At 60.5% G+C, this 115,343-nt stretch carries 105 protein-coding genes and 2 pseudogenes (2 of these 107 cut by a window edge); 58 read left to right on the top strand and 49 right to left on the bottom strand.

Translation table 11 applies throughout. The features are described 5' to 3' along the window. The 5 genes from QD409_RS01900 to paaN form a co-directional block, all read right to left on the bottom strand. Positions 1–796, bottom strand: the start of a protein-coding gene (locus tag QD409_RS01900) for a tyramine oxidase (protein ID WP_430761748.1). The gene continues 1,187 nt to the left of window position 1, outside the view; 796 of the gene's 1,983 nt are visible here — the first part of the coding sequence; the start codon lies at positions 794–796; its stop codon lies beyond the left edge, outside the window. A 30-nt stretch (positions 797–826) separates the two neighbouring features. Then, positions 827–2,236, bottom strand: a complete 1,410-nt coding sequence (locus QD409_RS01895; RefSeq protein WP_430761747.1) for an aldehyde dehydrogenase family protein — start codon at positions 2,234–2,236, stop codon at positions 827–829. 114 nt (positions 2,237–2,350) lie between these two features. Then, positions 2,351–3,271, bottom strand: coding sequence for a helix-turn-helix domain-containing protein (locus QD409_RS01890; RefSeq protein ID WP_430761746.1), 921 nt, complete (start codon positions 3,269–3,271; stop codon positions 2,351–2,353). A 58-nt stretch (positions 3,272–3,329) separates the two neighbouring features. Next, the gene (locus QD409_RS01885) at positions 3,330–5,384 is read right to left on the bottom strand and encodes a 3-hydroxyacyl-CoA dehydrogenase NAD-binding domain-containing protein (protein ID WP_430761745.1); all 2,055 of its coding nucleotides are present in this window, start codon (positions 5,382–5,384) and stop codon (positions 3,330–3,332) included. A 3-nt stretch (positions 5,385–5,387) separates the two neighbouring features. Next, positions 5,388–7,052: a phenylacetic acid degradation protein PaaN gene (gene paaN, locus QD409_RS01880; protein WP_430761744.1), complete on the bottom strand. Its 1,665-nt coding sequence runs from the start codon at positions 7,050–7,052 to the stop codon at positions 5,388–5,390. A gap of 104 nt (positions 7,053–7,156) precedes the next feature. Between paaN and paaG the strand changes: the two genes are divergently transcribed. The 4 genes from paaG to QD409_RS01860 all read left to right on the top strand — a co-directional run bounded on the left by paaG (position 7,157) and on the right by QD409_RS01860 (position 10,557). Further along, positions 7,157–7,945, top strand: a complete 789-nt coding sequence (gene paaG / locus QD409_RS01875; protein WP_430761743.1) for a 2-(1,2-epoxy-1,2-dihydrophenyl)acetyl-CoA isomerase PaaG — start codon at positions 7,157–7,159, stop codon at positions 7,943–7,945. Then, positions 7,942–8,391, top strand: coding sequence for a hydroxyphenylacetyl-CoA thioesterase PaaI (paaI, locus tag QD409_RS01870; protein ID WP_430761742.1), 450 nt, complete (start codon positions 7,942–7,944; stop codon positions 8,389–8,391). The genes paaG and paaI overlap by 4 nt, the downstream gene beginning before the upstream one ends. A gap of 66 nt (positions 8,392–8,457) precedes the next feature. Then, on the top strand, positions 8,458–9,768 hold the full coding sequence (gene paaK / locus QD409_RS01865) for a phenylacetate--CoA ligase PaaK (RefSeq protein ID WP_430761741.1): 1,311 nt from the start codon (positions 8,458–8,460) through the stop codon (positions 9,766–9,768). Positions 9,769–9,960: 192 nt separating this feature from the next. Continuing rightward, entirely contained in the window at positions 9,961–10,557 is a 597-nt protein-coding gene (locus tag QD409_RS01860; RefSeq protein WP_092843979.1) for a TetR/AcrR family transcriptional regulator, read from the top strand. A gap of 52 nt (positions 10,558–10,609) precedes the next feature. Here the strand turns inward: QD409_RS01860 and QD409_RS01855 are convergent, their stop codons facing one another. The 13 genes and pseudogenes from QD409_RS01855 to QD409_RS01795 form a co-directional block, all read right to left on the bottom strand. Further along, positions 10,610–11,224: a transferase hexapeptide repeat family protein gene (locus QD409_RS01855; protein WP_430761740.1), complete on the bottom strand. Its 615-nt coding sequence runs from the start codon at positions 11,222–11,224 to the stop codon at positions 10,610–10,612. 57 nt (positions 11,225–11,281) lie between these two features. After that, positions 11,282–13,339 carry a phenylacetic acid degradation bifunctional protein PaaZ gene (gene paaZ, locus QD409_RS01850; RefSeq protein ID WP_430761739.1) on the bottom strand — a complete coding sequence of 686 codons (2,058 nt, stop codon included), beginning with the start codon at positions 13,337–13,339 and terminating at the stop codon, positions 11,282–11,284. Between the two features lie 18 nt (positions 13,340–13,357). Continuing rightward, positions 13,358–14,116 carry a Phenylacetic acid catabolic protein gene (locus tag QD409_RS01845; protein WP_430761738.1) on the bottom strand — a complete coding sequence of 253 codons (759 nt, stop codon included), beginning with the start codon at positions 14,114–14,116 and terminating at the stop codon, positions 13,358–13,360. Between the two features lie 55 nt (positions 14,117–14,171). Then, a complete protein-coding gene (gene paaE / locus QD409_RS01840) occupies positions 14,172–15,248 on the bottom strand; it encodes a 1,2-phenylacetyl-CoA epoxidase subunit PaaE (RefSeq protein ID WP_430761737.1) in 1,077 nt (358 codons plus the stop codon). A 30-nt stretch (positions 15,249–15,278) separates the two neighbouring features. Continuing rightward, entirely contained in the window at positions 15,279–15,794 is a 516-nt protein-coding gene (paaD, locus tag QD409_RS01835; RefSeq protein WP_430761736.1) for a 1,2-phenylacetyl-CoA epoxidase subunit PaaD, read from the bottom strand. Positions 15,795–15,805: 11 nt separating this feature from the next. Continuing rightward, positions 15,806–16,585, bottom strand: coding sequence for a 1,2-phenylacetyl-CoA epoxidase subunit PaaC (paaC, locus tag QD409_RS01830; RefSeq protein ID WP_430761735.1), 780 nt, complete (start codon positions 16,583–16,585; stop codon positions 15,806–15,808). Further along, the gene (paaB, locus tag QD409_RS01825) at positions 16,585–16,869 is read right to left on the bottom strand and encodes a 1,2-phenylacetyl-CoA epoxidase subunit PaaB (RefSeq protein WP_004111284.1); all 285 of its coding nucleotides are present in this window, start codon (positions 16,867–16,869) and stop codon (positions 16,585–16,587) included. The genes paaC and paaB overlap by 1 nt, the downstream gene beginning before the upstream one ends. 35 nt (positions 16,870–16,904) lie before the next feature. Next, complete coding sequence (paaA, locus tag QD409_RS01820; RefSeq protein ID WP_430761734.1) at positions 16,905–17,906, bottom strand: 1,2-phenylacetyl-CoA epoxidase subunit PaaA; 1,002 nt, start codon at positions 17,904–17,906, stop codon at positions 16,905–16,907. Between the two features lie 26 nt (positions 17,907–17,932). Next, positions 17,933–18,085 carry a hypothetical protein gene (locus tag QD409_RS01815; protein WP_430761878.1) on the bottom strand — a complete coding sequence of 51 codons (153 nt, stop codon included), beginning with the start codon at positions 18,083–18,085 and terminating at the stop codon, positions 17,933–17,935. Continuing rightward, positions 18,043–18,351 (bottom strand): annotated as a pseudogene (locus QD409_RS01810) (3-oxoadipyl-CoA thiolase); the annotation flags it as partial. The pseudogene QD409_RS01810 and the gene QD409_RS01815, both read right to left, overlap by 43 nt. Positions 18,352–18,713: 362 nt before the next feature. Further along, entirely contained in the window at positions 18,714–19,607 is an 894-nt protein-coding gene (gene paaX / locus QD409_RS01805) for a phenylacetic acid degradation operon negative regulatory protein PaaX (protein ID WP_430761733.1), read from the bottom strand. A gap of 333 nt (positions 19,608–19,940) precedes the next feature. After that, positions 19,941–20,846 (bottom strand): LysR substrate-binding domain-containing protein, encoded by a 906-nt coding sequence (locus tag QD409_RS01800; protein ID WP_430761732.1) that lies wholly within the window; start codon positions 20,844–20,846, stop codon positions 19,941–19,943. Positions 20,847–20,982: 136 nt separating this feature from the next. Then, positions 20,983–21,183, bottom strand: coding sequence for a hypothetical protein (locus tag QD409_RS01795; protein ID WP_430761882.1), 201 nt, complete (start codon positions 21,181–21,183; stop codon positions 20,983–20,985). On the opposite strand from QD409_RS01795, the gene QD409_RS01790 reads away from it, so the two are divergent. The 10 genes from QD409_RS01790 (at position 21,163) to QD409_RS01745 (ending at position 32,239) form a co-directional block, all read left to right on the top strand. Then, a complete protein-coding gene (locus QD409_RS01790; protein WP_430761877.1) occupies positions 21,163–22,350 on the top strand; it encodes an FAD-binding oxidoreductase in 1,188 nt (395 codons plus the stop codon). The genes QD409_RS01795 and QD409_RS01790 overlap by 21 nt on opposite strands. 675 nt (positions 22,351–23,025) lie before the next feature. Beyond that, a complete protein-coding gene (locus QD409_RS01785; RefSeq protein WP_430761731.1) occupies positions 23,026–24,192 on the top strand; it encodes a GGDEF domain-containing protein in 1,167 nt (388 codons plus the stop codon). A gap of 96 nt (positions 24,193–24,288) precedes the next feature. Continuing rightward, a complete protein-coding gene (locus QD409_RS01780) occupies positions 24,289–24,681 on the top strand; it encodes a hypothetical protein (RefSeq protein ID WP_430761730.1) in 393 nt (130 codons plus the stop codon). A gap of 93 nt (positions 24,682–24,774) precedes the next feature. Next, complete coding sequence (locus QD409_RS01775) at positions 24,775–25,002, top strand: hypothetical protein (RefSeq protein ID WP_430761729.1); 228 nt, start codon at positions 24,775–24,777, stop codon at positions 25,000–25,002. After that, a complete protein-coding gene (locus QD409_RS01770) occupies positions 24,999–26,444 on the top strand; it encodes a TolC family protein (protein ID WP_430761728.1) in 1,446 nt (481 codons plus the stop codon). The genes QD409_RS01775 and QD409_RS01770 overlap by 4 nt, the downstream gene beginning before the upstream one ends. Before the next feature lie 13 nt (positions 26,445–26,457). Then, complete coding sequence (locus QD409_RS01765) at positions 26,458–27,804, top strand: multicopper oxidase family protein (RefSeq protein WP_430761727.1); 1,347 nt, start codon at positions 26,458–26,460, stop codon at positions 27,802–27,804. A gap of 35 nt (positions 27,805–27,839) precedes the next feature. Beyond that, on the top strand, positions 27,840–28,319 hold the full coding sequence (locus QD409_RS01760; RefSeq protein ID WP_430761726.1) for a cupredoxin domain-containing protein: 480 nt from the start codon (positions 27,840–27,842) through the stop codon (positions 28,317–28,319). Between the two features lie 26 nt (positions 28,320–28,345). Then, positions 28,346–28,630, top strand: a complete 285-nt coding sequence (locus QD409_RS01755) for a copper-binding protein (RefSeq protein ID WP_430761725.1) — start codon at positions 28,346–28,348, stop codon at positions 28,628–28,630. 400 nt (positions 28,631–29,030) lie between these two features. Continuing rightward, entirely contained in the window at positions 29,031–30,263 is a 1,233-nt protein-coding gene (locus QD409_RS01750) for an HlyD family secretion protein (protein ID WP_430761876.1), read from the top strand. After that, a complete protein-coding gene (locus QD409_RS01745) occupies positions 30,245–32,239 on the top strand; it encodes a glycosyltransferase (protein ID WP_430761724.1) in 1,995 nt (664 codons plus the stop codon). Before QD409_RS01750 ends, QD409_RS01745 begins: the two co-directional genes overlap by 19 nt. Positions 32,240–32,289: 50 nt before the next feature. Here QD409_RS01745 and QD409_RS01740 read toward each other — a convergent pair whose 3' ends face one another. Then, a complete protein-coding gene (locus QD409_RS01740; RefSeq protein WP_092844250.1) occupies positions 32,290–32,565 on the bottom strand; it encodes a metal/formaldehyde-sensitive transcriptional repressor in 276 nt (91 codons plus the stop codon). A 135-nt stretch (positions 32,566–32,700) separates the two neighbouring features. Between QD409_RS01740 and QD409_RS01735 the strand changes: the two genes are divergently transcribed. After that, positions 32,701–33,846, top strand: a complete 1,146-nt coding sequence (locus tag QD409_RS01735; protein ID WP_430761723.1) for a nickel/cobalt efflux transporter — start codon at positions 32,701–32,703, stop codon at positions 33,844–33,846. A 132-nt stretch (positions 33,847–33,978) separates the two neighbouring features. On the opposite strand, the gene QD409_RS01730 is transcribed toward QD409_RS01735, so the two are convergent. Beyond that, complete coding sequence (locus QD409_RS01730; protein WP_430761722.1) at positions 33,979–34,371, bottom strand: winged helix-turn-helix transcriptional regulator; 393 nt, start codon at positions 34,369–34,371, stop codon at positions 33,979–33,981. Positions 34,372–34,511: 140 nt separating this feature from the next. Here QD409_RS01730 and QD409_RS01725 point away from each other — a divergent pair, with 140 nt between their 5' ends. From QD409_RS01725 to QD409_RS01705, 5 genes are all read left to right on the top strand, one after another. Then, positions 34,512–35,504, top strand: a complete 993-nt coding sequence (locus tag QD409_RS01725) for a zinc-dependent alcohol dehydrogenase family protein (RefSeq protein WP_430761721.1) — start codon at positions 34,512–34,514, stop codon at positions 35,502–35,504. A gap of 427 nt (positions 35,505–35,931) precedes the next feature. Continuing rightward, positions 35,932–36,792: a CoA transferase subunit A gene (locus QD409_RS01720; RefSeq protein ID WP_430761720.1), complete on the top strand. Its 861-nt coding sequence runs from the start codon at positions 35,932–35,934 to the stop codon at positions 36,790–36,792. A 10-nt stretch (positions 36,793–36,802) separates the two neighbouring features. Further along, positions 36,803–37,573 (top strand): CoA-transferase subunit beta, encoded by a 771-nt coding sequence (locus QD409_RS01715; RefSeq protein ID WP_430761719.1) that lies wholly within the window; start codon positions 36,803–36,805, stop codon positions 37,571–37,573. Continuing rightward, a complete protein-coding gene (pcaF, locus tag QD409_RS01710; RefSeq protein WP_430761718.1) occupies positions 37,573–38,778 on the top strand; it encodes a 3-oxoadipyl-CoA thiolase in 1,206 nt (401 codons plus the stop codon). Before QD409_RS01715 ends, pcaF begins: the two co-directional genes overlap by 1 nt. A 154-nt stretch (positions 38,779–38,932) precedes the next feature. Next, positions 38,933–41,266 (top strand): cation:proton antiporter, encoded by a 2,334-nt coding sequence (locus tag QD409_RS01705; RefSeq protein WP_430761717.1) that lies wholly within the window; start codon positions 38,933–38,935, stop codon positions 41,264–41,266. Between the two features lie 12 nt (positions 41,267–41,278). Here QD409_RS01705 and QD409_RS01700 read toward each other — a convergent pair. Both QD409_RS01700 and QD409_RS01695 read right to left on the bottom strand, forming a co-directional pair. After that, a pseudogene (locus QD409_RS01700) lies at positions 41,279–41,606 on the bottom strand (transposase); the annotation flags it as partial. A 25-nt stretch (positions 41,607–41,631) separates the two neighbouring features. Next, positions 41,632–43,623 (bottom strand): putative bifunctional diguanylate cyclase/phosphodiesterase, encoded by a 1,992-nt coding sequence (locus QD409_RS01695; RefSeq protein ID WP_430761716.1) that lies wholly within the window; start codon positions 43,621–43,623, stop codon positions 41,632–41,634. Between the two features lie 205 nt (positions 43,624–43,828). Between QD409_RS01695 and QD409_RS01690 the strand changes: the two genes are divergently transcribed. Continuing rightward, entirely contained in the window at positions 43,829–44,860 is a 1,032-nt protein-coding gene (locus tag QD409_RS01690) for a class I SAM-dependent methyltransferase (RefSeq protein WP_430761715.1), read from the top strand. Here the strand turns inward: QD409_RS01690 and QD409_RS01685 are convergent. The 6 genes from QD409_RS01685 to QD409_RS01660 form a co-directional block, all read right to left on the bottom strand. After that, positions 44,835–45,503: a DedA family protein gene (locus QD409_RS01685; protein WP_092844018.1), complete on the bottom strand. Its 669-nt coding sequence runs from the start codon at positions 45,501–45,503 to the stop codon at positions 44,835–44,837. The two genes, QD409_RS01690 and QD409_RS01685, sit on opposite strands and share 26 nt — an antisense overlap. Beyond that, complete coding sequence (locus tag QD409_RS01680) at positions 45,500–46,090, bottom strand: class I SAM-dependent methyltransferase (RefSeq protein WP_092844020.1); 591 nt, start codon at positions 46,088–46,090, stop codon at positions 45,500–45,502. The genes QD409_RS01685 and QD409_RS01680 overlap by 4 nt, the downstream gene beginning before the upstream one ends. A gap of 101 nt (positions 46,091–46,191) precedes the next feature. Then, positions 46,192–47,547 (bottom strand): sensor histidine kinase, encoded by a 1,356-nt coding sequence (locus QD409_RS01675; protein WP_430761714.1) that lies wholly within the window; start codon positions 47,545–47,547, stop codon positions 46,192–46,194. After that, positions 47,544–48,218: a response regulator transcription factor gene (locus QD409_RS01670; protein WP_430761713.1), complete on the bottom strand. Its 675-nt coding sequence runs from the start codon at positions 48,216–48,218 to the stop codon at positions 47,544–47,546. Before QD409_RS01670 ends, QD409_RS01675 begins: the two co-directional genes overlap by 4 nt. Before the next feature lie 358 nt (positions 48,219–48,576). Further along, positions 48,577–48,819, bottom strand: a complete 243-nt coding sequence (locus QD409_RS01665; RefSeq protein WP_430761712.1) for a DUF1127 domain-containing protein — start codon at positions 48,817–48,819, stop codon at positions 48,577–48,579. Between the two features lie 445 nt (positions 48,820–49,264). Continuing rightward, complete coding sequence (locus QD409_RS01660; protein ID WP_430761711.1) at positions 49,265–50,824, bottom strand: DUF4070 domain-containing protein; 1,560 nt, start codon at positions 50,822–50,824, stop codon at positions 49,265–49,267. Between the two features lie 322 nt (positions 50,825–51,146). Here QD409_RS01660 and QD409_RS01655 point away from each other — a divergent pair, with 322 nt between their 5' ends. From QD409_RS01655 to QD409_RS01640, 4 genes are all read left to right on the top strand, one after another. Continuing rightward, positions 51,147–52,346, top strand: a complete 1,200-nt coding sequence (locus QD409_RS01655; RefSeq protein WP_430761710.1) for an MFS transporter — start codon at positions 51,147–51,149, stop codon at positions 52,344–52,346. A gap of 342 nt (positions 52,347–52,688) precedes the next feature. Further along, the gene (locus QD409_RS01650) at positions 52,689–54,572 is read left to right on the top strand and encodes an MFS transporter (RefSeq protein ID WP_430761709.1); all 1,884 of its coding nucleotides are present in this window, start codon (positions 52,689–52,691) and stop codon (positions 54,570–54,572) included. Between the two features lie 233 nt (positions 54,573–54,805). Next, positions 54,806–56,290 (top strand): sugar ABC transporter ATP-binding protein, encoded by a 1,485-nt coding sequence (locus QD409_RS01645; RefSeq protein ID WP_430761875.1) that lies wholly within the window; start codon positions 54,806–54,808, stop codon positions 56,288–56,290. Then, positions 56,287–57,321 carry an ABC transporter permease gene (locus QD409_RS01640; protein WP_430761708.1) on the top strand — a complete coding sequence of 345 codons (1,035 nt, stop codon included), beginning with the start codon at positions 56,287–56,289 and terminating at the stop codon, positions 57,319–57,321. Before QD409_RS01645 ends, QD409_RS01640 begins: the two co-directional genes overlap by 4 nt. 123 nt (positions 57,322–57,444) lie before the next feature. Here the strand turns inward: QD409_RS01640 and mgrA are convergent, their stop codons facing one another. Next, complete coding sequence (mgrA, locus tag QD409_RS01635) at positions 57,445–58,488, bottom strand: L-glyceraldehyde 3-phosphate reductase (RefSeq protein WP_430761707.1); 1,044 nt, start codon at positions 58,486–58,488, stop codon at positions 57,445–57,447. Positions 58,489–58,730: 242 nt separating this feature from the next. Further along, a complete protein-coding gene (locus tag QD409_RS01630; protein ID WP_430761706.1) occupies positions 58,731–59,729 on the bottom strand; it encodes a GlxA family transcriptional regulator in 999 nt (332 codons plus the stop codon). A gap of 90 nt (positions 59,730–59,819) precedes the next feature. Here QD409_RS01630 and QD409_RS01625 point away from each other — a divergent pair, with 90 nt between their 5' ends. Then, the gene (locus QD409_RS01625; RefSeq protein ID WP_430761705.1) at positions 59,820–60,905 is read left to right on the top strand and encodes a DJ-1/PfpI family protein; all 1,086 of its coding nucleotides are present in this window, start codon (positions 59,820–59,822) and stop codon (positions 60,903–60,905) included. Between the two features lie 157 nt (positions 60,906–61,062). Here QD409_RS01625 and QD409_RS01620 read toward each other — a convergent pair whose 3' ends face one another. The 4 genes from QD409_RS01620 to QD409_RS01605 form a co-directional block, all read right to left on the bottom strand. After that, a complete protein-coding gene (locus tag QD409_RS01620; protein WP_430761704.1) occupies positions 61,063–63,351 on the bottom strand; it encodes a xanthine dehydrogenase family protein molybdopterin-binding subunit in 2,289 nt (762 codons plus the stop codon). Further along, positions 63,348–64,331, bottom strand: a complete 984-nt coding sequence (locus tag QD409_RS01615) for an FAD binding domain-containing protein (protein ID WP_430761703.1) — start codon at positions 64,329–64,331, stop codon at positions 63,348–63,350. Before QD409_RS01615 ends, QD409_RS01620 begins: the two co-directional genes overlap by 4 nt. Beyond that, positions 64,331–64,804: a (2Fe-2S)-binding protein gene (locus tag QD409_RS01610; RefSeq protein ID WP_430761702.1), complete on the bottom strand. Its 474-nt coding sequence runs from the start codon at positions 64,802–64,804 to the stop codon at positions 64,331–64,333. Before QD409_RS01610 ends, QD409_RS01615 begins: the two co-directional genes overlap by 1 nt. 510 nt (positions 64,805–65,314) lie before the next feature. Continuing rightward, positions 65,315–65,518 (bottom strand): hypothetical protein, encoded by a 204-nt coding sequence (locus QD409_RS01605; protein WP_430761701.1) that lies wholly within the window; start codon positions 65,516–65,518, stop codon positions 65,315–65,317. 344 nt (positions 65,519–65,862) lie between these two features. Between QD409_RS01605 and QD409_RS01600 the strand changes: the two genes are divergently transcribed. Together QD409_RS01600 and QD409_RS01595 are read left to right on the top strand one after the other, a co-directional pair. Next, the gene (locus QD409_RS01600) at positions 65,863–66,582 is read left to right on the top strand and encodes a CDP-diacylglycerol diphosphatase (protein ID WP_430761700.1); all 720 of its coding nucleotides are present in this window, start codon (positions 65,863–65,865) and stop codon (positions 66,580–66,582) included. Between the two features lie 119 nt (positions 66,583–66,701). Then, positions 66,702–68,105 (top strand): M20/M25/M40 family metallo-hydrolase, encoded by a 1,404-nt coding sequence (locus tag QD409_RS01595; protein ID WP_430761699.1) that lies wholly within the window; start codon positions 66,702–66,704, stop codon positions 68,103–68,105. 58 nt (positions 68,106–68,163) lie between these two features. On the opposite strand, the gene QD409_RS01590 is transcribed toward QD409_RS01595, so the two are convergent. Together QD409_RS01590 and QD409_RS01585 are read right to left on the bottom strand one after the other, a co-directional pair. Further along, positions 68,164–68,943 carry a COG4705 family protein gene (locus tag QD409_RS01590; RefSeq protein ID WP_430761698.1) on the bottom strand — a complete coding sequence of 260 codons (780 nt, stop codon included), beginning with the start codon at positions 68,941–68,943 and terminating at the stop codon, positions 68,164–68,166. A gap of 25 nt (positions 68,944–68,968) precedes the next feature. After that, positions 68,969–69,238: a hypothetical protein gene (locus QD409_RS01585; protein WP_430761697.1), complete on the bottom strand. Its 270-nt coding sequence runs from the start codon at positions 69,236–69,238 to the stop codon at positions 68,969–68,971. Positions 69,239–69,485: 247 nt separating this feature from the next. Here QD409_RS01585 and QD409_RS01580 point away from each other — a divergent pair, with 247 nt between their 5' ends. Continuing rightward, positions 69,486–70,163 carry a winged helix-turn-helix domain-containing protein gene (locus QD409_RS01580; protein WP_430761696.1) on the top strand — a complete coding sequence of 226 codons (678 nt, stop codon included), beginning with the start codon at positions 69,486–69,488 and terminating at the stop codon, positions 70,161–70,163. Beyond that, the gene (locus QD409_RS01575; protein WP_430761695.1) at positions 70,150–71,508 is read left to right on the top strand and encodes an ATP-binding protein; all 1,359 of its coding nucleotides are present in this window, start codon (positions 70,150–70,152) and stop codon (positions 71,506–71,508) included. The genes QD409_RS01580 and QD409_RS01575 overlap by 14 nt, the downstream gene beginning before the upstream one ends. A gap of 21 nt (positions 71,509–71,529) precedes the next feature. Here QD409_RS01575 and QD409_RS01570 read toward each other — a convergent pair whose 3' ends face one another. Then, a complete protein-coding gene (locus QD409_RS01570) occupies positions 71,530–71,790 on the bottom strand; it encodes a DUF1344 domain-containing protein (protein ID WP_430761694.1) in 261 nt (86 codons plus the stop codon). Positions 71,791–72,353: 563 nt separating this feature from the next. Between QD409_RS01570 and QD409_RS01565 the strand changes: the two genes are divergently transcribed. Genes QD409_RS01565 through QD409_RS01550 form a run of 4 tightly spaced genes read left to right on the top strand, consistent with a single transcriptional unit; the run spans position 72,354 to position 77,520 of the window. Next, positions 72,354–73,874, top strand: coding sequence for an ABC transporter substrate-binding protein (locus QD409_RS01565; RefSeq protein WP_430761693.1), 1,521 nt, complete (start codon positions 72,354–72,356; stop codon positions 73,872–73,874). A gap of 21 nt (positions 73,875–73,895) precedes the next feature. Next, positions 73,896–74,837, top strand: coding sequence for an ABC transporter permease (locus QD409_RS01560; RefSeq protein ID WP_430761874.1), 942 nt, complete (start codon positions 73,896–73,898; stop codon positions 74,835–74,837). Then, complete coding sequence (locus tag QD409_RS01555) at positions 74,834–75,694, top strand: ABC transporter permease (protein ID WP_430761692.1); 861 nt, start codon at positions 74,834–74,836, stop codon at positions 75,692–75,694. The genes QD409_RS01560 and QD409_RS01555 overlap by 4 nt, the downstream gene beginning before the upstream one ends. Before the next feature lie 2 nt (positions 75,695–75,696). Beyond that, positions 75,697–77,520 (top strand): ABC transporter ATP-binding protein, encoded by a 1,824-nt coding sequence (locus QD409_RS01550; protein WP_430761691.1) that lies wholly within the window; start codon positions 75,697–75,699, stop codon positions 77,518–77,520. A gap of 34 nt (positions 77,521–77,554) precedes the next feature. Here the strand turns inward: QD409_RS01550 and QD409_RS01545 are convergent, their stop codons facing one another. Continuing rightward, positions 77,555–78,214, bottom strand: a complete 660-nt coding sequence (locus QD409_RS01545) for an ArsR/SmtB family transcription factor (protein WP_430761690.1) — start codon at positions 78,212–78,214, stop codon at positions 77,555–77,557. A gap of 259 nt (positions 78,215–78,473) precedes the next feature. On the opposite strand from QD409_RS01545, the gene QD409_RS01540 reads away from it, so the two are divergent. Both QD409_RS01540 and QD409_RS01535 read left to right on the top strand, forming a co-directional pair. Continuing rightward, positions 78,474–79,067 carry a class I SAM-dependent methyltransferase gene (locus tag QD409_RS01540; protein ID WP_430761689.1) on the top strand — a complete coding sequence of 198 codons (594 nt, stop codon included), beginning with the start codon at positions 78,474–78,476 and terminating at the stop codon, positions 79,065–79,067. A gap of 208 nt (positions 79,068–79,275) precedes the next feature. Then, positions 79,276–79,923, top strand: coding sequence for a hypothetical protein (locus tag QD409_RS01535; protein WP_430761688.1), 648 nt, complete (start codon positions 79,276–79,278; stop codon positions 79,921–79,923). Between the two features lie 48 nt (positions 79,924–79,971). On the opposite strand, the gene QD409_RS01530 is transcribed toward QD409_RS01535, so the two are convergent. From QD409_RS01530 to QD409_RS01520, 3 genes are all read right to left on the bottom strand, one after another. Beyond that, on the bottom strand, positions 79,972–81,159 hold the full coding sequence (locus QD409_RS01530) for an arabinose transporter (protein WP_430761687.1): 1,188 nt from the start codon (positions 81,157–81,159) through the stop codon (positions 79,972–79,974). A 260-nt stretch (positions 81,160–81,419) separates the two neighbouring features. Next, the gene (locus QD409_RS01525) at positions 81,420–82,049 is read right to left on the bottom strand and encodes a ParB-like protein (RefSeq protein WP_430761686.1); all 630 of its coding nucleotides are present in this window, start codon (positions 82,047–82,049) and stop codon (positions 81,420–81,422) included. A 651-nt stretch (positions 82,050–82,700) separates the two neighbouring features. Continuing rightward, complete coding sequence (locus tag QD409_RS01520; RefSeq protein WP_430761685.1) at positions 82,701–83,468, bottom strand: phosphatase PAP2 family protein; 768 nt, start codon at positions 83,466–83,468, stop codon at positions 82,701–82,703. Between the two features lie 201 nt (positions 83,469–83,669). On the opposite strand from QD409_RS01520, the gene QD409_RS01515 reads away from it, so the two are divergent. Together QD409_RS01515 and QD409_RS01510 are read left to right on the top strand one after the other, a co-directional pair. Continuing rightward, positions 83,670–84,362 carry a response regulator gene (locus QD409_RS01515; RefSeq protein WP_430761684.1) on the top strand — a complete coding sequence of 231 codons (693 nt, stop codon included), beginning with the start codon at positions 83,670–83,672 and terminating at the stop codon, positions 84,360–84,362. Next, a complete protein-coding gene (locus tag QD409_RS01510; RefSeq protein WP_430761683.1) occupies positions 84,359–85,531 on the top strand; it encodes an ATP-binding protein in 1,173 nt (390 codons plus the stop codon). The genes QD409_RS01515 and QD409_RS01510 overlap by 4 nt, the downstream gene beginning before the upstream one ends. A gap of 139 nt (positions 85,532–85,670) precedes the next feature. Here QD409_RS01510 and QD409_RS01505 read toward each other — a convergent pair whose 3' ends face one another. After that, the gene (locus QD409_RS01505; RefSeq protein WP_430761682.1) at positions 85,671–86,621 is read right to left on the bottom strand and encodes a DUF535 family protein; all 951 of its coding nucleotides are present in this window, start codon (positions 86,619–86,621) and stop codon (positions 85,671–85,673) included. A gap of 168 nt (positions 86,622–86,789) precedes the next feature. Beyond that, positions 86,790–88,451 carry a hypothetical protein gene (locus tag QD409_RS01500; protein ID WP_430761681.1) on the bottom strand — a complete coding sequence of 554 codons (1,662 nt, stop codon included), beginning with the start codon at positions 88,449–88,451 and terminating at the stop codon, positions 86,790–86,792. A 336-nt stretch (positions 88,452–88,787) separates the two neighbouring features. Between QD409_RS01500 and QD409_RS01495 the strand changes: the two genes are divergently transcribed. From QD409_RS01495 to QD409_RS01435, 13 genes are all read left to right on the top strand, one after another. After that, positions 88,788–89,771, top strand: coding sequence for a helix-turn-helix domain-containing protein (locus QD409_RS01495; protein WP_430761680.1), 984 nt, complete (start codon positions 88,788–88,790; stop codon positions 89,769–89,771). 225 nt (positions 89,772–89,996) lie between these two features. Then, the gene (locus QD409_RS01490) at positions 89,997–91,079 is read left to right on the top strand and encodes an HD-GYP domain-containing protein (RefSeq protein WP_430761679.1); all 1,083 of its coding nucleotides are present in this window, start codon (positions 89,997–89,999) and stop codon (positions 91,077–91,079) included. Beyond that, a complete protein-coding gene (locus tag QD409_RS01485; protein WP_430761678.1) occupies positions 91,076–91,402 on the top strand; it encodes an STAS domain-containing protein in 327 nt (108 codons plus the stop codon). Before QD409_RS01490 ends, QD409_RS01485 begins: the two co-directional genes overlap by 4 nt. Then, entirely contained in the window at positions 91,399–91,767 is a 369-nt protein-coding gene (locus QD409_RS01480) for a response regulator (RefSeq protein WP_430761677.1), read from the top strand. The genes QD409_RS01485 and QD409_RS01480 overlap by 4 nt, the downstream gene beginning before the upstream one ends. After that, on the top strand, positions 91,764–93,788 hold the full coding sequence (locus QD409_RS01475; RefSeq protein WP_430761676.1) for a chemotaxis protein CheA: 2,025 nt from the start codon (positions 91,764–91,766) through the stop codon (positions 93,786–93,788). Before QD409_RS01480 ends, QD409_RS01475 begins: the two co-directional genes overlap by 4 nt. Next, the gene (locus QD409_RS01470) at positions 93,785–94,297 is read left to right on the top strand and encodes a chemotaxis protein CheW (RefSeq protein ID WP_092844101.1); all 513 of its coding nucleotides are present in this window, start codon (positions 93,785–93,787) and stop codon (positions 94,295–94,297) included. The genes QD409_RS01475 and QD409_RS01470 overlap by 4 nt, the downstream gene beginning before the upstream one ends. A 25-nt stretch (positions 94,298–94,322) precedes the next feature. Then, positions 94,323–96,032 (top strand): methyl-accepting chemotaxis protein, encoded by a 1,710-nt coding sequence (locus tag QD409_RS01465; protein WP_430761675.1) that lies wholly within the window; start codon positions 94,323–94,325, stop codon positions 96,030–96,032. A 195-nt stretch (positions 96,033–96,227) separates the two neighbouring features. Beyond that, positions 96,228–98,060 carry a methyl-accepting chemotaxis protein gene (locus QD409_RS01460; protein ID WP_430761674.1) on the top strand — a complete coding sequence of 611 codons (1,833 nt, stop codon included), beginning with the start codon at positions 96,228–96,230 and terminating at the stop codon, positions 98,058–98,060. Next, positions 98,061–98,570, top strand: a complete 510-nt coding sequence (locus QD409_RS01455) for a chemotaxis protein CheW (protein WP_430761673.1) — start codon at positions 98,061–98,063, stop codon at positions 98,568–98,570. It abuts the gene before it with no gap. A gap of 12 nt (positions 98,571–98,582) precedes the next feature. Beyond that, positions 98,583–99,434, top strand: a complete 852-nt coding sequence (locus QD409_RS01450; RefSeq protein ID WP_430761672.1) for a CheR family methyltransferase — start codon at positions 98,583–98,585, stop codon at positions 99,432–99,434. Positions 99,435–99,439: 5 nt separating this feature from the next. Further along, positions 99,440–100,522, top strand: coding sequence for a protein-glutamate methylesterase/protein-glutamine glutaminase (locus QD409_RS01445; protein ID WP_430761671.1), 1,083 nt, complete (start codon positions 99,440–99,442; stop codon positions 100,520–100,522). Positions 100,523–100,665: 143 nt separating this feature from the next. Further along, positions 100,666–101,385: an AAA family ATPase gene (locus tag QD409_RS01440; RefSeq protein ID WP_430761670.1), complete on the top strand. Its 720-nt coding sequence runs from the start codon at positions 100,666–100,668 to the stop codon at positions 101,383–101,385. Between the two features lie 138 nt (positions 101,386–101,523). Beyond that, positions 101,524–102,417: a hypothetical protein gene (locus QD409_RS01435; protein WP_430761669.1), complete on the top strand. Its 894-nt coding sequence runs from the start codon at positions 101,524–101,526 to the stop codon at positions 102,415–102,417. 157 nt (positions 102,418–102,574) lie between these two features. Here QD409_RS01435 and QD409_RS01430 read toward each other — a convergent pair whose 3' ends face one another. Both QD409_RS01430 and QD409_RS01425 read right to left on the bottom strand, forming a co-directional pair. Continuing rightward, complete coding sequence (locus QD409_RS01430; RefSeq protein WP_430761668.1) at positions 102,575–103,732, bottom strand: patatin-like phospholipase family protein; 1,158 nt, start codon at positions 103,730–103,732, stop codon at positions 102,575–102,577. 36 nt (positions 103,733–103,768) lie between these two features. After that, positions 103,769–104,515 (bottom strand): acetoacetate decarboxylase, encoded by a 747-nt coding sequence (locus QD409_RS01425; protein WP_092844119.1) that lies wholly within the window; start codon positions 104,513–104,515, stop codon positions 103,769–103,771. A gap of 206 nt (positions 104,516–104,721) precedes the next feature. On the opposite strand from QD409_RS01425, the gene QD409_RS01420 reads away from it, so the two are divergent. The 3 genes from QD409_RS01420 (at position 104,722) to QD409_RS01410 (ending at position 107,931) form a co-directional block, all read left to right on the top strand. After that, positions 104,722–105,510, top strand: a complete 789-nt coding sequence (locus QD409_RS01420; protein ID WP_430761667.1) for a 3-hydroxybutyrate dehydrogenase — start codon at positions 104,722–104,724, stop codon at positions 105,508–105,510. Between the two features lie 97 nt (positions 105,511–105,607). Further along, a complete protein-coding gene (gene ppk2, locus QD409_RS01415) occupies positions 105,608–106,522 on the top strand; it encodes a polyphosphate kinase 2 (RefSeq protein ID WP_430761666.1) in 915 nt (304 codons plus the stop codon). Between the two features lie 125 nt (positions 106,523–106,647). Further along, the gene (locus QD409_RS01410) at positions 106,648–107,931 is read left to right on the top strand and encodes a cystathionine gamma-synthase family protein (RefSeq protein WP_430761665.1); all 1,284 of its coding nucleotides are present in this window, start codon (positions 106,648–106,650) and stop codon (positions 107,929–107,931) included. 67 nt (positions 107,932–107,998) lie between these two features. Here QD409_RS01410 and QD409_RS01405 read toward each other — a convergent pair whose 3' ends face one another. From QD409_RS01405 to QD409_RS01395, 3 genes are all read right to left on the bottom strand, one after another. Further along, positions 107,999–108,469 (bottom strand): hypothetical protein, encoded by a 471-nt coding sequence (locus QD409_RS01405; protein WP_430761664.1) that lies wholly within the window; start codon positions 108,467–108,469, stop codon positions 107,999–108,001. Positions 108,470–108,689: 220 nt separating this feature from the next. After that, positions 108,690–109,547, bottom strand: a complete 858-nt coding sequence (locus tag QD409_RS01400) for a MurR/RpiR family transcriptional regulator (protein ID WP_430761663.1) — start codon at positions 109,545–109,547, stop codon at positions 108,690–108,692. A 54-nt stretch (positions 109,548–109,601) separates the two neighbouring features. Beyond that, positions 109,602–110,645, bottom strand: a complete 1,044-nt coding sequence (locus tag QD409_RS01395) for a polyamine ABC transporter substrate-binding protein (RefSeq protein WP_430761662.1) — start codon at positions 110,643–110,645, stop codon at positions 109,602–109,604. A 163-nt stretch (positions 110,646–110,808) separates the two neighbouring features. Here QD409_RS01395 and QD409_RS01390 point away from each other — a divergent pair, with 163 nt between their 5' ends. Genes QD409_RS01390 through QD409_RS01375 form a run of 4 tightly spaced genes read left to right on the top strand, consistent with a single transcriptional unit; the run spans position 110,809 to position 114,790 of the window. Beyond that, on the top strand, positions 110,809–111,903 hold the full coding sequence (locus QD409_RS01390) for an ABC transporter ATP-binding protein (RefSeq protein ID WP_430761661.1): 1,095 nt from the start codon (positions 110,809–110,811) through the stop codon (positions 111,901–111,903). Further along, on the top strand, positions 111,903–112,802 hold the full coding sequence (locus QD409_RS01385) for an ABC transporter permease (protein ID WP_430761660.1): 900 nt from the start codon (positions 111,903–111,905) through the stop codon (positions 112,800–112,802). The genes QD409_RS01390 and QD409_RS01385 overlap by 1 nt, the downstream gene beginning before the upstream one ends. A gap of 10 nt (positions 112,803–112,812) precedes the next feature. After that, complete coding sequence (locus QD409_RS01380) at positions 112,813–113,643, top strand: ABC transporter permease (protein WP_430761659.1); 831 nt, start codon at positions 112,813–112,815, stop codon at positions 113,641–113,643. A gap of 1 nt (position 113,644) precedes the next feature. Then, on the top strand, positions 113,645–114,790 hold the full coding sequence (locus QD409_RS01375; RefSeq protein WP_092844137.1) for a P1 family peptidase: 1,146 nt from the start codon (positions 113,645–113,647) through the stop codon (positions 114,788–114,790). A gap of 207 nt (positions 114,791–114,997) precedes the next feature. Here the strand turns inward: QD409_RS01375 and QD409_RS01370 are convergent, their stop codons facing one another. Then, positions 114,998–115,343, bottom strand: the end of a protein-coding gene (locus QD409_RS01370; protein ID WP_092844139.1) for a DUF1217 domain-containing protein. 1,859 nt of this gene lie beyond the right edge of the window; the window shows 346 of its 2,205 coding nt (coding positions 1,860–2,205); its start codon lies off the right edge, out of view — the gene reads right to left on this strand; it ends in the stop codon at positions 114,998–115,000.

The raw sequence follows: 115,343 nt of genomic DNA, 5'->3' as shown, positions 1-115,343 counted from the left end.
GCTTGTCGACGCGGAAATTGAAGCGCCAGATATCCCAGTCCAGATGGGTGCCGTTGATCTTGTAATTCGGGCCGCCCTCCTGGGAAAGCTTGGCCATGTTCATCTGCGGGCGCAACGGCTCGCGTGCCCCGACTTCCTTCTCGGTATAACCCCAATTGTCCTTCGGGCCATCGATGGCGCCGGTATCGATGACCTTCAGCACCTTCTTCTTGCCGATATCGTAGACGGCGAAGAGGCCTTCGATCGGCTTGGCGTAGTAGTTGGAGCCTTCCGGAACGCGATAGCACGGCACCTTCATCAGACGGGAATTCTTGTATTCCTCGGTGAAGAAGTTACCTGCCGTCAGCGGCAGGCAGAAGGCCTGCTCCGGCGTCAAGCCACGCTTCTTCAGGCCGGCCACCATCTCCGGGTTCTGGAGCGCGCCGGCCAGCGCGTCCATGAATTCGGTGAAGAGGACCATCGGCTGGCCCCTGATCGGCGTCGTCCTCTCGACCTTGCCGGTCGTAATGTTGACGACCGCTTCCTTGAAACCCTGGGGGCTCGTCAGCTGCACCTTCGCCTCGCGGTCGAGCGGCTTATCGCCGTCTTTCCAGGAAAGCACGTCGGCCTTGGCCGGCTCCTTGAGCTCGATCAGCGGATAGAGCGTGTTGTCGTCCACCACCTTCTCGTCGCGCAGGATCCTGTTGATCTTCTGGTATTCCTCTGCCGTCAGCCCATCCAACGGATGGGCGAACACGGCGGGCGCGCCAAGCGCCAGCACGAGGCCGGCCGAGGCGAGATATCGTCTTATTCTCATTGTCTCCTCCCTTGTGTTCTCATCGATGCATCAAGCAAACACCACCTGGATGTCCGTGTATTCCTGCAGGCCTTCTTCGGCGAATTCGACGCCGAAGCCGGAGCCCTTGACGCCACCGAACGGCGCGTTCGGCTGAATGGCGCCGTGCTTGTTGATCCAGACCGAGCCGCATTCCATACGGGCCGCGACCTTCCTGGCAGCGGCGATGTCGGAGGACCAGACTGAGCCGCCGAGGCCATTCGGACTGTCGTTGGCCATGCGGATCGCCTCCTCGACGTTCGAGTACTTGATCACCGGCAGCGCTGGGCCGAACTGTTCCTCGTCAACCAGCGCGTCGCCGTTCGAAAGGCCCGCGATAATAGTCGGCGGGAAGAACAGGCCCTCGCCCGCAGCGCCGCCAAGCAGCACCTTGCCGCGGGTCTTGGCGTCGGCCACCAGGCGGCTGACCTTGTCGAACTGCACGCGGTTCTGGATCGGCCCGAGAATGCTGCCCTCCTCCAGGCCGTTGCCGACCGGGATATTCTTCGCATAGGCGACGAGTGCCTCGCAGACGGCATCGTGGATCGATTCATGTACGTAGAGGCGCTTCATGGCAGCGCAGGTCTGGCCGTTGTTGATGAAGGCACCCCAGAACAAGCCCTCGGCGATCGCAGCCGGATCGGCATCGGGCAGCACGATGCCGGCATCGTTGCCGCCGAGTTCCAGGGTCAGGCGCTTCATCGTCTCGGCAGCCGAGCGCATGACCTTCTGGCCGGTTGCGCAGGAACCGGTGAAGACGATCTTGCGGATATCCGGATGGGCGGACATGGCGCCGCCAAGGTTGAACTCGCCGCTGTCGTCGCCGGTAACGACATTGAGCACGCCCGGCGGCAAGACTTCGTTCATGATCTCGACCAGCCGCAGCGTAGCAAGCGGTGTCAGCGGTGACGGTTTGATGACGACGGTATTGCCGCTGCGCAGCGCCGGCATGACGTGCCAGATCGCGATCATGACCGGGAAGTTCCACGGCGTGATCGAGCCGACGACGCCGAGCGGCTTGCGGTGAAGTTCGATGCGGCCCTGCTCGTTGTCCTGGAGCACCTTGACGGGCAGTGAAAGCCCGGTCGTATAGCCGGCCCAGGCAACCGTGCCGCCAAGCTCCCAGCGAGAGCCGAGGCCGTTCAGCGGCTTGCCCTGTTCGCGGGTCAGAAGCTCTGCAAGCTCGCCGGCATGCGCCTCGATGCGGGAGGTGACCATCGCGCAGGCCGCCTGCAACTCCTCGTCGCTCTTAGCCGACCAGGCGGGGAACGCGGCCTTGGCGGCAGCAACCGCAGCATTGAGTTCGGCCGCACCCATGTTCGGCGCGCGGCCCACTTCCTCGCCCGTCGCCGGATTCAGCACACTGAAACTTTTCTCGCCGTTGACCGGCCGACCATTGATCGTCGCGCTATGGAGCGTCATCCTCGCCTCCTCCGTTGCGGGTCCCGGCCACATGCGGAACCGATGACGAAAGAGCCTAGGCGAAGTGCCGGGTTTCGGCTTGGACGGAAGCGTCCGTCGCGTTGGACAAATCCGTCAATGGCAGTGGGCTACGGCGCCGGGCGTGATGCCGTATTTCTTGCGGAACTCGCGGTAGAAATAGGAAAGATCATTGAAGCCTGCGTCGAAGGCGATGCCCGCGATGCCTTGCCCGCCCTGCGCATGAGAGCCGAGGTGGGCATGCGCTAGTTCCAGGCGGCGGCTGAGCAGCCGGTGGCCCGGTGTCTCGCCAAGTGCCTGGAAATGCCGTTGCAGCATGCGCTCGGAGACGTTGAGGCGGCGGGCAAGCTCGCTCGGGCCGAAACCGGAATCGGCGCAGTTGCGATCGATCATGACAAGCGCCCGCGACAGTAGCGTCTCCGCCGGTCGCGCCTTCTCCTGCGTCCTCATTCCTTGCAGATAGGCACCCATCAGACAGAAGAAGGCTTCACCGAGCTGCGTGGTCGCGCCGGGCTCTGCCAGCATCTTGGTCAGCACCGCCCGCATGGCGATCCACAGCGGGTCGTCGCGGCTGATCGCTACGCCGCCGGTGCATTCCGCGCCAAAACGATGCAGCATTTCTTCGCGCGGCATGTGCAGCGACACCTGACTGGAGCGCACGCCGTCATAGACGAAGGCGGACGGCAGGGTGGAATCGACGAGGAACATGTCGCCAGCGGCAAGCGCCGCCATTTTCTCGCCCTGCTCGATGCGGCAATGGCCCTCGTCCTGGATCAAAAGAAAGAGGTGTTCGCCCGGATCCTGACGGATTGAACGGACGCTGCGACTGACGTGGCGGGCATCAAGCCCAACCACCGCCGTTTCGAAGAAGCCGATGCGGCGCGTCGCGACGTCGCCGGCAACCGTTCCGTCGCGGCCCATCGGCTCCAGGTCGAAGGCCCCGCAGACCTTGCGCAGGTCCGCCTGCAGGATTTCCACGGGCAACGGTCTATGGACCGGTGTTATCAACGACTGCATCATCCCCTCCCTGGCCTTTGCAGCTTTACGCGGATCGTATCACTTTATTGACACTTGCCTATGGCCGCGGCCATTTACCGTCACCAGCCGCCTGCTTCAGCAACGCACATGGGGGCTCGGCCAGTCCTGTCTCAGCAAGACGGGTCAGCGCATCCGAGACCTCCGCAAGTCCCCGCGCCTCGGCATAGGCCATCGGCCCGCCGCGCCAGCGCGGGAAGCCATAGCCATGGATTTTTACGAGATCGATATCGGCTGCACGCAGTGCCACGCCCTCGGTCAGGATGCGCGCCGCCTCGTTGACCATCGGCAGAACGATGCAGTCGGCAATCTCAGCCGGCGTCCAGTCGCGCTGCGGCGTGTGCACGGCCTCTTCGGCGATGATCGCCGCCACTGTCTCGGAGGTTTGCGGCTTGCGCTCGCCGGGTTGGTAGTCGTACCAGCCACCGCCGGTCTTCTGGCCGTAGCGCTCCACAGCGCAAAGCCGGTCGGCGATCGGGGCGAAAGGCGTTTCGCCGCGCGCCCTTGCGGCGCGGCGCTGGAAGGCCGCGATGTCCAGTCCGCCCAGATCCTGAGCCTCGAAAGGCCCCATCGGCAAACCGAAGGCGCGCATTGCGGCGTCGACCGCAGCCGGTGTCGCGCCCGAAAGCAACAGCCGTTCGGCCTGGGCGCGCGTGACCTTGAGGATGCGGTTGCCGATAAAGCCATCGCAGATGCCGGCACGGACTGGGATCTTGTTGAGGAGCCGTGCCAGCGCGAAGCCGGTCGCCGTCACGTCCGTCGCGGTTTCAGATGCCGGTACGATCTCCATCAGCTTCATGATATTGGCCGGACTGAAGAAGTGCAGGCCGAGGAAGCGCTCCGGGTAGACAATGCCCGACGCGATCGCATTCGGATCGAGATAGGAGGTGTTCGTGGCGAGCACCGCGTCGGGCCGGCAGACCGCGCTGAGCCTCACGAAGACCGCGCGCTTGACCTCAAGGTCCTCGAAAACCGCCTCGATCGCCAGGTCGACATCGGCTGCGGCAGCATAGCCGGCCGAACCGGTCACGCCCGCGATGCGTTCGGCGGCAATCTCGGCGCTGATACGGCCGCGTTTGGCCGAACCCTCGAAGATCGCCGCGACATTGGCAAGGCCGCGCTCCACTGCCTCCTGATCACGTTCGATGAGGATAACGGGCAGGCCGGCGTCGCGAAGGGCGGCAGCAATCCCCGCACCCATGGTGCCGCCGCCGATGACGGCGGCCGAGCGGATCAGGCGCGGCTCGATGCCGGCAAGCTCAGGCGGCCGGGTAGCGGCGCGTTCGGCGAAAAAGACGTGCCGCAGGGCCGCCGCCTGGGTAGAACCGCGCAGCGAGAGAAAGGTCTCGCGTTCGAAGGCCATCGCCGTTTTGAAATCGCTCTCTGCAGCCTTGCGTAGGCAGGCAAGCGCGCGAAATGGCGCTTCCTCTCCCTTGGCCCGGGCGGCGACGGATGTCTTCGCCACCTCCCAGAAACTCGCTTCCGGCGAAGCGACGCTGCGCTCGCTGAGCGGGGCGGGCAGCGGCGCGTTGGAAATGCCGCGCGCGAAGACGATCGCGCCTTCTGTCAGATCGCCCTCGACGATCGCGTCGATCAATCCGGCGGCGAGTGCCTTAACGGCTTTGACCGGCTGGCCGGTCGTGACCATCTCCACCGCAGTCTCAACACCGGCAAGACGTGGCAGACGCACGGTGCCACCTGCTCCCGGCACGAGGCCGAGGCGAACTTCCGGCAGCCCCATGCTTGCGTCAGGTGCAGCAACGCGGAAGCGGCACGCCAGCGCCACTTCGAAACCGCCGCCGAGCGCAGCGCCATGAATCGCCGCGACCCAAGGTTTTGCGGCGCTTTCGATCCGCGCCACGACGTCAGGCAAATGCGGAGGCTGCGGAGGCTTGCCGAATTCGCCGACATCGGCTCCGGCGATGAAGGTGCGCCCGGCGCAGCTAAGGACGACCGCCTTAACTGAAGGGTCGGCGTCGAGGGTTTCCGCCGCTTCAAGAAGCCCTTGGCGCAGTACCTGCGATAATGCGTTGACGGGCGGATTGTCGACGATGACGACGGCAATCCCGTCTTTCAATTCGATGGTGACCGTCATGGCTCACTTCCCCGTCTTTGGCCGGCGCCACATGGCAAACCGAAACCGGTTTGCGACGAAAGCAGTGTCCGTGAGGCTGGCATTGCCGGCAGGATTGCCGCCGGTGACATGGAAGTCACTGAATGCGGCACTCTGGTTGACGAAGATGTTGCCGGCTAGATTGACCGAGAGGTTGACGCCGGCGGAAGCAAACACATCGGCCGCTTCCTCGATCAGCGTCTCGTAGGTCGCATAGAGCGCTGCCGTGATCGCACCCTTGTGGCGGGCGAGCATGGAGGCTTTGGCAATTCCCTCCTTGCCGCTCTCGACAGCAATAACGAAGGTAATTGGCCCGAAGCGTTCTTCGTTCTGCACCTCGCTGGAAGCTCCGTCGACGGCGACAATCAGCGGGGTTGCGCTGCGCGCGCCGTCCAGCCCGGCAAGGGTTTCCGAATCGCGCATGATCCGCCCGAGGCCGCGGGCCGCCTCAACGCGGGCAAGCGTTGCGGGGTTCGCGATCGCGCCGCAGACGCCGGCCGCGCGTACCGGGTCGGCGAGTAGCTCGTCGATGGCGGCGGCGATGCCGGCTGCAACCTCGTTGAAGCTCTTGTGCCCCTCATTGGTGTCGATGCCACCGCGTGGCACGTAGATATTCTGCGGCGAAGTGCACATCTGACCGCTGTAGAGCGATAGCGAAAAGGCGATGTTGGCGCACATGCCTTTGAAATCGTCTGTCGCGGCGATCACGATCGAGTTGACGCCAGCTTCTTCGGTATAAACCTGTGCGTCGCCGGCATTCGCGCGCACCCATGCGCCGAAGGCGTTCGAGCCGGTATAATCGACGATGCGCACGGCCGGATGCACGACGAGTGCGGCGGTAATCGGCGCCTCGGCCCGGTCTGCGGCGAGCAGCACGACGTCGGCGGAGTAGCCTTGCTCTTCCAATACGGCGCGAGCAACCGCAACCGTCAGCGCCAACGGCAGGATCGCGCCGGGATGTGGCTTGACGATCACGGTATTGCCGGTGGCAAGGCTCGCGAAGAAGCCGGGATAGCTGTTCCAGGTCGGAAACGTCTGGCAGCCGATTATCAACGACACGCCGCGCGGCACGACGCGCCAGTGCTTTTCGAGAACGATCGGCTCGGCCTTACCCTGCGGCTTCGACCAGACAGCGCTCTTCGGCGCGCGGGTCATTTCGGCATAGGCGTAGGCGACCGCTTCGAGGCCACGATCCTGCGCATGCGGGCCGCCCGCCTGGAAGGCCATGGCGAAGGCCTGGCCCGTGGTGTGCATCACCGCATTGGCCATTTCGAAGCTCATGCGGTTGAGGCGGGAAAGGATTTCGATGCAGATGCCGGTGCGCGCCTCCGGCGTGGCAGCGGCCCAGGCCGGCGCGGCTTCCCGAGAGGCGGCAACCAGCGTTTCAGTGTCGGCCGCCGGATAGGAGATCCCGAGCGTCGGGCCATAGGGGGAGACTTCCGCCCCGACCGACCCGGTCGCGGGATGACGGGGAAGAGAGAAAGGCCGGTTCAGCCGCGCCTCATAGGCCTGAAGCCCCTCGTCCTTGGCCGTTTCACCATAGATCTTGCCACTCGGAACTTCGGGATAGGCCGACCAAAAACCGCGATCGCGCGCCGCGGCTAAAGCCGCCTCCAGCGTCGCCCGATGTCGGTCGAACAAAGTCTCCATGCTGACTTCCTCCCTGTCCGTGTTTTGTATAATTGACTGACCGGTCGGTTTATGCAAGTATTTTTTCGGAACCCGCCGGGACTGGCCGGCGGCAGGAGGAAACCATGCCAGCTACCGATACCGTTCTTTCCGTGCTTGCCGACGGCGTCCTGATGCTGACGCTCAACCGCCCGGACAAGCTCAACTCCTTCAACGAAGAGATGCATCTGGCGCTGCGCGCCGGCTTCGAACGGGCGCATGCCGACGATGCCGTCCGTGCCGTTCTTCTGACCGGCGCCGGCCGCGGCTTTTCCGCCGGCCAGGACCTCGGCGACCGCGATCCGCGCAACGGCGTCCCCGATCTCGGCCACACCATCGAAACATTCTACAATCCCCTGCTCCGGCGGATCCGCAGCCTCGACAAGCCGGTCATCTGTGCCGTCAACGGCGTGGCCGCAGGCGCGGGCGCCAACATCGCCTTTGCCTGCGACATCGTGCTTGCGGCACGCTCCGCCCGCTTCATCCAAGCCTTCGCCAAGATCGGCCTGGTGCCGGATTCCGGCGGCACCTGGAGCCTGCCGCGTCTGATCGGCGAGGCCCGCGCCAAGGCCTTGGCGCTGACCGCTGAACCGCTCTCGGCGGAAACCGCGGCCGACTGGGGCTTGATTTGGCGTGCCGTCGACGACGAGACGCTGCTGGCGGAGGCCACGGACCTTGCCAAAAAGCTCGCTGCTGGCCCGACCAGAGGGCTCGGCATGACCAAGCGGGCAATCCAGGCCGCAGCCACCAATTCGCTCGACGAGCAGCTAGACCTCGAGCGCGACCTGCAGCGCGAGGCCGGCCGCAGCGCCGATTACGCCGAGGGCGTCACCGCGTTCCTGGAGAAGCGTAAGCCGGAGTTTACCGGACGATGAGTACGGCAGAGACCATGAGCCCGGATCAGCTTGCTCGCGCCTGCGCCGACGCCATGTGGAGCGACGACCGTGCGACGCAGCGGCTCGGCATGCAGATCGACAATGTCGCGGCGGGAACCGCCACCATATCGATGATGATCACCGCCGACATGGCGAACGGCCACGGGATGTGCCACGGCGGCTATATTTTCACGCTCGCCGACAGCGCCTTCGCCTTTGCCTGCAACACCTACAATCAGCGCGCGGTGGCGCAGCACTGCACAATCACCTTCATCGCATCCGCCTTCGAGGGCGACCGCCTGACAGCAATGGCGCGCGAAGTCTCGCGGCGCGGTCGAGGCGGCATCTACGACATAACGGTCATGAACCAAAAGGGCGAGACGCTCGCGGAATTCCGCGGCCACTCGCGCACCATCAAGGGCACGCATCTGCCCGAGCAGAGCTGAACGTCAAGCGCCCGCATTTTGGTGCGGTCCCCAGTCTCGTTCATTTGGATTTCGGAGGAGAAATACATGGAAAGTCTAGTCCCCCGCCCCGGCGATCTCGAGCCGATCGAAACCGCCTCGCGCGACGAACTCGCCGGCCTGCAGCTGGAGCGGATGAAATGGTCCCTCAACCACGCCTACGAGAACTCGCCCTTCTATCGCTCCCGGTTTGACGAAGCAGGCGTGCATCCCTCCGACCTGAAGACGCTGGGCGATCTCGCCAAATTCCCCTTCACGACCAAGCAGGACCTGCGCGACACCTACCCCTTCGGCATGTTCGCCGTGCCTCGCGAAAAGCTCTGCCGCATACACGGCTCGTCGGGTACCACCGGCAAGCCGACTGTCGTCGGCTATACGAAGAAGGATATCGACACCTGGGCGACGGTGGTTGCGCGTTCGATCCGCGCTGGCGGCGGCAGGCCCGGCGATATGGTACATGTGGCCTACGGCTACGGCCTCTTCACCGGCGGCCTCGGCGCGCATTACGGTGCCGAAAAGCTCGGCTGCACAGTGGTGCCGATCTCCGGCGGCATGACCGAGCGTCAGGTCACGCTGATACAGGACTTCAAACCGCGCATCATCATGGTCACGCCCTCCTACATGCTGTCGATCCTCGACGAGTTCCGCCGTCAGGGCATCGACCCGCGCTCAAGCTCGCTCGCGATCGGCATCTTCGGCGCCGAGCCTTGGACGAATGCGATGCGCGAGGAGATCGAACAGGCCTTCGACATGCACGCCGTTGATATTTACGGGCTCTCCGAAGTGATGGGGCCTGGCGTCGCCAGCGAATGCGTGGAGACTAAGGACGGACTGCACATCTGGGAGGATCATTTTTATCCCGAGATCGTCGATCCGGTTACGGGCGAAGTGCTGCCCGACGGCGAGATGGGCGAGCTGGTCTTCACCACGCTGACCAAGGAAGGCCTGCCCATCATCCGCTACCGCACTCGCGACCTGACCCGCTTGCTGCCGGGAAGCGCCCGCAGCATGCGGCGAATGGAAAAGGTCACCGGCCGCTCCGACGACATGATGATTCTCCGCGGCGTCAACGTTTTCCCGACGCAGATCGAGGAGCAGATCCTGAAATGTCGCGGACTTGCTCCCCATTTCCAGATCGAGCTTTCCCGCTCCGGCCGTATGGACAATATGACAGTGCATGTGGAATGCACGCCGGAAGCAGCCGATGAAGCGGCGCGCGCCGGCTCTGCCAGGGAGCTCGCGCACCACATCAAAAGCGTCGTTGGCGTCAGTACCAGGATCGAGGTGCAGACACCCGGCACAGTCGCGCGATCCGAGGGCAAGGCAAAGCGGGTGGTCGACAACCGCCCCAAGGAATGAGGGGATCATAGCGGTCCCTTACGACGGACGTCTCCACGAAAGCCGTCCATTGCATCACAGGGTGCGCAGGTTCATGGCTTGCGCACCTGCTCGGGCTGACGAATGATTCGAAGCCGAGCGATTCCCCCGGCGATCGACGCCGGCTTTTTGCCCTCACGGGCAGGGAGAAACGAAAAGACGATAAGGACGAGTATGGCACGCACACGCGCAATCGACTTTGAGGAAAAACAGCGGGGCATCCTGTCGAGCGCTGCCGCGGTCTTCGCCGAGATAGGTATGGAAAAGGCCTCGATGGCGATGATCGCCTCGCGCAGTAACGTCTCGAAGGCTCTGCTCTATCACTACTATCCGAGCAAGGATGCGCTGATCTTCGACATCATCCGCACCCATCTGGTCGAACTCGATTCCGCCATTGAAGCCGCCGACCAGCCGGATGCGGAGCCTGAAAAGCGGCTGAGGCTCCTTGTGCGGCAGATGCTCGAAAGCTACCGCGACGCGGACGACCACCACAAGGTTCAGCTTAACGCCAGCGGTACGCTTTCCGCCGAGCAGATTACCGAGATCCAGTCGATCGAGCGGCGGATCGTCAAACGCTTTTCAAACATCATCCGCGACATCAATCCCGACCTAAGCCGGGAGCGGCCGCTTCTCATGCCTGTCACCATGTCTCTCTTCGGCATGATGAACTGGGTTTATATGTGGTTCCGGCCGGACGGCCCGATCAGCCGCGACGAATATGCTGACATCGCAACGACGTTGGTGCTCGAAGGGGTTAAGGCGGTCAGGTAAATCCATTTTTTCCGGCAGTCTCCCAAGGCGAGACCTTGCCCATTGCCGCCCCTCAATCCCCAAGCTTCAGCCGCGCCAGGATCAGCGGATCATATTGAGGCGCGCGAACGCGCTGGCGGTTGGGCTCGGGCGCCGCGAGCGGTTCTGCCGGCCGCAGCTTGTCTTTGGCTTCAAGCGCCAGGCGTTGGTAGACGCCGGTGCCTTGGCGCTTCCAGGCGATTTCCTTTTCGCTGAGTTCGCGCAGGACGCGGGCGGGGGAACCCACCGCGAGGCTGTTTGGGGGAATTTCCACCCCGGCCTTGACGAAGGCCATGGCGGCGACGATCGAATTTTCGCCGATAATCGCCTCGTCCATGACCACGGCATTCATGCCAACCATGGCGTTGCGGCCGATCTTGCAGCCGTGCAGCACGGCTCCGTGTCCAATATGGCCCTCTTCGCCGATGACCACCTCGAGATCGGGAAAGCTGTGGACTACGCAGGTCTCCTGCACGTTGGAGCCGGCGCCCAAGACAATGCGGCCGAAGTCGCCGCGCAGGACCGCCGCCGGGCCAACATAGCAGCCGGCACCGACGATCACGTCGCCGATCACCACCGCCGCCGGGTGCACGAAGGCCTCCGGATCGATCACCGGCACGATGCCGTCATAAGCGTAGATCTGGGCCATGTCTTTCCTCCGATCGGCTCTCGCGGCCGCAGGGGCGCGGCCGGGAACCGTTGATGTTTACCCTCGGGTCTTCGCCACCATGGTCAACACATCGTACTGCGCCACCGTCTCGCCCTTCTGGTTGCTGACGCGGCAATCCCAGCGCACCTCGCCGTGGTCGGCGTTTTCGCGCGGGTTGATCTCCTTGGCTGTAAGCCGCACCTTCAGGGCATCGCCCGGATAGACCGGGGTGAGGAAGCGCAAGCTGTCGACGCCATAGTTGGCAAGCACCGGACCCGGCGCCGGGTCGACGAAGAGGCCGGCGGCGAAGGAGGCGATGAGGTAGCCATGCGCCACTCGTCCGTCGAAGAAGGGATTGGCGCGGGCCGCCGCCTCATCCATGTGGGCATAGAAGGTATCGCCGGTGAAGTGGGCGAAATGCTCGATGTCTTCGAGTGTCACGGTGCGCTCGGCCGTCTCCAGCTGGTCGCCGATCTTGAGTTCCGCGAGTGATTTGCGGAACGGGTGCTCGCCGTGAGTGTTGGCCGGCGCGCCGGCCACCCATCGGCCGGTGACGGCGGAAAGCAGCGCGGGCGCGCCCTGGACGGCCGTGCGCTGCATGTAGTGCTTGACGCTGCGCATGCCGCCGAGTTCTTCGCCACCACCGGCGCGGCCCGGACCGCCATGGACGAGACCCGGCAGCGGCGAGCCGTGACCGGTCGAAGTTTTGGCGCTGACGCGGTTGCCAATCAGTACGCGACCGTGGAACGGCGCCATGCCGACGACGACGTCCTCCGCAAAACGCGGGTCGTTGGTGAAGACCGAGGCAACGAGGCTTCCCCTGCCGCGCTTGGCAAGCTCAACAGCCTCTTCAACCGTGTCGTACGGCATGACGGTGCTGACTGGGCCGAAAGCCTCGACATCGTGGACGGCGCGCGCCGAGGCGGGCTTGTCGCAATAGAACAGCACTGGATTGAGGAAGGCGCCGGCTTCTGCATCGCCGGAGACGACACGCGGATTACCGGGATCACCTGCGACGATCTCGGCGTCGGCGGATAGGTCGCGAATACGGGCGCGCACTTCCTCGCGCTGGTCGAGGCTGGCGAGCGGGCCCATGCGCACACCTTCTTCGGCAGGGTTGCCGAGCGCAGTCTTGGCGAGCCGATCGCCAAGTGCTGCGACCAGCGCGTCGGTATAGGGGCGCGGCGCGATGACTCGACGGATGGCGGTGCACTTCTGCCCGGCCTTCGCGGTCATTTCACGGGCGACCTCCTTGACGAAGAGGTCGAACTCCTCCGTGCCGGGCGCTGCGTCGAGACCGAGCACGGCAGCGTTGAGACTGTCGGCCTCCATGGTGAAGCGGACGGAATTTGCGACGATCGCCGGATGGGTCTTCAGCCGCCGGCCGGTCGCAGCCGAGCCGGTGAAGGTGACGACGTCCTGATCGCCGACATGGTCTAGCAGATCGCCGACAGAACCGCAGATGAGCTGTACCGCGCCTTCCGGCAGGATGCCTGTCCCGACCATCCGCCTGACCATCAATTCCGTGAGGTAAGCGGTCTGGCTGGCGGGTTTGACGATCGCCGGCAGACCGGCGATCAGCGTCGGCGCAATCTTTTCGAGCATGCCCCAGCAGGGAAAGTTGAAGGCGTTGATATGGACGGCGACGCCTTCGAGCGGCGTGAGGATGTGCTGGGCGGAAAAGCTGTTGTCCTTGGACAGCAGCTCCACGTCGCCGTCTGTCAGCACGCGGGTGTTCGGCAGCTCGCGACGGGCCTTGGAGGCGTAGGAAAGCAGCGTGCCGATGCCACCCTCGATGTCGATCCAGCTGTCGGCGCGGGTGGCGCCTGTCGCATAGGACAGTGCGTAGAATTCCTCCTTTTGCTCCATGAGCGCCAGGCCGAGGGCCTTCAGCATGGCGGCGCGCTCGTGGAAGGACATGCGGCGGAGCGCAGCTCCCGCCTTGTCGCGGCCGTAGGCGAGCGCCGCCTTGAAGTCGAGGCCGGTGGAATCGATCAGCGCGACCGGGGCGCCGGTCGCCGCGTCGAGCAGCGGCACGCCTTCCTTCGCGCCGGCCGCCCAGCTACCGCAGACATAGCTTTCGAGCCGACGTGGCGCCTGTACGTTGATGGTCATCTCGTGGTCCTTCCTATGTCAGTTCAGCGGCAGGGCGGAAAGCGCGCTTTCGACGGCGCCTTCCCACTGCGCAAGCAATGTCTCGTTGGGCGTATGACGCAGGCCGAAACGGGAGAGCGTCTCGTAGCGGACCGAGCCAGCCAGACCGAAGCTTGCCGCGACGCGCGGGCGCCAATAGGCGAGCGAGGCAGCGATTTCGGCGCGGCCTTCCGGAGTTTCCGCAATGCGCTCCAAGCCGACGAGCGCCAGTTCGGTATGGCGCGCCTCGCGCGGCAGGATGATGCGGAAGACGTCGGCGAGCGGCTGATAGGAGACGCGCGACAACTCGTTGAGCTGGATGACGGAGGCCTTGCCCATCAAGAGGTTCATGACCACAGCGTCCGCCCACCCGGCGAGCGGATAGTGGAAGACGGAAAGCCGCATGTCGCCTTCGCGTCGTGCCGCGCCGATATCGGCGTCGCGAGCGACGCGCGCCGCCCAGGGATGATGGTTGGCATAGCGGCGCGTATCGACACCGAAGGAACCCATCACCTCCAGCACCCGGCCGGCATGATCGGTCTTTTCCAGCACGATGCGGGCGGCCGAAATGCGTTCCTTGATGCCCGGCGCATCATTGATGATATCGGCAAAGCCGGCGGCACCCGCAAGCTCGCTATCGACGAAGCTCGCCATCAGCCTCAAGAGTTCGCCGCGATAACGCGCCGGCACATTATCAGGCGAGGTCAGCATGCCTCCTTGCGCCAGATAGTCTTCGATCGGCATCACATCATCGGACATTGCATCTCTCCCAATTCTCTCTTCCCTTCTTCGCGGCCGCAAGAAGAGGACGTACTTACTGGTCGTAGCTCACCACGATTCGGTCAGTCAGCGGGTAGCACTGGCAGGTGAGCACATAGCCCTGTCGCACCTCGTAATCCTCGAGCGCGTGGTTGACCTCCATTTCCACCTCGCCTTCCAGCACCTTGGCGCGACAGGTAGAGCAGACGCCAGCCTTGCAGGCGTAGGGCGCGTCCATCGAGTTTTCGAGCGCGGCGTCAAGCAGGCTTTGACCATGCTTCGGAAAGGTAAAGCCGCGGGTCGCGCCGTCGAGGGTGACGGTCGCATGGCAGGTGGCGTCGCGGTCGGCACCGGCTACGCTTTCGGCCTTACGCTGCGCCCGGCCAGGCTGAGAAGACGCGAACAACTCGAACTTGATCTGCCCGTCGGAAAGGCCATGGTCGCGCAGTGCCGCCGCAATCGCCAGCATCATCGGCTCGGGGCCGCAGATGAAGGCGGTATCGACGGACTTCAGGTCGATCCAGTGCGAGAAGAGGCCTTCGCATTTTTCGGCATCGATACGGCCGGTGAAGAGGTCGATATCCTGCGCTTCGCTTTCAAGCACATGGATGATTGAGAAGCGTCCGAGATAAATGTTCTTCAGGTCATCCAACTCTTCGCGGAACATGATCGAGCTGATCTGACGGTTGGCATAGACGAGGGTGAAGCGCGAGCGCGGTTCGCGGGCGAGCACGGTCTTGATAATCGAGAGCACCGGCGTAATGCCGCTGCCGCCGGCAAAGCCGAGATAGTGCTTTGCCTTCTCCGGCTCCAGCGCGGTGAAGAAGGCGCCCATCGGCGGCATCGCCTCAAGCGTGTCGCCGATCTTCAGCTCTTCGTTCGCCCAGGTTGAGAAGCAGCCGCCGTCGACGCGCTTGATGCCGACGCGCAGGAAGCCTTCATCGCGGCCGGCGCAGATCGAATAGGAGCGGCGCAGCTCCTCACCCTCAAAGGCTCGCCGGAAGGTCAGGTACTGGCCTTGCGTGAAGTCGAAGGCGGCGCGGTCCTCCTCGCTCGGAACGAGGGTAACCACCACGGCGTCGCGGGTCTCGCGGCGGACATCGGCGACTTGAAGGGAATGGAAACGTGCCACGATTTAGGGCCTCATTTATTGCGGCATCGCTCAGATGCACTTGAAATAGTCGAAGGGTTCCAGGCACTCCGCGCAGCGATAGCTCGCCTTGCAGGGCGTCGATCCGAACTGGCTGATCTTCTCCGTCCGCGTCGAACCGCAGCGCGGACATTCGATCGTCAGGTTCGAGCGGCCGGCGAGCCGGTCGATACGCTTCATCAGGGTCCCGTCAGCGGCGGTGCCGTCGACCGGTGGGGCAATCCCGTAGACCTTGAGCTTGTCGCGGCCCTCTGCACTGATCCAGTCGGTGGTCCAGGCAGGTGACAATTGCCGTTCGAGCCGGACCTTGACCACACCGCGCGCGGCAAGGGCTGCCTCGATGTCGAGGTTGATGATGGCGGTCGCCGGGCAGCCCGAATAGGTCGGCGTCACCGTCACCACCAGCGTCCCGCCATCCCACCGCACGTTGCGGATGATACCGAGATCGGTGAGCGAAATGATCGGGATCTCCGGGTCGGAGACCTCGGCCAGCCATTGCCATACGGTTTCCGTCGAAGGCTGCGCCATGATCCTCCCCCCTACCAGGTCGCGCCCGGATAGGCGCGTTGCAGGAACTGCATCTCGGTGAGGATGAAGCCCAGATGCTCGGAGTGCACGCCACGCTTGCCGCCCTTGTGCATGTAGCCACCGGCCGGCTTCTTCAGCGTGGCTTCAGCAAGCGCCTCGGCAACGATTTCGTCCCAGCCGGCCTTCAGGCTTTCCGGCTGCGGCGCAACGCCCGCCGCCGCAAGGGCGGCATCGCCCGCGTCGCCGATGAACATTTCGCCCGTATAAGCCCATAGCCCGTCGAGGGCTGCCTGCATGCGGCGGTGGCTTTCGTCGGTGCCGTCGCCGAGGCGGATCACCAGGTCGCGGCTGCGCTCCAGATGGTAAGCCACCTCTTTCGAGACCTTTTCAGCGATCTCCGCGATGCGCCGGTCGGTCGAGCCCTTGAGGGCATTCAGCATCTGCAAATGCCAGGCGTCGAACAGGAACTGACGCATCAGCGTCTGGCCTATGTCGCCGTTCGGGCGCTCGACGAGCAGCAGATTACGAAAATCGAAGCCGTCGCGCAGAAATGCGAGATCGTCGGCGCTTCGGCCCTTGCCTTCAATTTCTGCAGCAAGGCCGAGCCAAAGCTGCGTCTGGCCGATCAGGTCAAGCGCTACGTTGGCGAGCGCGATATCCTCCTCCAATGCAGGCCCGTGGCCGCACCATTCGGAGACGCGGTGGCCGAGGATGAGGGCATTGTCTCCCATTCTCGTCAGGAACTCGGTGAGTACCACCTTGTCGACGGCCGTGTCGGTCGCTGTCTCCATCACATGTGCCCCACTTCGTCTGGAATGTCGAAGAAGGTCGGGTGACGGTAGACCTTGGAGTTCGACGGCTCGAACAGCGGGCCCTTGTCCGACGGCGCGCTGGCGGCGATATCCGAAGAGCGCACGACCCAGATGCTGACGCCCTCATTGCGGCGGACATAAACGTCGCGGGCATTGTTGATGGCCATCTCGGCATCCGGCGCGTGCAGGCTGCCGACGTGGCGGTGGTTGAGGCCGTGCTGGCCGCGGATGAAAACTTCCCAGAGGGGCCATTCGCTCGACATGAATTCTCTCCCTTGAAACTGTGACTGCTTGCCGCTCATTCCGCCGGCATCCGGGCGGCACGCCGCGCGTCCGCCTTCTCGGCGTGAGCGACCAGCGCGTCACGGAACCAGGCGCCTTCGTCCCAGGCGGACTTGCGGGCGTTCAACCGCTCGGCATTGCATGGGCCGTTGCCGGCAATAACGTCGAAGAATTCGCTCCAGTCCGGCTCACCGAAATCATAGCCGCCCTTATTCTCATTCCATTTGAGGTCCGGATCGGGAACGGTGAGACCGAGATATTCGGCCTGCGGCACGGTCTGGTCGACAAACTTCTGGCGCAGCTCGTCATTGGAGTTCTGCTTGATCTTCCAGGCCATCGACTGGGCCGAATGGACCGAAGCGTCGTCCGAAGGGCCAAACATCATCAGCGACGGCCACCACCAGCGGTTCAGCGCATCCTGGACCATCGCCTTCTGCTGAGGCGTGCCCTTCACCATCTTCATCAGGATGTCGAAACCCTGGCGCTGGTGAAAACTTTCCTCCTTGCAGATGCGCACCATGGCCCGCGCATAGGGGCCATACGAACAGCGCTGCAGCGGTACCTGGTTCATGATCGCCGCACCATCAACCAGCCAGCCGATCGCGCCGATATCCGCCCAAGTGAGCGTCGGATAGTTGAAGATCGAGGAATATTTCGCCTTGCCGGAATGGAGCTGGCCGTACATCTCGTCGCGGCTGATGCCGAGCGTTTCGGCGGCGCAGTAGAGATAGAGGCCGTGGCCCGCTTCGTCCTGTACCTTGGCGAGCAGAATCGCCTTTCTCTCCAGTGTCGGAGCACGCGTGATCCAGTTGCCTTCGGGCAGCTGGCCGACAATTTCGGAATGGGCGTGCTGGCTGATCTGGCGTACCAGCGTCTTGCGGTAGCCTTCCGGCATCCATTCCTTCGGTTCGATCTTCTGGCCGGCGTCGATGCGCTCCTGGAAGTCGCGCTCGACGGGTTCCATCTCGTCGAGGCTGCGGACGCGGGCGGTGTCGGTCTTCACCATCTGTGCGTACATGGTTCTATCCTTCTGCTTTCGCGCGATCAGACGCGCTCGAGAATGATGGCGATGCCCTGGCCGACGCCGATGCACATGGTACATAGCGCATAGCGTCCGCCCTGGCGGTGAAGCTGATAGGTGGCAGTGGTGACGAGGCGCGCGCCGCCATGCCGACAGCGTCCATGCCGGAGCCGCAGAGGCGTTTGACGGTGGTACCCGGGATCGAGACCGGCATGCCGGACAGCAGCACGGCCGTGCGTGCGACATTGCGATTGTCTTCGCCGGCCTGGTTGGCGCAGCCGTAGATGACATCCTCGACCTTCGCCCAGTCGACGTCCGAATTGCGCTTGGGGAGATGGGCGAGCGGGACGGCGGCCAGATCGTCGGCGCGCGCCGAAGCGAGCGCTCGGCCATAACGGCCGATCGGCGTTCTCACCGCATCGCAGATGAAAGCTTCGGACATGCATTTCCTCCCGCTGCATCGCCGCATTCGGCCGGAAATAAATTAACCGACCGATCGGTCATGTATTTACCACCGGAAACATCACAGCGCAACGCTATTCTTTGAATTTTATGTAATGTTTTGCAGAGTGGCTATATTCCGATTTTAACACAGAGGCGCTCGGCGAGCGATCTCCGGTCGAAAATGACCAACAGGTGCGAGACAATCTGCCTGCACGCTGGCTTGAGGATGAGGGATGGGGGAACCCTGCAATTCGGGTCTTTTCCTCTGCCCATCGTCAGAAGGGTGCGCCCACTCTTAAAGTCCTCGAGCCGCGCCTTCAGCCGGCCCCTTTCTGCGGATGAGCAAGGCGATCGGGTGAACTAGGCTGAGGCTCGGAACCCGAGCATCTCGGCTCGGCGCCGCGTATCATCACTCTCTTCGGCGAGCGGTCCCGAGGCGGTGACGAATTGGTTGGCAACATGCCGGTCGGCAGTGGGAGAAAGCGCGAGATAGAGTTCGGCGAAAAGGCGGCGAGCGGCGTCGCCCGGCCAATCCGCCGGCAGGGCGGCGGCCGGCAGCCGAGGGTCGCGGAGCGCGATGGCACGGAACTGATGCACGAGCAGGAGCCGTGCTGAAAGGGCGGTCTCAGCATCGATGGGCAGGCCAGCGGCGAAAGTTTCCGCGACAGGCGTAAAGCGGGATAGGAAGGCGCGATAGGCTTCCGCATGCGGGGCGAGATCCCAATGATCGGCGGCAAACGCGGTAAGCTCCACCTCGCCTTGCGCCACGTCGGCGCGAAAGACGAGCGCCGGGACGACGCCAGGCAGCGACCGCCTCGGCCCGACCGCAAGCCTTGGCCCGAGGCGCGCCATTCCCACGCGCTCCAGCGCCTGCATTTCTTCTTCGAGGTTGACGCCCGCCGGGCGCACAAACTGCCACCCTTCGGCCTGCTCGTGCCTGAAGAGCACGGCGGCGGCGGCGCTGAATTCCGCGCGGGCGGCCGGGGAAAGACGATAATAGCTCCGCCGCCCCTCGCGCTCGCCGAGGAGTTGGCCGGCCGAGACGAGGCGTGACACGGCGGTGCGCACCAGCGTCTCGCTGATGCCGACACCGGCGCAGGTCTCGATGAGATTGCCGATCCAGACCACGCCGCCGCGCGGCTCGACGATGTCGCCGTAGATGGTGACGATAAAGCTCGCCGCCGTCGGCGGCCGCTCGACGACAATCCGCTTAACGAGTTCGCAGATGTCCTCTTTCGCCGCCTCAACCGCCATTCTGCTCATCCTTTCGACTTGCCCTCCGCTTTCCGCATAGCACACTTCGTCCGGCCGTCCAGCGCTGTCGTGAGCCAGAGACCGCGGAGCTCGCTTCTCACGCCTCCGCCGCTCGACAGTATCGAAGTGGTCATCGAACATTCCAAACCAAATTGCTCGTCGCTCCAGCCGGCTTGCTGAGCGGTCTTTGAGGCGGCGTCGGTGACGTTTCCGGAATTGGCAGTTGCGTCCCTGACCAAGCAGCGTGCTCAAACGAGCTCTGACACGAAGTGGGAGCATCCGTGGACCCGTAATCGGCGCCTATCGCCAGCGCAGATCCTGCCGGACAAGCGCTCAACCGATCGCCCGTAGCCAAGCCGAGAAAGTTTCGATGTCCGGTGCACGTGACGTGTGCGCCATCGCAACGAGGTAGAAGCCGTAGCCGGGCAACGAGAGCGGATGCGCCTTCACCAGCACTCCACTCCTCAGTTCATTGCTGACGACCACGTCGCTGCAGATCGCAATCCCCTGGCCCGCCACGACGGCATCGATCGCATGCAGTTCCTCACGAAAGCTCAGATCCCACGCTTTGTCCGTTTCCAGGCTTGGATCAATCGAACGCGCCGTGGTCAGCCATTGTCGCCAAGTCGGAGCGCCAGGATCCCGGTTCATCCAGTCAAAATGGATCAGCGGAAAACGCAGGAGATCGGCAACGCGTTGGATTGACCGTCCATCGTTCGCCAGCAAGCGAGGACTGCAAACCGGAAAGAACGTGTCGCGAAAGACCTCTTGCGCAACGAAGTCCTGTGGCGGCCTGCGCGCATAGCGGATCGCAACATCGGCGGCGCCGGCCCGCAGATCGAGCACCGCATCGGTCCCGATGATCTCCAATGGGACGGTCGGATTTTCCTCCCGCCATTTCGACAGGCGCGGGACGAGCCATCGACTTGCAAATGCATTCGGGCTCGTAATCCGCAACGGCGCCCGGGCATCGGGTTCGGCAACCGCGGCGATTGCGCCAGCGAGCACATCAAAGCCATTGCGCAGCCCTGGAAACAGCCGTGCACCGGCTTTCGTCAGCAAGAGAGGTCGCGGCCGGCGCTGAAACAGCTGGTAACCACAGGTCTCCTCCAGCAACCGGATCTGGTGGCTGATCGCAGTCGACGTCACCCCAAGCTCGGCCGCGGCGAGCTTGAAGCTGCCATGCCTGGCCGCAGCCTCGAAGGCGTGCAGCGAGCGTAGGGGCGGAAGGTTCCTCATGCCGCCAATCTAGATGAATTTCTCTCATCCAGCACCTGAGATCTTTGGCTTTGCTGCAAGTTACAGACAGTGAGACGATATTCACACTCGATAGGAGGCGACATCCATGAATGTAGAGCAGCCGGCTAACACTTCCTTAGGCGCAGCCCATTCGTCCGCCGCAACCATTGAGCAGCTGCGGCAAGGCCTCCGCGGCGACCTGGTGTTGCCGGCGGACCCCACCTATGACCAGGCGCGCCGAGTCTGGAATGGCGCGATCGACAAGCGGCCTGCCGCGATCGTCTTTTGCGCCGACACCGACGATGTCATCAAGGCGGTGACCTTTGCGCGCGTGCACGGCCTCCTTATCGCCGTTCGAAGCGGCGGTCACAATGTCGCGGGCCTGTCCTTGTGCGACGATGGCATCGTGATCGATCTGTCGCGCATGAAAGGAATGCAGGTCGACCCCGAGCGCCGCATAGCCCGGGCCGAGGCGGGGCTCAATCTGGGCGAGTTCGACAGGGCCACGCAGGCTCATGGCCTGGCAACGACGATGGGCGTCAACAGCGACACCGGCATCGCCGGGCTCACCCTCGGCGGTGGGTTCGGCAAGCTCGGGCGCAAACATGGCCTGACCTGCGACAACCTCGTCGCCGCCGAAATCGTGACCGCGGACGGCACGCTGCTGAGGACGAGCGCCTCCGAGCACCCCGACCTGTTCTGGGGACTGCGGGGCGGCGGCGGCAATTTCGGCATCGTGACGGCTTTCGAATATCGGCTTCATCCCGTCGGCCCGGCACTGCTTGTCGGCTCGGTCCTTCACCGTTACGACCATGCCCGCAGCGCGATGAAGTTCTATCATGAGTTCTCCCGCAAGGCGCCCGATGAACTGAGCGTCGACGCAGCACTTGTAGCAACACCGTCGGGTGACCGATTCTTCAGCATCTCAGCGTGCTATGTCGGACCGCAGGGGGCAGGCGAGCCGATCCTCGCTCCGCTCATGAAGTTCGGCTCGCCGGTCGAAAGCAGCCTCGCCGCGCGGCCTTATCTTCAGATCCAATCGGGCGGCGATGCGCTTTTTCCGCGCGGGCGCCGCTACTATTGGAAAGCCCAGTTCCTCAACCATATCGGCGATGGCATCATCGATGCGCTCCTCGACACCTATGCAAAGGCGCCGTCGCATGCATCGCTGCTGGTCTTTCAGCAGGTCGGTGGCGCAATCGCCCGAACCTTAAAATCGGATTCGCCGTATGTGAACCGCGACGCCCTCTACGACTGCTTCCCGATTGCCATTTGGGATGCTCCCGCCGACGATGAAGCCAATATGCGTTGGGCCCGCGAGCTGTGGAGCGCCGTCAGGCCATATTCGACAGGCGGCGTTTATGCCAACAACCTGGGCGACGAGGGCGAGGACCGGGTGCGCGACGCCTATGGTGAAAACTATGCGCGCCTTGTCACACTCAAAAACAAATACGATGCAACAAATCTCTTCCGCCTGAACCAGAACATCAAGCCAACGGTTTAATTCGTGGTGTTGCCGAAGCCGAGATTCGCAGCCGCTGGAGCATTCTTGCCGGCTTGCAATCGTTGCTGGCGTGATGGCGATATATCGCTTCTTCGCTGCAGCCAGTGCGGGGAATTGTCGCGAAGGCGTCAGCACCTCATGAGCCTAAATGCCTTGCACGCGGATCCTGGCATCTGTGCAGCGATCGACGCTGCCGAAAGGGTCTTTATCCGAGACTTTAAATAGTCTCTTCGGCGGTTATCCTATCCTCGAGCGCGCGGCATTGACGCTCGCGGTGAGATTTTTGATAACGGATGGTCAACCGCTCGCTTTCTACCGATGTAGATCAGGCCAACACCGTCAGAGACGGACAACAGCGGTAACTACCTTCATCAAGTCGAAAGGCACTGCCTGGATTACTGGACATCCCATTTCCCTTTCCGTTTGCGTGTTCCTTTAAAGCTCGACCCGCAGACATACCGGCAATATTGATAGGGGCGAGTTCGCGTCTTCGCAAAGCGTCGAACAAAGACATGTCTGTCTCATCAGGAGTGAACGGGTCCAGTGCGCGAATTGAATACATTGATGCGGTGATTTGCGATTTGGGCAAAAATTCCCGATCGATGCCGTTATTCGCAAAATATTCAGCGTTTTCCGCTAGGGCAATCGCAATGAACGGTCATGCGGTGATACTTGATGATCAATGAATTGGATATGCCGACGGTGCTCTTCCTGCAGAAGACATCTTATATCGCAGGCGCCTTAACCTTAGGCTACTTACGGCTCACTTCGACGGAAAGCCGTGGCGTCGGACTTCTCGCAGCGAGTTTTGTCGTTCTGGCTGTGGCTTCGACCTTAGCCGGGCATGCCGAAACTCATCCTGCGCTTTACGGCCCCCTGAGCCTGATGAGCATTGTCCTTGCCGTGCTTGGGTATTCCCTGCTTGGCTTAGCATTTGTCCTGATCAGCAACCCTGCTAGAAAAATCAATATCGGGCTTGCGCTGCTACCCGCCGCGTTAACGTTGGCGGCAGGCGTTGTCACGGCATTCCATCTAAACAACACCTATCGGGCGTCCGCCTTCAATTTTCTTGCTTGCCTGACAATGGCCGCCACCGCGTTCGTTGTCTTCATGGATGCGCATCGGGAGCCGCTTCCGATCCGCAAGTTGGTCGCGGCAATACTTGCCGCCTACAGTCTCCTGTCGCTGACCATGGCGTTGGAGTTTTCCTTGAACTCGTTCGCTCTGCTCGACGTGGCAAGCGGCTTTTTCCTGATGATCCTGTCCAAGTTCGTGCTCGCGATTGCCATCGTAATTTTCATCAGCGAGCGGCAGCATATTAAGATCAGGCATCTGGCGGAACGCGACGCTCTCACGGGCCTCTATAACCGCCGCTTCTTTAACGAAAATGTCTCCAAGCAGCTGCGAAATGGCGATGCCATTCTTTACCTCGATATCGATCATTTCAAACAGTTGAACGATCGTTGGGGTCATGCCGCCGGCGACGAAGTCCTCGCGAAAATGGCACAGGCGGTGCAGTCGATGTTGCCACCGTCCGCTCTGTTCGGGCGCCAGGGAGGAGAGGAGTTCATTATTTTCCTTCCGTCTGGAGCTGGAGATCCATTGCTCCTGGCGGAGCGGGTGCGCAACGCAGTGTCAGAAATACGGTACCTTCGCCTCGGCCCCGATGTCAGTGTGACAGCGAGCATTGGTATCGCACGGGCGAGCAATGACCGTTCATCCCTTCTGGAGCTATGCAGGGAGGCCGACCGAGGCCTTTATCTGGCAAAGGCGGCTGGACGAAACCGAGTTTGCGACACCGATACCGACTATATTCCCGAAAGCTATCTGCGATCGGGATAAACAGCGTTGTCACGTTGTTTGGCGTTAATGGAGCGGCGCGAATCTTGGATTCATATTGCCCTTGAAAAGGGCCAGGTTTGATTGTAGCTGCTGTACATGGGCAAAATCTATCGAATCGCACTGAGCAAATTGCTCCTTCTTGTGCGGCTGGCGATCATCGTATCGCTGGCAGGATATACCTTGTCCAACGCGAATGCCGCCATGCACGGTTCGGCATTTCCCGAAGTCCGCGCTGCGGGGCAGATGGTTCACGGCGATCATCAAGCCATGCAGGAGCAAGTCGCCGATAATCATCACGATGATGCGTCCGGATTGGTGAAAGATAAGATCGCCAAGCAGGAATGCTGCAAGGATTTCTGTATCGGCTACGGCATCATCTGCAATGGCTATGATGTCGGCGGATTTGCTGTGTCGTCCATTCGCCAGTTTGTCGACGATCAGCGCGCGCTCGGCGAAAAACCCAATTTCGATCGTCCCCCGAATATCTGAATAGGATTCGCCCGCATCTGACGGGTTCGCATGGCCTTTGCCGGGATTTTTCCCGCAACTGCCATTGGCAATCTCCTATTCGGATTTCTAAAGATGAGACCTTCCATAGTCGTGGTGGGGCTGCCCTTGTTCGTCGGCGGCTGCGCATCCACTTTTCCTCCTGACGTTGTCCCGTCATCGGATGTCGCACAGACGCGTTCTGTCGCTCCCTTCCAATACAATCCCCCCAACTCGGGCTACATCCCGCGCAAGCCTATCGATCCCAAGCCCTGGCGCCAGCAGAACGACCAGCAGTCTCCAGCCAAGGGAGATGCGTCATGAGCTCGATTCGAACGCTTGCGGTGGTTGCCGTATTTCCAATCATTCTCGGCGGCTGTGTCAGTGGTGCCGAATATGCCGGGAAGGACGCCGGCTTCTCCACCGTGTCGACTTCGACCAGATCGGCGATGGCGAAGAATGCCGTCTGGGTTCAAAACCAGCAGCAGGCAAAGGCGCTATCCGCGCAGACCAAAGCTCTCCTTTCTCGCGAGAAGAGCCTGGATGTCGATACTGCGGTCCAGATCGCGCTCCTCAACAACAAGGGCCTTCAGGCCGCCTATGCCGATCTCGGCGACAGCGCGGCGGATGCCTGGCAGACGACCATGCTGCTCAATCCGACGGCCTCCGTTGGCCTGAAAGGTATCGGCACGCCCGAGCTTGAAGCATTCAAGACAATCGAGGGAGCGCTCACAGCCAATATCCTCGCGCTCATGACCAAGAAACGCGATGTCGCACTCGCCGACACGCGTTTCCGGCAGGCACAGCTCAATGCCGCGATCGAGACGCTGCGTCTGGCCGCCGATACCCGCCGCGCCTGGATCACGGCCGTTGCGGCCGACGAGAACGTTGCCCAGCTCCAGCGTGCGCAGGCAGCCGCCGATGCCGCCTCGGAACTGGCGGAGAAGCTGGGAGAAACCGGAGCAATGGCGAAGGGTTCGCAGGCTCGCGAGCATGCGTTCGCGGCCGAACTTGCCGGAGAAGCGGCCAAGTCGCGGCTGGCAGCCCGGCTCGCCAAGGAGGAACTGACCCGGCTGCTCGGGCTTTGGGGGCCGGACATGAACTATCGGATACCGAACCGCCTGCCGCCTCTGCCGAAGACGATCGCAAAGCGCGACACCGTCGAGGCGGATGCGCTTCGCAACCGGATCGATCTGAAGGTTGCGAGACTGGAGCTGGAGGCGTCCGCCCAATCCTACGGCCTGACGGAAGCCACCCGCTATGTCACCGACCTGGAGCTCACGACCGGACTCGAGGCCGAGCGCAGCCGCGAGGATGGGGCCAAGAAGGTCGACTTCACAGGATCGGCCGATATCGGCTTTGCCATTCCCATTTTCGACAGTGGCAAGGCCCGCATGCGGAAGGCGGAGCTGGCCTATATGCGCTCGGCCAATCGACTTGCGGAAAAGGCCGTGAACGTCCGCTCCGAGGCGAGATCGGCCTATGAGGCCTACCGCTCAAGCCTCGATATTGCCCGTCACTATCGCAACAATGTCGTGCCGCTGCGCAGCAAGGTCGAGGAGCAATCGCTCCTGACCTACAACGGCATGATCACCAACACTTTCGAGCTGCTCACCGACACGCGCGAGACGATCAACGCCCTCGTGCAGTCCGTCAACGCCAAGCGCGACTTCTGGCTCGCGGAAGCCAATCTCGCTCCTGCCATCTATGGCGGCGGCTCCTCCCCCGGTCCCTCCGAAACCGCAGCCGCCGGCTCCGGCGAGTAGAAAGGATATCTCAATGTTCAACAGAAGACAGTTCTTCGGAGCGGGAGCAGTCATGCTTGCGGCTGGCGCATGGACCAAAACGTCAGCCATGGGATTGCCCGAGGCTCCCTCAATGGCGTCGGCAGACATGCAGCCACCCATTCATCCCTCATCCGGGCCGGATTACCAGCCGGTCGTAACACTCAACGGCTGGACCCTGCCCCACCGCATGAACAACGGTGTTAAGGAGTTCCATCTTGTCGCCGAGCCGGTGGAGCGCGAGATGGCCAACGGCATGACGGCCTATCTCTGGGGCTACAACGGCCAATCGCCCGGCCCGACGATCGAAGCGGTGGAAGGCGACCGGGTGCGCATCTTCGTCACGAACAAGCTGCCGGAGCATACGACCGTCCACTGGCATGGCATGATCCTTCCATCGGGCATGGATGGCGTCGGCGGCCTGACGCAGCCGCACATCCCGGTCGGCAAGACCTTCGTCTACGAGTTCGATCTCGTGAAGTCGGGCACCTTCATGTACCACCCGCATTCGGACGAGATGGTGCAGATGGCGATGGGCATGATGGGCTTCTTCGTCGTCCATCCGAAGGACCCGAAATTCATGCGGGTCGACCGCGACTTCGTCTTCCTCCTCAACGCCTACGACATCGATCCCGGCTCCTATGTGCCGCGCGTTATGGAAATGACCGACTTCAACATGTGGTGCTGGAACAGCCGCGTCTTTCCCGACATCACGCCACTTGTCGTCTCGAAGAATGACCGCGTGCGCGTGCGCGTCGGCAACCTGACGATGACCAATCATCCGATCCATATGCACGGCTACGACTTCGAAGTGACCTGCACCGATGGCGGCTGGGTCAGGCCTGAGGTGCGCTGGCCGGAGGTCAGCATCGATATCCCCGTCGGTGCCATGCGGGCCTATGAATTCGACGCCAAATACGAGGGCGACTGGGCGATCCATTGCCACAAGTCGCATCACACGATGAACGCCATGGGACATGACATTCCGACCTTCATCGGCGCCGACAAATCCAAGCTCGCCGCCAAGATCCGCAAGCTTCAGCCTGATTACATGCCCATGGGCACCAAGGGCATGGCCGATATGGGCGAAATGGAAATGCCCATACCCGAGAACACCGTTCCCATGATGACCGGATGGGGTCCGCATGGCCCGATCGAAATGGGCGGCATGTTCTCGGTCGTGAAGGTCCGCGAGGGTATCTCCGCGGACGATTACTCCGATCCGGGTTGGTACGAAAACCCGCCAGGAACGCAGGCCTGGGAATGGACCGGTGACATGCCGGAGCAGACTAGAGCGAAGGATGCCAACACCCAGATTACTTCGAAGCCGACCAAACAATGACAACCAGACATCTATCAACTGCAAAGGATTTCAAAATGAAGAAACTCGCAATCGCACTCTTGCTCGCAACGCTTGCCGGCCCCGCTTTCGCATCGGGAAGCCATGCCGGGGGCCATGACGAAAAGCTCGCCGTCGGTGAACCTGGCGACAAGGCCAAGGCGACGCAGACAATCCGTGTGACCATGAAGGAAACCGAAGACGGCAGGATGCTTTTTCAACCGGCCGTCATCAAGGTCCGCAAAGGGCAGACGGTAAAGATCGCGCTCAAGAACGCCGGCCAGAGCGACCATGAATTCGTACTCGATCGAGAAGACAAGATCCTCGAGCACAAGGCTGTCATGGCGAAGTTTCCGGAAATGGAACATGCCGACGCCAACTCGATCCGGCTCGCCGCCGGTCAATCCGGCGAGATCGTCTGGAAGTTCAGCAACGACGGCGAGTTCAAATTCGCCTGCCTCATTCCCGGTCACTACGAGGCGGGCATGCATGGCGACGTGTCCGTGGCCACCAACTGAAGCCTTGAAGAACAGGAGAAACCAGCATGAAGAATCTCGTTAGAATTGCCCTTATCGCCACCTTGACTATCGGCGCTGCCGCCAGCGTCCAAGCCCAGGAATTCACCAAGGGCGTGGTCAACAAGATCGATGCCAAGACGAGCAAGGTCACGATCAAGCACGAGGAACTGAAAAACCTCGGAATGCCGGCAATGACGATGGTGTTCACCGTCGAAGATCCGGCCATCCGCACCAAGCTGAAGGAGGGTGCCAACATCGAATTTGTCGCCGAGCGCGTAAATGGCAAGCTGACCGTCACGCAGGTGAAATAGTTAGTGGAGGCCGGGCTCTTCGGACCCGGCCTCCATTGCCCTGCTTGAGGGCTCGGCCGTCGCGGCAATATTGGCGCGAAATCATCTCTTCTCGCGCAGCGTGATTACTCGGCATCCTCGGTCATTCAATCCTGAGCAATTTAAGGCGACGCTTCCGTAGAGAATGCTGCGCATGGCGGAGGTCGAACCGACCAGTCACAAGGCGGAACTCCCAACAAGTCTTCGGCGGACGAAGCGACCATTAATGGGGCACCACTATCTCGTTCATTAATACAAGCTCGCTGTCACCACTTGCCTGCTAAATTTCACCGCGCTAAATTACGCAAGACTTAGTTGTATTTTTGCCGACTCTAGGTCGACGGCCCTGACCACCGCTAACCCGATACTCTTGAATAATGACATGATTTGGAATCATCGCATTACTCGTGTCACCGTCGGCCTGCTGCTGCTGGCGCTCGCAATTGTGGTCTCCTTGCCAGCGATCACCGGCTATACAAGCCGTGATGGTACCGTCAACGCACGCCTGGCTCTCGTCAATGCTCCTATCGACGGCGTCATTTCAGGTGAGCCGGCCAAAGTTGGCGTTCCCGTCAAAGCCGGCCAGAATCTCGTTGAAATCAGCAATCCGCGTGTGAACCGCGCGGTGCTGGCTTCACTAGAAGCAGAGCGCAATACCGCCCACGATCGAGTTACGGCCCTGAAGAAGGAACGTGACGAACTCTCGCAACTTCGCGAACAATTGGGCAATCGCCTGGAAATCTTCAAACAGGCCACGATTTCGAATCTTGAGCGCGAAGTTGAGATCCTCCGAAAGAGGGTCGAGGTCTCACAGGCGCAGGATCTCGCCGCACAGGTGGATCTCGACCGCCGGAAGGAACTCGAATCCAAGGGTATTCTCACCCAAAGGATGGTCGATGCAGCACGCGCCACTGGCGCGGCAACCGGCGGTGAGGTCGAAGTCAGCAATCTGACCGTCGATCAATTGCAGCAGCGGCTGAATGCGGTTCGACAGGGTATCTTTGTTTTCGGAGACGGACAGAATGACGTCCCCTACTCCCGCCAGCGCCAGGACGAAGTCATCGTCCACATCAGCGACCTGAACTCACGCATAGCCGAGAATGAAACGCGGGCGACGGAGGTCGAAAAGCAACTGACAGAAGAAGGCATCCGTGTCAGCAGCCTCGAATCCGCGACGGCAACAGCGCCATTTGACGGTGTTGTTTGGAGCCGGAATATCGTGAACGGCTCCAATGTCGTGCTCAATAACGAGTTGATGCGAATTCTGGACTGCCGGGAGCTGTTCGTCGACATCCTTGTCCCCGAAGTCGATTATGACGAAATCTATCCGGGGCTGGCCGCTCAAGTTCGGCTTCTTGGGCGCAGCGATGTCTTCCAGGGCACGGTCGTTTCCGCAAAGGGCAGTTCGGCAGCCACGGAAACCGATTCATTTGCGGCGAGCTTGCCGGTTTCATCACAACGCAATGCCCACATCCGGGTTCGTCTCGAACCTTCCTTCATGAACGGTGACTTCGAGAATTTCTGCCAGGTGGGCCGGACAGTCCAGGTCAGGTTTCCTTGGCATGGATTAGGCTTTTCGAATTGGGTCAAGAACCTGTGGTTCAGTATCTTCTAGCCCTCGCTCCGACCTTTCTCGTGATGGCCTTCTTTCTCCTGGGGCCATTCAATTGGTCGCGCCATCATAGCTGGACTAGGACGATCACCTGCGGGTTCGTCGCAGCTGTCGCATTGCGCTACTTGCTTTGGCGTCTCACGCAAACCGTTCTTCCCTACCCTTATGACGGGGCTAATTTCTATTGGGTCTGGCTCGTTTTTATCGTCGAGATATTAGCCTTCACAGACGTCGTACTTTTCCTTGTGCTCATGAGCCGCTACGTCAATCGGAGCGTTGAGACGGACGTGCTGGGCAGCGTCTTTTTTTCACGTGACGAGCGCGAACTACCGACGGTTGACGTCTTCATTCCCACCTATAATGAGCCGCTCGACGTTCTGGAACGAACAATCGTCGGCGCTCTATCGCTCGATTACCCCGCGGACAAACTCAAAGTCTATGTCCTCGACGACCAGCGCCGCGATTGGCTCAAAACCTTTTGCGAACAGAAAAACGCGATTCATGTTACGCGCAGCAACAACGCGCACGCTAAAGCCGGCAACATGAATAATGGCCTGCTCGTCAGCTCCGGTGAATTCGTTGCCGTCTTCGATGCCGATTTCGTACCCTACCGGCACTTTCTTCGTCGGACATTGCCCTTCTTTTCCGATGAAAGCATCGGCATCGTCCAGACGCCCCAGCATTTTTTCAATGCCGACCCGGTGCAGACGAATCTGGGGCTTGAGAACATCTGGCCGGACGAACAGCGCCTGTTCTTCGACGAAATCGCGCCAAGCCGCGATGGGTGGGATGTCAGTTTTTGCTGCGGTTCATGTTCGATCGCCCGCCGCAAGGCAATCGACGCGATCGGCGGCTTTCCAACGGAGTCCATCACGGAGGACCTCCTGACAACCCTCTCCATGCTCAACAGGGGCTACAAGACGCGTTATTTGAATGAACGTCTGTCGATGGGGCTCGCAGCGGAAAATCTGACCGGCTATTTCGTTCAGCGCGAGCGCTGGTGCCAGGGAGGCATTCAGACGCTTTATTTGCACAACGGCCCGCTGCGCGGCCCAGGGCTTTCCCTTTTTCAGCGCATCATGTTCCTGCCGGCTTCATGGTTGGTGCAGTATCTGGTCCGCTTGATGATCCTGCTCATCCCGATCGCTTATCTCTGGTTCGGACTACTGCCGCTCTATTTCACGGATATTGCCGACTACGTCTCCTATCAAGTGCCGTTGCTCGCAGCCTATTTCCTGCTCATGCTATGGATAACGCCAACACGATACTTGCCGATAATCTCCAGTGCCGTCGGAACGTTCGCGACCTTCCGAATGCTGCCGACCGTCGTGTCGAGCGTGATAAGGCCATTCGGCAAGCCCTTTAGGGTGACGCCGAAAGGCAGCAGCAACCAAGCAAATCAATTCGACGGGTATACGCTTGCCTGGATCGCAACCTTGATCACGATCACCGCCCTCGGGCTGCTGATCGATATCGTCCCTGAAACCACGCAAATTCAGGCCCAATTTTCGCCGATCGCGGCATTTTGGGCAGGCATCAATATTATCGTGTTGGTCATCGCGTCGCTAATTTGCTTTGAGAAACCCCAGCGATTGTTTCACGCGTTCAAATTGGACGAGCCAGCCGTTGTGGACGATGTTCCCGGCCAGCTAGTCAGCCTGGCACTCGATAAGGCAGTGGTCGCTGTCCCGTTCGATACGCGCTTCGAGTCAAAATTGGTCTCCCTTCACCTTAAGGGCTTTGCGCCTTTCAAAACCGAGTTGAGGCAGGTCACACAGCGGCGCAGAAGCATCAGCCGGGGCGGCGACAGGCAAGCGTACTACCTCCACCTTCACTTTGAGCTTGACGGCACTATTCGAGACGAAATGATCGTGAAGCTCTACACCGGAGAATATTCGCAGGACATTCACGACATCGACAAGGTCGCAGTATCAGTCAATCTTCTGCTGCGCTCCTTCGGCCGAACACGCACATTCTAACCGAGACATCGAACATCGCCCGGTGCTGGCCCGGCTGGTTCAGACGGATCTTATTTTAGATAGGATCGCAGGACGTCGATCAGTTCCTCCGCCCCGTCGTCGCGCTCGTCCTGTGGAAGAGCCGCGTCCGCGACATGCATGCGCACGTGGTCCTCGATGACCTCGCCCATCAGGCCGTTGATCGCTCCACGAACGGCTGCGATCGCATGCATAACCTCCGCGCAGCCCTTCTCCTCATCCAGCATCCGCTCGATGCCTTCCATCTGTCCGCGTAGCCGGCGCACGCGGTTAATGAGTTTCTGCTTCTCGCGGATCGTGTGGGTCATGTCTTGCTCCTGTCGGGCTCGCCCGCAGGCGTCCCTTTCTCGGCCTATCATGAAAACCATAGAATTCCAAAGTTGACAATAAATACCATACCCCCCTATAGTATTGCCATTCACGTTTTCCGAAAGACGGCCCCCATGACCTCCTTCACAGACCTCATTCAGCAAAGCACCGCCCATGCGTGGCTGTTCGTCCCAACGGCCATCCTTTTGGGAGCGCTGCACGGCTTGGAACCGGGACATTCCAAGACGATGATGGCGGCCTTCATCATCGCCATCCGCGGAACGATCTCGCAAGCTGTCATGCTGGGTGTCGCCGCTGCAATCTCCCATACTGCGGTCGTGTGGCTCGTCGCGCTGGGAGGACAGTATCTTGGCCGCGGCATGAACGCAGAGACCACCGAACCCTATTTCCAGCTTGCATCGGCCGTCATCATCGTCGGAATCGCCGTCTGGATGCTTTGGCGCACGTGGCGTGAACAGCAACTCGAGGCCGCGCATCATCACGACCATCATCATGACGATGTCAGTAGGATCGATACCGGTCATGGCATGATGGCCCTGGAAGTATTCGAGGACGGAGTTCCGCCTCGGTTCCGCATCCGCTTCGAAAGCGGCCATGGCTGGGCCGCAAAGGATGTGACGCTCGTAACCGAGCGCCGGGATGGGGCAAGACAAGGCTTTACCTTCGCAGACACGGGTGGGTATCTGGAGAGCCTGGAGGAAATCCCTGAGCCCCATGAATTCAAGGCCCAGGTCAGCCTTGGCCATGGAAATCACACGCATGACTACGACGTGATCTATAGCGAGGGCGCGCATGACCACCAGGGCCTTGCCGTCGGTGATGGAGAATACATGGATGCTCACGAACGCGCCCACGCCCAGGATATCGCCCGCCGGTTCAAAAATCAGACCGTCACCAATTGGCAAATCGTCATGTTCGGCCTGACCGGCGGGCTCATTCCATGCCCGGCGGCGATTACGGTGCTGCTGCTCTGCCTACAGCTCAAGCAGCTCTCGCTCGGCGCGGTACTTGTGGTGTGCTTCAGCGTCGGTCTGGCCGTAACGATGGTCTCGGCTGGCGTCCTTGCCTCCTTGAGCGTTCGCCATGTCCAGAAACGGTGGCCCGGGTTCAGCACCTTTGCACGCCGCGCGCCCTATGCTTCCGGCGTGCTAATGCTTCTGATCGCGCTTTACATGGGGTATTCAGGGCTGGAAGGGCTTCGCAATGGCCCACATCCAGCCGAGTCGGCCATGGCATCGGTACTCAAGCCAGCCAGCTAGCAACCTGGATGTCGTGACCGCTCCTTGCCGACCGCTTCTAACGCGGTCGGTTTAAGGCCGAAAGCGGCCATGGCGCAAATTCGCCAACAGCGGACAACTTCGGATTTAGTCGGCAGCTAATCGCGACAAAATTCACACGGCAGATGACATTCCTGTTTCTTCGCTCTGCAGATGGTCGTCCCGGGCGACCAAATTGCGGCGGGTCAGCCATCCATGTCCCCAGTCGCGCAAGCCGAGCAGGATCGGCGCCAAAGTCCGGCCTTCGTCGGTGATCGAATATTCCACCTTGGGCTGGATGACGGCAAAGACCTTTCGCTCGACGAGGCCATCCTCTTCGAGTTCCCGAAGCTGCTTAATCAGAAGGCGCTGAGAGCAGTCGCCAAGCTCTCTTTTAAGCGCGTTGAATCGCAAGGTACCCTTGAGCAAATGGTAGAGGATCATGCCCTTCCATTTGCCGCTGATGAGATTGAGTGCCGCGTACATCGTGCAGCCGGGGACCTCGTCGTAGTTCCTGTCCTTGTTCATTCCCGTTGCTCCGACAGTATACTTTTAGACACTATATGCATTTTATTACCGTATTTTCATTCGGGCATCCAGTTGCCAGATGCATGCAACGGACGCGCCGCTCCCGAGCGCGTGACGGAAACATGCAAGGAGAATGAAGCATGACCAGAGTTGTACGTTTTCACGAATATGGCGAGCCGGAGGTATTGCGGATCGACGATATCGAGGTCCCGGTTCCAGCCGCCGACGAGGTGCAAATCGCCGTGCGGGCCATCGGTCTCAATCGCGCGGAAGTCATGTTCAGGCGACACGCCTATCTTCAGGAAGCAGAGTTCCCCTCAATGCTGGGTTATGAAGCCGCCGGCACCGTCAAGGCGTTCGGCAGCGACGTGAGTGGATTTGCGGAGGGCGATGCCGTAAGCGTCATCCCGACCTTGGACATGGCGCGCTGGGGCACCTATGGCGAGGTCATCAATGTCCCGGCTCGTCACGTCGTCAGGCATCCGCCGAACCTGTCGTTCGAGAAAGCCGCCGCCTCATGGATGCAGTATGTGACGGCATGGGGTGCATTGATCGAACAGGCGCGGCTTTCTGCCGGTGACTTCGTGATTGTATCTGCAGCCTCTAGCAGTGTCGGCATCGCAGCGTTTCAGATCGCCCGGAGCGTCGGCGCGACGGTGATCGCCACCACTCGGACCAGTGCCAAGACAGAGGGTCTGCACAAGGCCGGTGCACACTATGTTATCGCTACTGCGGAAGAAGACCTGTCCGCGCGGGTGAAGGAAATCACCGGCGGCAAGGGCGCACGTGTCGTATTCGATCCGATCGGTGGCCCAGCGGTCGCGCAGCTTGCCGAATGCATGGCGGTTGGCGGCGTCCTTTTGGAATATGGAGCTCTCAGCCCCGAAGAAGGTTCGTTTCCGCAATTCGCCGTTCTTGGGAAAAGCCTGACATTGAAGGGATATCTCTATACCGAGACCGTATCCGATCATGCAGCCCTCGAACGTGCGAAGACCTTTATCCTTGAGGGACTGCAGTCGGGAGCGCTCGACCCGCTGATCTCTCGCACCTTCACTTTCGATCAAATTCAGGTTGCGACGCATTTCCTGGAAAGCAATGAACAGATCGGAAAGGTGGTCGTCACTTTGGATTGACAGGCTGCCATCCGTTGGTAACCCGCCCGCGCCGATTTATCGTCGGCGCGGGCTTTCGACATGGCCGCTTCGGACCGAAGACAGTCCAACCGGGCGCAGTGAAAATTCCGGCCCCTCACCTTGGGCGTGTCGACCGGCATGAGCCCGGTGCCGAACAGAGCGGAACAGGCAAGTGGCGGGACTACTTTCTCTTTCTCTACTTTGAGTATGCTCGCGTCGACGACATGGCAAATCAACCGGGCGAACAGGATATATCTAGGCCAACAGAGACAAAACTAGCGTCCAATGCCGGCGTGCCGCGCCTCCAACTTAGACTCATTTTGTGCGATATATGAACAAATATCAAATAACGCACAAATCCATTGACGATCCCGGACTGAAGGCGCTTATTGACGCTCACAAGGATGGCATTTGTTGAGGAGGCCCTATGGCGAGGATTCTATCGCTTTCGCAGGCGGTGGCGGAGAATGTGCATGATGGCGACACGGTCGCCATGGAGGGGTTTACTCACCTCATTCCCTATGCCGCAGGTCACGAAGTCATCCGTCAGGGCAAACAAGATCTCTTTCTGATCCGTATGACGCCGGACATTCTCTACGATCAGCTGGTCGGCGTCGGTGCAGCCAGGGGCATGAAATTTTCCTGGGGCGGCAATCCGGGCGTCGGCTCTCTCCATCGCTTCCGCGATGCTGTGGAGAACCAATGGCCCCGCCCGCTGGAAATCGAAGAGCATTCGCACGCCGCCATGGCCAATGCCTATGAAGCCGGCGCGGCAAACCTGCCTTTCGCCATGCTGCGCGGTTATATCGGCGCCGATTTGCCGAAGGTCAATCCGAACATCAGACACGTGACCTGCCCCTTCACCGGCGAAGTGCTTGCCGCCGTTCCCGCGATCCGGCCTGACGTTACCATCATCCATGCGCTGCGTGCCGACCGGAAGGGCAACGTACTGCTGGAGGGTATCGTCGGCGTCCAAAAGGAGGCCGTGCTGGCCGCCAAGCGCTCGATCGTCACCGTCGAGGAAATCGTCGACGAACTAGATCCGCCCTCGCCCAACTCCGTCGTGCTGCCGACATGGGCAGTGACGGCAGTGGCGCTCGTGCCGGGCGGCGCATTCCCATCCTATGCGCAGGGCTATTATGCCCGCTCCAACGCCTTCTACATCGCATGGGACGAAATCGCCCGCAATCGCGACAGCTTCCAGGCCTGGATCGAAGAGCATGTGATGAAGGCCAGTCCGGAGGACTTTGCCAAACATGCCGGCACGAAGCCGGGCAAGACGGCGTAAGGAGGTCAAGATGAGCGATTTTACGCCTACCGAAATGATGACGATTGCAGCTGCCCGCGCTCTGACGAATGACGACGTCTGCTTCGTCGGCATCGGCGCACCGTCGGCTGCCTGCAACGTCGCGCGGCTGACCCATGCGCCCGATATCACCCTGATCTATGAAAGCGGCACCGTCGGTACCAAGCCCGATGTGCTGCCGCTCTCGATCGGCGACGGCGAGCTTTGCGACACTGCCCTGTTCACCGTTTCCGTGCCGGAAATGTTCCGCTACTGGCTGCAGGGCGGCCGCATCACCACCGGCTTCCTCGGCGGTGCTCAGATCGACAAGTTCGCCAATCTGAACACGACCGTCGTCGGCCCTTACGATCACCCCAAGGTTCGCTTACCCGGTGGCGGCGGCGCACCGGAAATCGCCAGCAATTGCGGCCAGATCTTCATCACCATGGCGCTCTCCAAGCGCGGCTTCATCGAGAAGCTACCCTTCATCACGTCGATGGGCCACGGCGAGGGCGGAAATCATCGCGAGCGCCTGGGCATGAAGACGAAAGGCCCGACTCGCGTTATTACCGATCTCTGCGTTCTCGAACCTGATCCAGTCACCAAGGAATTGACTGTCGTGTCGATCCATAAGGGTGTAACCCGGGAGCAGATCATTGAGAATTGCGGCTGGACGATCAAGTTCGCCGATGAGGTGATCGAGACGCCGGCACCGACCGAAACCGAACTATCTGTCCTGCGCGATATCAACGCGCGCACCAAGAAAGCCCATGAGGCAGCCTGATGACCGAAGCCTTTATCTGTGACTATGTCCGCACCCCGATCGGCCGCTTTGGCGGATCGCTCTCCTCCGTTCGCGCCGATGATCTCGGGGCGGTGCCACTGAAGGCGCTGATCGAGCGCAATGGCTCGGTCGACTGGGAAGCCGTCGACGACGTGATCTATGGCTGCGCCAACCAGGCCGGCGAAGACAATCGCAACGTCGCGCGCATGGTAAGTCTGCTTGCCGGCCTGCCGATCGCAGCATCCGGCACGACGATCAACCGGCTTTGCGGCTCCGGCATGGACGCCATCATCGCCGCAGCCCGCGCCATCCGCGCCGGCGAGGCTGAATTGATGATCGCCGGCGGCGTCGAGAGCATGTCGCGCGCGCCCTTCGTCATGCCCAAGGCCGAAAGCGCCTTCTCCCGCAATGCCGAAATCTACGACACCACCATCGGCTGGCGTTTCATCAATCCGGTGATGAAGAAGCAGTACGGCGTCGATTCCATGCCGGAGACCGGCGAAAACGTCGCCGAGGACTATAAGGTCACGCGCGAGGATCAGGATGCCTTTGCCGTTCGTTCGCAGGCGAAGGCTGCGGCGGCGCAGGAAAACGGCCGGCTTGCCAAGGAGATCACATCGGTAACGATCCCGCAGCGCAAGGGCGATCCTGTCGTTGTTGGCAAGGATGAGCATCCGCGTGCAACGACCATGGAAGCGCTTGCCAAACTCGGCACACCCTTCAAGAAGGAAGGCGGCACGGTGACGGCAGGCAATGCCTCCGGCGTCAACGATGGTGCTGCAGCGCTCATCATCGCCTCCGAAGCGGCCGCGAAGAAATACGGCCTGACGCCGATTGCCCGCATCCTCGGCGGAGCGGCTGCCGGTGTCGCCCCGCGCATCATGGGCATCGGCCCTGTTCCCGCATCGCGGAAGCTGATGGCCCGGCTCGGCATGCGCCAGGAACAGTTCGACGTCATCGAACTCAACGAAGCCTTCGCTTCGCAGGGACTTGCCGTCCTGCGCGAACTCGGCATCGCCGATGACGACGCCCGCGTCAATCGCAATGGCGGCGCCATCGCGCTCGGCCATCCCCTCGGCATGTCCGGCGCTCGCATCACCGGCACCGCGGCTCTGGAGCTGAAGGAAACCGGCGGGCGCTATTCGCTCTCGACCATGTGCATCGGCGTCGGCCAGGGAATTGCCATCGCCCTCGAACGAGTCTGATTTTCCGATCAACTATGGACCGTCGCCGCATGGGCGGCGGGCCATGCTTGCCGCCAATTCTCGAACGCCGGGCTAATTAAAGCGGCAATTGCCGATGTCATCTGGAACGGCAAAGGCTCTGGCGCGTTTTCCTGCTGCTCAGTGGGATCGATCCATGCCGTCACGCCCAAATTTCTTAAAGTCATTTCCGTCAAGCGCTCTTATCATTCTCATTGCCGTCATCCTGTCGCTGTCGATTGCCCAGGCGGCTTTTGCGGCCGAAGGGCAAAAGGCCAGTCATCCCTCGGAAGGGTTGTTTCTGGTCCAGATCATTCTGCTCGTCGTATCGGGCAGATTGCTCGGCGAATTGATGGTGCGCATCGGCCAGCCATCGATCATGGGCCAGATCATCGCCGGCATCATTCTTGGCCCCTCCCTCTTGGGCATGGTTTTTCCGCAGGCGCAGGCAAGCCTCTTTCCGTCGGATCAGGCGCAGAAGAGCATGGCCGATTCGGTCGGTCAGCTCGGCATCCTCTTTCTCCTGCTGCTCGCCGGCATGGAAACCGATCTCGGCCTGGCGAAGCGCCTGCGCAAATCAGCGACCGGTGTCTCGCTCATGGGCATCGTCATTCCGTTTGCCGCAGGCTTTGCACTTGGCGAGCTGATCCCGGATGCCTTGCTTCCTGATCCTCAGAAGCGGTTGGTCACATCTCTCTTCCTAGGTACCGCGCTTTCCATCTCTTCCGTGAAGATCGTCGCTACGGTCGTCCGCGAGATGGACTTCATGCGCCGGGACATCGGCCAGTTGATTGTCGCTTCCGCCATCATCGACGATACCGTGGGATGGGTGATCATCGCGATAACCTTCGGCCTTGCCGAAAAAGGGACCGTCGATCTAACCACGCTGGCGACCAGCGTGACGGGCACGCTAACCTTCATGGCCGTCAGCTTCACCGTCGGCCGGCGGATCGTCTTCGAAATCATCCGCTGGACCAACGATAATTTCCGCAGCGACCTGCCCGTGCTCAGCGCCATCATCGCGATCATGGGCACGATGGCGATCATAACCAATCTCATCGGCGTCCATACCGTGCTCGGCGCCTTCGTCGCCGGTATTCTGGTTGGCGAATCGCCGATCCTCACCCGCCAGATCGATGTGCAGCTTCGCGGATTGACGGCCGCGCTGTTCATGCCCGTCTTCTTTGGGTTGACCGGCCTGCAGACCGATCTGACCGTACTTGCTAATCCCTCCATATTGTTGCTAACGGCTGCCATCGTCGTGATCGCAAGCATCGGCAAGTTCGGAGGAGCTTTTGCTGCTGCCAAGTTTGGCGGCTATTCGGCATCGGAGGCGCTGGCACTCGGGTGCGGCATGAATGCCAGGGGATCGACGGAAGTGATCGTCGCGACCATAGGCCTCTCCGTCGGCGTTCTGGACGAGAAGCTCTTCTCCGTCATCGTTGCCATGGCCGTCATCACCACCATGGCGATGCCGCCGACGCTTCGTTGGGCGCTGGCACGCTTGCCACTGCGCGAGGAGGAGCGCAATCGGCTCGAACGCGAAGAATTCGAAAGCGGAAGCTTCCTCGGAAATTTCGAGCGCATCCTACTGACCGTCGATGGCTCGCAAAGCAGCCGCCTTGCGACCTGGATCGCCGCCTTCTTCGTGATGACGCGCAAGATGCCCGTCACCGTTCTAGATGTTCGTAAACCCGCCAGTCCCGACAGGGGAGCGGAGATGGCAAGTGCAACCGCCGAAGCTGCACAATCCCAGGCTAAAACGGCGGCCCAAGAGCTGCGCAAATGCGCAACCGATCTGCTTTCAGCAGCCTCACCTGATGCGAACCTTGCAACCGAAAGCGACATACACATCACCGTGCGAGACAGGAATGGCGAACTTGGGACCGTACTCGGCGACATCTCAAGCACCGGCCACGACCTCTTATTTACCGGCATCGAGCCGTCCATGGGCGAAGATGGCCGGTTCAGTGAACCCTTGCAGATCATGAGATCAGCGTTCAAAGGCACCTCCGCCATTGTGACGGCGCGCGGCACCCCTCCGAAACGCCCTCAGGACTTGCGGATCCTGCTGCCCGTCAGCGGTACGGAGCGTTCGATACGAGCAGCAGAGTTTGGGCTTGTGATAGCCAAGGCTGCGGGCGCCCATTGCGCGCTCCTGTTGATCGTGGAGCCTCGGCAGGTCAGGGCGATCCCGCGTATCAGCGACCGCGGCAATGACAATCGGGTTGTTCTCAAGGCAGTCGGCGAGATCGCCGAGTACTATCATGTGGAGTTGGAGAAGGTCGTTCAGGAGGGGCCTTCTCCGGAGCTATCAATCCTCCGTCACGCCCGCAGCGGCAAATACAATTTGATCGTGCTAGGAGTGAGCAAACGGGCAAGCGGCGGCCTCTCCTACGGAAGCGTCGCTGATACGCTGCTGCAGACAGCCGACCGATCATGCATTTTCATCGAAACCGACCTCGCGACGAGCGCTGCGGTGCCGAGCTAGAGTACGTCCATTTTAATCGGGGTCATGGTCGCACGCAGCGAAGTAATTCGCGCATTCGCTCGGCTCGAAGAGGGTAATGATCTGGCCGACGCTGTTCCACAGAGCGGGGGCTGATCGTTCCGCTCGTGCACGCAGGAGCGCCTTGAGCTTGGAGAAGGCGTTCAATCGGGTTGAGGTCCGGACTATAGGGCGGCAGGAAAAGGAGCTTGCATCCTGCGCTTTCTATGGCGTGGCGCACGCCTTCCGCCTTATGAGCTGGCGGCTTATCCATGACGACGATATCCCCTGGGAACACTGTCGGGATGAGGACCTGTTCGACATAGGCACGAAATGCCGTGCCGGTCGTTGTCGCACTAGACTGGCGCTCAGGCCGATGCCTGCCACCGGCGACGTTCTGGCTGCCTGACGGCAATCGGATGCTTGAGCGGCGGGGCCGGCCGGCCGATATGGTATCCCTGGACCGCGTCGATGCCAAAGGATTTGACCAGGTCGAGCTGCTCTTCGTTTTCGACGCCCTCGACCAGGATGCGATGGCCGCGATTGCGCACCAGGCCGATAATGTCCTCGAGAAGGATCTTGGCGCCCTCGCTACTTGCGGCATCGTGAAGGAACGACTTATCGATCTTCACAGTCTCGAATTCCATAAGGCGAAGCCAGGACAGCCCAGCAAATCCGGTTCCGAAATCGTCCAGCCAGAATTTGATGCCCAGCCTCTTCAGATCCTGAATGCTGTCGAGGACGTCCGGCCGGATCTCCATATCGACGCCTTCGGTTATCTCGAAGGCGATCCTGTGCCCCGAAATGCCTGTTTCAGCCAGGATGGCGGCGACCTGCGCCGCAAAGCCGGGCGCCCGCAGCTGGATCGGAGAGACATTGACGCTGACCGTTTCGACGATATTGCGGGAGAGCAACTCGCAGCACGCCCGTCTGATCGCCCAGTAGCCGAGCTCTATGATGGCGCCGGTGCGCTCCGCTATCGGAATGAACATAGCGGGCGACGCACTCGATCCGTCGAGCAATTGCAAGCGCATCAAGGCTTCGTAGGCGCCGATCTCTCCGGTGTCGAGATATTGGATCGGCTGATAGACGAGCGAAACGAGGTTCTGCTGAATGGCGATCTTCAGAATGGCCGCGATATTCTCGCTCGCATCGCCGCCGGGCAATTCGTTCGGATCGAATATTCTTGCGCAATTCCGGCCGCTGGCCTTGGCGGAATAGAGCGCGCGGTCGGCTTCATTGATGACGTTTTCGAGCTTGGTGCCGGCCACGTCTCTGGTAATGGTCGCGCCGACACTCACGGTGACGTGCTGGAAACCATCCAGCCGCTGCGCATGGACGATATCGAGAGCTTCGATCCCCTGGCAGATGGCATCCGCCAGAGCCAGGGCATCCGCGCCGCGGTCCAAATCGAGAATGACGATGAACTCTTCGCCGCCATACCGCCCAACTGTCGCACCCAAGGGAACCACGATATCGGACAAGGCGTTGGCGACAGTGACGAGACAATGGTCACCTTCCTGGTGCCCATAATAGTCATTGTATTTTTTGAAGAAATCGACGTCGACGAGCAGCACCGCAAATGCCACTCCGTCCTGGCGCCAGCGCTCCCAGAACTGCTTCAGACGGATATCGGCGGCTCTTCGATTTTCCATCCCCGTAAGGGAGTCCGTGATCGACAGGCGCAGAAGAGCCTCACCGCGCTCTGCTGCCTGGCGCTGCTGCAGCTCGGCTTCCCTGGCATTAAGAAAGACGTTGAAGCGCTCCTTGTTCAGTTTCCAGTTCACATAGGACGTGAAAACAAAGCAGCAGAGATAGAAGGTCGTGAAGGCCAGGCAGTAAGCGGGGCTGTAGTGAAACTCGGCAAGCGACAGCAAGAAGGAGGCGAAGATCAGCCCGGACGAGGCGATTGCCAGGCCGAATTCGAGACTGAAGAACAGATTGACGCCCATCATGAAGATCGCGCCGAAAGCGGCATAATAGGAAAATGCCTCGGCATTGCTGGTCTGCAGAGCCGGCACCAGCCACACGACATATCCCAAGACCACCGCGGTGGCGCATGTGGCTTCAAGCTCCCCCGCGGGACGCTTGCGCGCAAACTGGATTTCGAGAACCAGAAGCGAAGTGAGCCCGATCATGAAGCGCGCCGGAATCGTCACCTGCGAGACGTCGGGAATGAAGACCAGGTCCGTTACCAAGAAAAGGATATAGACGGGCACGGCAAGCCACAGGCCGCTGCGTGCCACGGCACGGCGCGCCTCGTTGCTGTAGTCCTTATAAAGAGCGCGAAGTCCGATGGCGCCGCTTGTCGGGCGTGCCTTTTCCCGGCCAGGATCGCTTCCTCTCGACAGTCGACGCATGTTCACCATTACCCGAGTTAGCCGAGACGTCATGTCCACCGCAGTTAGCTTTGCGTCGCTCTATCGAACAAATTGCTTGCTTTACCGGGCTGCTACTTTGGTTCGTTTGATAGCGACAGCGTTGCAGCAGTGACATTAACAAAACCATAGCGCTCACATTTTATGTGCGATATGGTTTTTATAGTCTTCACGGAATCATTTAAAATTGAAACAATTCCAAACTGCTCTCGACGGCTACAGCCTTGTGACCGCGCAATCGATCTCGAAACATACGAAATCGGCGGTTAGCAAATTTTCGAACGAACAGATCAAGGAGGGCGAGGCCGAACTCGCCCTCGTTCTCTCCCTGGCACAGCAGGCGTTCGAAGCGAATGCCCCTGTTCAAGACACCATGAAAGCCCTGACCGAGCGGCTGCAGACACTGAAGAACAAGACGACTCCCATGACCTGGGCACATCTCGCCTCCTTGGCGCAGGTGCATCCGGTCTCGTCTTTCCTGCTTCAGGATCCCCTGACCCGTTGGTCCTTCGAGAAGCCGCGCGGCTATAGCGGCGACGCCCAACTGCTGGATTTTATTTACGAACATCCGGCAGTTGACGTTCAGGTCAAGGCGGCTTCGCCACTCGGTGCCGAGATCTACGACTTCACCCGCAGAGCGGCATCAGCAGTCGCTGTACGCGAAAGACGTACTCTCCTTGCCGCGCATGTTGACGCGGTCGCCGACGAGAAGGAGAACGCGGAAGTACTGGCGATCGCCGCCGGGCATCTTCGCGAAGCGGAGCGTTCCAACGCTCTCAAGAGCAGCAAGCTCAAGCGCTGGGTCGCACTGGACCAGGATCCCATCAGCGTTGGAACCGTCAGCTCTGCCTTCCACGGGACCTGCATCGAAGCGGTCAACGGGTCCGTTCGTACCATTCTCGGACGAGCACAGAAGCTTGGGACGTTCGATTTCATCTATGCAGCCGGCCTTTACGACTACCTGGCCGAAAGCGTTGCCGTGAAGCTGACGGAGCGCTGCCTGCAGATGCTGAAGCCGGGCGGCAAGTTCCTTCTGGCGAATTTTGCACAGGATATCGGCGTAGAAGGCTACATGGAAACCTTCATGAATTGGCCGCTGATATGGCGAACGGACAGGGATGTCCAATCGATCATCGACAAGGTCAAGCACCCGATTGCCGATAGCGCCGTTACACGCGGCGAAAACGGCGGCGTCATCTACGCGGTGTTGACCGTGTAGTGCATCGGATCGTCACGGCCGACCGGGCCGCATTGCGGCCTGGCCGGCAGACGCGGAACACCGTGAACAACAAAGGATAGGCCAGCATGATGGCGGCAAAGGCCGCAGGTAGAGCTATGTCCTGATCGAACATGTGCTTGCGCAGCATATAGCCAGATATCAGATACGGCGTATTCCAGAGAGCCGCACCGAAGAAGGTCGCGATGGCGAAGCCTTTTGCAGGTACGGCAAGCACCCCTGCGGGAAAGGCGATATAGGCTCTTGCAAACGGTATGATCTGGCTGACGAAGGTCACGGTAAACCCACGATAGTGATAACCGTCCTTCAGTCGCCAATACCATTCGCTGCCGATGCCGAGACGCTTGCCGACCCGCATGGCAAGAAAATCACCGCGTTCGGGGCCGAACCATCGACCCAACATATACCAAAACAGCGAACCTGCCGTTGATCCCGTGGCTGTGATGGCGACCACCCACGGCAGATCGCTCGCATCCGACGCGCCGAACATACCAAGCACGATGAGCATGCCGCCCGAGGGTATGATGGGTATAAGCTTTTCCACTGCGGTACAGAGGAGAAGGCCAGCCAGACCCCATGCGGCCAGGACAGGCAGAGTGCTGAGGAGATCGGATTGATCGATCATGCCTTGGCCACCAGCAACTTCGGCGGCTTTCGCTTGACAATCTTGTAGACCCGGGCTGGCGGAAAGTTGCGCAGCACACGTCCATGCAGCGTCGCCTTGAAGCCGAAGCGATCGAGGAGCCGATGCGGCACCGGACAGCGAAGCCCGTAGGTGAACTGGTAGAGCGCGCCGCCTTCGCGCAGTCGCGATAGGGCTCCGTCGAGAATGGCAACGACCGCTCTCGGCGACATGTTCAAGAGCGGCAGGCCGCTGATCGCACAGCCAAATGGAAGATCTTCGGGCGAGATATGCGTATCGAGCCTCGCGGCATTGGCGCATAGAACGCGCGCATGAGGAAAGCGCCGTTGAAGCATATCGGCGAAGTCGGAACTGAACTCCACTAGCGTCAGGTCGCTCTCGCGGACGCCGCGGGCAAGCAGTGCCTCGGTGAAGACGCCCGTTCCGGGGCCGAGTTCGAGAACGGCGCCAGCCGCGGGATCCACCTCATTCGTGATGAGATCCGCCAGCATCGCGCCGGATGGCGCTATTGCGCCCACCATCCGGGGATTGGAGAAGAGAGTTCGAATAAATAATGACGTATTGGACATGAGTTCCCGTCCCTGCGGTCCTGGAGCTTCGGCGATTTCACCCGCCTCTCCTAGCCTCGCGCCGATTGCAGGAACATTGCATCCCCAGCGGGAACGTCGTTCTATCCGGCCAAAGGGAAACTCAATCTGAAGGCCGCGCCGCCAGTCGGCCCCTCCAACACCTGAACCTGTCCGCCATGAAGCCGGGCAATTTCCTGAACGAAGTTGAGGCCAAGGCCGAACCCCTTGCCGTAGCCGGAAAGCCGGTGAAACGGCTCGAAGATGCGCCCTCGCTGCTCGGCCGGAATGCCTTTGCCCTCGTCCGTCACGGTGATGCCCGTTGCCCGGCCGACATGCACCGTAATGCTGCCTTGCCGGCCGCCATGCTGGATCGCGTTCTGCACCAGATTGGCAACGGCGCGCTCGAGTGCGACGCGATCGCCGATGATCTCGACGGTATCCTCATCTGCCTGGAAACAAGGTTCGTAATTGGCGGCGATGGCCAGCGGCGCCAGTTCGGAAACGACGTGACGCGCGACATCGACGAGATTGACCGGAGCAGGCTCGAAACGATGATTGAGGCGCTGCAGATCGAGGAACTGTTCCGCCAGCGTCGCAAGCCGCACGGTATCCTCGAAGATCCTCTCCTTCAGCGGCCCGGAAGGTAGGCCATCGAGGCGGGCTTGCAGGATCGCGACGGGCGTGCGCCACTCGTGCGCGAGGTGGGCAAACAGGCGCTTCTGTCGCTCATGGCCCTCATCCAACCGGCTGAGCGCGTCATTGACGGCTTCGACGAGCGGCAAGATTTCCTGGGGGACATCCTCGACCGGCAGCCGCGTCCCCTGTCGATCGATGTCGATCTGCCCGGCGCGGGCGACGGCGGAATCGAGCGAGGAAAAGGCCCGGCGAACCACCATCGGTGCCGCAACCATGGTCGCGACCGCTGTCACGGCGAGCAGCGGCAGGAGGGTACTGAAAAACACAAGACTGGTCGCAGCCATCACCCGAGACGGCGAAACACTGCCGTCAACCCCGGTCAGAACCTGCACCTCGCCGATGGGGGATCCAACCCATTGAAGCCGCGCGGCGGGCACGGCATTTCCGCCAAGATTACTGCCGAAGCGGGCCTGGCCGATGCCGTCGAGAGCGCCGCCGACGCCTGCATAGGCCTGCGGCACGGCACCTTCGGCAATCGTCGCGCCACTGCGGTCCCTCACGACAAACCAGAGACCCGGCAGCTCGGTGCGGCGCGCCGCCAGCATGGGTGTCTCTTTGATGGCAAGTGCGCCGTCCTTGTCTCGCTCAATCGACTGCGCGATCGCGTCGATGGTTTCGTCTTCCGGCTGAAGCGAGATGACGCTTCCAGTCATCCAGAGGGCCGCAATGATCAGGAGCGCAAGTATGCTCAGAAAAACCGCCTGCAGGGAGGCAAGCTGCCGCACCAGGCGCCAGCGCAATGAAGGCTGGCTTGCACTCATGAGGTCGGCTTCATGAGGTAGCCAATGCCGCGCACCGGATGGATTTCGAGGCCGGCATCGACGGAAATGAGCTTCCGACGAAGGCGGGAGATATGTGCATCGAGGGTATTCGACTGGATATCGTCATCAAAGCCGTAAACGGCCTCTTCGAGCATGTGCCGCTGAACCGTGCGGCCGATCCGGCGGGCCAGCGTTTCGAACACCAGCAGTTCCCGACGCGGCAAATCGAGCCGGCAGCCGTTCACCTGCGCTTCCCGACCATCGAAATCGTAGGATACTTGGCCGAAATTGACCACGTCGACACGAACATCGCTCGGCCGGCGCATGACGGCGCGCAGGCGCGCGAGAAGCTCCTCGACGGCGAAAGGCTTGACGAGATAATCATCGGCCCCGGAGTCAAGGCCGTCTATGCGGTCGTCGAGTTCACCACGGGCGGTCAACACGATGACGGGTGCGCTCACGCCATTTGATCGAAGCTTGGGAATGAGCGATAGGCCGTCACCATCGGGAACTTGCCGATCGAGCAGGATGACATCGTAGACGACGACCATTGCCGCCTCTTCGGCATCGGCAAGCGTCGTCATGTGGTCCACGAGAGCATCGCGTGTGCGCAGCGCGCTACAAAGCGCGGAAGCCATTTCCGGCTCGTCCTCAAGCAGCAGAATTCGCAATGTCACCCCTTTGCGCAAAGAATGTCCGAATTGCATAGGCTCATTGCGAGAACATTGCGACCCCGATTTTACCCCGCTCATGCCGCCGTCGCTGAAGTGGAACGCCGATGACGATCGGGCAGGCAATATCAATGATAACTAAGGCTGGCGGCTCAACAGGGGAAGGCAGCGATTACCTTCCCCTGCCTGGGTTGCGACAGGGTGATTTTCAAGCGTAAGCCACGGCGCACGCAGTCGCTTGGCTGCGCGCCGCAGATCACGCTCTCGGCTCCCTCGAACCGTCGGCCAAAGGCCATTTCCAAACCGGCCTTCCCAGCCGGCCGAATGCCATGAAGCACTCATTCGCATTGGTTCCATCCTAATCGAAACGGCGCAGATGCGGCGGCATGAAATAAGGCGAGCGCGAACTGCTCTGCCGCTCGGGAAGGCCGATATCGCGAAGCTGGTAGTCCGACAGCTCAGCGACCTGCTTGCGCGTCTGCCGCTGCCTCCAGATGACAAACAGCAAGGCGCGCGCGGTCCTCCACGCACCGAATTTCTGGTACAGTTCATCGACCGTTGCCGTTAAGCTATCAGCAACCGATAATTGTGAAGACGTCATTTCTTTTCCTGGCGCAATCAAGCAACCAGGTCCTCTTGAAGCTCGACCGGCCTCAGGAGCTGATACGTCGGCGACGCATCAAATTATTCCCGCAGCAAGTCATATGGGTTTAATGGAAAAGCGCCTAAGTGGCGGCAGATAAAGCGTTTTGGGGCTTTAACTAAAGATACGTCGCGAATTCGGTGCTGCACACACCATATTCATCGAGATCATTCCGCCAGAGGCGTTGTTATGCATTCGTGGATGTTGCATTGCACGCCTCCTCTGTTTGATTGCGGACGTGCAGATAATACGCGAGATCCGAGGATCGGCAACCCCACAATTTCGAATTGCAGTTATCTCACTGCCATGTGTTGCACTGACGCAACAGAAAGCGTCCTATGGCAAGATCGCGCCGGCGCGCGAAACCCCCTCCTCGGAGAGACCACCCGGTATTGAGATTTGACTAGAACGAATTGACGATCCCGCCGCCGGTGCGCATCTGCTGAACCATAACGTGAGCATGATAATGCATGGCGCATTTGATCGCGTAGATCTGCAGAATGATCGGAGAACGGCGATGCCGCAGCAGCTTCAGAAACCGCTGGCGGTACACGGCACGCAAATCCGCTTCCTTCACCCGGCTCATTAGCCTGACGAAGATGCCGATCGCTTCCAGCGCCCATGTCGCGTTGAGAGCGAGCAACTTCAATGGATGGCGGCGCAAATACCGTAAGCGCGTGCTTTCCGGTTTGATATTCCCATCGATATAGAGCGCATCCAGCCGGTCGAAATAGGCGGCCGGCTGATGCAGGTCGCTGAGGACCGAGAGATATCCATCCCGCAAGGTTTCGCGGGAGAGATTGAGGGGAATGACATTCGTGCCGTAGGCCGGCGGATCGTCGTGATCAAGCCGCCCTTCCTTGGCAAGCCGTGTGTAGAGCGGCGTCTTCGGGATAGCGGCCAGCATCCCGATCATGGCATTGACGATGCGCGCATCCTTGATGAACACGCGCTGCGCTTCGAAAATCGTCGCATCGTCGCTGTCGAAGCCAAGGATCATGCCGCACCAGACTTCCATGCCGGTCTGCTGGATGCTGTGAATCTTCTCCAGCATCGTCCCGCCCTTGCGCAGGTTCTGCAGCTTCTTGGTTTCGCGCAACGCCTCCTCGTTCGGCGTCTCGATGCCGATGAAGACGACTCGGATATTGGCGTCGACCATCAACTGCATCAGCTCGGCATCGTCGGCCAGATCGATCGACGCTTCCGTCAGAAAAGTCATCGGATAATGACGGCTCTCCTGCCAGGCGACGACATCGCGCAGCACCTCCTTGATCGCCTTCTTGTTGCCGATCAGATTGTCGTCGACGATGAAGGCCGTATCCATGCCGGACGCCAGCAGGGCCTCCATTTCGGCAATGACCTGGGCGCTTTGTTTGATGCGCGGCTTGCGCCCGAAGACGACGATGATATCGCAGAAATCGCAGGTGAAAGGACAGCCTCGCGAGAACTGGACGCTGCCGACAGCATATTCATCCATCTTCAGGAGATCGAAGCGCGGCACCGGCACCTTGCTCATATCCGTCTTGTCGGATTGCTCGTAGCGCCGCGCGTGGTTGCCTTCTTCCCATTCAAGCAGGAACTTCGGCCAGGTCTCTTCCGCCTCACCGATAAAGGAGACATCGACGAGATTGCCGAAATAATCTTCCTTGACCGTAATCCAAGGTCCGCCGACGACGGTGAAACAATTGCGTCGTTTGAGCTCGGTCAAGATTTCCGTCATCCGGAATCGCTGGACGATCATCCCGGTCAGCGCGACGATATCGGCCTTTTCGCACAGATCGAAATCCAGCGGTTCGACATTCTCGTCGACCAAAGTGACGGTATGTTCCGATGGCGTGAGCGCTGCCAGCAGGGGCAGGCAGGCCACCGGAAGATTCGCCTTCACGTCGAACAACGGCAAGGCGTGTTCCATCCCCCAATAGGAGGTTTCGAAACGCGGATTGATAATGACGATATGAGCCATTGAATATGCCGCTCCATGACTGCGAAGATCTGGTTCGGTACTATGTCAAGCTTGCATGTCATTCGTGCCCGCTTGCGCTTGCATTGGAGCAGCGAAGCAGGCCTTCAATAGGAGGGCAGCATTAGCAGCCCTGCATGAGCCCAAAATTAAAATCTGCGGGCAATAGCGGCATTCTGTCACGCGCCTTTTCCAGCCACCAGATTTTTTTTGAGCGACAATGTCGAAATGGCCAAGACGCAATCGTCTTCATTGAGGCGGGTCGCGAGAGAGGAATACCGGATCCTTCCTGCCATAGGTCGAACTGTCAAAAAGGAGCTTGGAGATGAGTTCGTCATATCGTTGGGTGATCGTCGGTGCCGGAGCGCTGATGACCTGCGTCGCACTCGGCGCAATGTTTTCCTTGGCAATCTTTCAAGTGCCGATCGCCGCCGACACGGGCTGGTCGCATGCCGGCACCGCTGCAGCCATGACGTTGAATTTTCTCGTCATGGGGCTTGGCGCCTTCGCCTGGGGCGCTGCGAGCGATCGCTTCGGTATACGCATCGTTGTCCTGATCGGGGCATTGCTGCTTGGGCTTGCGCTTGTCCTGGCAAGCAGAGCGGGATCGCTTCTGCAGTTCCAGCTGACCTATGGCATTCTCGTCGGTGTCGCCGCCAGCGCCTTTTTCGCGCCAATGATCGCGGCAACGACCGCATGGTTCGACAAAGGCAGGAGCCTTGCCGTATCCCTGGTTTCCGCAGGCATGGGGGTCGCCCCGATGACGGTGTCGCCCTTCGCCCGCTACCTCATTTCCGCCTACGACTGGCGCTTCGCCATGCTGCTGATCGGCATCATGGCCTGGGTCCTTCTCATACCGGCGGCACTGCTGGTGCGGCGGGCTCCCGTTCTTGCAGAAACAGCCGGTTCGGACGGACAGGTGGCGGAGCAAAGCCTGCCGCTTGGCCAGATTTTCCGCTCGCCGCAATTCCTCATTCTTGGGGCTACCTTCTTTGCCTGCTGCGCGGCCCATTCCGGTCCGATCTTTCATATGGTCAGCTATGCGACGATCTGCGGCGTTGGGCCGATGGCCGCCGTCAGCATCTATAGCGTCGAGGGGCTTGCGGGCCTCGGCGGTCGCCTGCTTTACGGCACGCTTGCGGATCGGCTTGGCGTCAAGCCGGTGCTGATCGCCGGTCTCCTAGTCCAGGCCGCCGCGCTCGCCACCTATCTGCTGGTGAGAGAACTCGGCGAGTTCTATGCGCTGGCTATTGTCTTCGGCAGCGCCTATGGCGGCGTCATGCCGCTCTATGCGGTGCTGGCAAGGGAGTATTTCGGCCCCCGCGTCATCGGCACGGTGTTCGGCGCAGCTTCGATGCTCTCGAGCATCGGCATGGCCGCCGGCCCTCTGATCGGCGGCTGGGTATTTGATACGTTTGCCAATTACTCCTGGCTCTTCATCGGGTCGTCCATGGTGGGGCTGGGAGCGGTGGCCATCGCCATTGCCTTCCCGCCGATGCAGCGCCTGCGGCTGCAGTCGGCATGATCCGCCATTTGCCGGGTGCGTCACATTTCGGCGTGTCCGGCCCCGTACTTTCCGGCGTAAATGCGGCGCAGCTGCGCCGGACCGCGATATATTCGTTTTTCTCGATGCTTACACACAGTTTTCCATACGCGGCAGCAGTTGCAGGCATTGCAATTTTCAATTTTTGGCCAAAACTCACTGATGCATCAGGTGCGTGATCTCCTCGGGGAGGAAATCGGGAGAGCACCCACTTGCGCGACTTTCCGCGCCCGCTCGGCGGGAAGGTCCTGCGTGATGTCATCATGGGGGACATGAGACAGATCTATTGGCGATGTCCCTGGTGCAATTTGGGAGGATTGAGGAATGGCAGCCACGTCCATGGCCGAGACGACGCGTCGAGGCATGACCCGGGAAGAGAAGAAGGTTATCTTCGCCTCTTCGCTCGGAACAGTCTTCGAATGGTATGACTTCTATCTTTATGGGTCTCTGGCTGCCTTCATCGGCACGACCTTCTTCGCCGACTATCCGGAGGCAACCCGCAACATCTTCGCCCTGCTCGCCTTTGCGGCAGGCTTCCTCGTCCGGCCGTTCGGCGCCTTGGTCTTCGGCCGGATCGGCGACCTCGTTGGACGCAAATATACCTTCCTCGTCACGATCCTGATCATGGGTCTTTCGACCTTCCTGGTCGGCGTTCTCCCCGGGTCGGCAAGCTGGGGCATCGCCGCCCCTGTCATCCTGATCATCCTGCGTCTGCTCCAAGGCCTGGCGCTTGGCGGCGAATATGGCGGCGCCGCCACCTACGTCGCCGAGCATGCGCCCGACAACAGGCGCGGCTACTATACGTCCTGGATCCAGACGACGGCGACGCTCGGACTGTTCCTGTCGCTGATCGTCATCCTGATCGTCCAGAATGCTATCGGCAAAGATGCTTTCGCTGCCTGGGGCTGGCGCATTCCTTTCCTTGTGTCCTGCGTTCTGCTTGCCATCTCGGTCTGGATCCGGCTGTCGCTCAGTGAATCGCCGGCTTTCAAAAAGATGAAGGAGGAGGGCAAGGGCTCCAAGGCTCCGCTCTCGGAAGCCTTCGGCCAGTGGAAAAATGCGAAGATCGCCCTCATCGCACTGCTCGGCCTGACAGCCGGCCAAGCGGTCGTCTGGTATGCCGGACAGTTCTACTCGTTGTTCTTCCTGCAGAACGTGCTGAAGGTCGATGGCCAATCGGTCAACATCATGATCGCGATTGCACTCTTGATCGGCAGCGGCTTTTTCGTGTTCTTCGGCTGGCTTTCGGACAAGATCGGCCGCAAACCGATCATCATGGCAGGCCTTCTGCTTGCGATCCTGACCTACTTTCCGCTGTTCAAGGCATTGACCAGCGCCGCAAATCCAGCGCTTGCTCAGGCAGAACAAACCGTGCGGGCCACGGTAACAGCGGCTCCTGGCGACTGCACATTCCAGTTCAATCCTGTGGGAACGGCGAAATTCAACAATTCCTGCGACATCGCCACGTCTTTCCTGTCGAAATCATCCGTTCCCTATACGATCGCCGACGGCCCGGCAGGCCAACCGGCAACCGTCAAGGTCGGCGATGCCATGGTGACATCCTATGATGCCGCGGCCGCCGGCAAAGATGCGGCGGCCAAGGGTGCGGCGTTCACACACGACATGAGCCTTGCCCTGCAAAAGGCCGGCTTCCCGCTGGCGCGGGATCCCGCCAAGGTGCCGGATGCCAAGCTTGATGCCTTCATCACAGCGAACCCTGAGCTCGGGCTCAATGCGGCGACAGTGCGGGCAGGCGAAAAGACCGTCACGCCGACCGCCGATCTCGTCAAGGCAAAGCTTCTGACGGCGGAACAGGCAGGCGGAGCAACGGAAATGCCCGTCTATACCGTCGCCAGCGGCGGCGCCTTCAAGATGGTCGCCAACCCTTCGGCCATCAACTGGCCGCTGACGATCGCCATTCTGACGATCCTCGTCATCTACGTCACCATGGTCTACGGCCCGATTGCCGCGATCCTGGTGGAGATGTTCCCGACCCGCATCCGTTATACCGGCATGTCGCTGCCGTATCACATCGGCAACGGCTGGTTTGGCGGTCTGCTGCCGGCAACGGTCTTTGCGATGAGTGCGGCCACGGGCGATATCTATTATGGCCTCTGGTACCCCATCGCGATTGCCGCCATGACCCTGGTCATCGGCGTCATCTTTGTCCGTGAGACCAAGGGCGTCAATCTCGACGCAATCGACTGACAAGAGCAAGGCCCGGCGTGTCAATCACGCCGGGCTTTTCACCGCATGGGCAGTGATCGTCCGCCTGGCTCCACGATTTCGTCTCGAGGACAATACCGGCTATTGATCAAGCAGAACCGTCGGCGGGAAAAAAGAAATTTATTCTATAGAATAAGTGATGAAAAGAAGGCTACTCCTTGTGATCGGATAGCAGAAGCCTAGGAGTGTGGCAGGCTTTCACCGAACTCATCCTTATGACCTTGCTGAGCATCCAAAATCTGTCCCGTGCTTTCGGCTCGACGCAAGCCCTGGCAGACGCATCCATGACCATCGACAGCGGCGAGATCGTTGCGCTGATGGGAGCCAACGGCGCCGGCAAATCGACGCTGGTGAAGATCCTCTCCGGCGTTTACCCGGCCGATTCAGGCAGCATTCTATGGAACGGTAGGAATTATCGCGCCGATAGCCCCGCTCAAGCAGCCGCCCAGGGTATCGTCACCGTGCATCAATCGACCGACGTTGTCGGCGTCGCCGGCCTTTCGGTGGCGGACGCGCTTCTGCTCAATCAATTCGTCGATGGCCGTCAACCTTTCTTCCTGTCGAGGCGTTCGGTGCGAAGGAAAGCGGCCACTATTTTGAAAGAGGCTGGATTCGACCTGCCGCTGGATCGGGATTTCGGCGATCTCGGCACTGCCGATCGGCAGATGGTCGCCATTGCCCGCGCCCTGTCGAACAAGGCGCAACTGCTGATTCTCGACGAACCCACGGCAAGCCTCTCCGCCCGCGAGGCAGGACGACTTTACGAGATCGTCCGTCAGCTGAAAGCCCGCGGGATGGGCATTCTCTACATTTCCCACCGCACCGCCGATCTCGATGCGCTTGCGGATCGGGTCGTCATCCTGCGCGGCGGCCGCAATGTCGGCGCCTTCGCGCGACCGATTGATTTCGATGCCGCCATCGAGACCATGATCGGCCGGGCGATAAAAGCTGCCCGCCCGCATCGACGGGAACAGTTTGACCGGACGGTGCTTGAGCTTCGGGGCATAAGGCTGCTTTCCGACAGCACACCTTTCGATCTCATGCTCCACGCCGGCGAAGTCGTGGCCATCACCGGCGTTCTGGGAGCTGGCAAGAGCCGGCTTCTCTCCGCGCTCTTCGGCATCGAACACCCCGCGGCTGGCGATGCATTGTTGGATGGCGTGCCCTATAAGCCGGCCTCGCCGGCTGAGGCGATTGCACGCGGCGTCGTCATGGCTGCGGCAGACCGTCATCGCTCCTCCCTCATGCCGTCGGACTGGCCGGGAGAGAGCATTGCAGCCACGATCAGCCTGCCGCATCTGAGGCAATGGTATCCATCCGGCTTCCTCTTTTCCGGGCGGGAAACCCGGGAAGGAGAGAAGGCAATCAGGCGCCTTGGCATCAAAGCCGCCGGCCCGGAGGCATCGGTCTGGTCGCTTTCGGGCGGCAACCAGCAGAAGGTCGTGCTGGCGCGCTGGGAGGCTGAGCCCAGCCGACTGTTGCTTCTCGACGAGCCTTTCCAGGGTGTCGATGTCGGAGCTCGCCAGGACATCATCGCGGCCATACGCAGCCATAGCGACCGCGCCACCTTGATTGCGACATCCGATCCGGAAGAAGCGCTCGAAGTCGCCGACCGGGTGCTCGTCATGGAACATCACAGCTTGAAAGACGTCGCTCCCGCGATTGCTGGCGACAGGCAAAATGAGGAATACGTCAGATGAGTGAAGGGACTGCCCCGATCCGGGAAAAAGAAAAGCCGGCGAGCGAGCCGCTCTCGCCGAAGGAACTCGTGCGGCGTGGCGCGGTCTTTTTCCTGCTCTTCGCCCTAATCCTCTTCTTCAGCTTCGCGCAGCCCGTTTTCATCAACGTCAACAATCTGATGAGTATCCTGCAGGCGGTCTCCGTTGTCGCCATCATCGGCGCGGGCGTCACCATCACACTCGCGATCGGCGGGTTCGATCTGTCGGTCGGTGCGGTGGCAGCCTCCAGCGTCATGGCTGCCAGCTACGCCATGATCGTGCTCGATCTCAATGCCTATCAGACCGTACCGCTGGTGCTTGCTTTCGGCGCACTGGTCGGGCTCGTGAATGCCTTGCTGATCGTTCGTCTGAAAGTGCCGGACCTGCTTGCGACCCTTGCCACGATGTTCCTGCTGACCGGCCTCCAGCTCATCCCGACGGCCGGGCGTTCGATCTCGGTGGGATTGATCCTTCCCGATGGAACGAGGGCAACCGGCAAAGTCGACCCCGCCTTCCTGACCATCGGCCGATCGAGCCTGTTGGGAACTGTTCCTCTGCCTGTTATTCTGATGCTTGTCGTCGCGCTGGTGCTCTATGTGCTGACCGAGCGCACGCGCGTTGGACGCCTGCTCTACGCAACCGGCGGCAACGAAGCCGCGACACGACTGGCCGGAGCCAATATCGCCCGTCTGAAGACCTTCGCCTATGTGTTGTCCGGCGTTCTGGCTTCGCTCGGCGGCATCATCGTTGCCGCCCGCGTCGGACGCGGCGATGTTTCGTCCGGCGCCTCGCTGCTGATGGACTCCGTGGCCGCCTCGCTCATCGGCTTTGCGGTTCTCGGCCTGCGTCGGCCAAACGTCCTTGGAACGACGATCGGCGCAGTCTTTGTCGGCATACTCCTCAACGGCCTGACGATGTTGAATGCTCCCTATTACACGCAGGACTTCATCAAGGGCGCCGTTCTTGTCGGTGCGCTTGCACTTACCTATGGCATCAGCCGCGGCAAGGCCTGATCGAGGCAGATTACGATGCCGAACTTGAGATCACCGAATATGGTGGCTGAGGGACCAAAAGCCCCGCAGCCTGCATCTATCGCAAGGCTCCGCTCGACCGGGCGAGCAGAGCCTTGAAGCGTGTCAAACCAGCTCCTCATGCGAGGGCTTTTCCCAGAGATTGACGCCGCCTTCGACGGCATAGCGATCGATCTCCGCCAGCTCCTCCGGGCTGAATGTCAGGTCGTTCAGAGCGGCCACGTTTTCCTCCACCTGTCGCGCCGAACTTGCACCGATCAGGGCGGAGGTGATGCGCGGATCCCTGAGAACCCAGGCAAGGGCGAGCTGTGCCAGCGACTGGCCTCGACGCTTGGCGATCTCGTTGAGTGCACGAGCCCGCTCGATGTTTTCCTCTTTCAGATGCTCCGGCCGCAACGGGTCGCCGCCGGGCCGGTTCACCCGCGAATCCTGTGGGATGCCGTTCAGATATTTGTTCGTCAGCAAGCCCTGGGCGAGCGGCGTAAAGGCGATGATACCAGCCCCGACCTCGTGAGAAGCGACCAGCAGGTCCTTCTCGATCCAGCGATTGAAGAGGTTGTAGGACGGTTGGTTGATCAGCAGCGGCACCTGCCTTTCCTTCAACAGAGCCGCGATTTCGCGCGTCTTGTTGCCGGAATAGGAGGAGACGCCGACATAGAGCGCCTTGCCCTGCCGGACCGCCTGGGCAAGCGCATCGGCCGTTTCTTCCAGCGGTGTCTCGGCATCGAAGCGGTGGGAATAGAAAATATCGACATAGTCGATGCCAAGTCGGCTGAGGCTCTGGTCGAGGCTGGAAAGAAGCGCCTTCTTCGACCCGCCGCCGCGACCATAGGGGCCGGGCCACATATCCCAGCCGGCCTTGGACGAAATGATCAGCTCGTCGCGATAAGCGGCCAGATCCTGCTTCAAGATATGGCCGAAATTGATCTCAGCACTTCCCGCTGGCGGACCGTAATTGTTTGCAAGATCGAAATGCGTGATGCCGAGATCGAATGCCTTGAAGAGAATAGTCTTCTGAGTATCGAGCGGCGTTGCATCGCCGAAATTGTGCCAGAGGCCAAAGGAAATTGCCGGCAATTTCAGGCCGCTTCGGCCGACCCGGCGGAAATGGGCCGGGTCATAGCGTTCCGGATTGGGATGGTAGGTCATGAACTCTCTTCCTGTTGGTCATACGGTGCGGACGCCGGCTCGACCGGGCAAGGCCGATGAATTCATACACGCGCTGGCTCCGATCATCTTTGCGACGCAACGAGAATGGCAGAGTCCAATTTGATAAGAAGCCACTCCATATTTTTTATCGACTAAATCGGAGAAGTTTTTTCCTCAGTGGCGGGCGCAAGATAATGCCGAAGCAGCTCAATACCGAACGCACCAAGCCGCTTCCACCAGGCTCAGACATTGGAACCAAAACGGGCTCGATAAAAGCCGGGCGTCACCCCAAGATGTTTGAGAAAGGCTCTGTGCAGGGTATCGAGGCTTGCGAAGCCGGAACGCTCGGCAATGCGAGCGAGCGACCAGTCCGAGGTTTCAAGGAGCGCCTTTGCCCGATCCAGCCGCGCAGTCTCCACGAATAGCGCCGGTGTCGTTCCGGTTTCCTTGCGGAAGCTGCGCGAAAATGTGCGTTCGCTCATTCCTGCCCGGCTGGCCAATGTGGGGATCGACAGATCTCCCGTCGGCTCTTCAATGATCTCGGCTAGAAGCTTGCGCAGCCGCGGCGTCGCATTCGCCTGAACGGAGAGACCTGCGCTGAACTGGGATTGCCCTCCAGGCCGACGCATGAACAGAACCATTTGCCGAGCGACCGCCAGGGCTGTCTGCGGCCCACAATCGGCCTCGACGAAGGCCAGGCATAGATCGATACCGGCCGTAATTCCGGCCGATGTATAAACCGGCGGCTCCGCGACGAAGATCGCGTCGGGTTCGATTTCGATTTGCGGTCGCAGCTCCTTCAGGAGAGCGCAGGAATTCCAATGGGTGGTGGCTCGTCTGCCGTCAAGAAAACCGCCGGCGGCCAATATGAACGCTCCGGTGCAGACGCTCGCCATTCGCCGGGTGGCTGTTTGCCGCGAATGCAGCCAGGCTAGCAAATTCGAGCGGAATATGACCTGGCGTAGCCCGTCTTCGCTTCCGCCTGCGAGGATGACCGTATCCAGATCCACGGGCAGTTGCTCCAGCCCGACGGTCTCGCCGAACACAAGCCCTCCGGCAGAACTGCTCTTCACAGCCCCACCGATTGGAGAAGCAAGAATGACTTCATAGGGCGCGACGCCCTGCGGCAGATGAAAGTTCGCCATCGCGAAAACTTCCATCGGACCGACAATGTCGAGCGCCTGAACGCCGTCATAACCGATGACAGCGACGCGCCTGGGATTATGTACTAGATCCTGCATTGGCGTAAACTGCGATATCTTTGACATTTCCGCCAGTCCGCCCAGCGACTATTTCTCTAGTCGAGAACATCGCAACTTCGGACAATCCCCATGTATCGCTTCTATCTGAGAGCATTCCTTCTGGCCCTGCTGGCGTTCGCAGTCGCCATCTGGGCTCCAGTCGCCTTCGCAGCGAGTGAAAACTCCCTCCAAATTCCTCAATTGAAAGCCGGTCGAACGCGGCCCCTGATCGTCATCGCGGCGGACAACCAAGGCACGGAGACGACGGATCTCGTCGTCCCCTATGGCATTATCCGCAGCGCCGGCGTCGCAGACGTACTCGTGGTTTCGACCCATGCGGGCGTGGTAGATTTGATGCCGGCCCTGAAAATCAAGCCCGACACAACGATGTCCGAGTTCGACCAGGCACATCCTGAGGGCGCCGACATTGTTATCGTCCCTGCCATGCACGATGACAGGAGCCGCGATGTCATCGCCTGGATCCGGCAGCAATCCTCGAAGCGCGCGATGGTCGTCTCGATTTGCGAGGGTGCCCGGCTTGCGGCTCGGGCCGGTGTTTTCGAGGGCAAGCGAGCCACCACCCATTGGTACGCTTTCGACAAGATGCGTCGCACCTTTCCGCACGCGCAGTGGGTCCGCAACCAGCGCTATGTCGTCGACGGCAATGTCATGAGCACCACGGGCGTCACAGCCTCCATCCCGGCCTCCCTCGCGCTGGTCGAAGCGATCGGCGGGACGGCCAAGGCGCAGTCGATCGCGGCGCGTCTTGGCGTCGACGGTTGGAGTGCATCCCATGACGCGACGCCATTTCGAATGACGAGTGGCCGGCTCTGGCGGTTCGCCGGCAACTATCTTGCCTTTTGGAACCATGAAACCATCCGCCTGCCGGTGCAGGACGGCTTCGACGAAATCGCGCTGGCGCTGACGGCGGACGCTTGGTCCAGAACCTTTCGTTCCCAGGCAGTCGTTGCGGAAAAGGCGGCATCCATCCGTTCACGCAACGGTCTCCTGCTCGCGCCGGACTTTTCCCGCGACATTGGCGCTTCGGTTGTGGAAATTCCAACCCTACCGTCGGCTCGGGTTCTCGACGACGCACTGTCTCAAATCTCCGAGCGTTACGGTTCACGGACGTCCGATATCGTCATGCTGCAGCTGGAATATCCGGCAAAGCATTGAGCCAAACGCAAGGAACGGCGACTTATGGGCGAGGCCGGCAGCAACGCGCAGACGCAAGACGCTTCCCGCAAAGCATGGAACACACCAACCTTCGAGATGGCCATAAGGTGTTTGAGCCGCACCCTTCGTGCAATGCGGCTCAAACCCGATCTGCCTTTTAAAGCAGTTTTTCCAATGTAATCGGCAGGTCGCGAACGCGCTTGCCAGTCGCATGGTACACGGCGTTCGCGATGGCAGGTGCTACGCCGACGATGCCGACTTCGCCGACACCCTTGCCGCCGAGCGCCGAGGCATGATGATCAGGCACGCCGACGGAAATCACCTGGATATCCGGAATGTCCGAATTCGTCGGCACGAGATAGTCGCCGACATTGTTGTTGACCGTTCGCCCATTGCGAACATCGACCAAGCCTTCCTCGAGAAGCGCCTGACCGATGCCCATGATGATGCCGCCCCGCCACTGGCTTTCGACGAGCTTGGGATTATAGAGGCGGCCGCAATCGAATGCGGAGACCATGCGGGAGACGCGCACCGTGCCGAAATCCTCGTCGACGCGCACCTCGGCAAAATGGGCGCACCAACTGTGCATGGAATAATCGCCCATGGTCGGCCCCTGAACCCTAGCCATGGTGGTCCAGGCCTGGAGCTGCTCCTGCGCGTTCGCACCGTCCGGCAAAGTATTACGCCGGACTTCGATCTCCTCGCGCTTGAGCGCAGACATGAGCTCTGCCAGCGTCAGCGATGGTGCCTCACCGCGGGGCGCTGCGATGCGGCCCTCGGCAAAGTTCAGTGTATTTGCACCCGTCTCGCGGAACGGCGAGTTGGCATCGCTGAGCGCAAGGCCGATGAGCTCGTCACGGGCCGCGACCGCAGCCTTGTGCACGGCCCCCATGATCGAGCCGGCGAGCATCGAACCGCCAGCGATCGCCGAGCCAGGCAGGCGTGAATCGCCGAGATGCACCTCGACCTGATCTACCGGAATGCCGAAGACTTCCGCGGCACTTTGGGCAAGGATCGTATAGGTCCCCTGCCCCATGTCGATGGCGCCACTGACGACCTCAACCCTGCCGCTGGAAAGGATGCGGATCATCGCCTCACTCGGCGCCCGGATGACCGGGAAGGTACCGCAGCCGATGCCCCAACCGATCAGGCTCTTGCCATCTCGCATGGATCGTGGCGCGTGGCTGCGCCGCGACCAGCCGAATGCTTCGGCGCCTTCGGTCAGCGCCTCGCGCAGCCGCCGCGTCGACCACGGCTTGCCGGACTGATAATCGTGATCTGCATAATTTTTCAGGCGGAGCTCCAGCGGATCCATGCCGAGCTTATAGGCGAGCTCCTCGATCGCGCATTCTATGCCGTAGGCGCTCGGATTCTTGCCCGGCCCACGCAAGGCCCCGGGGGTCACGCTATTAAGAGGCACGATGCGATGCTGCGAAGAGAAATTCTCGACCTTATACAGCACCGCCGTCGCTGCTCCCGTCTGCTCCGGCCAATCGGCATAAATGGAGGTCTCGCTGGCGCCGCGATGAACAATCGCCTGCACGATACCATCTTCCGTCGCGCCCAGCGCGATCTTCTGTCTGGTTCCGGCACGGCCGCCATAGCTGGTGAAATTCTGCGGGCGCGTCACCGCGAGCTTCACCGGCCGGCCGAGTTTTCTCGCGGCCGCGATTGCGACAGCGCCATAGGCAAGCGGCTGCCCTTTCGATCCAAAGCCGCCACCGATGAAGGGCGAGATGATACGGACATTTTCATAGGGCATATCGAACCATTCGGAATACATGCGCGCCATGCCGTGCGACCATTGGCTTGGCTCCCAGATCGTCAGCTGGTCACCATCCCATTTCGCCGTCAAACCATGCGGCTCCATCGCCACATGATATTCGCGCGGCGTGGAATATTCGGCCTCGATCCGCACCGGGGATGCAGCAAGTGCTGCCTCGGCATCGCCCCAGGCAGCCGAGAGCGGCTCCACCACCATACCCTCGCCGGCATTCGGATCGTTGAGATCGGCGACGTGCTTGCTCGCTTCGTAGGTGACGCGCACCAGCCTGGCCGCCTCCGTCGCCTGCTCGCGGCTTTCCGCCACGACAGCGGCGATCGACTGACCGTTGAACTGCACTTGTCGCGGCAGCGGATAATAGGGTCCTTCGACCGGCTTATTGCCGCCCCAGTCAGCGGACAGTTTGAGACCGAGATCGTCCTCCGGCGTCAGCACCAGAAGCACGCCCGGCATTGCGAGCGCCGCCGAAACGTCGACGTTGACGACACGGCCGGCCGGAATCGTGCTCTGGATAAGGACGGCATAAGCCAGGTTTTCGACCGGATATTCCAGCGCATAAGTCGCCGCCCCAGTCACTTTCATATTGCCTTCGAAGCGCGACTGACGGCCGCCGACCGTACCGTCGGAAGCATTGCCATGTTTGCGTGGTTCCATCATGGTCATGCCAGGCCTCCCATCTTCAGAATGGCGCGGGCGATGACGCGCGGCGCAAGTTCGATCTTGTAACGATTGCCGCCATATGCGACGGCGCCCTCCATGGCGAGCCGGCTGGCCTTTGCCACGGCCTCCGGAGTGAGCGCCTTGCCGACGAGCGCCTGCTCCACTGTTCGCGCTCGCCAGGGCTTGGTGGCGACGCCGCCAAGTGCAACACGAATATCGCACACGGTCCTGCCATCCGCTTCGAGCGCAAGGCCAACGGCAGCACTCGCAGCAGCGAATTCGTAGGACTGCCGATCTCGGACCTTGATGTAGGCCGAGTTCCGGGCGGCGGCGGAAGCGGGAATGGTGACGGCGGTGATTATCTCGCCACGCTGAAGGATCGTTTCCTTGTTCGGCGTGTCGCCCGGAACAAGGAAGAAATCGTCGACAGCAATCTTGCGACTATCCGTCTCCACCGTCGCGTCGAATGCCACCAAAGCAACCGCAAGGTCACCGGGGTAGGAGGCGATGCAAGCCTCGCTCGTTCCGAGCACGGCGTGATTGCGTGTGACGCCGCCGATCGCCGAACAGCCGGAACCTGGGTTGCGCTTGTTGCAGGCGGGAAAGGCGCCGGGATCGCGGAAATAGGAACAGCGCGTCCGCTGCAGGAGATTGCCGCCGATCGTCGCCATGTTGCGGAGCTGGGCGGATGCTGCAAGCGACAGCGATTCCGCAACCGCAGGGAATGCCGCGCGAATATCCCTATGGTCCGCGACCTCACTCATCCTCGCGAGCGCACCGATCGTGGCGCCAGCAGTATCGACCGTAATGCCGCTCATGCCGGAAAGATGGGTGATATCGATGACCGTCTCGGGCTCGCTGACACCGCATTTGGCAAGATCGAGCAGCGTCGTGCCGCCGGCAAGCAGCAGGGCGCCGGCCTGTTGTGCCGCCTGGCTGGCTTCAGTCGAGGAGTTCGCCCGTAAATACGAAAAGTTCCGCATTATGCCACCTCCGCAGCCTGGCGCACCGCCGCGACGATGCTGTTATAAGCCCCGCATCGACAGAGATTGCCGGACATATATTCACGAATCTCCGCATCCGAACCGGCATGACCTTCGCGGATGCAGGCGACGGCCGACATGATCTGGCCCGGGGTGCAATAGCCGCACTGGAAGGCATCATGCTCGATGAACGCTGCCTGCACCGGATGCAGATCGCCGCCATCGCCGGCGATGCCCTCGATCGTCGTGATCTGGCGGCCGTCGGCCTGTGCTGCAAGCGTCAGACAGGAGAGCACGCGCTTGCCGTCGACATGGCAGGTGCAGGCGCCGCATTGGCCTTGATCGCAGCCCTTCTTGGTGCCGGTGAGCGAGAGATGCTCGCGCAGCGCATCAAGCAGTGTCACACGCGGCTCGATATCGAGTTCGTGTCGCTGCCCATTGATATCGAGTGCGATACGGATGGTTCGTGTCATGATAAGCTCCTGCCATCGTCACGAAGATGAGACCTACGAAATCTAGAAGAACCTGTTCGACGGTCTATCGGTTGCTGTATGATTTTTAGGAAGACGAGGTCGACGGCACTGGGACATAATGGCAGCCGCTCATCTGAATTAAGAAAATGTGCGCCCCAAATAAACGGAGGCGCCTCCGTTTAAATTAATGCCTGGCTTTATTTCGTCAAGCCCCGATGTCAGGACAAATCCGTTCGAGTTCGCGGGCGCGAGCCTTGACACCAGCGGTCGGGACAAAACGACCTTCGATCATTCAGAGCTGGTGATTGTTTGGAATGAACATCTGAGAATGCCGATGCCACGAATTGAGAGAGTATGTTTCTCAGCATTCTGGCTGAGATCGTCCGCTTACGTGGCGGCCACAGCAAGTCGCCGGTACGATTTAGCCTCATGAAAGCAGAAAGCCGGGACAAGCCCGGCTCTCAAATTTGTCGCGGAATATCAACGTAATAGGAAGGCGGCGCCCGGCGGTCAGCCGTTCTGATCGCCGCTGGCGGCGGCGGCCGGCTGCTCTTCCTTTTCCTTCAGCACATCCATCAGCTTGTTGACGCCTTCAAAGCCGGCGACCGCGGCGGCGGCCTTTGTCAGGATACCCGCATTCGGATCGACGGCTTCTACCGCGTCTTCAGCAGCGACAGCGCCTGCTACTTCTTCAATCAGCTTTCCGATACCCATTTTAAGCTCCAGATTATTTCGCTCCGCTGCTGGATTGCGGCGATCGAGCGTTATGAACACCCCGCCCTCGACATCTGAAAGGTCACAGCACCGAATATGACGGCAACCTTTCCGTCCTGGAGCGGGGCATAGTTCTCCCCGGCCCTTGCCATTTAGGCAACCAAGCTGAAAGCGGCCTTAAGCTAGAATGAAGCCAAACTGATACCAGCCGGTTGCAAGGCCGATACTGTCGACGGCTCTGGCTTCTCGCCCGTCATGCCGTCATAACCGCCTCACAGGCTCGGATTATGTTTCAGGGAATTTCGAGGAATGCCCAATCGATTTGAACAAGGGAATCTTTGTGCATGACAGTCTTCCGCCGCGTTACGGCCCTTGCCGTTTCTTTTCTTCCTCTCCTCTTCGCTCCCGCCTTTGCAGATTCCGAGGTGTTGTGGAAGATCGTGCATGACAAATGCGTCGTGCAGACCGCCCCGTGTCTCTCGGTCAACACAGCCGAGCACTATGCGATCCTCAAGGACCTGAGAGGCATCGCGCAGGTTCTACTGATCCCCACGGACAAGATCACCGGGATTGAAAGTGCCGCCCTCCTCGATCCGGCGACACACAATTTCTTCGCCGATGCCTGGTCCGAACATGGCGATGTCGATGCCCGCCTGCCGCGCGCCGTCCCGCGGGATGGTCTGAGCCTTGCCGTGAACGCACAGCAGGCTCGTTCGCAGAACCAGCTGCACATCCATGTCGACTGCCTCAGCGCCGAGGCCCGAGCCGCGCTGAAGGCGGATGCCGATCGTATCGGCACGGATTGGGCGCCGCTACCCGATACCGTTGCAGGCCATCAGTTCACCGCACTGCGCGTCAAGGGGGAGACATTGGGCGATTTCAATCCGTTCCTCGCACTCGCCAAGACGCTGAAGGATCCTGCCAAGGAAATGGGCGACCACAACCTCGTTGTCGTCGGCGCAAACTTTGCCGATGGCCCCGGCTTCATCGTGCTGACGGACGTCGCCCGGCCCAGCATGGGCGGCGAAGACGTGCAAGATCACAGCTGCACGATCATACATTGATTCCGACAACGGATAATGTGTCGGCGAGAGCGCTAAGGATTTGAAACACAGGTCGTTTCCTTGCATGATCCGCCACCTGCCCATGGCAGAAGGCGAAACCAACAGCCTGGAAACGACCGATGCCGAAGCCTTCGACCGAACAGATCAATGCCGTTCTTACCCATGTCGACCGCACGATCGATGAAAGTCTGGAGCGGCTGTTCGAGCTTATCCGCATTCCCAGCATTTCGACCGATCCTGCCTATGGCGATTATTGCCGCCAAGCAGCAGAATGGCTTTCCGCAGAGCTGGCGGCCATCGGTTTCGATGCCTCCGTCCGCGATACCACCGGCCACCCGATGGTCGTTGGTCACGATCGGGCTGCATCCGGAGCGCATGTGCTTTTCTACGGTCATTACGATGTGCAGCCCGTCGATCCGCTGGCACTCTGGAATACCGATCCCTTCGAGCCGACGTTGCAGCCGCTGGAAAACGGCGACACCGCCATCGTCGCGCGCGGCGCATCGGATGACAAGGGGCAGCTGCTGACCTTCGTTGAAGCCTGCCGCGCCTGGAAAGCGCTAACGGGCAGCCTCCCGATCCAGGTCAGCATGCTGTTCGAAGGCGAGGAAGAGGCAAGTAGCCCGAGTCTGGCTCCCTTCCTCGACAAGACGGCAGCCGAGCTTACCGCGGATACGGTTCTCGTCTGCGATACCGACATGTGGGATCATGATACGCCGGCTGTCACGACCATGCTGCGCGGCATGGTCGGTCAGGAGATCGAGGTGACCTGCGCCAATCGCGATCTGCATTCCGGCATGTTCGGCAATGCCGCCCGCAATCCGTTGCAGGTCCTTGCCGACATCGTTTCCAGCCTGCGCACGCCGGATGGCGGCGTCGCCATCACCGGCTTCTACGACGGCACGCGAGAACTGCCGGAAGCGGTTCGCAAACAATGGCAGGCTCTGCCCTTCGATGAAGAAGGGTTCCTTCGCGATGTCGGCCTCAGTATCCCTGCAGGCGAGAAGGATCGCTCGATCCTCGAGCAGATCTGGGCACGCCCGACTTGCGAAATCAATGGAATGAGCGGGGGTTACGCCGGCGCGGGCTTCAAGACAGTCATTCCGGCCATGGCGAGCGCCAAGATTTCCTTCCGCTTGGTCGAGGGCCAGGATCCGATCGCCATCCGCGACGCATTCCAGGCCCATGTGCGCGCTCGCATCCCGGCCGACTGCTCGGTCAGCTTCAAGGACCATGGCCTCTCACCTGCAACGATTATGCCACCCGACAGCCCCTTCCTGCGCAAGACGTTGGAAGCTTTGAGCGCGGAATGGCAGCGCGAGGCGGCGCTGGCTGGAACGGGCGGATCGATCCCGATCATCGGCGAGTTCAAGCGTCGCCTTGGCTGCGATGCGCTATTGGTCGGCTTTGCCCGCTTCGACAACCGCGTCCACAGTCCGAACGAAAAATACGATCTCTCGAGTTTTCATAAGGGCATCCGTTCCTGGGTGCGCATCCTCGCAGCTTTCGGCGATATTGATTGAGGCATCTGCTGCCGAGCTATGAGATCGGGTTGGTTGCCCGATCTCACAGAGGATAGCTCTACGCCTCGACCGACACTTCCGACTGGTAGTTTACCGTCATGTAGATGACCGTTGCCGCGATTGCGATGAGGAACAGGCAGCTCGTATAGATAGTGCCGAAGCCGAGCCCTCCATATTCCGCGGGCTGCGAAAGATAGTCCCCGAAGGAGGCTCCGAGCGGGCGCGTGAGGATGTAGGCCACCCAGAATGCCAGGATGGCGTTGAGCCTGAAGCCGAAATAGGCGATCGCGACTGCGACGATCACCCCTGCGAAGAGCAGACCGGTCGTTATGTAACCGAATCCGAACTGTTCCGCGATCAGGTCGCCAACCGCCGTCCCGAGCGCAAAGGTGAAGAGAATGGCCAGCCAATAGAACTGCTCGCGCCTGGCCGTGTAGATCGAGTGAATGGACAAGGTCCCTTCCATCCTCCACCAGACGAAGAAGGTGAGCGCCAGCGCAATACTGAAACCAACCGTGGAGACGGCCAGTGGAACACCGAGATTGTCCGAGAGATTGTCGGTCAGCAGTGTTCCCACAACGCTGATCAGGACGACGGCGATCCAATAAGCCCAGGGGACGTAGCGCTCCTGCAGGAACTGGATCGCAAGCGCGCCGACGAGCACCGCAGCCATGATCAGCGACGTCAGCGTAAGGCCAAGCCCCATGTTGACGGCGAGATAATCCGCAGCGGTTTCGCCCATCGTTACCGCCAACAGCTTGATCAGCCAGAAATCGACCGTGACGCGCGGAACTCTGTTCAAGCGCGGCTCGAGGCCTGTTAGAAATTGCTGGGTCATGTTGCTTATGCCTCGCTGATCGGGATCACTTCTTCATCAGCTTCATCGCGTCGTCCAGAAAGCCATCGGCCCGCCTGTCGTCGTCGGCATTGCAGCGTTCGACCGCCTTTGCCTCGAGCGCATCGACCTTGGCCTTGTCGTCCACGCTCAGCTTTGCGGTCGCTTTTGCGGCACGCATTTCCTTGAGCGCATCTTCGCATGGGCGGGGTGCCGCGGCATGAGCGGCGACAGGCAGCATCATGAGCCCCGCGAGAGCGACGAGACGGACGCGTTGGGCGGCTTTGGACATGTTCATGGGGATGGCTCCGGTTTGTGACCTACGGTCTCAGGTTGATCCGCCGACCGCATTTGCTGCGACGTCGACGCCATCCTTTCTATGGAGCCGCCTATACGTGGTCTTTGCGGGGAGCATACCGTTTCGTAAGGAGCCAATATTTGAGATCCGAGCGACCTTACGGATTTGTAAGTACCCGTTCAGGCTGCTGACACCTTCGGAAGCCATATTTCCGCGCGTATCACGATCAACGGAGCGCAGCCGAAGCATGAAAATACTTGTCGTCGAGGACGACCGGAAGACTGCCGATTACATCTCGCGCGGCCTCAGCGAAGCCGGGCACGTCTGCGATGTGATCCGCGATGGTACGGATGCGCTGTTCCAGGCAACCCGCGAACACTACGACGTGCTCATCGTCGATCGCATGATACCGGGCCTTGACGGCCTTTCGCTGGTCAAGGCCGCCAGGGCCGCCAAGGTCGAGACGCCGGCCATATTCCTGACCTCCATGAGCGGCGTCGAAGACAGGGTCGAGGGGCTCGAGGCAGGCGGCGACGACTACCTGACCAAGCCCTTTGCCTTTTCCGAACTGCTCGCACGGCTGAACGCGCTGGCGCGACGGCCGCCCGTACAGGATCGCAAGACCGTGCTCCGGATCGCAGACCTCGAGCTCGATGTTGTAAAACGGCAAGTCAGCCGGCAAGGCACGCCGATCGATCTTCAGCCCCGGGAATTCACGCTTCTGGAGGTTCTGATGCGGGCCGAAGGCAGGGTGCTCACGCGAACCATGCTGCTTGAGCGGGTCTGGGACTTCCATTTCGATCCCAAAACGAGCGTAGTGGAAACGCACATCAGCCGCCTGCGAACAAAGATCGACAAGCCGTTTGACGTACAGCTTGTTCATACGGTCCGAAACACGGGATATTGCATGCATGCGCCGCGCTAGATTGCTGCGCAGCACGCCTTTCAGGCTGGCCTTATCCTTCGGACTTTTCTTCATCGTCGCCCTTCTAGTGGCGGGCGCGATTGCTTACGGGCTGATGGAACGGGAACTTGCCCGGGCCATCGATCGGTCCGTGGGCGACACCTATTCCGTCGTCGCGTCGACCTATTCGTCCGACGATCTCGAAGACCTGATCGCCGCCGTCGATACATATTCTGCGCTCAAGAATGCAGAGGATCAGGTATTCCTTCTCTTGAACGAGCGAGGAGAGAAGCTGGCAGGCAATATCAGGACATCGCAAATCAAGCCTGGACTTTCGACCATGCCGGCAGCCGTTCTCGGACTAAGCGGCAACGACCCGATAAGGGTGATGGCGGGCAATGTCGGCGGCAACTCGCTCGTCGTCGGACAAAGCTACCGCGAGACCGACGCTATCGAACATATCGTCCTCGCAAGCTTCCTGTGGGCTTCCGGCCTCATCGTGGCCGTGGTGATCGTCGGAGGCGCGCTGCTCGCCGGACGGGCGACAAGGCGGCTGGAATCCATCGAGCGCACCATGATTAAGGTCTCGGGTGGCAATCTCGCCTGCCGGATTCCGGTTCGCGGCAATGGAGACGACATCGACGTCGTTTCCACTCATATGAACCACGCGCTCGGCCGGCTCTCCAGCCTCGTGGAAAGCATGCGCCAGGTGAGCGCGGATATCGCCCATGATCTGAAAACGCCGCTCAATCGCCTGCGCATGACGATCGAGCTGGCTTTGCAGCGGCAAGGGCAGTCCGAGACCGTCGAGGGCCTGCTTCTCGACGCTCGCGAGGAATGCGACAGGATCGACGCGACATTCGGCGCGCTTTTGCGAATCTCGCAAATCGAGGCGGGCGCCGGCAAGGCCCGCTTCAAACCTTTGGATCTACGCGAAATCATGGCCTCGGTGGCGGAAATCTATGAACATGTTGCTGAAGACAATGCGCAGACGCTGGAATTGAAGCTGCAGGCATCCGCGCCGTCCACAATCAACGGCGACCGCGAGCTGCTGACCCAGCTCTTCGTCAATCTCATCGAGAATGCGATGACCCATTGCCCGGCCGGGACCCGTATCTCGATGACGCTGACAGTAACGGATCAAGCCTATCTCGCCTGCGTCTCGGACAATGGCCCGGGTATTCCGGTAGAGGAACGCGAGCTGGTGTTCAGGCGGCTCTACCGCCTGGACAAGAGCCGCACGACACCCGGCAGCGGATTGGGATTGAGCCTGGTCAAGGCAACAGCGGACCTGCACTCAGCCCCGATCACACTGAAAGATGGCAGGCCTGGGCTCCAGGTCTGCCTGTCCTTTCCAAGAATCTGAAAATCGGCTGCCGTTTTCAGCCTATTTCACCGGCCGAACCTGCGACGCCAGGGTATGGCCGGATTTCTGTACGCTGTATTTTACCGAGACGTGCTCGCCAACCTTCAGGGATTCGACTTCGATGTTTTCGGGTAGGTTGACGACCGTGCCCGAGGACAGAGTGATCTGATCCGCCTTTGCATCGATATTGGCGATCGTACCCTCCTCGTTGCGAGCCAATGCCGTGCCCGCCGCCAATCCGGCCGCAGAGATGATCCCGATCGCAAGCAACTTTCTGAACATGTTCCACTCCTTCGTGGTGAGTCTGGACTTTCGGCTCGCTTGAGCCGATGCGACCCTATCGCCCATTCCTGCCGCCCACTTTGCCGGAACCTTACGGTTTCGAGATGATTGGCGAACGTGGCCGGTGTGGCGGATCCCGACCAGGACTGTCCATCGAACGAGCGTCCTCTGCGCTTCAACGCCTCACCGCCGGTTAGTTGTACTCATGAAAATCCACGCGCAAATCCATCGAATTACGAAAATAATTTACATGAAGATATGCGAATTAACAAAAAGCCGTTGACAATGACGAATATCATGTCGTTATTAAGAAAAAAAATTACACAATAAGACATCAACGGGTGAACAGCGCAGCAGCAGGCCTTCCGAAAATGAACGCCGCCTAGTTGCTGTCCATATTCGATCACCATGAGCCTGCGGAAGATCGCGGCGCCATGCAGGCAACGGCCACGCTTTGGCGAACCGCGATGCCTTGAACCTGACATCGACCAGGACAAAAGCCGGTTGCATGCATGCCGATTGACAAAAGCGACGGTCCTAAGAGGACGGCTGACAAAAAGGGGATGATGATGAAAAGCGCATTCGTTCTTCTCACGCTGGCTATGCTCGCCGGCACCAGCAATCTGGCGATCGCCCAGACGTCAGACGGCGTTCTGACCGTCGCCACCATCGGCGAGCTGCCCACCCTCGATGCCATGCAGACGCCCACCGATATCGTGCTGACGGTCGATCAGCATATTTTCGAGACGCTCTACACCTACGATGGCCAATGGAAGTCCGTTCCGCTGCTGGCAGCTGCCATGCCGACGATTTCGCAGGATGGCCTCACCTATCGCATTCCGCTGCGCGAAGGCGTCAAGTTCCACGACGGCAGCGATTTCGGCTCCAAGGATGTCGTCGCCTCGCTGAAGCGCTGGATGAACGTCAATTCCAAGGGCAAGCAGGTTGCCACGATCGTCGACAGCCTGACGGCCGATGGCGATCATGCCGTGATCTTCAAGCTGAAGTCGCGCTATGCGCCGCTGCTGGCGACGCTTTCCCAATCCTCGATCATCCTTCCAGCAGCCAAGGTTGCCGACACGATTACCGACTTCATCGGCACCGGCCCTTACATGCTGAAAGAACGCAAGCCGGACCAGTATACGCAGCTCGTGCGCTTCGACGGCTACAAGTCGCCCGTTGGCGAGCCGAACAACTATGCCGGCAAGCGCGACGCCGTCGCCAAGGAAATCCGCTTCGTGCCGGTGCCGGATGCCAATACCCGCGTCGAAGGGCTGATCTCCGGGCAGTTCGATTTCGCTGACTCCCTGCCTGTCAGCGCCTATGAGCGCATCGAAAAGAGCGGCAACGCCAAGCCCGTCATCTTCGAGAATACCGGCTGGGTATCGCTCAACATGAACATGAAGCAGGGCCTGCTGGTCAAGAAGCCGCTGCGCCAGGCCGCGCAGGCCGCGCTGAATTCTTCCGACATGATGCTTGCCGCCTTCAACGATCAACGCTTCTTCAGCGTCGATGGCTCCATCTTCCCGAAAGGCTCGTTCTGGCACACTGAGGCCGGCGTTGCGCGCTATGGCGAAGGCGATCCCGAAACGGCGGCAAAGCTGCTGAAGGACGCCGGATATGACGGCACACCGCTGCGGCTTCTGACCAGCCGCCAGTATGAATTCCACTATAAAATCGGCGAGGTCGCCAAGGCTTATCTGGAGGCTGCGGGCTTCAAGGTCGACATGCAGGTGGTCGACTGGGCAACGCTGACGACCCGCCGCGCCGATCCGAAAGAGTGGGATATCTTCATCACGCACTCCAACTTCCCCGGCGACCCGACCACGATCAACACAATCACCGACAGCTATCCCGGCTGGTATGTCTCCGATCAGAAGGCCAAGGCTGTCTCGACCTACATGGACGCGACGAGCGACGACGCGAAACAGAAGGCATGGGCAGGTATCCAGACCGTGATCTACGACGATGCGCCTCTCTACAAGGTCGGCAACTTCAACGCCCTTTCGGGCGTCTCCGCCTCGGTCACCGGCTATACGCCGACCTATTGGCCGCACTTCTGGAACGTCACCCCGAAGAAATAAGGCTGAACGCACATGGCAAAGATCGCCCAGGCGCTTTTGCGACGTCTCGGAGGCATGGTGATTGTGCTCGCGCTCGTCGTGACGGTCGTCTTCGTTATCGTCCGGGTTACTCCGGGCGATCCGGCGGCCGTCATGCTCGGGGCCGACGCCACGCCGCAGGACATTGCACAATTGCGGGCCAAGATGGGGCTGGACGCGCCGCTGCTCGTTCAATACGCGCAGTTCGTGCTCGGCCTGTTCAAGGGCGATCTCGGGCAATCGATCTTTCTCAACCAGCCAGTCACCCAGGCGCTTGCCGCTCGCGCCGAGCCGACCTTCTTCCTGACGCTGTTCTCCATCCTGATCGCCACGGCGATCGCGCTTCCCGTCGGAATCATCTCGGCCGTCAAGCGGGGAACGATCTTCGATCAGATCGTCGTTGTTCTCACCATGGTGGCGGCGAGTGTCCCGAGCTTCTGGCTCGGTCTGATGCTGATCCAGATCCTGGCCGTTGGCCAGGGCTGGTTCCCGGCTTCGGGCTATGGCGGCCCGGATACCGACTTCCTCGAGCGTCTGCACCATCTCGTCCTGCCGGCAATTACGCTGGGTGTCGTCAATTCGGCGATGATCACCCGCTTCACCCGCGCCGCCATGCTCGACGTGCTCGGCGACGACTATGTGCGCACGGCCCGTGCCAAGGGAGCGAGCGAAGGCCGCGTCATCCTGAAGCATGCGCTCAAAAACGCGATGATCCCGATCATCACCGTCATCGGCCTTTCCGTCGCCATGCTCGTCGCCGGAGCTGTCGTGACTGAGACCGTCTTCGGCCTGCCCGGAGTCGGCAATCTCGTCGTCTCAGCCGTTCTCCGGCGCGACTATCCGGTGATCCAGGGCGCGCTTCTGGTCGTGGCAGCCATCTACGTGCTCATCAATTTCGTCGTCGACATGCTCTATATTCTCGTCGATCCGAGGGTGCGCCTATGACCGTCGGCTCCTTCACGCTTCCCTTCGCTTCGAGCCTGCGACGCCTCTTCGGCAACCGGGCCATGCTCTTCGGCGCCATCATCCTGCTTGTCGTCATCGTCGCGGCCATCCTGGCGCCGTGGATCGCCCCTTACGCGCCGAACAAGCTGTCGATCGTCAACAAGCTGAAGGGGCCGTCGGCAGCCCATATCTTCGGCACCGACGAATTCGGCCGTGACATCTTCTCGCGTGCGATCTTCGCCGGCCGCATCTCGCTGCTGGTCAGCCTCGGTGTCGTCTGCATTTCAACCGCGCTCGGCGTGTTTCTCGGCGTTATCGCCGGATATTTCCGCAGGCTGGATGCACCGATCTCGCGTCTGCTCGATGCGATGATGTCCTTTCCCGACATTCTTCTTGCCATCGCGCTCGTGGCAGCGCTGGGACCGTCGCTGGTAACCGTGATCCTGGCGCTCGGCATCACCTATGCGCCGCGTCTTGCCCGCATCGTGCGAGGCTCGACGCTGGTTCTCAGAGAACTGCCCTATATCGAGGCGGCGATCTCGATGGGTCTGCCGACCTGGCAGATTCTCGGCCGCCATGTCCTGCTCAACTTGGCATCGCCCATTCTGGTGCAGGCGACCTTCGTCTTCGCCTCGGCGATGCTCGCGGAAGCAAGCCTTTCCTTCCTCGGCGTCGGCGTCTCCTCCGACATGCCGACCTGGGGAACCATGCTCGCCTCCGGTCGGGAATTCATGAACAACGCACCCTGGCTCATGGTCTTCCCCGGCCTTGCCATCGTCTTCTCGGTGCTGTCGCTGCAATTGCTCGGCGACGGCCTGCGCGATCTGGTCGATCCGCGCCTTGCAAAGGAGAGCTGATCATGGCCGACACGATCCAACCGGTTCTCTCGATCGAAAATCTGACGACCTCGTTCAAGACGGCCGAAGGCTGGCGCGCGGTCATCCGCAACATCAACCTGCAGGTCTCAGCAGGAGAAACGGTCGCCATCGTCGGCGAATCCGGCTCGGGCAAGAGCGTGACGGCGCTCTCAACCATGCGCCTGCTACCCCCGGGCAGAGCCCGATGCGAGGGCAAGATCCTGCTTGCGGGAAAGGATCTCCTCACCGTTTCGGAAGCGGAGATGCGCTCCGTTCGTGGCGGCTCGATCGGCATGATCTTTCAGGAGCCGATGACCTCGCTCAATCCGGTGTTCACGATCGGCAACCAGATCGCTGAGGCGCTGGTGCTGCACCAGAACCTCTCGTGGAAGGCCGCCGAGGCGGAAGCCCTGCGGCTGATGGAGCGCGTGCGCATTCCGGCGGCAAAGTCGCGGCTCAACGAGTATCCGCATAAATTCTCCGGCGGGATGCGCCAGCGCGTGATGATCGCCATGGCGCTTGCCTGCCGCCCCAAGCTGCTGATCGCCGACGAGCCGACTACGGCACTCGACGTCACCATCCAGGCTGAAATTCTCCATCTCATCCGCGAACTGCAGCGCGAAGAGAACATGGCGGTCCTCTTCATCACCCACGACATGGGCGTGGTGGCGGAAGTGGCCGATCGCACGGTCGTCATGTTCCGCGGCGACATGATCGAGACCGGCGTCACAACGGATATTTTTGCGGCACCGAAGGAAGGCTATACCAAATCACTTCTTGCCTCGATCCCGCGCCTCGGCACCATGGGCGAGACCGAGGCTCCCCGGCGCTTTCCGGAAGTCGATGCAAAGACCGGCGAGGCCACGGAAGGCCGCGAGATGAAGCCGGTGGCGCAAGATATTGCGCCGATCCTCAAGGTCGACAATCTTGCCGTGCGCTTCGATCTGCCGAACGGCCGCATCCACGCCGTCGAGGACGTTTCCTTCGATCTTCGCCCAGGCGAAACACTCTCGCTCGTCGGCGAATCCGGCTGCGGCAAGTCCACCACCGGGCGCACGATCATGCGCCTGATCGAGGCAACGGCAGGTTCGGTTGCCATTGATGGCAAGGACGTCACCAAGGCTGGGAGCAAAGAGCTGCGGGCAATGCGCCGCATGGCGCAGATCATCTTCCAGGACCCTTTCGCCTCGCTCAATCCACGCATGACGGTCGGCGCAGCGATCATCGAACCGATGCTGTCGCACAAGCTGATGGGCCAGCGGGATGCAAAGGAACGCGTGGCCGAGTTGCTCGATCAGGTGGGTCTATCGGCCGCCGTCGCCAGCCGCTATCCGCATGAATTCTCCGGCGGCCAGCGGCAGCGCATCTCCATCGCCCGGGCGCTCGCCCTCAACCCGAGATTCATCATCGCCGACGAGGCCGTGTCAGCGCTTGACGTTTCCGTCAAGGCGCAGGTCTCCAACCTGCTGCTCGACCTGCAGGACAAGCAGGGGCTTGCATATCTCTTCATCTCGCACGACATGGCCGTCGTCGAGCGCATGAGCCATCGCGTCGCCGTGATGTATCTGGGCGAAATCGTCGAGATCGGCCCGCGCGCCGCCATCTTCGACAATCCGCAGCATCCCTATACCCGCCGCCTAATTTCGGCCGTGCCGATCCCCGACCCCACCCGACGCAGCATGCAGCCACAAACACAGCGCGAAGAGATCAAGAGTGCGATCCGGCCGCATGACTACGTGCCGCCGAAGCGGACCTATCAGGAAGTATCGCCTGGACATTTCGTGCAGGATACGGCCGCAACATGGTCAAAGAGCACCTCGGCCTGAGAAACTTGAGTCGCGAAGGACGATGTTCTTTCTGTCAGGCTGCCATTTCCACATCGAGGCCGGCTGCCTTCCACTCGGGAAAGCCGTCCTCCAGCCGACGAATGCGATAACCCTTTGCCCTTAGCGCCGCGACCGCCTCAAAGGACAGGACACAATAGGAACCTCTGCAGTAGGCGACGATCTCCTGCTCCTTTGGCAAATCGGCAAGCCGCCGTTCCAACTCTTCCAGAGGGATATTGATCGCACCGGGCAGATGGCCGAGGGCAAACTCGTCATCCGGCCGAACGTCGAGAAGAGTGACATCCTTATCTTTTAGCCGACTAACCAGCTCGACGCGCGTAACTGGCTCCAGCGCGTCGAGTTTGCCGAAATAGTCGGCAGCGATCTCGCGGACCTCCGCGCTGTTGCGCTCGGCATAACGGCGCAACGCCGAAAGCAGATCAAGAACAGGCCCATCGGCAAGCCGATAGAGAACATGCTTGCCATCGCGGCGCGTTTTGACGAAGCCGCCTCTGCGCAGCTGCTGCAAATGTGCCGAGGTGTTGGCGACGGATAGGCCGGAAAGCTCTGCTAGCCGCTCAACCGGCCGTTCGCCCTGCGAAGCATGCTCCAGAAGCTCCAATCGATGCGCATGACCCAGCACACGCGCCAACGCGGCGAATTGCTCGAACATCTGAATCTTTGCGCTTGTCATTGACGCAGAACCTAGCATTCTCTAAACATTAAAACAAATCTTTGATTGTTTGAATGGTTGTCTCCAATGACAAAGCCTCGACGTGATGCTGCTGCCGTGAATGGACCTAGCCGCGCTGACCTGGCTCGGCTACACAGTCAGCGGCAGCGCCCACCGTCATCTGACGTCGCAATGGCGCTGCGTTCAGCTATAATATCGGGATGATCGTTGCGACGTGACGCCATGCGCACGCCCGGTTCAACATCGGCGGAGATCGAAAATGAATGAGGCTTTTCCGGCGACCTCGATGCCGGATCGGGACTGGTGGTCGGCGCTTTGGCCGAAGCCTGAGGAAATACTTCGAGCGCTGCGCATTATGCCGGAAATGACGGTCCTCGATCTTTGTTGCGGCGACGGATACTTCACTGCACCCCTGGCAAAGTTGGTGGCCGGGAAGGTCTGCGCGCTCGATCTGGATGAGGCCATGATCGAAACGGCACGGGCAGAATGCCTGCGGCAAGGCGTGTCCGCAAAAGAATGGATATGCGCTGATGCACGCGATGTCGCGACATCTCTGCCCGAAAAGGTCGACTATGTCCTGATGGCAAACACGTTCCATGGTGTGCCCGACCAGCCGGCACTTGTGCACGTCATTCGCTCGGTTCTCAAATCCACAGGGCTGCTCGGCATCGTCAACTGGGTCAACCGGCCACGGGAAGAGACGATAGTGCTTGGCCAGCCGCGCGGGCCCAGGACTGACATGCGCATGGCGCCCGAAGACGTCACGACTATCGTCGAAGCCGGCGGCTTCAGATTGCTGGCCGCGATAGAGCTGCCGCCCTATCACTATGGTGTCGTCTTCGCTGCTTCGTAAGAAATTGCTAAGCCTTACCCCTCCAAATCAGATGGCGGCTGATCAACTCCATGGATCGCAGAATACAACGCAAGGTCTAATAATCTAGCTTCGTGCAAGTTATGGAAGATATCAACTTGCGCGGGATGACACACCCGCCCTCCCGGGAGGGGAAGTCCTCAAGCTAGACGATCACAGATGGCCGCTAGCGCAGACCTGGAGATTTGGCATGGTGAACAACATCAATTCGCTGCGGTTTCACAATTCGCATGTCGTATCGCGGACGCCGCGCGCTGGACAAACGACGAACAACGACACATCGCAAATATCGAGATCTACAGGTTCGGTCTTGGGCGGCTCCGTCAGCCCGGCTCATTCGAACAGCAAATTCAGCATCCTCCTTGCAGGGTTGTCGAAAAACACCGGCACAACGAAGGCCGCTACGCCGGCGGCTGCCCCGAAAGTGGTCAATGACGTCACGTCGAGCGACTTCATAAAATCGCTCACCGCAAAGCTGAAGGCTTCGGTCAACGATCCCGTCAGCGGTCCGCAAGCTAAAGCGATGCTGGCCGCTCTCAAGAACGGTACTCTGTCCGTATCCGACCCGACCAAGGGCGTGACGATCAAAGCGTGGGACCCGGACGACAAGACCAGCAAAGCGGCCAAGCCCGAGAAGATCGCCACCGACAATTGGAACGAATTCCTGAGGGATCATCTGAAGCGGAGCGACAAGGGAAGCTTGGTGCGGACGAGCGACGGAAGCTATATCGACAAGCCAACCAAGCAGAACGCCTTCTTCGGCTCTCTCAACGGCAAATACTACTACGTCACCTGGCCGGCGGAAGTCACGGCAAGCGGAAAGCCGGCATCGGCCTGAAAAAAGGAGCGGATGGCCCCGGCCAAGCGGCGGGGACCATCCATTCGGTCAGCTGAATGCGGTTGCCCGCGCCCGCAGAAGCGAGAGAGCGATCAGCAGACCGGCGGCGGCAGCAACCGCGCCGATCAGGAACACGCTGTCATAGCCGGCACGGTCGGCGAGCAGACCGGCAAGAGGACCCGTCAGCCCGTAGGCAAGATCCTGAAAGGCCGAAAAGCCCCCCAGGGCCGTACCGCGCAGATGCGGCTCGACAAGACGCACGACCTCCCGCCCCATGGCCGGGAAGATCATCGAGCATCCAAGCCCCGTCAGGAACGCACCGACCAGGGCAAGGACCGGATCGCTTGCACTCCAGATCAGGAACTGCCCCACAGTTTCGATAGCGAGCGATCCGGCTGCCACCGGCAGGCCGCCAATGCGATCCGGCAGATGGCCGAAATGCACGCGCACCAGAACGAAGCCGCCGCCGAAAGCCGTCAGGCCCAGACCGGCATAACCCCAGCCACGGTCGAGAAAATAGAGCGTGAAGAAGGCGCCGATGGCAGCAAAGCCTATGCCCTGAAGGCACACGATGAACCCGTGCATCCATACCCTGCCAACGACGCTCCAGAACGGCGGACGCGCCGCAGCCGGATGAGCTGCAACGGCGGGAAGCCGCCAGATCGCCAGCAAGCCGAGGCAAGGCAGAACGGCACCGATCGCCATGGCGCCGGCGAATCCGCAACGCTCGAGTAAAGCCAGTCCGATCGGGCCGCCAAGGGCAAGAGCGCCGTAGATGGCCGCGCCGACCAAGGCCAGGACCTTGCCGGAGCGGGCCGGGCCGACGAGCCCTATTCCCCAGGCGATCACTCCAACCGCAACCAGGCTTTCACCCAGCCCGAGCAGCAAGCGGCCGGCAAGAAGGAACAGATAGGACGTCCAGGGGGTATGAACCAGGAGGCCGGCGCCCAATGAGTCCAGCGCGCCTGCGGCATAGAAGGCAAGCCCGCGCACAACGGCGAGCTTGGGGCCTCGGTGATCTGACAGACCTCCGGCATAGCCGCGCGTCAGGATCGTCGCGAGAAATGCGATGCCGACGCCGAGCCCTGCCCAGCCATTGCCGAGCCCGAGCTGCTCGGTCACATAGATCGGGACGATCGGCAGCGACATGCCGATGCAAAGGTAGGACATGAAAAGAATGGCGCTCAGCAGCAGAAGGCGGCCTTGTGCCGCGTCACCTGTCGATTTGAAAGCCATGATGATCTCCAGGCTTTTCCCGATCGACGGAGGCACAAAAAAACGCACTCCGACCGACGAGGATCGTTGAGTGCGTTGCTTGACGTCAAACGCTTACGGCCGGATGGAACCGGCTGCCTTTCCCATAGGCGCTTGGTGAAAAGGTGTCAACTGACGGGCGGAGTCGCGAGAGAACCGATCATGCCCGGAGTGCGCCATTCGCGAACATTGCTACCCACGGCACCAAGTATCGTCGACGCTGTGCGCTTGGCGGAGTGCGCCTATTCGGCAACCGGACCACACCAGCCGGGCAGATAATCCGCATCCCTGCTCTTCGCATATTCGAGTGCTTTCGCCAGCGCAGCCTCGAAATCCCGGTCGAGATCCTTGCGCTTGACGCGGCGGCGCAGGAAATCCGCCCAGAGGAATTCGCTGAACGGCGTCGTATCCTTGGCATAGCCGCCAACTTGCCGCAATTCGCCCGCCAATGAACGATAGGGATCGTCGATCAGATCCTTGATGCTTTTCGGAATGTCCTCATAGCCTCGCCGTTTTCCCTCCCCATCGAAGGGATGCATCCAGTCATGGCAATCCATCACGAACCAGAAGGATTCACGATCGAGCCGCGAGAGATCCGCGACTGTCGTCACCAGCACATCCTTCACGCCTTCCTCGTGGAGCGCCAGAGAAAGATGATGATGATCGATGACGTAGTATCGACCGCGTGGACCGCGTATGGCGGGGATCATGTGATTTCCGAGGAACTCACCGGCCTTGTCGCCGTCGGCCTCCGCTTTCGCTCGCCACGCCTTTCGCTTGGCCTTGACCTCACGCATCCCGACCGTGATCTGGGTGGGCCTCAATTCTTCGATTGGAACAGGTTTCAGGATCGGTTCGCGCACCATAACCATTGGAAGACTCTCCGTACGGGAAATGTCACGGCAGACTAACACAACGACCGGAGCCGACAAGATCGTCTGCAAGCATCAATTTAGAATAAAGCTATATATCGTCGTGGGTGCATATGCCGCTTCTGATAGCGACCGCATCGACGCTGCCCTGATATCTCTTGCGCCTGTGCTTACATTGCGTTCGTGCGGACAATCTTGAACTGAGAGCGTCGGTAAAAGACCACCATTTCCCGCTCAAAGCTCTCCATGGCGTGCACAATCCATGGCTCGTAACGGCTCGTGCGCGCGCGCCCTCTACATCGGTTATCCATGTCGGCCAAGCCGCGTAGCGCCCAATCTACCAACCCCATCCCGTCACTCTCACCCGAAAGCCCCTGCCGCAAGCCCTTGCATTGTGCGCCGCACGGGCCTGTGCCGCATTCGACGGTGCGGCCAACGCTAAATAGGTAACTCCTAATTAAAGGAAAGGTGAACAAACGTTCTGTTAAGACCTGTAACATGCCTTCGGCCGATGACGCTCCATCCCGCAGAGCAAGGTGCCTCGTCCGATGATCACGCCGTTCTGGCCGGCAATCATGGAAGACGTCGCGCGAGGATGAAGTCTTGCCGCCACCGCAGCGGAAATAGTCGAATGCCTGCTGCAAACTGAACTCACTTGGATGTCAGGCGCGAAAAGAACCGATCGATCACCTTCGCATTCAGGTCGACCCAGCGCCAAATCCACGCCATGGCAAAGACCGTCAGCAGCCAGCCCAGCATCACGTCGGACAGGAAATGCGCTCCGAAAACGACGCGATTGAACGCGACCAGCATCAGGCATGGCGTGATAACGGCCGCGGTACCCCATCTGTATCGTTCAGGCACGAACACCAGCAGGGAAAGCGCCGCGGCGGCAACCGCGGTTTCACCCGAAGGGAAGGAGCAGTTGCTGCTGCATGCCGTGGAAAACTGCCACACGGGCGTAAAATCCGCATTGCCGCCGAACTCGACGAGTTCGCGGGGGCGCACGCGTCCGATCACGACCTTCAGCGTTTGCACGATGGCAAGCGGCCCGGCAGCAAAACTCAGAAGCACGAATAGAGGCTTGTGCGGGGCGCAGAACCTGAACCGCTTCGGCAGGAAGACATGCAATACAATAAGCAGCACCATGCCGGAGAGGAGGTAAACCTGGCCCCCGCGCGTGACATCCCTCACCGCCTTCAGGAAGGGGTTCTCCGCCAACCAGAACGCATGCCCTTGGAAGAACAAACGCGCCACGGCAAGATCGAGCCTGGGGAAGACAACGAAGATGAAGCTGGTCCAGACGATCAGCATCCCGAGGACGGCCAGCCCCCCGTCAGTATTCGATTGCGTTTCCGGTTGACGCAGACGCGTTGCACCGGAGACGGAACTCCAAGAACGCGATGCAAACTTCCACATGCCGAATCTCCCAAGGCTGGACGACGGTAAGCTGACGTCCGATTGTCAAGAAATGGCGAAGATTGCATGAAGGCCATGTTCAGAGCCGGCCATAGGACGGTCAAAGGACTGTTTGGAATTTGCAGAAGCCGGTTTTGTCCGCAATAGTGCGTCTCCACGGCGGCAAGGCCGACAGGAAAATCAGGGGCATAAGGCACTAGAGTGGACAACAGTCTCGTTCTCATCGTGGAGGATGAACCGGCCATCGCGCAGATATTGGAAGCCTATCTGACGCGAGACGGCTTTCGCACCGTGCGCGCCGGCGATGGCGAGACCGCACTCCAGCATCATGCGCTTTTGAAGCCAGATATCGTGCTGCTGGACGTTCGCCTGCCGAAGCTTGACGGCTTCGGGGTGCTCGGCCGTCTGCGCCAGGTCGGCTCGACGCCGATCATCATGGTCACCGCCGTCGCCGACGATATAGACCGCCTGAGCGGACTGCGGCTCGGAGCCGATGACTATGTCGTCAAACCGTTCAACCCGCAGGAGGTCGTCGCACGCGTCCGAGCCGTCTTGCGCCGGACGCAGGGGGACCGTGCTGAAACGGTTCGCCGTTTCGGCGCTCTGGAAGTCGATTTCGGCAGCTACACAGCCTTCATCAATAACGACGGGCGTCGCGTTCCGCTGCCCCTGACCCTCAGCGAGTTCCGGATTCTTGCCTATATGATCCGACACCCGACCCAAGCTTTCGCGCGCTCGGACATCCTCGATGCTTGCCTGCCGGAAAGCGATGCCCTGGTGCGTACCGTCGATACGCACATCTCAAACCTTCGGCGCAAACTGGAGGATATGGGGCAGGACGGCTTCTTTCCTGCTGTACGCGGCATTGGCTACCGCTTTTCGGATCCGAGATGAAGAAGTTCAGATTCCCCTGCGTCTCCCTCGCCACCCTTACCGCCATCGTCACAACCATCATGCTGCTTCTGAGCGTCGGTCTGACCTACATAGGGGTCAGCTGGTATGCCTCCTATCTGGAAGAGAGCATCACCGAAGCCCTGCCGCCAAAAGCCTCTGCGGCCTATAAGATGCTGAGTGAAGGCAAGGTTCCCGACGGAGACTCTCTTACGCTGCTTTTCGAACACCTCAATGCGCTGACGGGACCGACGGATCTGAAAGTTCAGCTTTCCGTTCTGGTCTGCGGCCTGCTTTCGGCCGTGGTCTGCGCCCTCATCGGCGTCTTTCTGGCGCGGCGGCTCGCGAGCCCCCTCGGAGAACTCACCTCCGCTGCCGAAGGCCTGAAATCCGGGGACTTCTCGGTTCGCGTTGCCGAGCCCTATCGCAGCACGCGGGAAGTCGCGAGCCTGGTCACGACCTTCAACGCGCTTGCGACAGGTCTCGAAACCATGGAAAAGAGATTACGCTTCAACAACATGGCGGTCGCACACGAACTGCGGACACCGCTGACGATCCTGCAAGGATCGCTGCAGAGCATGCTCGACGGCGTCTTTCCGATGGACCGGAAAATAGTATCCGACCTACTGCTTCAGGTCGAAGGATTGGGGCGCATCGTCGAAGATCTGCGCACTCTTTCCCTGGCCATTGGCCAAAAGCTCGTCATCGAGCGCCAGCGGATCGATGTTTCCGATGTGGTTGAAACAGTCCTTGCCTCGGCCAAACCGATGCTGGATGCCAGCAAGCTGCAGGTTGAAGCCGACCTCCGGCCCGCGCGGATCTCGGCGGATTCGCCAAGGGTCCGTCAGGCGGTCCTGGCACTCCTCCAAAATGCCTGCCGCTATGCTGCAGATGGCGGCTGGCTGAGATGCGAGACGGAGCGGCTGCGAGATGGAAGCGTCGTCATCCGCATTCTCGATCGCGGCCCCGGATTTCCGGAGGACATGGATGCGATCGACACCAATCCCTTCTGGCGTGGCGAATCCTCCCGTTCACGCGCAACCGGCGGCACCGGACTGGGGCTTTCCGTGGTGCAGGCCATCGCCGTTGCCCATGGCGGGCGGCTGGAATTTGGAAACCGGCCGGAAGGCGGGGCGATGGTCGCCATCCACTTGACGGACAAGAACGTCTAGAAGACCGTCACCCCGACGTTCGGTCTTGGTGGTTCGCTAGCTCAAGTTCCGCGGAATGTGAGCGTGCGTACTTCTCGATCTCCTTGCCAGCTCACGGCTGACAAATCCGGCCGGACCCACACCCACTTGCACTCGCTCTTCAATAGAAGAGTTCACCGACATTATAGAACCACAGCTTGCTCTGGCTGCGCTTGTCCGCGCCGTAGGTTTTCGAGTGCGGAACAAGGAAGCCGAAGGTGTCGTCCGGTTCGCCGGAGCGTTCCGCCCAGAAGGCGTCGATATTCGACATCATCATCGATTGCTTGCTGCCGCGCCGATAGTGGATCGGTTGCTTCGCCTGCGAAATGGCAAGGAAATGCTGCGCACGGCCTTCGACGGTCAGGCCTTGCAGCACGACCAGGATCGCCTCCTTCGGCCGCAGGCCGGAGAGGTCGCGGGTCACCTCGACCATGCGCTGCTTGGCATTGCGCGGGCCCTGCATGCTGCCAACGACGAATGTGTAGCGGCCTTCCACCCCATGATGGACAAACATGAACCGCGCCGTGCAGAGAACGGCCTTGTCGCGCACGCGAACGAGCTTGATGGCAAAAGCACCCTCACGGCGTCCGCCGCTGCGATCGGCAAGCGCGATAAGACATGAATATGCTTCGCTGCGCCCCTGGACAGTGCCCATGTCGAGCCACTCGCCACGCCAAAGGCTGATCATGCTTTCGCGTGACAGAATCCGTTCCGCAATCGAGAAATGGTCGATGAGAAGTGCGAGCCGCTTGGAACTGCTCAAGCCGTAGACGAGGAATTTCGACAACGGCTTCTGCAGCAATTCATCGTGCGGAGCCGGGAACGCCCGCTTTGCCGTAAACGTCGCGAGGAAATGCCACCATCGCATCGTCAGCAGCGGATTGGCAGCGAAGCGAAACCAAAAGAGAAACGCACGCTTCCAGCGCACCCGCAGGCTAAAGGTCAATATTCTCAAGAGCAGCAGATAGCGGGAGCGCAGCGGTTCGCCTGATGTCGGCAGCTTCGTCCCGCGAAGAGCAACACTGGACATGGCGCCATCCGGCGCAGTTGCGATCGATGTGTTCTGATTCATCCCAATACCCGGCGCATCTTGTTACGCCGGATCATCTGCGCTGGGATTGTCAAGGTAGCGTCAAGACAAGGTCAGTCTTTCATGGGGAGTGCCCTGACAGGGCGAAGCCGGTCCCGCGGAGACGCGCGTTCTCATCCCCTCGATCCTCAGCAAAAGGCTTCGTCACGACTAGAAGAGAGCGTCGGCGAACAACTCCTCGTCATTCGACGAAGCCGGCCCGCTTTCCGCTGCCGGGCTTTCCATGCCGAAGATCGCCGCATGGATCTCGCGTTCGGCGGCCATGGTGTAGACCTTGAAAACGCGCTCGGAAATGACCGCCAAGTGTGCTTCCAGCCCGCTTTTGTCCAAGTTTGTACGGCGCGCAAGGCCGACCTCTCGTGTGCAGGACGCCAGTGTTTCACCGATTCCTGCCCGGAAATCGAGGCTGCTGACGATCTCGGCGACCTGGGAGGTCATGTCCTCACCACAGCGGCGGAGCTCCTTCACGTTCATGTCCATGGAAGAGCCGGCTTCGGTGATATGCAGCAGCGCAGCGTCGATATGGGCGCCGAGACCGGAGGCATTGTCCGGCTCGTTGGTCTGCCGCCAGTCCTTCAGGCCTGTCGCTTGCGTTTCGAGCTTGCCGAGCCCGGTAAGTATCTTCTCGGCATCTTCATCGAGCAAGGATGCGAATGAGCGCAGCTCACCGGCGACGACGTTGATTGCGCGCCCCTCTTCTCCAAGCTTGCCGCAGCGCAGATTGGTGTTGAGGGCCATATATTGGATGTCGCGACGCACGAGCTGGATAGTCTGGATGCTCGTGGTCAGCTCCTTGACCATCTCCGACGTCTTTTCGCTCAGCCGGTTTGCCCCCGCTGCTGCGGCATCGATGCGGTCGACGACACCGCGAGCGGCGGAAAGATCGCCGCGCAGCGAATTGATCGGGCTTTTCCCATCCTCGCCGCTCTGCGCCATCATGGTCTGATAGAGGCCGAGAAGGGTGCGGATGTCGCCGCTGAAGCTGCGAATATTCTCTACAATCTTGCCTGTCTCGCGGTTGAACCCTCCGGTCGTCTCATTGAGCAACTCGAAGACGAGAGTCATCGCCAGCCCGGAAAGGCGCTGACGATCCGCAGCCGAAAGGCCTGCCGGAGCTTCAGCGGCAAGATAGGCCTCCGTGATCGCGTGAGCGGTCTGGCAATGCTCGACCCTCTGACGCGTGATATCGCCGATCTGCATGGCGGAAAGCGTGTGGGCAACCTTGTTCTGGATTTTTCGCGCAAGGCCGGAAACGGTATCGGCCAGTTCCGACAGGTTACGCCGCTGGACCTGGATTTCATCGGCATTCGACAGCAGACGCCGGGCGATGGATGGAATGCCGTCGAGATATTGTGCGAGCGAACTGTCTTCGCTGGCAGCGGCGGATTCGATTTGCGCCTCCAACGAGCGGATCTGCACCGATAGTGCCCTGACTTCCTTGGTTGCAAATTCGATGCGTTCGACGATCTCGCTGGCAAAGCTGGAGAAGTCCGGAATCCTTGCGCCTGCAATTTTTGCTGTCGCAGCAAAGGTTCGCAAATAGCGCAGAGTCTCTTCCATCGACAGCACATGTACGCCGAGCGACCGACCGGTCTCGCCGATGATTGCGACGCTATCCTGACGGCGCACTTCGGCGGGCGGCAGCTGATGCAGCAGATCGACCGTCTGAAGCAGGCGACCGGTGGCTTCGGCGGCGTTTTCCTCCTTCAGCGAGTTGCCAATATGCTCCAGCAGACCGACCAGCTTGGTCAGCGCCTCCGTCACAGTGATCAGAACCGCGCCGCCGTCCAGGAAGCGCTGCTCGATCTGCAATCGGGCACCTTCCAGCCGGTCGATAAAACTATCTGCGGAAACGGAGGTTTCCGCAGAAGTTGCAAATGTTCGGTTCGCCGCCGCATACGCCATACTGTTGGACCTCACCTGAAACCGTCTTCGGGAAACTAAGGCGGAGTCAGAAATACGGAGTTAACAGCCGAGACAAAACTGGCAGTTGTCCCAAAGTTGCGCCTTTTTATCGACCCAGAGTAAAGCTTTGGGCAAGACCTGGTCCTTATATCTACCACCGGGCGTATATGCGCCGACTTGAAGGCCATCGGTTCTACTTGCGATTTAGATCGTGGCGAGCCCGCTGAAGCTGATCGAACAGAAATGAACATTGCCGTTGACAAATATGCATGGTCGTCCTGCGAGCCCACGGAGCTTCAGGAAAAACTGAGTGCTGCCGACATATCCGTCGTTTTCGATCAAGGATCGGAAAACCCGCGGTTTCACATCGACGTCACCGTGGCGATGATCCGGGAAATGGCGGCCTGGAAGATATTTTCTGAGACTGGCTACGAGATCCAATACCTGTTTCGCCCTGCCGATCGCATCGAGCTGCACTTCGTCGAAAGCGGCACCTTCGAGGTTGAAACAGAGGAGCAGGAATTCAGCGCGACTGCGGGGACGGCCTTCATGCTGCTGTCTTCCGGACCCACAAGGCTCAAAGCCTCTCGGAGCGCCTGCAAGATCGCGCTCGCCATACCCCGCTCTCTTTGCCTGCCACTGATCCATCTCGAGAATGGCGATCCCGAGGCCTTCTTCCGGCGCTTCGATGCGATGGCCGACCTCACGGAAAAGGGCGTGCGCACCATCCACCTCATGGCGGCCTTGCTTCTGGAATCGGGCGATCACCCATTTGCCGGCTCGCCGCTGGGTGCATCCCTTTTCCAGGAAGCCCTTATCACCGCATTCCTGCAATCGTGGCCGACATCGGCCCAGAAGACCATGATCCAGGCCGCACGGCCTCGCAATCTGAAACGAGCGCTGGACTGGATCCAGGCGCATCTCGGCGAAGAATTCACCGTGTTGGATATCGCGCGAAATGCCGGGCAAAGCGTGCGCAGCTTGCAGCTATCCTTTCAGCAGAATGTGGGGATGAATCCTCTGAACTACGTTCAGCGCCTGCGGCTTCAGCAGATCCATCACGAGCTGCTCCATGGCGATGCCGACGAGAATATATCGGATATTGCCGCACGCTGGGGTTTCAGCCATATGGGATACTTTGCTGCGCGCTATCGCGCCCTCTACGGCGTCTCTCCATCATCGACGCGTGCCAGCCGCCGTCGCCTGAGCCCCCCTTCAAATATTTAATATCAGAAATACGCAATTCTATCACTATATCGCAGTTAATTGCGAAAACTATCACAGGTTGAAGCCGGATTTAATACACCGTTAGCCATTTAACGATTTCGTTGAGCCAGCCAAGACTCACAATCATTGTGACGCGGCCCTTTCGTCCGAAAGGTCTCCAAACATCCAAACCGATAAACGTGAGTGAACCCCGCATATCTGCAGCGGGCGCTCCGCGGGGTAACTATGCGCGTCTTCGTCATAGATGACAGTCCTTCTGTCGTGGCCACGCTTCGCCGAGCGGTCGAAGCCATCAGTGGCAGCGAGGTCTTGTCGTTCCTGCATCCTCGCGATGCACTCGAGCGGCTGGAGGATCAGGCGCCGGATCTCATTCTCGTCGACTACATGATGCCCGGCATGAACGGCATCGACGTCATTTCCCATTTGCGCAAGAATTCCCATACGGCGCATATCCCCGCCATCATGATCACGTCCCGCAGGGAAGCTGACATCAAGCTGGCGGCGATGAAAGCCGGCGCTACCGAATTCCTGAACAAGCCGATCGATGAGGCGGAGCTGACGATCCGTGTCCGCAATATTCTCAGCATCGGCGAAGAGCGGTTGGCACTTGCGACCAAGGCAGCATCGCTGCAGCGCGATTTCGATGTAGCCATGAAACGGATCGAGCGGCACGAGGAAGAAATCATATGGCGCCTCTCCAGGGCGATCGCCTGCCGCCACGGCGAGACGGCGGATCACCTGGACCGGGTTGCCATCGTTGCCCGGATGATTGCCGAAGAGGTCGGTCTGGACGAGCGCCGCTGCCGCACGGTCTTTCTTGCCAGCGCCCTGCACGATATCGGCAAGATCGGCCTGCCCGACGCCATTCTTTCCAAGCCCGGCCCGCTGACCGCCGAAGAACGTTTGCAAATGCAGCAGCACACGGATTTCGGCGGAGAAATATTGAGCGACAGTTCCAGCGAACTGATCGAGGTCGCGCGCAAGATTGCGGAAAGCCACCACGAGAAATGGGATGGCACGGGCTACCCAAAGGGCATTGCAGGGGCCTCGATTCCGATCGAAGCGCGCGTCGTCGCCATAGCCGATGTCTTCGATGCGCTATGCTCCAGACGATCCTACAAGGCTGCCTGGCCGATCGCCGACGCCTTTCGCGAGATCGTCAACAGCAGCGGGACGCATTTCGACCCCGGTTGCGTGGCCGCCTTCTGCCGGCGTTGGATCGACATCAAAGGCCTCTTCGAACAGGAGCGCGGCGACGGCTCCAAGACGACAGTTCCAACACTTCAGCTATCTCGGGGTTCGGCATGAGCGGACAGACGGAAATCCTGCGCCTTCATGGCCCTTTGACGATCAAGACCATCGCCAATGTGAGAGACATCATCCAGGTCTATCTTCAAGAGGCGGCCTCGCTTCGCCGATCCCTGGTCATCGACATCGACGATAGCGAGGAGATCGACCTCACCCTACCCCAACTGCTCCTGTCCGCACGGCAAACGGCCGACCGGACGGGCGTGAGGATTGCATTGAACAAACCCGCAGACGGCAATTTTCTGACCGTCCTGCAACGGACCGGCCTCCTTTGCGGCGACCGGCACAAGGATAGCTTCTGGCTAGAAGGAAAAGCAGCATGAGCGCAAATATTCTCACCGTCGACGATTCCGCCAGCATTCGGCTGACCACGCGCATTGCCCTTACCAACGCCGGATATGCGGTAACCGAAGCGGTCGACGGTGCCGATGGCCTGAGCAAGATGAAGACGGGCAATTTCGACCTGATCGTCACCGATCTCAACATGCCGACCATGGACGGCCTGACCATGATCCGCGGCCTGCGGCAGCTGCCGGCCTATATGGGAACACCGGTCATCTTCCTGACTACGGAATCGGACGGCGATCTCAAGCAGCAGGCAAAGGCGGCAGGTGCCACCGGCTGGCTGACGAAGCCATTCGATCCTGAGAACCTCATCAAGATCGTGCGCAAGGTTTTGGGCAGATGAACGAACTCGATCCGATCGCCGTTTTCAGGACGGAGGCCGCCGAGCAACTCGAACTGATCGAGGCCGGCCTCCTCGATCTGATGCGCGATCTGAGCGACAGGGCTCAGATCGATACGGTCTTCAGAGGGCTCCATACCCTCAAGGGATCCGGCTCCATGTTCGGCTTCGATCAACTGGCCGCCTTCACCCACCATTGCGAAACCGCCTTCGACCGGGTTCGCAAGGGCGAGGCTTCCGCCACGAAGGAGCTGGTGGGTGCCGTTCTCGATGCACAGGGGCACATGCAGGCGCTACTGGAAAATCCGAACGGCGATCACGAGACCATGAGCTCCGTTCTGCTGGAAAAGCTGCGTCTTGCGGTTGGCGCAAACGGCGCACCGGCAGCACCTGTTGCCGCCCCGACGGTTGCAGCGACATTAAACGCCGGTTCCCCCGTAGGCAGCGCCAAGACATGGCATCTGAAATTCAGCCTGCCGGCCAACGCCATGGCCAATGGCACCAATCCGCTCGGCCTTCTCGATGAACTGCGCGATCTCGGCGAATGCCGCATCGAAGCCGATATCGATGCCATCCCTCTGCTTCAGGATCTCGCCCCCCGTGACCTCCACATCGGCTGGACGGTTCATCTGACGACCGAAAAGCCTCGCTCCGAGATCGAGGATGTCTTCATCTTCGTCATGGACGACATGACAATGGAGCTTCGCGAACTCCAGACCGCGCAACCGGCAAGCCCCCCGCCTTCAGTCTCGCCCCAACAAAAGGCGGCAGCAGAAGCGCCATCAAAATCGACCAGCCAGCAGGTTGATGCAGGCAAAGTTCAGCCCGCGGACGCTAAGTCGCAGAAGCAGGCAGACAATGTTCGCATTCCGGCATTGCGTCTCGACGAGATGATGGATCGGGTCGGAGAGCTGGTCATTGCCCAGTCGCGGCTGAGCCAGATGGCAAATTCCGTGGCGGATCTCGGCCTGCGCTCCGTTTCGGAAGAGATCGAGCGGCTCGCCGGCGAGCTGCGGGACACGATGATGGTCCTGCGTATGATGCCGGTCGCGAGCCTTTTCAGCCGCTTCCGCCGACTGGTCCACGATCTTGCCCGCGAGACCGGCAAGGATATCGAGCTTATCACCGAGGGCGAAGGCACCGAAGTCGACAAGACCGTCATCGACCGGCTCGCTGATCCGCTCGTCCACCTCGTGCGCAACTCGATCGACCACGGGCTGGAAAGCCCGGATGATCGTGTCGCAGCCGGCAAGCCGGTGACCGGGCGCGTCATTCTCTCCGCGCACCAGACCGGCAGCGAAGTCATCATCTCGATCAAGGATGACGGGCGCGGCATCGACAGGCAGAAGGTGCGTGCCAAGGCGGAAGCCAATGGCCTCATCCAGCCAGGTGCCCAGCTCACGGACAAGGAGCTGTTGCAGCTCATCTTTCAGCCCGGTTTTTCGACGGCGGAGAAGGTCACCAATCTTTCCGGCCGCGGCGTCGGCATGGATGTGGTGAAGAAAACCATCGAGACGCTGCGCGGATCGATCGACATCGCCAGCGAGTTCGGCAAGGGTTCAGACATTGCCCTGCGAATTCCTTTGACGCTTGCGATCATCGACGGGCTTCTCGTGCGGGTGGGCAATGGCCGTTACGTGATCCCGCTGGCAGCCGTCGAGGAATGCCTCGAGCTTTCGGTCGAGCAGGATCTGCGCTCGCGCGGCCGCAGCTTCATTTCGCTTCGCGACGACCTGGTGCCCTTCCTGCGGCTTCGCGAGCTGTTCCGGACCGGCACCGAGCCGGACCCCTATCAGAAGGTCGTGGTGATCTCGACCGGCAGTCAGCGGGTCGGCCTCGTCGTCGATCAGATCATCGGCGACCACCAGACCGTCATCAAGTCGATGTCGAAGCTGCACGACCACGTCTCCACCTTTTCAGGCGCGACCATTCTCGGTGACGGCAACGTGGCGCTGATCCTTGATGTCGTGCACCTGATCGCCGCCGGACAACATCAGGAGGCGCAATTGCGGGCAGCAGGATGATGGAAGCAGAGGTAAAATCCGATTATCGCGCCGTCTGGAAGGATGCGGAGGAACTCTCCGTCCTGACCTTCAGCCTGAATGGCGAGACCTTCGCCATCGAGGCGGTCATCGTTCAGGAAATCCTGGATCTGCTGCCCGAAACCAATGTTCCCGGCAGCCTGCCGTTTGTCGGCAGCGTCATCAATTTCCGCGGCAAGGTCATTCCGCTGGCCGATATCCGCGTCGCCTTCGGCATGGAGCCGGGCAACGTAACGATCGACAGCCGCATCGTCGTGACGGGGCTCGAACTCGATGGCGAGACGACGCTGATCGGCATTCGAACCGACAAGGTCTACGAGGTCACGCAGCTGTTGCAGTCGGCGAGCGAGCCACCGCCGATCATCGGCATGCGCTGGCGTCCGGACTACGTCCAGGCGCTCGTGAAACGAGGCGGCGAATTCATCATCATCCCGAACCTGCAGGCGATCTTCTCTTCGCAACGCGCAGGTGCGGCCAGAGCAACAGCATGAATTTTCAAGGCAAGGGGGCTACCAGATGCGCTTTACGATCAAGCTCAAGCTGCTTCTAGCATTTGCTGTCGTGATTGCCATGCTTCTCGGCACGGCTGTCTACAGCATCACCACACTCGGCCAGGTCAATGACAATTGGTCCGATACATTGACGGGGCCGGCCGAAAGGCTGCGCCTTGCTCAGAACCTCGACATCGCTGTGCTGCAACAGCTGCGGCAGCAGAAGAACATGCTGCTATCGGCGTCGGTCGACGAGACCAAAGGTTACATTGCCAAGAGCGATGTAGCACGCGCAGAATTTGACGCCGATCTTACAAAGATCCTCGCCAACGCCACCGAGCAGGACATGGCCTATTGGTCGCAGATCAAGGATCTTTCGGTCAATTGGCGTACCGCCGACGACCATGTTCGAAGCATGATGCTGGCCGGGAACAGCGCCGGCGCACTGCAAATCTCGTCGACCGAAGCCCGCGAAACGAGCACGAAGATCGACCACGTCCTGGCACAGGTCTTCGAAGCCGAACGCGCGCGGCTGAAGCAGGCAGATCAAGATGCGGCAAACGCCTATGCGCATGCACGCTCGATCCTGATCATCATTGCCTCGGCGGCGTCGATCCTCGCGCTTATTTCGGCAATCTGGATCATCATCTCGATCAACAAGGGCATCAACCGCGCCGTCAGGACGGTCCAGACGGTGGCCGAAGGCGATCTGACGGAATTTGCTGTTATCACCACCAAAGACGAAATCGGCGATCTGCTTGGCCACGTCAATTCGATGATCGAACGGCTGCGCGGCGTCGTCGCCGATGCGCTGTCGGCATCCGACAACGTCTCGTCCGGTAGCCAGCAGCTGTCGGCTGGCTCCGAGCAGCTGTCGCAGGGTGCGACCGAACAGGCTTCGTCCGCTGAAGAGGCCTCCGCCTCGATGGAAGAGATGGCCGCCAACATCAAGCAGAATGCCGACAACGCCGCCCAGACGGAGAAGATCGCCCGTCAGTCCGCCAAGGACGCAGAGGTCAGCGGCCAGGCCGTCGACCGTGCCGTCAACGCCATGCGCACCATTGCCGAGAAGATCTCCATTGTTCAGGAAATCGCCCGACAGACCGATCTGCTTGCCCTCAATGCCGCCGTCGAGGCGGCCCGTGCCGGCGAGCACGGCCGCGGCTTTGCCGTCGTCGCCTCCGAAGTGCGCAAGCTTGCCGAGCGCAGCCAGGCGGCAGCCGCCGAAATCTCCAGCCTCTCGGGCGAGACCGTTACGGTCGCAACCGAGGCCGGCGACATGCTGTCGCGGCTGGTGCCCGATATCCGCAAGACGGCCGAACTGGTCGCCGAAATCTCGGCTGCCTGCCGCGAGCAGGACATCGGCGCATCGCAGATCAACGAGGCGATCCAGCAGCTCGACAAGGTGACGCAGCAGAACGCCGGCGCTTCCGAAGAGATGTCAGCAACGTCGGAAGAGCTTGCCGCTCAGGCTGAGGAACTGCAGGCCTCGATCGCCTTCTTCAAGGTCGATCAGGCCAATGCCCGCAGAGCCCAGCCGGTGCACAACCCTGTCCATCATGCGATGGGCGCCGCCAAGGCCAAGCCTGGCGCCAAGGTAACGGCTGCCAGGGCACCTGCCGCTCGCGCCGACAACGGCATTGCCGCGCAGCAGGCTCGTCTCAAGGGCTTCAGTCTCGACATGTCCATGGGTGGTCCCGACGCCGATGACAACGACTTTCGCCAGAGCGCCTAGGCGGATGGCTTGATACCAAGAGGATCCGGCGCCGGAAGGCGCCGGATCAGAGGCTGGCGAATGCTACCGCAGGCCTCAAGAACTGATCCTCGGTTCGCGGAAGGGTGAATGTATCGGTCTTCGCGCATCCAGACGGTCTCCGTCTGACTTTTCAAACTTAGATCATCGAACCTCTCTTCCCAGGATTTTTTTGAGATGCGCTTTACCATCAAGTTGAAATTGACTCTCGCATTCGGCCTCCTGATCCTGCTGTCGACCGGCATGTCCGTCCTGGCAATCATGAGCCTGTCTTCTCTCAACACAGCGGTTTCCGAAATCATCCAGGGCCCAGCCGCCAATCTGCGCAGTTCCGGCGATCTCTCCAGTGCCGTGTTGAATGCCATCCGCAATGAGAAGAATGCCATTCTCAACACCGACCCGCAGGCGATCGCCAATTACGTCAATGAGATTCACGTAAACGAGACGAAAATCGATCAGCTCCTGCAGACATTGTCCCAGAGCAAGGACGAGGCCGTCCTTGCCAGAACCAGGGAATTCTCGAAGCAGTTTCCGGCCTGGAAACAGGTGGACGAGCAAGCCCTGAAGCTGGCGACGGAGAACACGGACGAAAGCGACCGCAAAGCGGCGGAAATCTCCATGAATGAAGGCCGCAAGGCGACCGCGGTTCTCCTGGAGGCGGTCGACGGCATCAATCAGGCGATTGTTGCTAATCTGCAGGAGACCGACCAGGCAACCGATGCGCAATATGCCTTTGCGCGAAATCTTCTGCTCACCTCGCTGGCAGTCATGTTCGTGCTCTCGACTGCCGTCGCCATCTGGATCGCGCTCGGGATCAATCGCGGCCTGAAGAAGATCCAGACCGTCGCCGAAGGCGTGGCAATCGGCGATCTCAACCAGAATATCGAGATCAAGACCAACGACGAGATCAAGGACCTCGTCGACACCATCAATGTCATGACCGGCAACCTGCGTAATACCGCAATGATCGCCGACCAGATTGCCAACGGCGATCTGACGGTCAAGCCGAAGCCGATGTCGGACAAGGACACACTTGGCGTCTCGCTCCTGTCGATGGTCGAGCGGCTGCGCGGCGTCGTCGCGGATGCGCTGTCGGCTTCAGACAACGTCTCGTCGGGCAGCCAGCAGCTATCGGCCGGCTCCGAGCAGCTGTCACAGGGTGCGACCGAACAGGCTTCGTCCGCTGAAGAGGCCTCCGCCTCGATGGAAGAGATGGCTGCCAACATCAAGCAGAACGCCGACAACGCCGCCCAGACGGAGAAGATCGCCCGTCAGTCCGCCAAGGACGCAGAGATCAGCGGCCAGGCCGTCGACCGTGCCGTCAACGCCATGCGCACCATTGCCGAGAAGATCTCCATTGTTCAGGAAATCGCCCGACAGACCGATCTGCTTGCCCTCAATGCCGCCGTCGAAGCGGCCCGTGCCGGCGAACACGGCCGCGGCTTTGCCGTCGTCGCGTCCGAAGTGCGCAAGCTTGCCGAGCGCAGCCAGGCGGCAGCAGCCGAAATCTCAAGCCTCTCGGGCGAGACCGTCACGGTCGCAACCGAGGCCGGCGATATGCTCTCGCGTCTCGTGCCCGATATCCGCAAGACGGCCGAACTGGTCGCCGAAATCTCGGCGGCCTGCCGCGAACAGGACATCGGCGCATCGCAAATCAACGAGGCGATCCAGCAGCTCGACAAGGTGACGCAGCAGAATGCCGGCGCTTCCGAAGAAATGTCGGCAACGTCGGAAGAACTCGCCGCCCAGGCCGAGGAACTGCAGGCTTCGATTGCCTTCTTCAAGGTGGACCAGGCCAATACGCGCAAGGCGCAGCCGGTACACAATCCCATCCATCAGGCGATGGGCGCCGCCAAGGCCAAGCCTGCCATCAAGGCACCTGCCAGAGCACCTGCCGCTCGCGCCGACAACAGCATCGCCGCGCAGCAGGCTCGTCTCAGGGGCTTCAGCCTCGACATGTCCATGGGTGGTCCCGACGCCGATGACAACGACTTCAAGGAGAGCGCATAAATGGTCGCGACCAGCACCGAAGCTCAATATGTGACCTTCGGCCTCGGTGAAGAATGCTTCGCCGTTCCGGTTGAGGTGGTTCGCGAAATCCTGGACCATCAGGACGCCTTTCGTATTCCGCATGGGCCGGACTATCTGCTGGGCCTGCGCGACGTACGCGGCCAAGGCGTGCCGGTCATCGACCTGCGCCTCCGGCTTGGCATGTCGGCTACCGCCAAGACGCCGCATACCCGCATTCTGGTGATCGACATTCCGATCACAGACAAGGTGCTGACGCTCGGTCTGGTCGCAGACCGTGTTTTCGAGGTTACCTCGTTCAAACATCAGGCGATCGAAAGCGCTCCCGACATCGGGGTGCGCTGGCCCTCCGAGTATATTGCAGGCGTAGTGCGCAGGGAGAACGGCTTCGTTGTCATCATCGACCTCGCCAAGCTCTTCTCCTCCTCCGACAAGGTATCGTTGATGGGTGTAGGCGCTGGTCAAAGCGCTTCAGAATTTGCCGCCATTTGAGTGAGACCTAACGTGTCAGTGCAGGATGCAAGAGACTACAGTGACAGGGGACTTAGCCGGCGAAACTTCGACCAGCTTGCCCGCTACATCTACGACTATAGCGGCATCAAGATGCCGCCGGCAAAACGCACCATGCTGGAGGGGCGATTGCGGCGCCGGCTGAGGGCGACGGGGATCGTCGATCTCGATGATTACTGCGACTATCTCTTCAAGCACGGCGGCATCGACCGGGAAGCCATTCACCTCATCGACGCTGTCACCACCAACAAGACGGATTTCTTCCGCGAGCCGAAGCATTTCGAGCACCTCGAACAATCCGCCCTACCCGAACTCCTGGCGGCCGGCCATAGCCGCCTGCGCATCTGGAGTGCCGCCTGCTCGGTTGGCGCCGAGCCCTACACGATCGCCATGGTGCTTGAGGACTATCGCGAGGCTCGCGGCACGCCAGACTACAGCATTCTTGCCACAGATCTTTCCACCGACGTCCTCAAGGCGGCACGCAAGGGCATCTACCCGATTGGGATGATCGATCCGGTCGACCGGCAGAAACGGATCCGCTACATCATGGAGCCGCGCGATCCGCAACGCGGCGAAGTTCGCATCCATCCGAAGCTGCGCGCGAAGATCGGCTTTGGCCGTCTCAACCTGATGGACCGGGCCTACGAGATCGGCGACAAGGTTCATATTGTCTTCTGCCGCAATGTCCTGATCTATTTCGACAAGCCAACTCAGGAAAAGGTGCTGGCGAGGCTCTGCGAGAAGCTGGTGACGGGAGGCTTCCTCTATGTCGGCCACTCCGAGACAATCAGCGGGCTCAATTTGCCGGTGAAGCAGGTCGCCAACACCGTTTTTAGAAAGGTCTGAGGCGCATGGCCAAGAAGATCCGTGTGCTCATCGTCGACGATTCCGCCAGCGTCCGACAGGTCATGACGCAGGTTCTATCGGCTGATCCCGATATCGAGGTCATGGGCGCCGCCGCCGATCCGTTCATGGCCGCCAAGAAGATCCAGGAGGAAATCCCCGACGTCATCACGCTCGATGTCGAAATGCCTCGCATGGACGGCATTACCTTCCTGCGCAAGCTGATGACGCAGCGTCCCATCCCCGTCGTCATGTGCTCTTCCCTGACCGAGGCCGGTTCGGAAACGCTGATGCAGGCGCTGGAAGCAGGCGCCGTCGATATCATCCTGAAACCCAAGATCGCCGCCGCCGACCATCTGGCGGAGGCAGCCGCGATGATCCGGGAAACGGTCAAGGGTGCTGCGGCAGCGCGGCTCGGAACGGCGCGCAAACGTCTGGTCGCTTCGGCGGAGCCGACGGCCAAGCTGACGGCCGATGTCGTGCTGCCCCCGCCTACCGGCCGGGCCATGGCGAAGACCACCGAGATGGTCGTTTGCGTGGGAGCGTCCACAGGCGGCACCGAGGCGTTGCGCGAATTGCTGATGGCGCTACCGGCGAACACGCCCGGCATAGTCATCGTGCAGCACATGCCGGAGAAATTCACAGCTGCCTTTGCCAAGCGCCTGAACAGCCTTTGCGAAGTGGAGGTCAAGGAAGCGGAACATGGCGATGCGGTGCTGCGGGGCCATGTGCTGATTGCTCCCGGCGGCAAGCATATGCTGCTGGAACGGCAGGGCGCACGCTATGTCGTTGCGATCAAGGACGGTCCGCTCGTCTCCAGGCATCGCCCCTCCGTCGATGTGCTCTTCCGGTCCGCCGCACGGTCTGCCGCCGGCAACGCCATGGGCGTCATCATGACCGGCATGGGTGACGATGGCGCGCGCGGCATGAAGGAGATGCACGAGGCCGGCGCCTTCACCGTCGCCCAGGACGAGGAAACATCCGTCGTCTTCGGCATGCCCAAGGAAGCGATCGCCCATGGCGGCGTCGACCGGACCGTGGCTCTCGATCAGATCGCCCGCGAAATCCTGGCCGCTGACAAGCGGCATTGACCTGTGATCAAGGCAGCGGCGGGGCCGGCCGGAAACTCATTCAAAATGGTTTGTTAACCATAAATGCGTAACGATCCCTGCAAGCCATGACAGCCCTCGCCACCCCATTGAGTTGCCAAACCGATCAGCCCAGGGAGTCCCCCATGGCCGTTCTGACCTTTGCCAATACCAAAGGCGGCGCCGGCAAGACCACCGCCGTCGTCATTGTTGCCTGCGAACTCGCCAGAATGGGCTTTTCCGTGGCCGTGCTGGATGCAGACCCGCAGTTGTGGATTTCCAAATGGCATGAGCGACTGGGCGACAGGGCACCAGCCTCGCTCTCGGTCGTCCCCTATGTGACCGCCGCCAATCTCGGCCAGCATGCGCGCAAGCTGCGCGATGCGGTCGATTTCCTGCTCATCGACCTGCCCGGCGCACGCAGCCCGCTGCTGGCCCAGGCGCTCGGCTATTCCAACTACGTGCTCATTCCCGTGCAGGGCTCCGCCATGGATGCGGAGGGTGCGACTAACGTCATCGAGCTTCTGCAATATCTGGAAGACCGCGCCGATATCCGCATTCCGCACTCGGTCGTGCTGACGCGCGTCAATCCGATGGTGACGACACGCGCGCTGCAATCGGTGAAGGAACTGCTCTCCAGCCGGCGCGTCCATGTGCTGTCCACGCCGATCATCGAACGCGCCGCCTACCGCGAAGTCTTCGGCTATGGTCAGACCCTTTATTCCATCGCTCCGGAAAGCGTCAGCAATCTCGACAAGGCTCAGCAGAATGCGCAGGCTCTTGCTCAAGAGGTTCTGCGCCGGGTTCTGCCCTATAGCAGTCGCAGCGATCAGACCAAGTCTGAAAGCCTGAAGCTCTCGGCCTGACGCCCACCGCCCATCAAAAGCACCAACCGCGGCGGGAAGAACCGACGTCGAGGCATCGTGACTTGACATGCGCGGCACAGGCCGAAACATGGCGCGGTTTTGTATTTGCCGATCTCCTCAAACAGATAGGTGTGAAAAGTGCGCCCCTTCCTCCTGTTTCCTCTTTTGCTTTCGCTCGCTCCCTTTTCCACCGCGGCAGCCGAAACGCCATGTGCCGACCTCGTCAACGGCAGCGAAGTCATTCAGCATACGGATGGCTTTACCGTGTCCGAACTGCATGACGGCTGCGCCGTGACGAAGGGACTTTTCAAGTCCGGCAGCCGATTGGGATGGACGTTTGAACATGCGGAAATGAAGGGCGACGATCTGGTTGCCTTCCTCAAGGCCATTACGACCAAGCCCGACCATATCCCCACCTGGGGGCGCTTCTCCGTCGAAGGTATACGCTTCACACCGCTGCTGGATAATGCTTTTGCGAACTACATTGCCACGGTTCAGCAATGGCCGATGGATATTTCCGGCTCATTTCACTTCGAACCCAAGGACGGTTATCTCGACATTCAGGAGCTGCAGCTCACCAATCTGCGGCTTGGCAAGGCGTCGCTATCGGCTGAGTTTACCCTGCCCAAGAACACGAATGTGCAAGCACTGGCAGAGGGGGGCTCTGCCGGCCTGACGCATATGCGTTTCCGGCTCGACAATCAGGGACTGTTCGAGGGCATGGCCGTACCGTCGCTGGCCTCGTTTCTGCAGCAGATTGGCGGCTCGGACGATCCGGCGCAAGGCATCAACCAGCTGCGCGACAATGCCTCGACGGCGCTGCAGATCCTCCCGGACAGCCAGATCGACGCGGACTCGAAGAAGGCCCTGCTCCGCTTCCTGCAGGATCTTCCCCATCCCACTGGTTTCTTTACCCTCGATCTCGCCTTCGCCAAGCCGTTGCAGATCGGGTCGCTCGGTCTCGACGCCACACAGCTGGCGCAAACTGCCCTGGCGAGTGCCAAGATTTCGGTCAGCTACAAAGCACGCTGATACGGCCCGCAACGTCGACCAGATCGACTTCACCTCACAGCCATTCAGCGCGAGGTGAAGCTGGTCATCCTATGTGAGCCGACCGGTGCGGCTTCAAAGGCTGTGTCAGCAAACGGCATGGGTTAGCAGGCACTTCCCCACACTGTCGGCCTCTCCCTCAAACCGGGTCTTCGCGATGCAGGTCGTGGATCGCCACGGCGTCATCAGTCAGCGGCGGCAGCAGCCATTCGGAATGGCGTAGCGTGCGCTTGGTGTCCTCCAGCCCCATGTCCCAATGTTCGCGCATAGAGGTGCCGGAGAACTCGTAGTCTTTGGCATGACCTTCATAGTTCTTGTGCTGATAGATGAGGTGAACGATGTTGACCACGCCTGCATCGGAATAGTCGGCCATCAGCTCTTCCTCGTCCGGCGTCAGTTGATCCTTCGGTACCCGCTTCAAGGCTCCCAGCAGCTTCATCTTCAGCCCGTGGATGCGCTTGAAATTGTCTGTATTCTGCCGAGTACGGCTCGAATACATGATGTCCTTGTGGCGCGACAGCACATCCGGCATGCTGCGCGGCAGGACACCGCGCGCGCTGAACAGATCCACCTGGAACACCAGCGAGCTGCGGTCTTCTTTCTGATCGAGCAGATATTGCAGCGGCGTGTTGGAGACGATGCCGCCGTCCCAGTAATATTCGCCTTCTATGCGGATGGCCGGCAAGGCGGGCGGCAAGGCGCCGCTCGCCATGATGTGTTCGGGGCCGATGCGGATATTGTCGGTATCGAAATAGACAAAGTTGCCGGTGCGGACATTCACCGCGCCGACGCTGAAGCGCTTCTTGCCGTCGTTCAGCACGTCGAAATCGATCAGCATCTCCAGCGTCTTCTCCAGCTCGGCGGAATCGTAGAAGCTGGTCGCACCTTCGGCACCCGGCAGCTCGAACCAGGGATTGGGAAAGCGCGGCTTGAAGAAGCCGGGCTGCCCCATCGTCATGGTCATCCAAGAGCTGGTGCGGTTGCGGATATCGCGGAAGACGTCGCCTTCCGGCGTGTAGGCCCAGATCTTGCGCCCGGAAATGATCTGCCAGAATTGCTCGAGGCGCTGCAGTCGGCGGCTCGGCTCATTGCCGGCGATGATCGCGGCGTTAACGGCGCCGATCGACACGCCTGAAAGCCAGGTCGGCTCGCATCCTGCTTCGGCCAGCGCCTGATAGACGCCGGCCTGATAGGCGCCGAGTGCGCCGCCGCCCTGAAATACGAGGGCGACACGATCATATTGCTCAGCAATTTCAGGGATTGTCGGCACTGCGGGCTTGGTGTTTCGTTCGAGCACGGTCCGTCTCCTGCAAGGGGCAAAAATAGGGCTCTGTTACCTGCGCTCAGCGAGGTAGTCGTGAACGACTTCGCCAAGGCCGAGCGTCAGATCCGCGGTGAAATGAACGGCGGAAACCACTTCGAGAACCGGCAGCCGCGCGACGTCGGCCATGACATGCGGACGGAGATCGAGTGCCGCCGGCGAAGTCCAGGCTTCCTTGATGGTGATATCGGTGAGGTAGTAGCGCACCAGCTCGCAGATGCGTGGCGTGGCGTCTACATGCGGCACGATCTTGATCAGGAAATTCGGTTCAGAGAGAGAGGCGAGCAGCGGCCCCTGATCGACCGGCTTATGCTTGTAACCCATCGTTCCGGTCGCGCAGAGAACGCTGCCATAGTGCAGCGTGCCGACGATGACTTCACCTTCGTTGACGATCTTCGGATTGGCGAGCTTCTTCGGAAAGCCCCAGATCTCACGGCCGCCGGTGATCGGCGCATCGTCGTCGAGATACATCGAATGGACATAGCCGCCGGCCTGGCCGCGATATCTGACCGGTATGACCTGCCCGGTCTCGGTATAGTCGCCGAAGCCGGTGGAATCCGGCATGCGGATGAATTCGTACTTCACCAACGGCTCGTCGATTTCGAGCGGCGCGGGCACCACTGCCTCCAGCGCCTCGCGTGTCGTGCGGTAGGTGATGATGACGTATTCGCGATCGAAGAACCGGTAAGGTCCAGGAGGATAGGAAGGATTGGTCAGCGGCATTGCATAGGCATGCTTGAGAATGTCTTCGACCTTCATCGTATTTTTCGTCGTTGGAGAAAACAACCGGGCGCCCGCGACGAAAACTTGCACGGTTGCATGACAGTGAAGTGTCAGTTGCCGATGGTTGCCGCGGGCGCTCGGCCGCACCTGTTATCAAAGCGACATACGACGCTGGCAGTGTGCGCTCACCTCGGCATTTTCAATTTGCTCAACCTTGTCATAGAGATTGCGGGAGTTGCATTATGGGTTCGTTGACTTCGAAGAATGCGCTGGTCACCGGTTCGACGAGCGGCATTGGGCTTGCGATCGCGCGCGCCTTTGCCGCCGAAGGCGCGAATGTCACCATCAACGGCCTCGGCGACGCCGACGCGATCGAAAAGGAACGTGCCGCCATCGAAGCCGACTTCGGCGTGAAGTGCCGTTATTCCGGCGCCAACATGATGAACGGCGAAGAAGTCACCGCCATGGTGCGTGACGCCGAGGAAGCCTTTGGCAGCCTCGACGTCCTCGTCAACAATGCTGGCATTCAGTTCGTCGCCCCGATCGAGGAATTTCCCGACGACAAGTGGGAAGCGATCATCCGCATCAACCTGCTTGCCGCCTTTTACGCCATCAAGGCCGCCATTCCCGGCATGAAGGCACGCAAATGGGGCCGTATCATCAACACGTCCTCGGCGCATGCCCTGGTCGCCTCGCCCTTCAAATCAGCCTATGTCTCGGCCAAGCATGGGATCACCGGCCTTACCAAGACCATCGCTCTCGAAGCCGCGCGGGACGGCGTTACCGTCAACTCCATCGCGCCGGGCTATGTCTGGACGCCGCTCGTCGAGAAGCAGATCCCCGAGACCATGAAGGCCCGCAACATGACGGAAGAGCAGGTCAAGCACGACGTGCTGCTTGCCGCGCAGCCGACGAAGGAATTCGTGACCGTCGACGAAGTCGCCGCCATCGCCGTGTTCCTGTGCGGCGACGCCGCCAAGCAGATTGCCGGCACGACGCTTTCCGTCGACGGCGGCTGGACCGCAGAATAAAGCCGAGACATAGCCGGCACATGATCACACAACGTGCCGGCGTTTGCGGCCGCAAGCCGCAGCAGCACCAATATGAAAACAGAGCAGGAGGCGCGCAATGACCGACGAAACCCAGGACCCGCTCAACCGCATCAAGGACGAGATCGTCGACAGCTTCGACGAAGAGCTCGAGATGCAGCTCGAGGAAGATCGCCTGGACGAACTGGTTGCCGAAGGCCTTATCAGCGAAGGCGAAGCGACGCTGGAGCGCAGGGTCTATTTCCGCGAACTCTTCCGCCTTCAGCATGAGCTGGTGCGCCTGCAGGACTGGGTGCAGTACAAGAAGCTTAAGGTCGTGGTGCTGTTCGAGGGCCGCGATTCCGCCGGCAAGGGCGGCGCCATCAAGCGTGTCACCCAGCGCCTCAATCCGCGCGTCTGCCGCGTTGTTGCATTGCCGGCGCCAACCGAGCGCGAACGGCACCAATGGTATTTCCAGCGCTACGCCGCTCACCTGCCGACATCAGGCGAAATGGTGCTGTTCGACCGCAGCTGGTATAATCGTGCCGGCGTGGAGCGCGTCATGGGCTTCTGCTCGTCGGAGGAGCTGGAAGAATTCTTCCGCTCCGTGCCGGATTTCGAACGCATGCTGGTGCGCTCCGGCATCATCCTACTCAAATACTGGTTTTCGATCACCGACGAAGAGCAGGAATTCCGCTTCAACATGCGCATTCAGGATCCGCTGAAGCAGTGGAAGCTGTCACCGATGGACCTGCAGAGCCGCGTGCATTGGGAAGAATACACCAAGGCCAAGGAAGAAATGCTGGAACGCACGCATATTCCGGAAGCGCCTTGGTGGGTCGTCCACGCCGTCGACAAGAAGAGGGCACGCCTTAACTGTATCGCCCATCTCTTGAAGCAGATCCCCTATGAAGCCGTGCCGAAGCCGGAGATTATTTTGCCGGAGCGCATGCGCAACGCCGACTACCACCGCACGCCGGTGCCGCCGGAAATGTACGTACCGGAAATCTACTGAGGAAATCGACAAGGCGAGTCCGCCTCGGGCGGCTCGCCGCCGGCGCAAAGACTATGGCGCGCAATCACCTCAACTAATGATATGATGCGAATCTAATGTTCGTGTCGTCGGCTGAGGAGACCGTCATGACTGCGCCGCATCCCTCGAAAACGCATATCGGCAACCACGCCCTTCACCCCGAAACCCAGATGCTGAACTATGGCTACGACCCGGAACTCTCCGAGGGCGCGGTCAAGCCACCCGTTTTCCTGACCTCCACTTTCGTCTTCAAATCGGCCGAGGATGGGCGCGATTTCTTCAACTACATATCCGGCCGAAACGAGCCGCCAAAGGGCACGGGCGTCGGTCTCGTCTATTCGCGCTTCAACCACCCGAACAGCGAAATCGTCGAAGATCGCCTTGCCGTTTACGAGCGAACGGAGAGCTGCGCACTGTTCTCTTCGGGCATGTCGGCAATTGCCACAACCCTGCTCGCCTTCGTTCGACCTGGTGATGCGATCCTGCATTCGCAGCCGCTTTATGGCGGTACAGAAACGCTGATTGCCAAGACATTTCTCAATCTCGGCGTTTCGGCGGTCGGCTTCGCCGACGGCGTCAACGAAGCTTCCGTGACGGCGAGTGCGGAGGCGGCGATGGCCAAGGGCCGTGTATCGCTCATTCTCGTGGAAACGCCCGCCAATCCGACGAATAGCCTCGTCGATATCGCCATGATCCGCCGCGTTGCCGATGCCATCGGCGAAAAGCAGGGCCACACGCCGATTGTCGCCTGCGACAACACCTTGCTAGGGCCGGTCTTCCAGCGGCCGATCGAGCACGGTGCCGATATTTCCCTCTATTCTCTGACCAAATATGTCGGTGGCCACTCCGACCTGATCGCCGGCGCCGCACTCGGCTCCAAAGCTGTTATGAAACAGGTCAAGGCGCTGCGCGGCGCGATCGGCACGCAGCTCGATCCGCATTCCTGCTGGATGCTCGGCCGTTCGCTGGAAACGCTGCAGATCCGCATGGAGCGGGCAAACAGCAATGCCCGGGCCGTCGCCGATTTCCTGCGCGATCACCCTAAGGTCGAGCAAATTCACTATCTCGCCTATGCGGATCCGGCATCGGCGACCGGCCGGACTTTCGCTAAGCAGTGCAGCGGGGCGGGCTCCACCTTCTCCTTCGACATCAGGGGTGGACAGCCGGCTTCGTTCCGGTTCCTGAACGCACTGCAGATCTTCAAGCTGGCCGTCAGCCTGGGCGGTACGGAATCGCTGGCCTCCCATCCCGCAACGACAACGCATTCCGGCGTACCGATAGATGTTCGCCACCGCATTGGCGTGCTGGAATCGACGATCCGCCTGTCGATTGGGATAGAGCATCCGGACGACCTGATCGCCGATCTGGCAGCGGCTCTCGAAATCGCATGATTTTGGTATCTCGCTAAGCAGGCAATGAGCGGCGGGGTGGCTCGTTATCGGGCGGCCACCACCGCCGTCAGTCGTCCGGCCAAACTTCGATGTCCGGATCGACGACATAGTGCGACCCATTGTGCCAGACATAGGTGATGATGAGGTACTTGTTGCCAAAGCCGGTGACGACCTCATAGCGGCACATCAAGCGGTATGGCCCTTTCTTGTCGCGAAGCATGCCCCGCTCGTCCGTGAAAAGACCCTCGCCATCGTCAACCTCTCCGATGACGTTCAACCCCGCATCCTCGCGCAATTTTCGAAAGGCAGCCTGGGCAATATCAAGGGGGGCGCATGCCCCCTCGATTGTCGGCGGTGCTCCGGTTTGATCCAGAACGACGTCCCATCGTCCGTTGTCGAACCTGAATGGCAGGCTATCGACGAAGTCGCGCCCTTCGGCCATCGTCGCGCGGAGGCGAACGGTTTCCGGCTGACCGAAAGCGGGAACACAGCCAAGAAGCTCGCGGATTCGGGGAGCGCCGGGCTTCACGCGATCCATGGCCTGCTGCAGTTGCGGCGGGGTTGGAGGGACAGGCAAAATCGCTTCGGGCGCGGCACGCGCTTGAGCCAAGGCCAAATTGATGCCCATGGCGAGCGCACAGGCCAGAAGAAAGACACGGGATAGCAAAGTCCTTGGGTCCATCGCTCAGATCAAAGCAGTGCAGGCGCTCAAACTACGTCGCCGTTCGCGACGAGAACAAGACATTCGGAGCCGGTGGTCAGCTTTCGAAATCGCCAAACACATCCTGCAAACGGGTCAGCAATTCGACACGCTCACCCACCTTGCCGCTCAGGACGACGATGATGTTGGCGAGAAGAAGATCCATCACGGCGGTCATGGTCGCCGCTCCATCCCAGAGCGGACCGTGCGAGCCGGGTATGACGAGCGAGATATCCGACACCTCTTTCGCCCAGGGGCAGAATTCATCCGTCAGCAGGATGACCTTCACGCCGGCGCGGCGTGCCTCTTCGGCAAGCGGTCTCGCCTTGGCGGCGAAGCGGCGAACATCGTGAAGGAAGAGCACGCGGCCCTCGACGGCGCCGTCGAGCAATTCGGCATAGGTGCCATTTAACCCATCCATGAAGGAGACGCGCGACCTTGTATAGGAGAGCTGGGCGGCGAAATACTGGGCGATGCCACGGACGTTCTGGTAGGCGGCAACATAGACTTCGCTGGCCGAGATCAGCGCATCGATGGTCTGCTGCCATTGCGGCGCGGTCGTCAGCTCATAGATCAAGCCGAGATTTTCGACCTGCTGCTGCAGCAACCCGGCGAGAAATTTGCCGTCGCGCAGGTCCTCCTGGAAACGATCCAGGGAGCCTTTGATCTGCCAGGCGGGATTGGAGCGGCTGCCGCGGCGCAGGGCCGCCTTGAGCTCATCGAGACCATCGAAGCCGAGCCGCCGCAGATAACGACCGACGGTCATCTGCGAGATCTCCAACCTGGCCGCAATGGATTTCGCTGTCTCGAAGGGAAGTTCTGCGATGTTGCGCTCGATATAGCTGGCTATCAGCTTGTCGGATTTCGACTTGCGCATTTCCGCGCTCTGCACAAGCTTCAATAGATCCTTCGACAATCTTCCCTCCGCTGAAGCTCCGCCCGGAACCGGGCGGAGTATCGCATCCTGACATTACTGCGCTGTCTTGACTTTCGTCCATACGCGATCGAATTGACGGAGCCCCGGTCCCAGATTCTCAAAGATCTGCAGACGCTTCATGGTTTCGTCAGTCGGATTGATTTCCTTGCTATTCTTGATGTTTTCCGGCGTCAATTGGCGAGCCGGCACATTGGGGGTGCCGTTCGTCTGCTGCGCGACATTCAGTGCAGGGACTTCCGGACGGGTATAGAATTGCAGGAACTTGATCGCGTTCGCCTTGTTGGGAGCCGTTTTCAGCACGCACATATCTTCCTGATACATGGTCGCACCTTCTTCCGGAATGACGTAGCCGAGATCCTTCGGGTTGCCGAAGACGTTGATCATCGAGCCGACGAAGAAGTGGGCAGCGGCAATGTCGCCGGACTCCACCATCGGGCGCGAGTCATAGGTGAAAGCCGCAACATAGGGCTTCATGTCGATGACCGCATCGGCCGCCTGCTGGAGGTCTTCCGACTTGGTCGAATTGACGGAGTGACCGTTGAGGATCAGGCCGACCCCGAGCACTTCACGCATATCGTCGAGCAGCGTGAACTTCAGGTGCTTGGCCTTCACCGTTGCGACCAGATCCTTCCAGCCGGTGATATCCTTGCCGAGGACGCGGCGGTTGTAGAGAATGCCGACCGTGCCGAAGGCGTAAGGCAGGCAATATTCACCCTTCGGATCGCTCTTGGCACGCAGAAACTTGGGATCGATGTTCTTGAAACCCTCGTAGGTATTGATGTCGGTCTTCTCCAGAAGATTGAGCTTGGCCATGATCTCCTGCATGTGCACCGACGGGAAAACGATGTCGTAGCCGGTGGCGCCACCCTGGATCTTGGCAAGCATTTCCTCGTTGGAGGAGTAGGTCGACAGATTGACCTTGATCTTGCTTTCCTCCTCGAATTTCTGGAGTACGGCGGGATTGATGTATTCGCCCCAGTTATAAATATTGAGCTCGTCGGCAAGAACCGCGGTCGGCAGCAATGCCGTAAGCGCAACAAGACCCAGGCGTCTGAACACGCCTTTCAAAATCGTCATTTTGGTTCCCCTTGATAGGATTATTATCCCCTCGGCACGCCAGGCTCGACCTCTGTGGAAGCTGTAACCGACCGCGTTGAGGGCGTTGACTTCGACAGAAAAATGATATCAACATATCGAAATCGCGCAAGAGTTAATTTAATAACATTTCGGGGAACGAAGCATGCGAGATGCAATCGTGCGGCTGGTCTCAGCCGCAAAGGCCTTTCCGACTCCCGAGGGTCGGCAGGTCAAAGCGCTTGACGGTATCGATCTTGAAATCGGCCGTAATGAGTTCATCACACTTCTGGGACCATCCGGCTGCGGCAAGACCACGCTGCTGCAGGCGATCAGCGGCTTCGCCGAGCTTGATGCCGGCCGCATCGTGATTGACGGAGAAGACATGACGGATCGGCCGCCGTATCGTCGCCCGGTCAACACCGTCTTCCAGAACTACGCGCTTTTCCCGCACATGAGCGTCGGCGAGAATATCGGCTATGCCCTGGAGGCCGCCGGCGTCGGCAAGGCCGAACGGATCGAGCGGGTCCGCGCGGTGCTGAAGATGGTCGGCCTGGAAGACATGGAAAGCCGTCTGCCGCGGCAATTGTCGGGCGGCCAGCAACAGCGCGTGGCGCTTGCCCGCGCCATCGTGGCGCGCCCCAAGGTGCTGCTGCTCGATGAACCGCTTTCGGCCCTCGACCGTCACCTGCGCGAAGCCATGCAGCTCGAGCTGAAAAACCTACAGCACGAGCTAGGCATCACCTTCATCTTCGTGACGCATGACCAGCAGGAAGCCCTGACGATGTCCGACCGCGTTGCGGTGCTCAACGGCGGTCGGATCCAGCAGCTCGACTCGCCGCGACAGATCTACGACCACCCCGCCAACACTTTCGTCGCAAGCTTCATCGGTGCAAGCAACCTGTTCGAAGGGCGCAGCGACGGCCAGGATTTCGTCACCGGCGAAGGCACCGCGATCAGGCACGCACCGAATGTGGCAATTGCGGATAAGCAACCGGCAGTCGCGCTGATCCGCCCGGAGAATTTCTTCCTGGCCACCTCTACCAGCACTTGCCCGGCCATCGACGTCACTGTGGAGCAGATTGTCTATGTCGGCTCGTCCTTCGAAGTCTTCGGCAGAACGGCAGGCGGCCGCAAGCTTCTGGCCCATGTTCCAGCCGCCCAGCGCGCAGCGGTCGGCCTACTTGCTGCAGGCCAATCCGCACGCTGGCACTACGATCCGGCCAGCGTCCACCTGATCGCCACGAGAGGGGAAGCCTGATGACCATTGCTGCGCGCCAGCGTTTCCAGCTCGGGCTGCTGCTCGGGCCGGTCACGCTCTTCCTCTTGATCTTCTTTATCGTTCCGCTCGGCATCATGGTGGTAACGAGCTTCCTGGCGCCGGGCCTTTATGGCGGCGTCGAATGGAGCTTCTATCCCGATAATTTCGGCCGCATCCTCGGCTTCGCCAATCCGGAATTCGAGGAATACGACCCGGTCTATATCGGCATCTTCCTTCGCTCGCTGAGGATCGCGGCCATGACGGTGGTGGCGACGCTTGTCGTCTGCTACCCGGCGGCCTTCTATGTTAGCCGGCTACCGGATAAATGGAAGAGCTTCTGCCTCTTCCTGATCACTCTGCCGTTCTTCTCCAGCCTGATCGTGCGGCTCTTCGTCTGGGTGATGATCTTGCGCCCGACGGGACTGATCAATAACGCACTGATAGCGACGGGCGTGATCTCGACGCCGCTGGAGATGATCTATACAGACGGCGCGATCATACTCGGCATGGTCTATGTCTTCATTCCGTTCATGTTCATGCCGGTCTATGCCAGCATCGAGAAGCTCGACTGGCGGCTCATTCAAGCATCGCTCGATCTCGGCGCCGGCCCGATCCGGACCTTCTTCCGTATCGTCCTGCCACTCACCACGCCGGGGATCATTGGCGGCTCCGTCATCGTCTTCATCCCCGCGCTCGGCAATTTCGTCGTGCCGGCCGTGTTGGGCGGCGCCAAGGTGATGATGCTCGGCAGCCTCATCGAAGCGCAGTTCCTTTCCGCCCGCAACTGGCCGTTCGGCTCGGCGCTCGCCATGATGGCCATGGCCGTGATGCTGGTGCTGCTCGTCGCCTATGTTATCGTCTCCGGCCGCCGCAACGCGACCGCAGCACTGACGGTATGAGGAGGGGATCATGAAGATCGCACGCACGCTCCTCAACGGCGGACTGGCACTTTACACGATGCTGTTCTTCGCCTTCATCTATATTCCGCTCGTCCTGATCGCCGTCTATTCGTTCAATTCGAACCCGGTCAACATGATGAGCTGGAGTGGCTTCACCACGGACTGGTACGCTAAGGTCTTCGGCTTCAAGACGGCCTCTTCCGAGAGCGCTCTCTATATCGAATCGACCGATCAGCTGATTGCTGCCGTCTTCAACAGCCTGAAGATTGCTATCTCCACCACGGCGATCTCGACCGTGCTCGGGACTGCCATGGCAATTGCGCTCCACCGGTTCAATTTTCTCGGCAAGCGCTTCTATCAGGTCGCCATGTTCATGCCGATGCTGATGCCCGACATCGTTCTCGGCATCGCGCTTCTGATCTTCTTCGTCAGCGCCGGCATCCAGCTCGGCCTGATGACCATCATTATCGGCCAATGCACCTTCCTGATCTCCTATGTCTTTATCGTCGTCTCGGCACGACTGGCAGGCATGGATCGGACGCTGGAAAATGCTTCGGCCGATCTTGGCGCCAACGAGTGGATGACGTTCCGCCGCGTGGTGCTGCCACAGCTCATGCCGGGCATCCTCGGCGGGGCGCTGCTTGCCTTCATCATCTCGATGGATGACCTGGTGATCACCTACTTCATCGCCGGCGTCGACGTCACGACACTGCCGATGTTCATCTTCGCCATGCTCCGTCGCGGCATCAAACCCGAGATCAATGCAATCGCGGTGATGATGCTGACCTTCTCCTTCCTCGTGGCCTCGCTTGGCCTTTATCTTCGCTCCCGGCAGAAATGACATGACCATAAAAACAAACCCCCGCAGACCACGCGGCCGCCAGCTTGGCCTGCCCTTTACCGGCCACACCGGCGCAAACAATGCCATCACGGACGTGGCCGGCATCGGCGTCGGCTTCCGCACCATCATCGAGGACGAGCCGCGTCCCGGCCGCCCGCGCCCGACGCGCACCGGGGTGACCGCCATCCTGCCGCATATGCACTCGGAGACACCCGTCCCCGTCTACGCCGGCGTCCATCGCTTCAACGGCAATGGCGAGATGACCGGCACGCACTGGATCGAGGACGGCGGCTATTTTCTCGGCCCTGTCGTCATCACCAATACCCATGGCGTCGGCATGGCACACCACGCCACCGTCAAATGGATGATCGACCACTATGCCTCGACCTACCAGACAGACGACTTCCTCTGGATCATGCCTGTCATCGCCGAGACCTATGACGGCGCGCTGAACGATATCAATGGAATGCACGTCAGCGAGGCCGATGTGCGCGCCGCGCTTGATAGCGTTGCGGCCGGCCCGGTGCAGGAAGGCAATTGCGGCGGCGGCACCGGCATGATTACCTACGGCTTCAAGGGTGGAACGGGCACGTCCTCCCGCATCCTCGAGTTCGATGGACGCAGCTACACGATCGGCACGCTGGTACAGGCCAATCATGGCCAGCGCGACTGGCTGACGATATCGGGCGTGCCGGTCGGTCGGCACATGCGGGATGGCACCCCGCAGAGCCAGCTTCAGGAGCGCGGTTCGATCATCGTCGTCATCGCCACCGACTTGCCGCTGGCGCCGCACCAGCTGAAACGGCTAGCACGGCGTGCCGCCATCGGCATCGGCCGCAACGGTACGCCGGGCGGCAACAATTCCGGCGACATCTTCCTGGCGTTCTCGACCGCCAATGCACATCCGATGGCGCACAAGGCCAACGGGCATCTGCCCCTGCAGATCGTCAATGACGAACCCCTCGACCCCGTCTATATGGCAGCCGTCGACAGCGTCGAAGAGGCCGTTGTCAACGCGATGCTGGCGGCCGAGGATATGGGTGGCACGCCGCATGATCGATTCCGAATCCAGGCCATTTCTCACGACCGGCTTGCCGAGCTGATACGGCAATATGGAAGGATGGAGCCGGAAAGGGCACATTCGTAGGCCGATAGATCTGCAAACAGATCGTCAGCGCCATTGGGTTGCCCGCGGCGCTGATCCCTTTTGCGACGGTGTGCCGGGCTCGACAAGCTCCCCCGTCGGAATAGGGGCCGCGGAAGTCTCCTCAACTCGTGGCACTATGCTTCGTTCGCCGCCGGAAACACGATGGGCACCGTCGCCTCGCCGCGGCACCGCGTCTGGACAAGGCCGTTATCGCGACCTGAGCTGGGCGATCGACAGCAGCAAGTCCGCACTCATACCGATATTGGACCCGCCTGTCAGGATCGCCGATCCCGGCGAATTCGTGTTCACGCCATTTGCCGCATCGTAAACGGCGGAGAAGCGCTTGAGCAGGTTGTTGACCTTGGCGGGATCATGCAGGTCCTTCACCGGAAACAGCTTTTCCAGCATTTTGGCCTGACGGGTCACGTCCATATTGGACATGGCGGACGGCAAGGAGAATGTGGTTTTGATCACATTGTAGAGCGCTGGATCCGCCATGATATCGTAGACGGAATTGACCTGCGGCGCCTTTCGCTGGAAGTAGAGCGCCAGC

Origin of the sequence: Rhizobium sp. BR 315 (genome assembly GCF_050577975.1) — a bacterium.
GTDB lineage: Bacteria > Pseudomonadota > Alphaproteobacteria > Rhizobiales > Rhizobiaceae > Rhizobium > Rhizobium miluonense.
The sequence above is the reverse complement of the archived record's forward strand: the minus strand, read 5'-3'. Positions and strand labels throughout refer to the sequence as shown.

Coding starts and splice junctions, on each gene's coding strand:
- QD409_RS01895 (WP_430761747.1), bottom strand. CDS start 2,236: ATGACGCTCCATAGCGCGACGATCAATGGTCGGCCGGTCAACGGCGAG.
- QD409_RS01890 (WP_430761746.1), bottom strand. CDS start 3,271: ATGCAGTCGTTGATAACACCGGTCCATAGACCGTTGCCCGTGGAAATC.
- QD409_RS01885 (WP_430761745.1), bottom strand. CDS start 5,384: ATGACGGTCACCATCGAATTGAAAGACGGGATTGCCGTCGTCATCGTC.
- paaN (WP_430761744.1), bottom strand. CDS start 7,052: ATGGAGACTTTGTTCGACCGACATCGGGCGACGCTGGAGGCGGCTTTA.
- paaG (WP_430761743.1), top strand. CDS start 7,157: ATGCCAGCTACCGATACCGTTCTTTCCGTGCTTGCCGACGGCGTCCTG.
- paaI (WP_430761742.1), top strand. CDS start 7,942: ATGAGTACGGCAGAGACCATGAGCCCGGATCAGCTTGCTCGCGCCTGC.
- paaK (WP_430761741.1), top strand. CDS start 8,458: ATGGAAAGTCTAGTCCCCCGCCCCGGCGATCTCGAGCCGATCGAAACC.
- QD409_RS01860 (WP_092843979.1), top strand. CDS start 9,961: ATGGCACGCACACGCGCAATCGACTTTGAGGAAAAACAGCGGGGCATC.
- QD409_RS01855 (WP_430761740.1), bottom strand. CDS start 11,224: ATGGCCCAGATCTACGCTTATGACGGCATCGTGCCGGTGATCGATCCG.
- paaZ (WP_430761739.1), bottom strand. CDS start 13,339: ATGACCATCAACGTACAGGCGCCACGTCGGCTCGAAAGCTATGTCTGC.
- QD409_RS01845 (WP_430761738.1), bottom strand. CDS start 14,116: ATGTCCGATGATGTGATGCCGATCGAAGACTATCTGGCGCAAGGAGGC.
- paaD (WP_430761736.1), bottom strand. CDS start 15,794: ATGGCGCAGCCTTCGACGGAAACCGTATGGCAATGGCTGGCCGAGGTC.
- paaC (WP_430761735.1), bottom strand. CDS start 16,585: ATGGAGACAGCGACCGACACGGCCGTCGACAAGGTGGTACTCACCGAG.
- paaB (WP_004111284.1), bottom strand. CDS start 16,869: ATGTCGAGCGAATGGCCCCTCTGGGAAGTTTTCATCCGCGGCCAGCAC.
- paaA (WP_430761734.1), bottom strand. CDS start 17,906: ATGTACGCACAGATGGTGAAGACCGACACCGCCCGCGTCCGCAGCCTC.
- paaX (WP_430761733.1), bottom strand. CDS start 19,607: ATGGCGGTTGAGGCGGCGAAAGAGGACATCTGCGAACTCGTTAAGCGG.
- QD409_RS01800 (WP_430761732.1), bottom strand. CDS start 20,846: ATGAGGAACCTTCCGCCCCTACGCTCGCTGCACGCCTTCGAGGCTGCG.
- QD409_RS01785 (WP_430761731.1), top strand. CDS start 23,026: ATGATCAATGAATTGGATATGCCGACGGTGCTCTTCCTGCAGAAGACA.
- QD409_RS01780 (WP_430761730.1), top strand. CDS start 24,289: ATGGGCAAAATCTATCGAATCGCACTGAGCAAATTGCTCCTTCTTGTG.
- QD409_RS01775 (WP_430761729.1), top strand. CDS start 24,775: ATGAGACCTTCCATAGTCGTGGTGGGGCTGCCCTTGTTCGTCGGCGGC.
- QD409_RS01770 (WP_430761728.1), top strand. CDS start 24,999: ATGAGCTCGATTCGAACGCTTGCGGTGGTTGCCGTATTTCCAATCATT.
- QD409_RS01765 (WP_430761727.1), top strand. CDS start 26,458: ATGTTCAACAGAAGACAGTTCTTCGGAGCGGGAGCAGTCATGCTTGCG.
- QD409_RS01760 (WP_430761726.1), top strand. CDS start 27,840: ATGAAGAAACTCGCAATCGCACTCTTGCTCGCAACGCTTGCCGGCCCC.
- QD409_RS01755 (WP_430761725.1), top strand. CDS start 28,346: ATGAAGAATCTCGTTAGAATTGCCCTTATCGCCACCTTGACTATCGGC.
- QD409_RS01750 (WP_430761876.1), top strand. CDS start 29,031: ATGATTTGGAATCATCGCATTACTCGTGTCACCGTCGGCCTGCTGCTG.
- QD409_RS01740 (WP_092844250.1), bottom strand. CDS start 32,565: ATGACCCACACGATCCGCGAGAAGCAGAAACTCATTAACCGCGTGCGC.
- QD409_RS01735 (WP_430761723.1), top strand. CDS start 32,701: ATGACCTCCTTCACAGACCTCATTCAGCAAAGCACCGCCCATGCGTGG.
- QD409_RS01730 (WP_430761722.1), bottom strand. CDS start 34,371: ATGAACAAGGACAGGAACTACGACGAGGTCCCCGGCTGCACGATGTAC.
- QD409_RS01725 (WP_430761721.1), top strand. CDS start 34,512: ATGACCAGAGTTGTACGTTTTCACGAATATGGCGAGCCGGAGGTATTG.
- QD409_RS01720 (WP_430761720.1), top strand. CDS start 35,932: ATGGCGAGGATTCTATCGCTTTCGCAGGCGGTGGCGGAGAATGTGCAT.
- QD409_RS01715 (WP_430761719.1), top strand. CDS start 36,803: ATGAGCGATTTTACGCCTACCGAAATGATGACGATTGCAGCTGCCCGC.
- pcaF (WP_430761718.1), top strand. CDS start 37,573: ATGACCGAAGCCTTTATCTGTGACTATGTCCGCACCCCGATCGGCCGC.
- QD409_RS01705 (WP_430761717.1), top strand. CDS start 38,933: ATGCCGTCACGCCCAAATTTCTTAAAGTCATTTCCGTCAAGCGCTCTT.
- QD409_RS01695 (WP_430761716.1), bottom strand. CDS start 43,623: ATGCGTCGACTGTCGAGAGGAAGCGATCCTGGCCGGGAAAAGGCACGC.
- QD409_RS01685 (WP_092844018.1), bottom strand. CDS start 45,503: ATGATCGATCAATCCGATCTCCTCAGCACTCTGCCTGTCCTGGCCGCA.
- QD409_RS01680 (WP_092844020.1), bottom strand. CDS start 46,090: ATGTCCAATACGTCATTATTTATTCGAACTCTCTTCTCCAATCCCCGG.
- QD409_RS01675 (WP_430761714.1), bottom strand. CDS start 47,547: ATGAGTGCAAGCCAGCCTTCATTGCGCTGGCGCCTGGTGCGGCAGCTT.
- QD409_RS01665 (WP_430761712.1), bottom strand. CDS start 48,819: ATGACGTCTTCACAATTATCGGTTGCTGATAGCTTAACGGCAACGGTC.
- QD409_RS01660 (WP_430761711.1), bottom strand. CDS start 50,824: ATGGCTCATATCGTCATTATCAATCCGCGTTTCGAAACCTCCTATTGG.
- QD409_RS01655 (WP_430761710.1), top strand. CDS start 51,147: ATGAGTTCGTCATATCGTTGGGTGATCGTCGGTGCCGGAGCGCTGATG.
- QD409_RS01650 (WP_430761709.1), top strand. CDS start 52,689: ATGGCAGCCACGTCCATGGCCGAGACGACGCGTCGAGGCATGACCCGG.
- QD409_RS01645 (WP_430761875.1), top strand. CDS start 54,806: ATGACCTTGCTGAGCATCCAAAATCTGTCCCGTGCTTTCGGCTCGACG.
- QD409_RS01640 (WP_430761708.1), top strand. CDS start 56,287: ATGAGTGAAGGGACTGCCCCGATCCGGGAAAAAGAAAAGCCGGCGAGC.
- mgrA (WP_430761707.1), bottom strand. CDS start 58,488: ATGACCTACCATCCCAATCCGGAACGCTATGACCCGGCCCATTTCCGC.
- QD409_RS01630 (WP_430761706.1), bottom strand. CDS start 59,729: ATGCAGGATCTAGTACATAATCCCAGGCGCGTCGCTGTCATCGGTTAT.
- QD409_RS01625 (WP_430761705.1), top strand. CDS start 59,820: ATGTATCGCTTCTATCTGAGAGCATTCCTTCTGGCCCTGCTGGCGTTC.
- QD409_RS01620 (WP_430761704.1), bottom strand. CDS start 63,351: ATGACCATGATGGAACCACGCAAACATGGCAATGCTTCCGACGGTACG.
- QD409_RS01615 (WP_430761703.1), bottom strand. CDS start 64,331: ATGCGGAACTTTTCGTATTTACGGGCGAACTCCTCGACTGAAGCCAGC.
- QD409_RS01610 (WP_430761702.1), bottom strand. CDS start 64,804: ATGACACGAACCATCCGTATCGCACTCGATATCAATGGGCAGCGACAC.
- QD409_RS01605 (WP_430761701.1), bottom strand. CDS start 65,518: ATGGGTATCGGAAAGCTGATTGAAGAAGTAGCAGGCGCTGTCGCTGCT.
- QD409_RS01600 (WP_430761700.1), top strand. CDS start 65,863: ATGACAGTCTTCCGCCGCGTTACGGCCCTTGCCGTTTCTTTTCTTCCT.
- QD409_RS01595 (WP_430761699.1), top strand. CDS start 66,702: ATGCCGAAGCCTTCGACCGAACAGATCAATGCCGTTCTTACCCATGTC.
- QD409_RS01590 (WP_430761698.1), bottom strand. CDS start 68,943: ATGACCCAGCAATTTCTAACAGGCCTCGAGCCGCGCTTGAACAGAGTT.
- QD409_RS01585 (WP_430761697.1), bottom strand. CDS start 69,238: ATGAACATGTCCAAAGCCGCCCAACGCGTCCGTCTCGTCGCTCTCGCG.
- QD409_RS01580 (WP_430761696.1), top strand. CDS start 69,486: ATGAAAATACTTGTCGTCGAGGACGACCGGAAGACTGCCGATTACATC.
- QD409_RS01575 (WP_430761695.1), top strand. CDS start 70,150: ATGCGCCGCGCTAGATTGCTGCGCAGCACGCCTTTCAGGCTGGCCTTA.
- QD409_RS01570 (WP_430761694.1), bottom strand. CDS start 71,790: ATGTTCAGAAAGTTGCTTGCGATCGGGATCATCTCTGCGGCCGGATTG.
- QD409_RS01565 (WP_430761693.1), top strand. CDS start 72,354: ATGATGATGAAAAGCGCATTCGTTCTTCTCACGCTGGCTATGCTCGCC.
- QD409_RS01555 (WP_430761692.1), top strand. CDS start 74,834: ATGACCGTCGGCTCCTTCACGCTTCCCTTCGCTTCGAGCCTGCGACGC.
- QD409_RS01550 (WP_430761691.1), top strand. CDS start 75,697: ATGGCCGACACGATCCAACCGGTTCTCTCGATCGAAAATCTGACGACC.
- QD409_RS01545 (WP_430761690.1), bottom strand. CDS start 78,214: ATGACAAGCGCAAAGATTCAGATGTTCGAGCAATTCGCCGCGTTGGCG.
- QD409_RS01540 (WP_430761689.1), top strand. CDS start 78,474: ATGAATGAGGCTTTTCCGGCGACCTCGATGCCGGATCGGGACTGGTGG.
- QD409_RS01535 (WP_430761688.1), top strand. CDS start 79,276: ATGGTGAACAACATCAATTCGCTGCGGTTTCACAATTCGCATGTCGTA.
- QD409_RS01530 (WP_430761687.1), bottom strand. CDS start 81,159: ATGGCTTTCAAATCGACAGGTGACGCGGCACAAGGCCGCCTTCTGCTG.
- QD409_RS01525 (WP_430761686.1), bottom strand. CDS start 82,049: ATGGTTATGGTGCGCGAACCGATCCTGAAACCTGTTCCAATCGAAGAA.
- QD409_RS01520 (WP_430761685.1), bottom strand. CDS start 83,468: ATGTGGAAGTTTGCATCGCGTTCTTGGAGTTCCGTCTCCGGTGCAACG.
- QD409_RS01510 (WP_430761683.1), top strand. CDS start 84,359: ATGAAGAAGTTCAGATTCCCCTGCGTCTCCCTCGCCACCCTTACCGCC.
- QD409_RS01505 (WP_430761682.1), bottom strand. CDS start 86,621: ATGAATCAGAACACATCGATCGCAACTGCGCCGGATGGCGCCATGTCC.
- QD409_RS01495 (WP_430761680.1), top strand. CDS start 88,788: ATGAACATTGCCGTTGACAAATATGCATGGTCGTCCTGCGAGCCCACG.
- QD409_RS01490 (WP_430761679.1), top strand. CDS start 89,997: ATGCGCGTCTTCGTCATAGATGACAGTCCTTCTGTCGTGGCCACGCTT.
- QD409_RS01485 (WP_430761678.1), top strand. CDS start 91,076: ATGAGCGGACAGACGGAAATCCTGCGCCTTCATGGCCCTTTGACGATC.
- QD409_RS01480 (WP_430761677.1), top strand. CDS start 91,399: ATGAGCGCAAATATTCTCACCGTCGACGATTCCGCCAGCATTCGGCTG.
- QD409_RS01475 (WP_430761676.1), top strand. CDS start 91,764: ATGAACGAACTCGATCCGATCGCCGTTTTCAGGACGGAGGCCGCCGAG.
- QD409_RS01470 (WP_092844101.1), top strand. CDS start 93,785: ATGATGGAAGCAGAGGTAAAATCCGATTATCGCGCCGTCTGGAAGGAT.
- QD409_RS01465 (WP_430761675.1), top strand. CDS start 94,323: ATGCGCTTTACGATCAAGCTCAAGCTGCTTCTAGCATTTGCTGTCGTG.
- QD409_RS01460 (WP_430761674.1), top strand. CDS start 96,228: ATGCGCTTTACCATCAAGTTGAAATTGACTCTCGCATTCGGCCTCCTG.
- QD409_RS01455 (WP_430761673.1), top strand. CDS start 98,061: ATGGTCGCGACCAGCACCGAAGCTCAATATGTGACCTTCGGCCTCGGT.
- QD409_RS01445 (WP_430761671.1), top strand. CDS start 99,440: ATGGCCAAGAAGATCCGTGTGCTCATCGTCGACGATTCCGCCAGCGTC.
- QD409_RS01440 (WP_430761670.1), top strand. CDS start 100,666: ATGGCCGTTCTGACCTTTGCCAATACCAAAGGCGGCGCCGGCAAGACC.
- QD409_RS01425 (WP_092844119.1), bottom strand. CDS start 104,515: ATGAAGGTCGAAGACATTCTCAAGCATGCCTATGCAATGCCGCTGACC.
- QD409_RS01420 (WP_430761667.1), top strand. CDS start 104,722: ATGGGTTCGTTGACTTCGAAGAATGCGCTGGTCACCGGTTCGACGAGC.
- ppk2 (WP_430761666.1), top strand. CDS start 105,608: ATGACCGACGAAACCCAGGACCCGCTCAACCGCATCAAGGACGAGATC.
- QD409_RS01410 (WP_430761665.1), top strand. CDS start 106,648: ATGACTGCGCCGCATCCCTCGAAAACGCATATCGGCAACCACGCCCTT.
- QD409_RS01405 (WP_430761664.1), bottom strand. CDS start 108,469: ATGGATCGCGTGAAGCCCGGCGCTCCCCGAATCCGCGAGCTTCTTGGC.
- QD409_RS01395 (WP_430761662.1), bottom strand. CDS start 110,645: ATGACGATTTTGAAAGGCGTGTTCAGACGCCTGGGTCTTGTTGCGCTT.
- QD409_RS01390 (WP_430761661.1), top strand. CDS start 110,809: ATGCGAGATGCAATCGTGCGGCTGGTCTCAGCCGCAAAGGCCTTTCCG.
- QD409_RS01385 (WP_430761660.1), top strand. CDS start 111,903: ATGACCATTGCTGCGCGCCAGCGTTTCCAGCTCGGGCTGCTGCTCGGG.
- QD409_RS01380 (WP_430761659.1), top strand. CDS start 112,813: ATGAAGATCGCACGCACGCTCCTCAACGGCGGACTGGCACTTTACACG.
- QD409_RS01375 (WP_092844137.1), top strand. CDS start 113,645: ATGACCATAAAAACAAACCCCCGCAGACCACGCGGCCGCCAGCTTGGC.